Source organism: Streptomyces sp. NPDC020845, from assembly GCF_044334165.1.
Classification (GTDB): domain Bacteria; phylum Actinomycetota; class Actinomycetes; order Streptomycetales; family Streptomycetaceae; genus Streptomyces.
Map to the genome: position 1 here is coordinate 57,672 of NZ_JBIRSJ010000016.1, position 113,713 is coordinate 171,384.

General features: G+C 71.2%; 94 protein-coding genes and 4 pseudogenes (1 of these 98 running past the window's edge). 52 read left to right on the forward strand and 46 right to left on the reverse strand.

The genetic code is table 11. The features are described from left to right. The 5 genes from ACH4U7_RS37510 to ACH4U7_RS37530 all read left to right on the forward strand — a co-directional run. Positions 1 to 97: the 3' end of a hypothetical protein gene (locus ACH4U7_RS37510; protein ID WP_398532240.1), read on the forward strand. Its footprint begins 98 nt before the window's first position; only the last 97 of its 195 coding nucleotides appear in the window; the start codon falls outside the window, past its left edge; its stop codon occupies positions 95 to 97. Next, complete coding sequence (locus tag ACH4U7_RS37515) at positions 94 to 969, forward strand: hypothetical protein (protein ID WP_398532241.1); 876 nt, start codon at positions 94 to 96, stop codon at positions 967 to 969. Before ACH4U7_RS37510 ends, ACH4U7_RS37515 begins: the two co-directional genes overlap by 4 nt. 352 nt (positions 970 to 1,321) lie before the next feature. Then, a complete protein-coding gene (locus ACH4U7_RS37520) occupies positions 1,322 to 2,293 on the forward strand; it encodes a DUF6895 family protein (protein ID WP_398532242.1) in 972 nt (323 codons plus the stop codon). After that, positions 2,290 to 3,420 carry a serine hydrolase domain-containing protein gene (locus ACH4U7_RS37525; RefSeq protein WP_398532243.1) on the forward strand — a complete coding sequence of 377 codons (1,131 nt, stop codon included), beginning with the start codon at positions 2,290 to 2,292 and terminating at the stop codon, positions 3,418 to 3,420. Before ACH4U7_RS37520 ends, ACH4U7_RS37525 begins: the two co-directional genes overlap by 4 nt. 289 nt (positions 3,421 to 3,709) lie before the next feature. Next, entirely contained in the window at positions 3,710 to 4,777 is a 1,068-nt protein-coding gene (locus ACH4U7_RS37530) for a S1 family peptidase (RefSeq protein WP_398532244.1), read from the forward strand. 117 nt (positions 4,778 to 4,894) lie between these two features. Here ACH4U7_RS37530 and ACH4U7_RS37535 read toward each other — a convergent pair whose 3' ends face one another. After that, positions 4,895 to 5,338: a subtilase-type protease inhibitor gene (locus ACH4U7_RS37535; protein WP_398532245.1), complete on the reverse strand. Its 444-nt coding sequence runs from the start codon at positions 5,336 to 5,338 to the stop codon at positions 4,895 to 4,897. A 374-nt stretch (positions 5,339 to 5,712) separates the two neighbouring features. On the opposite strand from ACH4U7_RS37535, the pseudogene ACH4U7_RS37540 reads away from it, so the two are divergent. Beyond that, positions 5,713 to 6,221: pseudogene (locus tag ACH4U7_RS37540) on the forward strand (phosphotransferase); the annotation flags it as partial. Positions 6,222 to 6,292: 71 nt separating this feature from the next. Here ACH4U7_RS37540 and ACH4U7_RS37545 read toward each other — a convergent pair. Then, on the reverse strand, positions 6,293 to 6,778 hold the full coding sequence (locus ACH4U7_RS37545; protein WP_398532246.1) for a PPOX class F420-dependent oxidoreductase: 486 nt from the start codon (positions 6,776 to 6,778) through the stop codon (positions 6,293 to 6,295). Positions 6,779 to 7,013: 235 nt separating this feature from the next. On the opposite strand from ACH4U7_RS37545, the gene ACH4U7_RS37550 reads away from it, so the two are divergent. Then, the gene (locus ACH4U7_RS37550; protein ID WP_398532247.1) at positions 7,014 to 10,724 is read left to right on the forward strand and encodes a DNA polymerase III subunit alpha; all 3,711 of its coding nucleotides are present in this window, start codon (positions 7,014 to 7,016) and stop codon (positions 10,722 to 10,724) included. After that, positions 10,721 to 11,830: a DNA polymerase thumb domain-containing protein gene (locus ACH4U7_RS37555; RefSeq protein ID WP_398532248.1), complete on the forward strand. Its 1,110-nt coding sequence runs from the start codon at positions 10,721 to 10,723 to the stop codon at positions 11,828 to 11,830. Before ACH4U7_RS37550 ends, ACH4U7_RS37555 begins: the two co-directional genes overlap by 4 nt. A gap of 129 nt (positions 11,831 to 11,959) precedes the next feature. Here ACH4U7_RS37555 and ACH4U7_RS37560 read toward each other — a convergent pair whose 3' ends face one another. Then, positions 11,960 to 12,589 carry a pyridoxamine 5'-phosphate oxidase family protein gene (locus ACH4U7_RS37560; protein ID WP_398532249.1) on the reverse strand — a complete coding sequence of 210 codons (630 nt, stop codon included), beginning with the start codon at positions 12,587 to 12,589 and terminating at the stop codon, positions 11,960 to 11,962. A 232-nt stretch (positions 12,590 to 12,821) separates the two neighbouring features. Here ACH4U7_RS37560 and ACH4U7_RS37565 point away from each other — a divergent pair, with 232 nt between their 5' ends. Continuing rightward, positions 12,822 to 13,697, forward strand: a complete 876-nt coding sequence (locus ACH4U7_RS37565) for an esterase/lipase family protein (RefSeq protein ID WP_398532250.1) — start codon at positions 12,822 to 12,824, stop codon at positions 13,695 to 13,697. A 105-nt stretch (positions 13,698 to 13,802) separates the two neighbouring features. On the opposite strand, the gene ACH4U7_RS37570 is transcribed toward ACH4U7_RS37565, so the two are convergent. Both ACH4U7_RS37570 and ACH4U7_RS37575 read right to left on the reverse strand, forming a co-directional pair. Continuing rightward, a complete protein-coding gene (locus ACH4U7_RS37570) occupies positions 13,803 to 14,411 on the reverse strand; it encodes a TetR/AcrR family transcriptional regulator (protein ID WP_398532251.1) in 609 nt (202 codons plus the stop codon). A 403-nt stretch (positions 14,412 to 14,814) separates the two neighbouring features. Then, positions 14,815 to 15,345 (reverse strand): MarR family winged helix-turn-helix transcriptional regulator, encoded by a 531-nt coding sequence (locus ACH4U7_RS37575; RefSeq protein ID WP_398532252.1) that lies wholly within the window; start codon positions 15,343 to 15,345, stop codon positions 14,815 to 14,817. 66 nt (positions 15,346 to 15,411) lie between these two features. On the opposite strand from ACH4U7_RS37575, the gene ACH4U7_RS37580 reads away from it, so the two are divergent. After that, positions 15,412 to 15,834 (forward strand): MarR family winged helix-turn-helix transcriptional regulator, encoded by a 423-nt coding sequence (locus ACH4U7_RS37580; RefSeq protein ID WP_398532253.1) that lies wholly within the window; start codon positions 15,412 to 15,414, stop codon positions 15,832 to 15,834. Between the two features lie 206 nt (positions 15,835 to 16,040). Here ACH4U7_RS37580 and ACH4U7_RS37585 read toward each other — a convergent pair. Next, positions 16,041 to 16,625: pseudogene (locus tag ACH4U7_RS37585) on the reverse strand (TetR/AcrR family transcriptional regulator); the annotation flags it as partial. A 138-nt stretch (positions 16,626 to 16,763) separates the two neighbouring features. Between ACH4U7_RS37585 and ACH4U7_RS37590 the strand changes: the two are divergent. Together ACH4U7_RS37590 and ACH4U7_RS37595 are read left to right on the forward strand one after the other, a co-directional pair. After that, complete coding sequence (locus ACH4U7_RS37590; protein ID WP_398532254.1) at positions 16,764 to 17,642, forward strand: class I SAM-dependent methyltransferase; 879 nt, start codon at positions 16,764 to 16,766, stop codon at positions 17,640 to 17,642. Between the two features lie 49 nt (positions 17,643 to 17,691). Next, a complete protein-coding gene (locus ACH4U7_RS37595) occupies positions 17,692 to 18,945 on the forward strand; it encodes an MFS transporter (protein WP_398532255.1) in 1,254 nt (417 codons plus the stop codon). Between the two features lie 100 nt (positions 18,946 to 19,045). Here ACH4U7_RS37595 and ACH4U7_RS37600 read toward each other — a convergent pair whose 3' ends face one another. Next, complete coding sequence (locus tag ACH4U7_RS37600; protein ID WP_089513347.1) at positions 19,046 to 19,462, reverse strand: organic hydroperoxide resistance protein; 417 nt, start codon at positions 19,460 to 19,462, stop codon at positions 19,046 to 19,048. A 105-nt stretch (positions 19,463 to 19,567) separates the two neighbouring features. Between ACH4U7_RS37600 and ACH4U7_RS37605 the strand changes: the two genes are divergently transcribed. Continuing rightward, the gene (locus ACH4U7_RS37605) at positions 19,568 to 20,104 is read left to right on the forward strand and encodes a MarR family winged helix-turn-helix transcriptional regulator (RefSeq protein WP_398532256.1); all 537 of its coding nucleotides are present in this window, start codon (positions 19,568 to 19,570) and stop codon (positions 20,102 to 20,104) included. Between the two features lie 74 nt (positions 20,105 to 20,178). On the opposite strand, the gene ACH4U7_RS37610 is transcribed toward ACH4U7_RS37605, so the two are convergent. After that, a complete protein-coding gene (locus ACH4U7_RS37610) occupies positions 20,179 to 21,510 on the reverse strand; it encodes an APC family permease (RefSeq protein WP_398532257.1) in 1,332 nt (443 codons plus the stop codon). An 80-nt stretch (positions 21,511 to 21,590) separates the two neighbouring features. Here ACH4U7_RS37610 and ACH4U7_RS37615 point away from each other — a divergent pair, with 80 nt between their 5' ends. After that, entirely contained in the window at positions 21,591 to 22,046 is a 456-nt protein-coding gene (locus ACH4U7_RS37615) for an Lrp/AsnC family transcriptional regulator (RefSeq protein WP_398532258.1), read from the forward strand. On the opposite strand, the gene ACH4U7_RS37620 is transcribed toward ACH4U7_RS37615, so the two are convergent. From ACH4U7_RS37620 to ACH4U7_RS37630, 3 genes are all read right to left on the reverse strand, one after another. Beyond that, entirely contained in the window at positions 21,963 to 24,323 is a 2,361-nt protein-coding gene (locus ACH4U7_RS37620) for an MMPL family transporter (protein ID WP_398532259.1), read from the reverse strand. The two genes, ACH4U7_RS37615 and ACH4U7_RS37620, sit on opposite strands and share 84 nt — an antisense overlap. A gap of 148 nt (positions 24,324 to 24,471) precedes the next feature. Beyond that, positions 24,472 to 24,741, reverse strand: coding sequence for a hypothetical protein (locus ACH4U7_RS37625; protein ID WP_014180856.1), 270 nt, complete (start codon positions 24,739 to 24,741; stop codon positions 24,472 to 24,474). Further along, positions 24,741 to 25,115, reverse strand: a complete 375-nt coding sequence (locus ACH4U7_RS37630) for an ArsR/SmtB family transcription factor (protein ID WP_398532260.1) — start codon at positions 25,113 to 25,115, stop codon at positions 24,741 to 24,743. Before ACH4U7_RS37630 ends, ACH4U7_RS37625 begins: the two co-directional genes overlap by 1 nt. Positions 25,116 to 25,212: 97 nt before the next feature. Here ACH4U7_RS37630 and ACH4U7_RS37635 point away from each other — a divergent pair, with 97 nt between their 5' ends. The 6 genes from ACH4U7_RS37635 to ACH4U7_RS37660 all read left to right on the forward strand — a co-directional run bounded on the left by ACH4U7_RS37635 (position 25,213) and on the right by ACH4U7_RS37660 (position 33,868). Beyond that, positions 25,213 to 26,805 carry a carboxyl transferase domain-containing protein gene (locus tag ACH4U7_RS37635; RefSeq protein WP_398532261.1) on the forward strand — a complete coding sequence of 531 codons (1,593 nt, stop codon included), beginning with the start codon at positions 25,213 to 25,215 and terminating at the stop codon, positions 26,803 to 26,805. A gap of 90 nt (positions 26,806 to 26,895) precedes the next feature. After that, positions 26,896 to 28,197 carry an acetyl-CoA carboxylase biotin carboxylase subunit family protein gene (locus ACH4U7_RS37640; protein WP_398532262.1) on the forward strand — a complete coding sequence of 434 codons (1,302 nt, stop codon included), beginning with the start codon at positions 26,896 to 26,898 and terminating at the stop codon, positions 28,195 to 28,197. Between the two features lie 29 nt (positions 28,198 to 28,226). Further along, positions 28,227 to 30,206 carry an IucA/IucC family protein gene (locus ACH4U7_RS37645; protein ID WP_398532263.1) on the forward strand — a complete coding sequence of 660 codons (1,980 nt, stop codon included), beginning with the start codon at positions 28,227 to 28,229 and terminating at the stop codon, positions 30,204 to 30,206. Between the two features lie 43 nt (positions 30,207 to 30,249). Continuing rightward, on the forward strand, positions 30,250 to 31,974 hold the full coding sequence (locus tag ACH4U7_RS37650; protein WP_398532264.1) for an IucA/IucC family protein: 1,725 nt from the start codon (positions 30,250 to 30,252) through the stop codon (positions 31,972 to 31,974). Continuing rightward, a complete protein-coding gene (locus ACH4U7_RS37655; RefSeq protein ID WP_398532265.1) occupies positions 31,971 to 33,200 on the forward strand; it encodes a type III PLP-dependent enzyme in 1,230 nt (409 codons plus the stop codon). Before ACH4U7_RS37650 ends, ACH4U7_RS37655 begins: the two co-directional genes overlap by 4 nt. A gap of 38 nt (positions 33,201 to 33,238) precedes the next feature. Continuing rightward, positions 33,239 to 33,868, forward strand: coding sequence for a histidine phosphatase family protein (locus tag ACH4U7_RS37660; protein WP_398532266.1), 630 nt, complete (start codon positions 33,239 to 33,241; stop codon positions 33,866 to 33,868). Here ACH4U7_RS37660 and ACH4U7_RS37665 read toward each other — a convergent pair. Beyond that, the gene (locus tag ACH4U7_RS37665; RefSeq protein WP_398532267.1) at positions 33,834 to 34,622 is read right to left on the reverse strand and encodes a glycosyltransferase family 2 protein; all 789 of its coding nucleotides are present in this window, start codon (positions 34,620 to 34,622) and stop codon (positions 33,834 to 33,836) included. The genes ACH4U7_RS37660 and ACH4U7_RS37665 overlap by 35 nt on opposite strands. A gap of 37 nt (positions 34,623 to 34,659) precedes the next feature. Further along, on the reverse strand, positions 34,660 to 35,697 hold the full coding sequence (locus tag ACH4U7_RS37670) for a hypothetical protein (protein WP_398532268.1): 1,038 nt from the start codon (positions 35,695 to 35,697) through the stop codon (positions 34,660 to 34,662). Between the two features lie 83 nt (positions 35,698 to 35,780). Here ACH4U7_RS37670 and ACH4U7_RS37675 point away from each other — a divergent pair, with 83 nt between their 5' ends. The 5 genes and pseudogenes from ACH4U7_RS37675 to ACH4U7_RS37695 all read left to right on the forward strand — a co-directional run bounded on the left by ACH4U7_RS37675 (position 35,781) and on the right by ACH4U7_RS37695 (position 41,731). Further along, entirely contained in the window at positions 35,781 to 36,365 is a 585-nt protein-coding gene (locus ACH4U7_RS37675; protein WP_398532269.1) for a TetR/AcrR family transcriptional regulator, read from the forward strand. After that, a complete protein-coding gene (locus ACH4U7_RS37680; protein ID WP_398532270.1) occupies positions 36,362 to 37,807 on the forward strand; it encodes an MFS transporter in 1,446 nt (481 codons plus the stop codon). Before ACH4U7_RS37675 ends, ACH4U7_RS37680 begins: the two co-directional genes overlap by 4 nt. A gap of 201 nt (positions 37,808 to 38,008) precedes the next feature. Next, a complete protein-coding gene (locus ACH4U7_RS37685) occupies positions 38,009 to 40,180 on the forward strand; it encodes an RICIN domain-containing protein (RefSeq protein ID WP_398532420.1) in 2,172 nt (723 codons plus the stop codon). A 57-nt stretch (positions 40,181 to 40,237) separates the two neighbouring features. Beyond that, positions 40,238 to 41,080: pseudogene (locus tag ACH4U7_RS37690) on the forward strand (ThuA domain-containing protein); the annotation flags it as partial. Positions 41,081 to 41,179: 99 nt separating this feature from the next. Beyond that, positions 41,180 to 41,731, forward strand: a complete 552-nt coding sequence (locus tag ACH4U7_RS37695; RefSeq protein WP_398532271.1) for an aminotransferase class I/II-fold pyridoxal phosphate-dependent enzyme — start codon at positions 41,180 to 41,182, stop codon at positions 41,729 to 41,731. 40 nt (positions 41,732 to 41,771) lie between these two features. Here ACH4U7_RS37695 and ACH4U7_RS37700 read toward each other — a convergent pair whose 3' ends face one another. Both ACH4U7_RS37700 and ACH4U7_RS37705 read right to left on the reverse strand, forming a co-directional pair. Next, positions 41,772 to 42,356 carry an SRPBCC family protein gene (locus tag ACH4U7_RS37700; RefSeq protein WP_398532272.1) on the reverse strand — a complete coding sequence of 195 codons (585 nt, stop codon included), beginning with the start codon at positions 42,354 to 42,356 and terminating at the stop codon, positions 41,772 to 41,774. Positions 42,357 to 42,358: 2 nt separating this feature from the next. Beyond that, the gene (locus tag ACH4U7_RS37705; RefSeq protein ID WP_398532421.1) at positions 42,359 to 42,976 is read right to left on the reverse strand and encodes a TetR/AcrR family transcriptional regulator; all 618 of its coding nucleotides are present in this window, start codon (positions 42,974 to 42,976) and stop codon (positions 42,359 to 42,361) included. A gap of 167 nt (positions 42,977 to 43,143) precedes the next feature. On the opposite strand from ACH4U7_RS37705, the pseudogene ACH4U7_RS37710 reads away from it, so the two are divergent. Then, positions 43,144 to 43,544 (forward strand): annotated as a pseudogene (locus tag ACH4U7_RS37710) (FAD-dependent oxidoreductase); the annotation flags it as partial. 106 nt (positions 43,545 to 43,650) lie between these two features. Then, positions 43,651 to 45,102 carry an SMI1/KNR4 family protein gene (locus ACH4U7_RS37715; protein ID WP_398532273.1) on the forward strand — a complete coding sequence of 484 codons (1,452 nt, stop codon included), beginning with the start codon at positions 43,651 to 43,653 and terminating at the stop codon, positions 45,100 to 45,102. Here the strand turns inward: ACH4U7_RS37715 and ACH4U7_RS37720 are convergent. Both ACH4U7_RS37720 and ACH4U7_RS37725 read right to left on the reverse strand, forming a co-directional pair. After that, positions 45,099 to 45,305 carry a DUF397 domain-containing protein gene (locus ACH4U7_RS37720; protein WP_398532274.1) on the reverse strand — a complete coding sequence of 69 codons (207 nt, stop codon included), beginning with the start codon at positions 45,303 to 45,305 and terminating at the stop codon, positions 45,099 to 45,101. The genes ACH4U7_RS37715 and ACH4U7_RS37720 overlap by 4 nt on opposite strands. After that, complete coding sequence (locus tag ACH4U7_RS37725; protein ID WP_398532275.1) at positions 45,284 to 46,132, reverse strand: Scr1 family TA system antitoxin-like transcriptional regulator; 849 nt, start codon at positions 46,130 to 46,132, stop codon at positions 45,284 to 45,286. The genes ACH4U7_RS37720 and ACH4U7_RS37725 overlap by 22 nt, the downstream gene beginning before the upstream one ends. A gap of 175 nt (positions 46,133 to 46,307) precedes the next feature. Here ACH4U7_RS37725 and ACH4U7_RS37730 point away from each other — a divergent pair, with 175 nt between their 5' ends. Further along, on the forward strand, positions 46,308 to 46,559 hold the full coding sequence (locus ACH4U7_RS37730) for a hypothetical protein (protein ID WP_398532276.1): 252 nt from the start codon (positions 46,308 to 46,310) through the stop codon (positions 46,557 to 46,559). Between the two features lie 802 nt (positions 46,560 to 47,361). Here the strand turns inward: ACH4U7_RS37730 and ACH4U7_RS37735 are convergent. Next, complete coding sequence (locus tag ACH4U7_RS37735; protein WP_398532277.1) at positions 47,362 to 48,123, reverse strand: hypothetical protein; 762 nt, start codon at positions 48,121 to 48,123, stop codon at positions 47,362 to 47,364. A gap of 220 nt (positions 48,124 to 48,343) precedes the next feature. After that, positions 48,344 to 48,919, reverse strand: a complete 576-nt coding sequence (locus ACH4U7_RS37740) for a hypothetical protein (protein WP_398532278.1) — start codon at positions 48,917 to 48,919, stop codon at positions 48,344 to 48,346. A gap of 50 nt (positions 48,920 to 48,969) precedes the next feature. On the opposite strand from ACH4U7_RS37740, the gene ACH4U7_RS37745 reads away from it, so the two are divergent. Beyond that, positions 48,970 to 49,737, forward strand: coding sequence for a hypothetical protein (locus tag ACH4U7_RS37745; protein WP_398532279.1), 768 nt, complete (start codon positions 48,970 to 48,972; stop codon positions 49,735 to 49,737). Positions 49,738 to 49,796: 59 nt separating this feature from the next. Here the strand turns inward: ACH4U7_RS37745 and ACH4U7_RS37750 are convergent, their stop codons facing one another. Then, positions 49,797 to 51,065, reverse strand: coding sequence for a cellulose-binding protein (locus ACH4U7_RS37750; RefSeq protein ID WP_398532280.1), 1,269 nt, complete (start codon positions 51,063 to 51,065; stop codon positions 49,797 to 49,799). Positions 51,066 to 51,272: 207 nt separating this feature from the next. Continuing rightward, positions 51,273 to 53,648, reverse strand: a complete 2,376-nt coding sequence (locus ACH4U7_RS37755) for a hypothetical protein (RefSeq protein ID WP_398532281.1) — start codon at positions 53,646 to 53,648, stop codon at positions 51,273 to 51,275. Positions 53,649 to 53,791: 143 nt separating this feature from the next. On the opposite strand from ACH4U7_RS37755, the gene ACH4U7_RS37760 reads away from it, so the two are divergent. Beyond that, on the forward strand, positions 53,792 to 55,342 hold the full coding sequence (locus ACH4U7_RS37760) for an SMI1/KNR4 family protein (protein WP_398532282.1): 1,551 nt from the start codon (positions 53,792 to 53,794) through the stop codon (positions 55,340 to 55,342). Positions 55,343 to 55,379: 37 nt separating this feature from the next. Here the strand turns inward: ACH4U7_RS37760 and ACH4U7_RS37765 are convergent, their stop codons facing one another. Continuing rightward, positions 55,380 to 55,967, reverse strand: coding sequence for a TetR/AcrR family transcriptional regulator (locus tag ACH4U7_RS37765; RefSeq protein WP_398532283.1), 588 nt, complete (start codon positions 55,965 to 55,967; stop codon positions 55,380 to 55,382). Positions 55,968 to 56,048: 81 nt separating this feature from the next. Here ACH4U7_RS37765 and ACH4U7_RS37770 point away from each other — a divergent pair, with 81 nt between their 5' ends. After that, positions 56,049 to 57,002 carry an oxidoreductase gene (locus ACH4U7_RS37770; RefSeq protein WP_398532284.1) on the forward strand — a complete coding sequence of 318 codons (954 nt, stop codon included), beginning with the start codon at positions 56,049 to 56,051 and terminating at the stop codon, positions 57,000 to 57,002. A gap of 167 nt (positions 57,003 to 57,169) precedes the next feature. Further along, positions 57,170 to 57,601, forward strand: a complete 432-nt coding sequence (locus ACH4U7_RS37775; protein WP_398532285.1) for a hypothetical protein — start codon at positions 57,170 to 57,172, stop codon at positions 57,599 to 57,601. 28 nt (positions 57,602 to 57,629) lie between these two features. Here the strand turns inward: ACH4U7_RS37775 and ACH4U7_RS37780 are convergent, their stop codons facing one another. Both ACH4U7_RS37780 and ACH4U7_RS37785 read right to left on the reverse strand, forming a co-directional pair. Then, positions 57,630 to 58,067, reverse strand: coding sequence for a hypothetical protein (locus ACH4U7_RS37780; protein ID WP_398532286.1), 438 nt, complete (start codon positions 58,065 to 58,067; stop codon positions 57,630 to 57,632). Positions 58,068 to 58,227: 160 nt separating this feature from the next. Beyond that, positions 58,228 to 59,211 (reverse strand): helix-turn-helix transcriptional regulator, encoded by a 984-nt coding sequence (locus ACH4U7_RS37785; RefSeq protein WP_398532287.1) that lies wholly within the window; start codon positions 59,209 to 59,211, stop codon positions 58,228 to 58,230. A gap of 86 nt (positions 59,212 to 59,297) precedes the next feature. Between ACH4U7_RS37785 and ACH4U7_RS37790 the strand changes: the two genes are divergently transcribed. After that, the gene (locus ACH4U7_RS37790; RefSeq protein ID WP_398532288.1) at positions 59,298 to 59,714 is read left to right on the forward strand and encodes a VOC family protein; all 417 of its coding nucleotides are present in this window, start codon (positions 59,298 to 59,300) and stop codon (positions 59,712 to 59,714) included. A 700-nt stretch (positions 59,715 to 60,414) separates the two neighbouring features. Here ACH4U7_RS37790 and ACH4U7_RS37795 read toward each other — a convergent pair. After that, positions 60,415 to 63,450, reverse strand: coding sequence for a tetratricopeptide repeat protein (locus ACH4U7_RS37795; RefSeq protein WP_398532289.1), 3,036 nt, complete (start codon positions 63,448 to 63,450; stop codon positions 60,415 to 60,417). Between the two features lie 163 nt (positions 63,451 to 63,613). Between ACH4U7_RS37795 and ACH4U7_RS37800 the strand changes: the two genes are divergently transcribed. Next, positions 63,614 to 66,040 (forward strand): tetratricopeptide repeat protein, encoded by a 2,427-nt coding sequence (locus ACH4U7_RS37800; protein WP_398532290.1) that lies wholly within the window; start codon positions 63,614 to 63,616, stop codon positions 66,038 to 66,040. Positions 66,041 to 66,713: 673 nt separating this feature from the next. Here the strand turns inward: ACH4U7_RS37800 and ACH4U7_RS37805 are convergent. Continuing rightward, positions 66,714 to 67,958 (reverse strand): hypothetical protein, encoded by a 1,245-nt coding sequence (locus ACH4U7_RS37805; RefSeq protein ID WP_398532291.1) that lies wholly within the window; start codon positions 67,956 to 67,958, stop codon positions 66,714 to 66,716. 263 nt (positions 67,959 to 68,221) lie between these two features. Here ACH4U7_RS37805 and ACH4U7_RS37810 point away from each other — a divergent pair, with 263 nt between their 5' ends. Together ACH4U7_RS37810 and ACH4U7_RS37815 are read left to right on the forward strand one after the other, a co-directional pair. Next, on the forward strand, positions 68,222 to 69,118 hold the full coding sequence (locus ACH4U7_RS37810) for a sigma-70 family RNA polymerase sigma factor (RefSeq protein WP_398532292.1): 897 nt from the start codon (positions 68,222 to 68,224) through the stop codon (positions 69,116 to 69,118). 388 nt (positions 69,119 to 69,506) lie between these two features. Beyond that, the gene (locus ACH4U7_RS37815; protein WP_398532293.1) at positions 69,507 to 70,298 is read left to right on the forward strand and encodes a sulfite exporter TauE/SafE family protein; all 792 of its coding nucleotides are present in this window, start codon (positions 69,507 to 69,509) and stop codon (positions 70,296 to 70,298) included. On the opposite strand, the gene ACH4U7_RS37820 is transcribed toward ACH4U7_RS37815, so the two are convergent. Both ACH4U7_RS37820 and ACH4U7_RS37825 read right to left on the reverse strand, forming a co-directional pair. Then, positions 70,225 to 70,803 carry a hypothetical protein gene (locus tag ACH4U7_RS37820; RefSeq protein WP_398532294.1) on the reverse strand — a complete coding sequence of 193 codons (579 nt, stop codon included), beginning with the start codon at positions 70,801 to 70,803 and terminating at the stop codon, positions 70,225 to 70,227. The genes ACH4U7_RS37815 and ACH4U7_RS37820 overlap by 74 nt on opposite strands. A gap of 76 nt (positions 70,804 to 70,879) precedes the next feature. Beyond that, complete coding sequence (locus ACH4U7_RS37825) at positions 70,880 to 71,668, reverse strand: TetR/AcrR family transcriptional regulator (RefSeq protein ID WP_398532295.1); 789 nt, start codon at positions 71,666 to 71,668, stop codon at positions 70,880 to 70,882. Positions 71,669 to 71,862: 194 nt separating this feature from the next. Between ACH4U7_RS37825 and ACH4U7_RS37830 the strand changes: the two genes are divergently transcribed. Further along, the gene (locus ACH4U7_RS37830) at positions 71,863 to 74,097 is read left to right on the forward strand and encodes an ATP-binding cassette domain-containing protein (RefSeq protein ID WP_398532422.1); all 2,235 of its coding nucleotides are present in this window, start codon (positions 71,863 to 71,865) and stop codon (positions 74,095 to 74,097) included. A gap of 13 nt (positions 74,098 to 74,110) precedes the next feature. Here the strand turns inward: ACH4U7_RS37830 and ACH4U7_RS37835 are convergent, their stop codons facing one another. The 4 genes from ACH4U7_RS37835 to ACH4U7_RS37850 all read right to left on the reverse strand — a co-directional run bounded on the left by ACH4U7_RS37835 (position 74,111) and on the right by ACH4U7_RS37850 (position 77,801). Further along, positions 74,111 to 74,608, reverse strand: coding sequence for a GNAT family N-acetyltransferase (locus ACH4U7_RS37835; RefSeq protein ID WP_398532296.1), 498 nt, complete (start codon positions 74,606 to 74,608; stop codon positions 74,111 to 74,113). A gap of 36 nt (positions 74,609 to 74,644) precedes the next feature. Next, positions 74,645 to 75,580, reverse strand: coding sequence for a helix-turn-helix transcriptional regulator (locus ACH4U7_RS37840; protein WP_398532297.1), 936 nt, complete (start codon positions 75,578 to 75,580; stop codon positions 74,645 to 74,647). A gap of 128 nt (positions 75,581 to 75,708) precedes the next feature. After that, positions 75,709 to 76,752, reverse strand: coding sequence for a LacI family DNA-binding transcriptional regulator (locus tag ACH4U7_RS37845; RefSeq protein ID WP_398532298.1), 1,044 nt, complete (start codon positions 76,750 to 76,752; stop codon positions 75,709 to 75,711). A 56-nt stretch (positions 76,753 to 76,808) separates the two neighbouring features. Further along, positions 76,809 to 77,801 (reverse strand): helix-turn-helix domain-containing protein, encoded by a 993-nt coding sequence (locus tag ACH4U7_RS37850; RefSeq protein WP_398532299.1) that lies wholly within the window; start codon positions 77,799 to 77,801, stop codon positions 76,809 to 76,811. Between the two features lie 197 nt (positions 77,802 to 77,998). On the opposite strand from ACH4U7_RS37850, the gene ACH4U7_RS37855 reads away from it, so the two are divergent. Next, positions 77,999 to 79,012 (forward strand): ABC transporter ATP-binding protein, encoded by a 1,014-nt coding sequence (locus ACH4U7_RS37855; RefSeq protein ID WP_398532300.1) that lies wholly within the window; start codon positions 77,999 to 78,001, stop codon positions 79,010 to 79,012. Next, positions 79,009 to 79,854: an ABC transporter permease gene (locus tag ACH4U7_RS37860; RefSeq protein WP_398532301.1), complete on the forward strand. Its 846-nt coding sequence runs from the start codon at positions 79,009 to 79,011 to the stop codon at positions 79,852 to 79,854. The genes ACH4U7_RS37855 and ACH4U7_RS37860 overlap by 4 nt, the downstream gene beginning before the upstream one ends. A 150-nt stretch (positions 79,855 to 80,004) precedes the next feature. On the opposite strand, the gene ACH4U7_RS37865 is transcribed toward ACH4U7_RS37860, so the two are convergent. Beyond that, a complete protein-coding gene (locus tag ACH4U7_RS37865) occupies positions 80,005 to 81,276 on the reverse strand; it encodes an MFS transporter (protein ID WP_398532423.1) in 1,272 nt (423 codons plus the stop codon). Positions 81,277 to 81,650: 374 nt separating this feature from the next. Here ACH4U7_RS37865 and ACH4U7_RS37870 point away from each other — a divergent pair, with 374 nt between their 5' ends. Continuing rightward, positions 81,651 to 82,481: a putative protein N(5)-glutamine methyltransferase gene (locus ACH4U7_RS37870; RefSeq protein ID WP_398532302.1), complete on the forward strand. Its 831-nt coding sequence runs from the start codon at positions 81,651 to 81,653 to the stop codon at positions 82,479 to 82,481. A gap of 269 nt (positions 82,482 to 82,750) precedes the next feature. Beyond that, entirely contained in the window at positions 82,751 to 86,272 is a 3,522-nt protein-coding gene (locus ACH4U7_RS37875) for an AfsR/SARP family transcriptional regulator (RefSeq protein ID WP_398532303.1), read from the forward strand. 232 nt (positions 86,273 to 86,504) lie between these two features. Here ACH4U7_RS37875 and ACH4U7_RS37880 read toward each other — a convergent pair whose 3' ends face one another. Together ACH4U7_RS37880 and ACH4U7_RS37885 are read right to left on the reverse strand one after the other, a co-directional pair. Then, positions 86,505 to 86,990: a hypothetical protein gene (locus ACH4U7_RS37880; protein WP_398532304.1), complete on the reverse strand. Its 486-nt coding sequence runs from the start codon at positions 86,988 to 86,990 to the stop codon at positions 86,505 to 86,507. 81 nt (positions 86,991 to 87,071) lie between these two features. After that, positions 87,072 to 87,755, reverse strand: a complete 684-nt coding sequence (locus tag ACH4U7_RS37885) for a response regulator (RefSeq protein WP_398532305.1) — start codon at positions 87,753 to 87,755, stop codon at positions 87,072 to 87,074. A gap of 159 nt (positions 87,756 to 87,914) precedes the next feature. Here ACH4U7_RS37885 and ACH4U7_RS37890 point away from each other — a divergent pair, with 159 nt between their 5' ends. The 3 genes from ACH4U7_RS37890 to ACH4U7_RS37900 all read left to right on the forward strand — a co-directional run bounded on the left by ACH4U7_RS37890 (position 87,915) and on the right by ACH4U7_RS37900 (position 91,013). After that, on the forward strand, positions 87,915 to 88,910 hold the full coding sequence (locus tag ACH4U7_RS37890) for a Bug family tripartite tricarboxylate transporter substrate binding protein (RefSeq protein ID WP_398532306.1): 996 nt from the start codon (positions 87,915 to 87,917) through the stop codon (positions 88,908 to 88,910). 119 nt (positions 88,911 to 89,029) lie between these two features. Next, complete coding sequence (locus tag ACH4U7_RS37895) at positions 89,030 to 89,512, forward strand: tripartite tricarboxylate transporter TctB family protein (RefSeq protein WP_398532424.1); 483 nt, start codon at positions 89,030 to 89,032, stop codon at positions 89,510 to 89,512. A gap of 4 nt (positions 89,513 to 89,516) precedes the next feature. Next, complete coding sequence (locus ACH4U7_RS37900) at positions 89,517 to 91,013, forward strand: tripartite tricarboxylate transporter permease (protein ID WP_398532307.1); 1,497 nt, start codon at positions 89,517 to 89,519, stop codon at positions 91,011 to 91,013. 109 nt (positions 91,014 to 91,122) lie between these two features. Here the strand turns inward: ACH4U7_RS37900 and ACH4U7_RS37905 are convergent, their stop codons facing one another. After that, complete coding sequence (locus ACH4U7_RS37905) at positions 91,123 to 92,064, reverse strand: GNAT family N-acetyltransferase (RefSeq protein ID WP_398532308.1); 942 nt, start codon at positions 92,062 to 92,064, stop codon at positions 91,123 to 91,125. Positions 92,065 to 92,188: 124 nt separating this feature from the next. Here ACH4U7_RS37905 and ACH4U7_RS37910 point away from each other — a divergent pair, with 124 nt between their 5' ends. Further along, complete coding sequence (locus ACH4U7_RS37910) at positions 92,189 to 92,569, forward strand: GntR family transcriptional regulator (protein ID WP_398532309.1); 381 nt, start codon at positions 92,189 to 92,191, stop codon at positions 92,567 to 92,569. A 120-nt stretch (positions 92,570 to 92,689) separates the two neighbouring features. Further along, positions 92,690 to 93,466 (forward strand): dimethylargininase, encoded by a 777-nt coding sequence (gene ddaH, locus ACH4U7_RS37915; protein ID WP_398532310.1) that lies wholly within the window; start codon positions 92,690 to 92,692, stop codon positions 93,464 to 93,466. Positions 93,467 to 93,540: 74 nt separating this feature from the next. Here ddaH and ACH4U7_RS37920 read toward each other — a convergent pair whose 3' ends face one another. Beyond that, positions 93,541 to 94,653, reverse strand: coding sequence for a DUF5925 domain-containing protein (locus ACH4U7_RS37920; RefSeq protein WP_398532425.1), 1,113 nt, complete (start codon positions 94,651 to 94,653; stop codon positions 93,541 to 93,543). A gap of 199 nt (positions 94,654 to 94,852) precedes the next feature. Between ACH4U7_RS37920 and ACH4U7_RS37925 the strand changes: the two genes are divergently transcribed. Continuing rightward, positions 94,853 to 96,247: a xylan 1,4-beta-xylosidase gene (locus ACH4U7_RS37925; RefSeq protein ID WP_398532311.1), complete on the forward strand. Its 1,395-nt coding sequence runs from the start codon at positions 94,853 to 94,855 to the stop codon at positions 96,245 to 96,247. Positions 96,248 to 96,440: 193 nt separating this feature from the next. After that, on the forward strand, positions 96,441 to 96,644 hold the full coding sequence (locus tag ACH4U7_RS37930; protein ID WP_398532312.1) for a hypothetical protein: 204 nt from the start codon (positions 96,441 to 96,443) through the stop codon (positions 96,642 to 96,644). On the opposite strand, the gene ACH4U7_RS37935 is transcribed toward ACH4U7_RS37930, so the two are convergent. From ACH4U7_RS37935 to ACH4U7_RS37960, 6 genes are all read right to left on the reverse strand, one after another. Then, positions 96,641 to 100,348, reverse strand: a complete 3,708-nt coding sequence (locus tag ACH4U7_RS37935) for a lipopolysaccharide biosynthesis protein (protein WP_398532313.1) — start codon at positions 100,346 to 100,348, stop codon at positions 96,641 to 96,643. The genes ACH4U7_RS37930 and ACH4U7_RS37935 overlap by 4 nt on opposite strands. Positions 100,349 to 100,352: 4 nt before the next feature. Next, a complete protein-coding gene (locus tag ACH4U7_RS37940; protein WP_398532314.1) occupies positions 100,353 to 101,150 on the reverse strand; it encodes a polysaccharide deacetylase family protein in 798 nt (265 codons plus the stop codon). A 70-nt stretch (positions 101,151 to 101,220) separates the two neighbouring features. Continuing rightward, complete coding sequence (locus ACH4U7_RS37945; RefSeq protein ID WP_398532426.1) at positions 101,221 to 102,318, reverse strand: glycosyltransferase family 2 protein; 1,098 nt, start codon at positions 102,316 to 102,318, stop codon at positions 101,221 to 101,223. A gap of 32 nt (positions 102,319 to 102,350) precedes the next feature. Then, positions 102,351 to 103,208: a glycosyltransferase family 2 protein gene (locus ACH4U7_RS37950; protein ID WP_398532315.1), complete on the reverse strand. Its 858-nt coding sequence runs from the start codon at positions 103,206 to 103,208 to the stop codon at positions 102,351 to 102,353. Positions 103,209 to 103,643: 435 nt separating this feature from the next. After that, positions 103,644 to 104,738, reverse strand: a complete 1,095-nt coding sequence (locus ACH4U7_RS37955) for a GNAT family N-acetyltransferase (RefSeq protein ID WP_398532316.1) — start codon at positions 104,736 to 104,738, stop codon at positions 103,644 to 103,646. Between the two features lie 18 nt (positions 104,739 to 104,756). Beyond that, a complete protein-coding gene (locus ACH4U7_RS37960; protein WP_398532317.1) occupies positions 104,757 to 105,257 on the reverse strand; it encodes a hypothetical protein in 501 nt (166 codons plus the stop codon). 371 nt (positions 105,258 to 105,628) lie between these two features. Between ACH4U7_RS37960 and ACH4U7_RS37965 the strand changes: the two genes are divergently transcribed. Beyond that, the gene (locus tag ACH4U7_RS37965) at positions 105,629 to 106,441 is read left to right on the forward strand and encodes an SGNH/GDSL hydrolase family protein (protein WP_398532318.1); all 813 of its coding nucleotides are present in this window, start codon (positions 105,629 to 105,631) and stop codon (positions 106,439 to 106,441) included. A 114-nt stretch (positions 106,442 to 106,555) separates the two neighbouring features. Here the strand turns inward: ACH4U7_RS37965 and ACH4U7_RS37970 are convergent, their stop codons facing one another. The 3 genes from ACH4U7_RS37970 to ACH4U7_RS37980 form a co-directional block, all read right to left on the reverse strand. Next, the gene (locus ACH4U7_RS37970; protein ID WP_398532319.1) at positions 106,556 to 108,232 is read right to left on the reverse strand and encodes a sulfite exporter TauE/SafE family protein; all 1,677 of its coding nucleotides are present in this window, start codon (positions 108,230 to 108,232) and stop codon (positions 106,556 to 106,558) included. A 109-nt stretch (positions 108,233 to 108,341) separates the two neighbouring features. After that, a complete protein-coding gene (locus tag ACH4U7_RS37975) occupies positions 108,342 to 109,682 on the reverse strand; it encodes a tetratricopeptide repeat protein (RefSeq protein WP_398532320.1) in 1,341 nt (446 codons plus the stop codon). 240 nt (positions 109,683 to 109,922) lie between these two features. After that, the gene (locus tag ACH4U7_RS37980) at positions 109,923 to 111,464 is read right to left on the reverse strand and encodes a DUF4331 domain-containing protein (RefSeq protein WP_398532321.1); all 1,542 of its coding nucleotides are present in this window, start codon (positions 111,462 to 111,464) and stop codon (positions 109,923 to 109,925) included. A 204-nt stretch (positions 111,465 to 111,668) separates the two neighbouring features. Here ACH4U7_RS37980 and ACH4U7_RS37985 point away from each other — a divergent pair, with 204 nt between their 5' ends. From ACH4U7_RS37985 to ACH4U7_RS37995, 3 genes are all read left to right on the forward strand, one after another. Next, a complete protein-coding gene (locus ACH4U7_RS37985; RefSeq protein WP_398532427.1) occupies positions 111,669 to 112,259 on the forward strand; it encodes a sigma-70 family RNA polymerase sigma factor in 591 nt (196 codons plus the stop codon). Next, positions 112,256 to 113,170, forward strand: coding sequence for an anti-sigma factor domain-containing protein (locus ACH4U7_RS37990; RefSeq protein ID WP_398532322.1), 915 nt, complete (start codon positions 112,256 to 112,258; stop codon positions 113,168 to 113,170). Before ACH4U7_RS37985 ends, ACH4U7_RS37990 begins: the two co-directional genes overlap by 4 nt. Before the next feature lie 126 nt (positions 113,171 to 113,296). Then, on the forward strand, positions 113,297 to 113,560 hold the full coding sequence (locus ACH4U7_RS37995; RefSeq protein WP_043487934.1) for a hypothetical protein: 264 nt from the start codon (positions 113,297 to 113,299) through the stop codon (positions 113,558 to 113,560). Positions 113,561 to 113,713 lie beyond the last annotated feature (153 nt).

Below are 113,713 nucleotides of genomic sequence, written 5' to 3' on the forward strand. Positions count from 1 at the left end.
GCTGCACACCCCGGCCATGACATCCCTGGTCATGATGGTGCTTTCGGCGAAGGAGCCGAAGGAGCCGAGGGCCCCGAAGGAGCCTCGGCGCCGGTGATCACCGAGCGGTCACGCGCTGCTGTCAGCGCATCGGCCGAGCTCTTGGCGCGCTGTGCCCTCGATGCCCTGCGGGGCGTCGGGGGCACGGCTGTCGTGGCGGCGCATCTCCGGGCGGCGGATTCTCAGGCGGCGCATCGCGAGCCGTCCGTAGCCGGCGACGGAGGCGGCGACGTAGGCGGCGAGGGAGGCGGCGCGGCGGCGACATCGAGCGCGGCGGTCGCGGTGGGCGCCGTGCGCGTTCTGGGGGCCGATGCGCTGGCCCCGTATGTGCTGACCGGCCGGGCCCTGCTGCCGGAGGAGTCGGCCGCCGTACGCCTCAGCCTTTCGGCGCTGCCTCCCGTACGCCGCCCGCCCGCCGCGCCACCAGGCGGGCGGGAGCGGCCGTGGCTCCGGGCCTGGATCGACTGGGGGCTGGTCGCCGTGGCGGCCCGGCTCGACCCCGACCCGTGGTGTGTCGCGGCACCGGTGCCGCAGGGGCCGCCGCCGTGTGACGACGGCGCGCCCCGCCACCGCTCGGCCGCCGACCCGGCCGATGGCCAGGGCCTGGGGGAGGGCTGGGCGCCCTGGTCGCTGCGGATGGGGCAGTTGGCGTCGCTGGCGCTGCCCGGTCTGGACGGGCCCGTGCACCAGGCCGCGCGCTCCGGCGTCCTGGCCCTGTCCCGCGGAGCCACCCGCGCGCTGCTGCGGCGGGACTTCGCCACCGCGGCGCGTATCACCCGCTGGCTGGCCTGGCTGGCCGCCGACGGAGTCGCCCTCCCGCTGGATGTGGCCCTGCTGGCCGAGGACATCGCGCTGCGCGGCGGCGACGACCGCTGTCTGCTGGACGCGGCGATCGCCCGCCGGCTGCTCGGCGTGGAGGTGGCGGTATGAGCGTGTCCTGGCGCGCTGTGCGGGCTGGACTGAGGAGCCGCGCAGCGACGGAGGAGCGAGCAGTGACGAGGGAAGCTCGCGCGTTGGAGCGCGCCGGGACTGAGCGGGGGGAGGGGTGCGTGTCCTGGCGCGCTGTGCGGGCTGGACTGAGGAGCCGTGCGGCGACGGAGGAGCGAGCAGTGACGAGGGAAGCTCGCGCGTTGGAGCGCGCCGGGACTGAGTGGGGGGAGGGGTGCGTGTCTTGGTGCGCTGTGCGGGCTGGACTGAGGAGCCGTGCGGCGACGGAGGAGCGAGCAGTGACGAGGGAAGCTCGCGCGTTGGAGCGCGCCGGGACTGAGCGGGAGGGAGGGGCATGAGCACGGCCCTGGCCGGGGTCGCCCATGACATCCGTTCCCGCGCTCTGGGCTGGCTGCACACCCACCGCCAACTGGGCGCGCTGGACGGCGGGGACATCACCGGGAACACGGACGGCTACAAGGCACTCGCGGAGACCGGGCTGGCCGCCTCCCTGGTCCTGCGCGACGGCACCGCCGGCAGCCGCGAGGCCACCCTCGCCCGCGAACTGCTGGACTTCAGTTGGGCCCAGTTGAAGGAGGGCGCTCTGCTGTACGAGCGGCTGCTGCGCCACCCCCTGGCCACCGACACCATCGAGGGATACGCCCACTTCGCCCGGGCCGGCTACCGCCACCCCGGCCTGGAGCGGCTGATCCCCCACCACGCCGCGCTGGGCGCCGCCCATGTCGTCGAGCATGTGCCCAACCGCCGGCTCGCCGTCGCCAACGCCCTGCGCCTCACCGGCCACGACGGCGGCGCGGGGGCGCCCGACTGGCAGACGTCGGCCCGGGCCACCTGGCTCGGCGGCACCCCGGCGCCCTGGTACATCGACTGGATGACCGGGTACCACGTCACCCACACCGTCTTCCACCTCACCGACTGGGGCCGGTGGCCGGGCGGGCTGCCCGGCGATATGGCCGCCTACCTCACCCGCTGGCTTCCGGTGTGGACGGACATCTGGACCGAGACCTGCCAGTGGGACCTGGTCGGCGAGTTGCTGCTCGTCGGCAGCTGCCTCCCCGCGCCGTACGCCGAGCCGGACGACTGGCGGCGGCTGGCGGAACTCCAGCACGCCGACGGCCTGCTGCCCCGCGACGACCAGCCCGTCGACGACGACGCCGTCACCCGCTTCCACGACCACCAGCACACCACCATCGTGGCCGCCATCGCCGCCTCCGTCGCCCTGGCCCGCGCCCTGGACACCCCCGCAGCCGGCGCCCCTGCCATCGGCACCCCCGCAACCAGCACACCTGACAGCCCCACACCATGACCACCCACACCTCCACCGGCGCCCTCGTGGCCGGCCCGGCGCACCACGGCGCGGACCACCTGCTCGCCCCCGCCGTGGTGCGCCGGGCGACCGGCATGCTGCTGTCCGCGGCGCCCGGGGCCAGCGCGATCGCGGTCGGGCTGCACCGCGAAGGCCGTCGCGCCCTGGTGGTACGCGGCCATATCGCCCACCACAGCCATGTGCCGGCCGACGCGGACACCCGCTTCGAGGCCGGATCCCTCACCAAGACGTTCACGGCCCTGCTGCTGGCCGAACAGGCGGCCCGCGGCGACCTGGGCCACCACGACCCCCTCGTCCGTCACCTCCCCGCCGCCACCCGCCTGCCCACGGGCGGCACCGCCATCACCCTGACCCATCTCGCCACCCACACCTCCGGACTGCCGCGTCTCCCACCCGGACTGCTCCGCTCGGCGGCCCCACTCCTCTTCACCAACCCCTACGCCGCCTTCACCCCCGACGATGTGCTGCGCGCGCTGGCCCGCACCAGGCTGCGGGCCGCCCCGGGCACCCGTGTGCGCTACTCCAACTTCGGCCTCGGCCTGCTGGGCCACGCCCTGACCGGTGCGGCCGACGGCACTCCGTACCCCGCGCTCCTCGACGCCCGCGTGCTGCGGCCGCTCGGGCTGCGGGACACCGGCTGCGCCCTCTCGGCGGCCGAAGGGGGCGCGCAGGCCACCGGCTACTGGTACGGCCGAGCCCGGCCCGCTTTCCGTATCCCCGGCCTGCCTGCCGCGGGAGCCCTCCGCACCAGCGCGCGTGATCTGCTCGCCCTCGTCGAGACCATCCTCGACCCCGTCGAGGCTCCCGCCCCGGCTGCCGCCTCGACCGCCGTCCCCGCCGCGCTGCGGACCGCTCTGCGCGATGTCACCCGCCCCCGGGTCCGGCTGCCGAACGGCCGCGGCCTGTCCCTGGTGTGGAACATCCGCCGACGCCCCGACGGCTCCGACCTGTACCACCACTCGGGCGCCACCCGCGGTTTCACGGCCTTCGCCGGCTTCAACCCGCGCCATGCAACGGCCCTGGTAGCCCTGGCCAACGCCGCCCCCGGCCCCGGCAACGCCCTTGTCCAAGAGGCGTACAACGCCCTCATCGGTCTGCAGGGGTAAGGCCCTCGGCGGTAGCGCTGCGCCGAACTGCCGTACGCCCGTACGCCCGTACGCCCGTACGCCCGTACGCCCGTACGTCCGCACGGCCGTGCCCGGCGCGACGGGGCGCATTTTCGTGATCTTCCGTGCGACGTGTACGCGACCTTGTATGCGCCCCGCGCACCCCGGAATACTCGTCGGCGCAATTTGGCATGGACGCGCCCCCTGCTGGGCAGGTGCGCCTGTGCCAAGAGCCCTCCGGGTCCGACGTACCTCATCGCCGGGCCCAACCCCCCACAGGAGGCTTGAGTTGAAGCACCGACGCATATCCCGGCGTATGGCCGTCACCGGCGCCGCCGTGGCCCTGACCGCAGGGGTCCTCTCCCTGCAGACCGCGAACGCGGCCCCCACCCCGCCGCCGCCCCCCTCCCTCTCGGCCGCCGAGGCCGGGCAGACGGCGGCCGCCCTGATCGCCGACCTCAAGGACGGCGCGGCCGGGGCGTACTACGACGCCGAGGCCAAGAAGCTGGTGGTCAACGTCCTGGACCAGGCAGCCGCCGACCAGGTGCGTGAGGCCGGGGCCGAGGCCAAGGTGGTCAAGTACTCGCTGGCGCAGCTCGGCGCGGCGCGTGCGGTACTGAAGGACAAGGCGACCATCCCCGGCACCTCGTGGTCGGTCGACCCGAGGACCGACAAGGTCGTCGTCACGGCCGACAGCACGGTCGAGGGAACCCGGCTCGACCGGCTGAACAAGGTGGCCGACGGGCTCGGCGACAAGGTCGAGGTGCGCCGCTCGGCCGGGACGTTCCGTACCTTCATCGCGGGCGGCGACGCCATCTGGGGCCAGGGCGGGCGCTGCTCGTTGGGCTTCAACGTCGTCAAGGGCGGCGAGCCGTACTTCCTGACCGCCGGTCACTGCACCGAGGCGATCAGCAGCTGGTCCGAGTCCCAGGGCGGCCCGGAGATCGGCAAGAACGCGGGCAGCAGCTTCCCCGGCAACGACTACGGGCTGGTCAAGTACACCGGCGACACCGCACACCCCAGCGAGGTGAACCTCTACGGCGGCACGCAGTCCATCACCAAGGCCGGCGATGCGACGGTCGGCCAGAAGGTGCAGCGCAGCGGCAGCACGACCAAGGTGCACGACGGTGAGGTCACCGGCCTCAACGCGACCGTCAACTACCAGGAGGGCACGGTCGAGGGGCTGATCCAGACCACCGTGTGCGCCGAGCCCGGCGACAGCGGCGGTTCGCTCTTCGCGGACGACACCGCGCTGGGGCTGACCTCGGGCGGCAGCGGCGACTGCTCCTCGGGTGGCGAAACCTTCTTCCAGCCGGTGCCTGAGGCGCTTCAGGCGTACGGCGCCGAGATCGGCTGAGAGGTGACTGGTTGACGCGCCGACCGGCAGGGCCTCAGGGGTCCTGCCGGTCAGCGCGCTCAGTCGCTCAAAGCGCTTGGGCACTCAACGCGCTCAGGCGCTCAGGCGCTCAGGCGCTCAGAAGTCGAACACCTGGCTCCGGACGTTGTTCTTGAGGCAGGGGTTCGGGAAGGTGTGCTCGTACCAGACCCGGCGGCCCTCCCAGACCCCCTCGGCGGTGACGGTGACCGGGCGCCACTCCTTCGTACAGGCTCGACCGTGCTCCGTTCTGGCCGTCAGCGTCCCGAACTCCCCGTCGACCGCACGCAGTTCGGCGCAGGCTCTGTCGGGCGTCGGGTGGGTGCCGGTCGAGGTGGGACGACAGCTCAGCGTCACCGCGCGCCGCACCGCGGCCGAGCCCGCGCCCTCCCCCTCTCCGTAGCTGAGCACCAGCGCCGAGGCCGGGTACAGACTCCTCGGCTGCGCGGGCGCGGCGCTCGCCACGCCGCCTGCTCCTGTCCCCACCACGCTGCTCAAGGTCAAGGCGGCGCCCAGAGCGATCGCCCCTGCGGTTTTCCGCATTTCGAACACTCCCTTGCTCGTGGTTGCAGATACCGGACGGAGTCTTACGCGATGCATGTCAGGAACGCATGTTGATCGATCACTTCCGGTCGCAACACGTAATCATTCGGTGGCTCATTGTTGCGCGAGGAAAGCGCGTTCCCCGGGAGCACGCGGCGGCGACCTGGCCGGGACCGCAAGGCGACGGTCCGCCCCCAGCCGGACCGGCTCGACCGGAATGCACCCGCGGCTGCGCCGGTCGGGGGAGCGGCGGAGGGGAGCGGCGGAGGGGCGCGGCACGATCTCGTCGGGGGTACCCGGATCACATCGACGGCGAGGACGGAGCCGTTGGACCAACCCCGATGTGTACCCCGTATGAAGCCGTGAAGCCATGAAGCTTGGCCGTCGGGGTGGACGGTCGTGCCGAGTGGCCCCGGGACCTGGCCGACCCGGAAGGTCCGGGGCGCGGAACGATCCTGTGCCATAACGATGTGTGCCCGGAGAACGTCGTGTTCCGTGACGGCCGTCCCGCCGCCTTGATCGATTTCGATTTCGCCGCCCCGGGCCGCCCCATCTGGGACGTCGCCATGACGGCCCGTTACTGGGTGCCCATGATCGATCCCGCGTCCGCGACCACCCTGCACCCCGTCGCGCTGGACGCCCCGCGCGGCTGGGGACCCTCGCCGACGGCCACGGCCTCTCGCGGCGGGAACGAGCCGAGCTGCCCGGGGTCATCGAGCAGGCCACCGAGACCTGCCGGGCCTTCGTCGCGGACCGGGTGGCCGACGGTGACCCCGGTTTCGTCCAGGCGTGGGCCGAGCGTGGCGGATGGGGGCGCTGGGACCGTATGCGGTCCTGGCCGGCGGCCCACCGCGGGGTGTTCACGGCCGCACTGCTGAACTGAACTGATCTGACCTGGGCCGGCCAGGGCCCAGTCGTAGCCCAGCCGTGGACCGGCCGCGGCCCAGCCGCGGCCTAACCGTCGAGCGGGCCGCTCAGCGCGCCGCTCTCCCGCCCCCACCCGTACGCCCGCTCGGCCCGCAGCCGCACCACCAGCCGCCCTTCGGCGACCATCGCGGCGCGGAACTCCTCCCAGTCCGGGTGCTCGCCCGCCACGGCCCGGTAGACCTCGACCAACTCGTCGGCGGTGGCGTCGTGGGGATCGGCCGCGACCGGGGTCAGCTCGGCGTTTCCCTCGGCGACCAGGTAGGAGTAGCGGTCGCCGCTGGTGACGTAGAAGCTCGCGCGCGGATCGCGGCGCAGATTACGGGTCTTGGCGCGGCCGTCGGTGACCGAGATGCGGATGAGGCGCGCCGTGGGGTCGTAGGCGAAGGCGACGTTGGACAACTGGGGGCGGCCGTCGCGTTTGAGGGTGACGAGCGCGCCGGTGCGCTGCTCGCGCAGCAGGCCGAGCAGGCCGGCGTCGTCGGATTCAGGGGAGTGGCCGGGGAGGTCGGTCATGGCGGTGACCTTACGCGGTCGGCTGCCGGGCCGGTGTGGGTGTACCGCCGTACGCTATGGGGGTTATAGGGTTTTTGATCCCTTATGGTGAAGGGGAGAGATGTTATTCCCGCAGGTCACGCGGGAGGCGGGTCGTTTCGCACGAGTGTTCGAGAATTGGTTTAAGGTGGGGCGAGGGCTGCGCCGCGTGGCGGGCAGGGACGGCAGGGGGTGCGACAAGCGGCAGGAGGTGTGGATGCCAGGGTTCACGCATCTGCACACCGCCTCCGGGTTCTCCATGCGGTACGGAGCCGTCCACCCGGAGCGGCTGGCCCAGTGCGCCGCCGAGCGCGGCATGGACGCGATCGCGCTGACCGACCGCGATAGCCTCGCCGGGGCGGTCCGGTTCGCCAAGGCGGGCGCGGCCGCAGGGGTGCGGCCGCTCTTCGGGGTGGACCTTGCCGTACAGGCGCGGGCCCCGGAGCCGGGGCGTACGGTCCGTCGGCGCACGCCGGTGCGCGGCGGGGCGTTCATCGATGAGTCCGCGCCCCGCGCGGTCTTCCTGGCGCGGGGCGGCGCGGCCGGCTGGGCCGCGCTGTGCGGACTGGTCTCCGCCGCCCATGCGGGAACCCGCGCGGGTGGCGCCGGGCAGCCACTCCTGCGCTGGGAAGACCTCGAAAGCGGCGGCGGCACCACCGCCCTCGCCCCGCTGACCGTGCTCCTCGGCCCGGACTCCGACGTCGGCCGGGCCCTGGCCGCCGGGCGGCCCGACCGGGCCGAGCACCTGATCGCCCCCTGGCGTGAACTGTTCGGCGACGCGCTGCGCCTGGAGGCCGTGTGGCACGGCCGCACCGGCCCCGGCCCCGGTTCGCTGCGGCTCGCCGCCCGTACCGTCGGCTTCGCCGCCGACCAGGGCGTACGGGCCGTGCTGAGCAACGCCGTACGGTACGCCGACCCGGGGCAGGGCCCGGTCGCCGACGTACTGGACGCCGCCCGCAGGCTGGTGCCGATCGACCCGCGCGACCCCGCGGCGCTCGACAGCGGTGAGCGCTGGCTCAAGGGCCCGCGGGACATGGCGCGGATCGCCGAGAAGATCGCGGAGGCCGCGGGCCGACGGCAGGACGCCGCGTACCGGCTGCTTGAGGAGACCGAGCGCACCGCCGCCGCATGCCTCGTCGACCCCGAGGACCACATCGGCCTCGGCAGTATCCACTTCCCCGAGCCGCATCTGGTCGGGGCCGGGCACCGGAGCGCCGAGCGGGTGCTGCGCTCGCGCTGCGCCGCCGCCATGGTGCTGCGCGGCTACGACCGCGACCACGAGCGGTGGGGGCGGCTGGAGAACGAGTTGCGCACCATCGAGCGGCTGGGCTTCGCCTCGTACTTCCTCACCGTCGCCCAGGTCGTCGACGACACCCGGGCGCTCGGCATCCGGGTGGCCGCCCGTGGCTCCGGCGCCGGCTCCTTCGTCAACCACCTGCTCGGCATCGCGCACGCCGACCCCGTCGCGAACGGCCTGCTGATGGAGCGGTTCCTGTCGGTGCGGCGGGCCGCGCTGCCCGATATCGACATCGACGTGGAGTCCGCGCGCCGTCTGGAGGTCTACCGCACGATCTTCGACCGCTTCGGGGCGGAGCGGGTCGCGACTGTCTCGATGCCCGAGACCTACCGGGTGCGCCACGCCGTACGGGACGTGGGCGCGGCCCTCGGCATGGACCCGGCCGAGGTGGACCGGCTCGCCAAGTCCTTCCCGCACATCCGCGCCCGCGACGCCCGCGCGGCGCTCGCCGAACTGCCCGAGCTGAGCGCGGTCGCGGCCGAGCAGAAACGTTACGGCAGGCTCTGGGAGCTGGTCGAGGCGCTGGACGGGCTGCCCCGTGGCATCGCCATGCACCCGTGCGGAGTGCTGCTCTCCGACGCCGGGCTGCGGGCCCGTACGCCCGTCGTGCCCACCAGCGGCGAGGGCTTCCCCATGTCGCAGTTCGACAAGGACGACGTCGAGGACCTGGGGCTGCTCAAGCTCGATGTCCTCGGGGTGCGGATGCAGTCCTCGATGGCGCACGCGGCCGCGGAGGTGGCGCGGGTCACGGGCCGCCCGCTGGACCTCGACGACCCCGAGGTGGTGCGGCCGAACGACCCGGCGACCTACGACCTGATCCGCTCCACCGAGACGCTGGGCTGCTTCCAGATCGAATCGCCCGGCCAGCGCGACCTCCTCGGTCGGCTGCAGCCCACCTCCTTCCACGACCTCGTGGTCGACATCTCGCTCTTCAGGCCAGGCCCGGTCGCGGCCGACATGGTGCGCCCCTTCATCGAGGCGCGGCATGGCCGCAAACCGCCGCGCTATCCGCATCCGGACCTGGAGGACGCGCTGCGCGAGACGTACGGCGTGGTCGTCTTCCATGAGCAGATCATCAAGATCCTGTCGATCATGACGGGCTGCGAACGGGACCTCGCCGACGAGGCGCGGCGCGCGCTGTCCAACCCCGAGCGGCAAGGGCGGGTACGGGCCTGGTTCCACGCGGAGGCGGCGAACCGCGGCTACCGGCCGGAGGTGCTGGCGCGCACCTGGGAGATCGTCGAGGCGTTCGGGTCGTACGGCTTCTGCAAGGCGCACGCCGTGGCCTTCGCGGTGCCGACCTACCAGTCCGCCTGGCTCAAGGCGCACCACCCGGCGGCCTTCTATGCCGGGGTGCTCACCCACGACCCGGGGATGTACCCGAAGCGGCTGCTGCTGGCGGACGCGCGGCGGCGTGGGGTGCCGATTCTGCCGCTGGATGTGAACCGGTCGGGTGCGGATTATCGAATCGAACTGGTGTCTGGTGATGGGGCGTCAGCAGCCGGGGCGGCGGGTACGGGGCCCATGGGCGTGAGCTCTACAGGCGAGGGTTCCAGGGGTGCGGGCTCCGCGGGTGCGGGCTTCACGGGCCCCGGCTCCGCGGGCGCGGGCTTCGGGGTACGGCTCGCGCTGAGTGATGTGCACGGCATCAGCGAGGCCGAGACCGAGCGGATCGCGGCCGGGCAGCCGTACTCCTCGCTCCAGGACCTGTGGCGGCGCGCCCACCCCGGGCGGCCGGTCGCCGAACGGCTCGCCCAGGTCGGCGCGTTGGACGCCTTCGGCACCAGCCGCCGCGATCTGCTGCTGCAGATCGCCGAACTGCACCGGCAGCAGCGGGGCGCCCGGCGCGACGGCACCGGCGAGGGCCAGCTCCCGCTGGCCGAGACCGCGCCGCCCGCCCCCGCCGGGCTGCCCGATCTGAACCCGGAGGAACGCCTCGGCGCCGAGCTCGGCATCCTCGGCATGGATGTCTCGCGCCACCTCATGGGCGACCACCGGGCCTTCCTGGAGGAGCTGGGCGCGGTCCCGGCGAAGCGGCTGCGCGATGCGCGGCACGGTGAGACCGTGCTGGTCGCCGGGGCCAAGGCCGCCACCCAGACCCCGCCGATCCGCTCGGGGCGGCGCGTCATCTTCACCACGCTCGACGACGGCACGGGGCTGGTCGACTGCGCCTTCTTCGACGACAGCCACGCCGCGTGCGCGCACACCGTCTTCCACTCCTGGCTGCTGCTGGTGCGCGGCGTGGTTCAGCGGCGCGGGCCGCGCAGCCTCAGCGTCGTCGGTTCGGCGGTCTGGAACCTCGCCGAGCTGGCCGAACTCCGGCGCGAGGGCGGCCTGGAGGCAGTCGCCGCCGAACTCGCGGGTGCGGGTGCGGGTGCGGGTGCGGGTGCGGGCGCGGGCGCGGGTGTGGGCCGGGCGGAGCCCGAGCCCGGTGCCCCCGCCGACGCGGACGCCGAAGCCGGGAGTGAGGCCGGGCACGAAGCAGGGAGCGGGACCGGAGGTGACTCCGGGCGCCGCATCCACCTGCCCACCGGCTACGCCATGCACCCGTGGGCCGACCTACAGCCCGCGGGCGAACAGGCCGCCACCGGCCGCAAGCTGTGGCATTCCAGCCCAGGGAGCGCAGGATGACTCCCCAACCGACCCATGAGACCCATGAGCAACCGCATGTGCTGTACGTGCGCTTCCACCCCGCCGAGGGAACGGCGGGGACGGCCCCCGACACGCCCGGCCGAGGCCCCGGCCGAGGTCCTGGCCCCGGTCCCGGCCGTCGTGGCCCCGGCCGCCCCGGACCCGTCCTGGGCGCGGACACCTACGAGGGCCTGCTCGCCCTGCTCACCGAGGTGACCCCCGTCGTCGAGGCAGTGCCGCCCGACGCCGCGCTCGCCGATGTCGCCGGCGCGCTGCGCTACTTCGACCGGGACGCGGCCGGACTGGCGGAGATCGTACGGGTCCGGGCGCTGGCCCGGTACGGCGTCGACTGCACCGTCGGCGTCGCCACCAACCCGCTGCTCGCCCGCATGGCCGCACAGGACGCCGCCGCGGTCCGTACCGTCCCCGACGACCCGGACGCGGTCGCCGCCTTCCTCGCGGACAAGCCCCCCACCGCCCTGCCCGGCGTCGGCCAGGCGACCGCCCGCACCCTGTGCTCGTACGGTCTCGACAGCGCCGCCCGGATCGCCGCCGTGCCGCTGCCCACCCTGCGCCGGATCCTCGGCCCGGCCACCGCCCGCCGGGTGCACGACTGGTCGCGCGGGATCGACCCCGTCCCCGTCACCCCGAACGCCCCGGCCCGCTCCATCGCCGCCGAACACCGCTTCGGCCACGACGAGCTGGACCCGGAACGCAGATGCCGCGCGCTGCTCACCCTCGCGGACCGGCTCGGCTCCCGGCTGCGCACCAGCGGACAGGTCGCCCGCGCCCTCACGCTCACCGTCCGCTACGCCGACCGCTCCACGACCACCCGCAGCCGGACCCTGGCCGAACCGACGGCCCACACCCCGGCGCTGATCGCCACCGCGTACGCCCTGCACGCCGCGCTCGGCCTGCAGCGGGCCCGGGTGCGGTCCATCGCGCTGCGCGCCGAGGGGCTGGCCGCCGCCGAACTGGCCTCCCACCAGCTGACCTTCGACCCCGCGGACGACAAGGCCCGCCGTATCGAGGCCGCAGTCGACCGGGCACGGGCCCGCTTCGGCGAGCGGGCGGTGCGCCCGGCCGGGGGATTCGACATCTGGTGACCGAAGCGTCCTTGTGACCGAAGCGCTCTTTGACGTGCCCCGGGCGCCTGATGTGACCTGGTCGCCCAGGGCTTCCGGGCCGCCCTGGGCTTCCGGGCCGCCCTGGGCATCCTGGCCGTCCGGGCCACCTCAGCTGTAAAGCCGCTCCGCGTACTTCGGGCCGTAGTGCTCCTCCAGCGCCTCCAGGGGGACGTCCGGGGCTTCGAGCGCCTTGCATATCCGGGGCCTGGACGGCAGCTCGTCCGGGCGCCAGGTCTCCGGCTTCCAGAGCTCCGAGCGCAGAAACGCCTTGGCGCAGTGGTGGAAGACCTCTTCGATCTCGACGAGGAGAGCGAGCCGCGGGCGGTTGCCCTTGACCACCATGTCGTCGAAGAACGGGGCGTCACGCAGCAGCCGCGCCCGGCCGTTGATCCGGAGCGTGTCACTGCGCCCGGGCAGCAGATAGATCAGCCCGACGTGGGGATTGGCGAGCACATTGCGAAAGCCGTCCATCCGCTTGTTGCCGGGGCGGTCCGGGATCGCGATGGTCGTGTCGTCGAGCACGAGCGTGAATCCCGCGGGGTCGCCCTTGGGGGAGACATCGCACCGCCCCTGGGCGTCCGAGGTGGCGATCAGACAGAACGGCGACCGCGCCAGCCACTCCCGGTCCAACCCATGCAGCGCGGGACGGGACTTGTTGGCCGCCTGCTGATTGGGCTCGCCGACCAGCTCCCGCAACTCGGCTTCGGACGAGACCTCCACCAGGTCTGTTGTGCTCATCAGAGTCCCCCGTCGTCCTCGAGATCACGTGCTGCCGACTCTACGCCCCCCCTCTGACAGGGCCGTGTTCCTGGACGTTGCGTGAGGGGTGGGTGAGGTTTTCTTCACCTACGGATGGCTGGATGGCCTTGCTACTGGCGCGTAATTTAAGGCCGACACACCACCCCTGTGATCCGGATCGCAGAGCGCACGGTCCTGCGCAACCCTCCCCCACCAGCGAGGAGTCCATGTGATGTCGCACTGGAGGCGTATCCGCTCGCTCCGCAGGTCACTGCCCGCCCTGGCCCTGGCGGTCGCGGCGGCCATGGCGCCGGTCGCCGCGAGCGCCGCGCCCGACGAAACCGCCGCCGATCAGAGCGCGACGAGCAGCGGTTGGAACGACTATTCGTGCAAGCCGTCCGCCCAGCACCCCCGCCCCGTCGTCCTGGTGCACGGCACCCTCGGCAACTCGGTCGACAACTGGCTCGGTTTCGCCCCGTACCTGGTCGACCGCGGCTACTGCGTCTTCTCCCTCGACTACGGCCAGCTGCCCGGCGTGCCCATCTTCTACGGCCTCGGCCCGATCGCCGATTCGGCGAAGCAGCTGTCCGCGTACGTCGACCGGGTGCGCACCGCCACCGGGGCCGCCAAGGTCGACATCGTCGGCCACTCCCAGGGCGGGATGATGCCCCGCTACTACCTGAAGTTCCTCGGCGGTGCGGCCAAGGTCAATGCCCTGGTCGGCCTGGCCCCCACCAACCACGGCACCACCCTGTCCGGGCTCACCAAGCTGCTCGACTACTTCCCGGGCGCGGCCGACGTGCTCGCCAAGCACACACCCGGTCTGACGGACCAGGTGGTCGGGTCGGCGTTCCTCACAAGGCTCAACGAGGGCGGCGACACCGTCCCCGGCGTGCGCTACACCGTCATCTCCACCAAGTACGACGAGGTCGCCACGCCCTACCGCGCGCAGTTCCTCACCGGTTCCGACGTCAAGAACGTCGTGGTCCAGGACCTGTGCCCGAGCGATCTGTCGGAGCATGTCACGATCGCCATGACCGACCGGGTCGCCTTCCACGAGGCGGTCAACGCCCTCGATCCAGCACACGCCACCCCCACGACCTGCTGACGCCCCGCCCCATCCCGTTTCTTCGCTCAACCGCCACGGCGCCCCGGCCCTCCGGTGCGCCGTGCGCGTCGTTCAAAGGGCAATCCGCCTGCTTCGAACGACCTCTCAGGCGGGCGGCCACTGCCGCAGGGCCATGTCGGCCACCATTTGGAGGTCGTCGCGGGTGGCGCCGCCGGCGGCCTGAACGGCGATGCCGTTGCTCACGGTCATGAGGTATCGGGCGAGCAGGCCGGGATCGGTCCCTGCCGGCAGATCGCCCTCGTCGACGGCCCGCTGAAACCGCTCCTGTAGGAGCGAGATGGCGTTGTTGCGCCACGCTGCCAACGTGTCCCGGGCATCGCGACCGGGCTCGCCCGCCGCCAGAGAGCCTTGGACACCGAGGCATCCGGCGGGAGAGTCGGGGCGGGTGGTGGCCCGAACGGAGCCGGTGAGGAACGCGGTGGCCACCTGCCGCGCGGTCGGCTCCGCCAGAGCCCGAGGGAGGTATGCGGCGGGGCCGTCGGTGTAGCGCTGCAGGGCCTTCTGAAACAGGTCTTCCTTGTTGCCGAAGGCGGCGTACATGCTGGTGCGGCTGATGCCCATGGCGTTGGTCAGGTCGGTGAGGCTGGCGCCCTCGTAGCCCTGGCTCCAGAAGACCCGCATGGCCTGTTCGAGCGCCTTTTCGGCATCGAAGCCGCGTGGCCGGCCGATCGGCGCCTTCCGCTGAGTCTGCACAGATGAATCGTACCCCTCCGGTACCGAGCGGTGCAGATCTCTGTCGAGGTCAAGGTAATGGGGCAGTGGGAAGGCGTGCGAGCACTGAGGGCGTGTCGGTGCGGGTGGCGCGTATTGCGGTGGGGCCGGGCAGCGGCACGCCCGCGGCCCATGCGAGCCAGAAGCGGCCCGAGCGCAGCGCCGCGAACTGCGACCGTACGGAGGGTGCACTGTCGGTATGGGACGCGGCGGGGATGAACCGGCCGATGATCAGGGCGACGATGCCGGCGAGGACCGTAGCACTTCCGCGCCGATCGGTACGGAAAAGGTGGGGAGGGCGGCCGAGTTGCGGCGGATGCGGTCGGGCCGGCCCCGCTGACGGGGCTGGTGAGCCAATCGCGGTTCCCTTGATCCCCGGGGCCGTTCACTGCGGCGCCTGACCCCCGATCCGGCCCCCGATCCGGCCCCCGATCCGGCCTCCGACCCTGCCGAGCGCGCCGACGAAGTCCGTGAGCAGCCGGGCGAATTCGGCGCGATCCGTCTCCGGCCATTCGGCCATCGCCTCCGCGAACACCGACCGCCGGAACCGCCGGACCTCGTCCGTCAGGGCGCGCCCCGACTCGGTCATGACCAGCAGGGCGCGCCGCCCGTCCGCCTGATCCGCCTCCCGCCGCACCAGCCCGGCCTCGACCGCCCCCGCGACCAGCTTGCTGGCGCGGGGCTGGTCGACGGCCAGGGCGGCGGCGACGCCGGAGACGGTGGCGGGCGTGCCGCTCTGCTCCGCCGCCTCGATCGCGTCCAGTACGTCGAAGGCGGCGCCTCTCGCTGCCGCGCCCCTGAGGGAGTCCTGGTCTTCCCCGCCGGCGAGCCGCGCCAGTGAACGCCTGCTCTGGCTGCGCCGGATGGCGACCATGGCCCGCTCGATGTCGTCCACAGGTTCTCTGTTGTCGGCCATCACGCCTCCATGCATAATCAAGAACAACTAGTTGCTATTTTACATGCACCTCTGGAGGTGAAGGCGATGAAGCCGATCGGATACTGGCTCAAGCACCTGGACGGCCTGATCGAGGCCGACTTCGAGCGCACCCTGAGCGACAGCGGCCTCGCCCGGCGCCACTGGCAGGTCCTGAACACCCTGTCAACGGGCCCGAAGCCCCTCGACGAACTCACCGAGGCGCTACGCCCCTTCTGGGGCGAGGGCGCGATCACGCTCGACGAGGTCCTGGACGGTCTGGGCCGCCGGGGCTGGGTTGTCCGGGAGGGCGCCGAGGGCCCGTACGCGCTCACCCCGCTCGGCGCCGAAGGCCATGCCGCGGTGGCCGAACGGATCGGGGAGGCCCGGCGGCGGATCATCGACGGGGTGTCGGACGAGGAGTACCTCGCCGCGGTGAGCGTGCTCCGCCGCATGGCGGAGAACATCGAGGGGGCGGCACGGGCCGCATAACGCACGAAGACGCCACCTCGGCCGTCGACGCTCTCGGGTGAGCGCCGACGACATGGTTCGGTGCCGACGTTGCGGCCCGACCGCTTCTCTCGTCAGCTCGGCGGTGTTGCGGGCGAGGCGCTTTGAGCTTCGCCTTCGCCGCGATCCGCCTGTGCGTCCGCCTGTGCGTCCGTCGGTGCGTCTGTCGGTGATCCGCCGGAGGGCCCTTGGCCGTCTACCAGCGCGGTCACCAGGCGCGTCATGGCAGGCCTGGGGTCAGGCGTGCCCGGCCAGCTGGTCATCAGCAGGTGGTGGGCGGTGCCGACGACGGCCAGGGCCACGGTGCTCGGGTCGACGTTCTCCGCGACCCGGCCGAGCCGCTGTTCAGCCTGCACATAGCTGGTGACGGCCTCCTGGATCGCGTCGAAGCCGGGCGCCCCGCCTTCCAGGGCCTCGCGGATGCGCAGCGCGGCGCCGGGGCGGGACATGGCAAGGCCCGATACGGCCGGGCCGCCGGAGTCGAACAGCGCGAGGGCGACGGCATCGAGATTCCGCACCACCGTGTTCTGCCCTGCGAGTCCGGACAGCGCCTGCGCCTTCGCGGCGGTCCTTGCGAACCGGTTGAGGCAGAGCTCGGCCACGAACTCGTCCATCCCCGCGAAGTGTGCATGCAGCAGCCCCTTCGCGCAGCCTGCCTCGGTGGTGACGGCCCGGCTGGTGAGTGCGCCGGGGCCGAGCTTTTCCACGACGCGCTCGGCGGCTGCGAACAGCTGCTCGCATACGTCCGGCGTCGCCACTCCACGCGGTGACATGGGTCTCTCTTCCGTTCCGCTTCCGTCGCCCGCAAGGCGCGCAACTCCGTTGATGGTAGTGGAGATTGCGGGTTTGGGCAGATGCCCATACTGTTTGGGCACACGCCCATTCTCCTTCATCCACCACAGGAGGCACCCGTGCCCGACGTCGTCAACACGGAGCAGGCACAAGCATGGAACGGTTCCGAAGGCAGCCACTGGGCCCGTAACCAAGACCGCTGGAACGCCGTGAACGAGGGCTTCAACGAGCCACTGCTCAATGCCGCCGGAATCACCACAGTCCATCGGGTCCTGGACCTTGGCTGCGGCTCCGGGCAAACCACGCGCCTCGCCGCGCTCAGGGCACCCCAAGGACGCGCACTGGGCCTCGACCTGTCCGGCCCGATGTTGGCCGAGGCGCGGGCCGGCGCGCAGCGGGAGGGCATTGCCAACGCCTCCTTCGAACAAGGCGACGCGCAGGTGTACCCCTTCGAGGCGGAGGCGTTCGACGCGGCGATCAGCCGCTACGGGGTGATGTTCTTCGCCGACCCCGTAGCTGCCTTCGCCAACGTCGGCCGGGCGCTGACGCCCGGCGGTCGCCTGGCGTTCATCTGCCCGGCCGACGCCATGCTCAACGGCTGGGTGGTGGCGATGACCTCGCTGCGCGACATCCTGCCGGTCGGCGACTTCGGGCAGCCGGGGCTGCCTGGCATGTTCTCCCTGGCCGCCCCCGGCCGCATCCATGATGTCCTCACCGCGGCCGGATTCACCGGCATCACCGTCAGCCAGGCACAGGCGCACGGCGTATGGGGGCAAGGGGCCGAGGACGCGGCGGAGTTCCTGCTCCGCACAGGCCCCGGTCGCCACCTGATGGAACAGGTCGACGCGCCTGCGCAGGCCCGTGCCCGCCGCGCCCTGATGGACCACCTGCAAGCCCACGAGGCGGCCGACGGCACCGTACGGCTGCGCAGCACCTCGTGGCTCGTCACGGCAAGCCGCCCGACCGATCCCTCGGACAGGCCCCACGCCCGGCAGTGAAAGTGACACCCGCTCCTCAGGGGAATGTAACGCGTGTTGCTTTCACAAGGTGAATGATGAACCGGCGATGCAATGGATGGTGCTGATCCTGCGGCTCCTGGCGCAGCCGTCGCGGCGCCGGGTGGCGGTGTGGCGGGAGCTGCGCAAGGTCGGCGCGCTGTCGCTCGGCCAGGGCGTATGGGCGGTGCCGGACGTGCCGGTCTTCGCCGACGGCGTGCAGCGGGCCCTGGGGGTGGCCGAGCGGGCCCAGGGCGAGAGTGTGGTGCTGCGTGCCGCCGGACGGGGGCCGCAGGACGCGGCCCGCTTCGAGGCGATGTTCACCGCGGCCCGCGAGGAGGACTGGGCGGAGTTCACCGCCGACTGCGGCAAGTACACCGCCGAGCTGGACAAGGAGATCGGCAAGGGCAAGTTAACCCTCGCCGAGCTGGAAGAGGAGGAGCAGTCGCTGGAGCGGCTGCGCCGCTGGCACCGCGACCTGAAGGCCCGGGACGTGTTCGGCGCCCCGGGAGCCCAGGAAGCCGACCGGCAGCTGGCCGAGTGCGCGCGGCGGTTCGAGGACTACAGCGAACGGGTCTTCGCTCGCCTGCACCCGGGCTGGCTGTGGGCTGCCCGGCTGGGGCAGGGGGCCGCCGCCTCCGCGCTGGTCGCCCGCCTGAACCCGCAGGCCGAACACGGGCGGGCGTTCGGCTCGTACGGCTTCTTCAAGAGCATCGGCTACACCGCAGGACCCCTGCTCGGCGGCGTGCTGGTGTGGGCGGGCGGGCTGACGCTGCTGTTCGCCGTCCTGATGCTGCTGGCCGCCGCCGTCGCGGTGTGGGCCGCGCTCGCGGTGCCCGCCGTGCCGCCCCCGCCCAAGAGCCGCCAGACCCTCCTGGGCCTGGCCCGTCGGCTGACCGACGGCGCCTTCCTGCGGCCGGTGGCCGCCTTGGCCGCCGCCACCGCCGCCCTGTCCGTCGGCGTGGGGTTCCTGCCCCTGTGCGGTGCAGCCGACGGCCTGCCGCCGGTCGCCACCGGGGCCGCCGTCTCGGCCCTGGCAGCGTGCGCGGCCGTCGTTCAGCCGTGGGCCGGGCGCGCGCTGGACGAGGGGCGGCTGACCGCCCGCGGCGGACTGGCCGCGGGGCTCGCCGTGACCGCGTGCGGCCTGGCCTGCGCCGCCCTGCTGCCCGGCGTGACAGGGCTCCTGACAGCCGCTGTCCTGATAGGCGTCGGCACCGGCCTGATCACCCCGCTCGGCTTTGCCGCCCTCGCCCTGCTGACCGCGCTCCTGCCGCTTGCCCTGGCCGCCCGCCGCGGACCTCGCTGATGCATGTCTGCCTTGAACAGCACCGCAGCGTCGGCCTGGAACGCCCCCGTGCCCTTGCGGACGAGGGCGTCCGCGTAGGCGCCCGGACTGACGGCTACGGCTACTCGGCGATCAGCTCGACGGCGATGTTGCCCCGGGTCGCCTTCGAGTACGGGCACACCTGGTGCGCCTGCTCGACCAGGCTGCGGCCGGTCTCGCCCTCAAGCTCCTCGGGCAGCTCGACGCGCAGGGTGACCTTCAGCCCGAAACCGCCGTCCGACTCGTCCTTGCCGATGCCGACCTCGGCGGTGACGGAGATGTCCTTGGTGTCGACCTTCGCCTGGCGGCCGACCAGCCCGAGCGCACTGGCGAAGCAGGCCGCGTAGCCCGCGGCGAACAGCTGCTCGGGGTTGGTGCCCTGGCCGCTTCCGCCCAGCTCCGGGGGCATGGCCAGCGCCAGGTCGAGCTGCTTGTCGGAGCTCACCGCCCGGCCGTCGCGTCCGTTGGCCGTGGCCACCGCGGTGTAGAGCGCGTCCATGAAGACCATCCCTTTCGGATCCTGCGGCGCGCCGTCGTGCGCTCCGTCATGACGGAAGTAGAGCACACAATTAAGTTGTGCACAACTAAGAGGTACCCTAGGCACATGTCGCACCAGCCCGCGCCGGCCCCCGCCCCGGCCCCGAACCCGACAGAGACCGCAGCCGCCGACGATCTGCTCCGTCTGGACCTGCAGGTCTGCTTCGCCCTGCACGCCGCCTCGCGCGCCTTCGGCAGCGTCTACCGGCGGGTCCTGCGCGATATCGAGCTGACCTATCCGCAGTACCTGGTGATGCTGGTGCTGTGGGAGCACGGCGAGATGCCGGTCAAGAAGCTCGGGGAGTTCCTGCGCCTGGACTCGGGTACCCTCTCGCCGCTCCTCAAGCGCCTCCAGGCGGCGGGCTTCGTCCAGCGTGAGCGCAGCCTCCACGACGAGCGCTCGGTCTCGATCCGGCTGACGGCCGAGGGGGAGGCGCTGCGGGAGCCCGCCCGGGCCGTGCCGCTCCAGATCATCCAGGCCAGCGGCCTGGACGCGGAGGACGTGGTCGATCTGCGCGCCCGGCTGCAGCGGCTGACGGCGGCGCTCGACGCCGCGCAGGCGGGCGCGGTGGACGCGGCGGGCGCGTCGGGCACCGAGAGCTGAGCCGCCGATCACCCTCGGGCGGGCCATCGGCCACCCTCGGCCGGGATGCCGGTCACCCTCGGGCGGGCCGCCAGTCACCCCCGGGCGCGGTGCCGGTGGGCGACGGCCTGGAAGCAGAGCGCGGCGCCGGCCAGCGCCAGCGGGATCAGCAACAGCGACCCGGAGAGGGCGAGCACGGTGGAGACGACGGCCGCGCTGCCAGCCGCCGCCCCCCACAGCGGAGTTCGGCGCGGAAGCAGCGCAAGCGCCGCCAGCAGCCCCGCCAGCGTGACCGCGGCGAGACAGGTGGAGGTGGCGCGCATCAGCCGGTCGAGGTCGGCCGCGCCCGTCGCCGCCACCGCCCCGACCGGGGCGCACGCGCCGGCCAGTACGGCCAGGCTGCGCCGCGGCACCTCGCCGGGCCCGCCGCCCCGGGCCAGCCACCGGGGCGCCGCGCCGTCGCGGGCGAGGGCGGCGCCGAGCCGGGCCGCGCCCGCCAGGTAGGCGTTGACGGCGCCGAAGGTGAGGAACAGGGCCGCGACCGCGGCCACCGGCCGGGCCGCGCCGCCCACGCTCCGCGCCAGCAGTTCGGTCAGCGGGGTGTCCGTGGTCGCGGCGGCGGGGCCGAGCGCGCCGACCGTCGCCAGCGAGAGCCCCAGGTACAGCACGGTGATCACGGCGAGGGTGAGCGCGGTGACCCGTGGCAGGTCCCGGCGCGGATCGGCGAACTCGGCGGACAGATGGCTGGCCGCCTCCCACCCCACGAAGGCGAAGAAGAGCACCCCGGCCGCCGAGCCGACCGAACTCCAGCCGCCCGGCATGAAGGGCGTGAAGTGCGCGGCGCGCAGATGCGGCACCGCCGCCAGGACCGCGGCCAGCAGCAGCGCCGCCAGCAGCCCCACGAACAGCAGCTGTACCCGGCTGGACAGATGCAGCCCGCCGAGGTTCGCGGCGAAGGCCGCCGCCAGCACCAGCCCGGCCACGGCCGCCGTGCCCGTATCGCCAAGGCCCGCCGCGGCCGCGGTGTACTGGCCGCCGATCCAGGCGCCCGCGACCACCCCGACCGGCACCACCCCGAAGAACCACCATCCGACGATCGCCGCCGCCCGTGGCCCGAAGGCCCGGTGGACATACGTCGCAACCCCGCCCCCGTCGGGGAACCGGGCGCCGAGGGCGGCGAAGCAGGCGGCGACCGGGACGCTGGTCGCCAGCAGCGCGACCCAGGCCAGCACCGAGGCCGGGCCGGCGGCAGCGGCGGCGAGCGCGGGCAGCGCGAGCACACCGGGGCCGAGGACGGCGCCCGCGTACAGCGCGGTGCCGCCGCCGATCCCGAGCCGGCGACCGCCCGACCGGGCAGCCGGACGCGAGGAACGGGGCGGACGCGGCGGACGTGGGGGAACGGAAGTACGAGTACGTTGTACGGTCACGGCTCGGGAAGCTAGCCGAAACACCGATGAGCTGACCGGCTAACCGAATGAAATTCGGTTAGCCGGTCCGGAGAGGCCCCATGGACGAACTTGATACGGCGATCGTCCGCGAACTGCAGCGCGACGCACGGCAGACCAACCGCGACCTCGCCCGCACCCTCGGCATCGCCCCCTCCACCTGTCTGGAGCGGGTGCGCGGCCTGCGGGAGCGCGGGGTGATCACCGGCTATCGCGCGACGGTCGACCTGCGCGCCCTGAACCGTCCGGTGCAGGCGCTGCTCTCGGTGCGTATCCGGCCGCTGAGCCGGGAGGTCATCGAGGGCTTCAAGACGTATCTGATGACCCTCCCCGAGGTGCTGTCCGTGTATGTCGTCGCGGGCGGCGACGACTTCCTCGTCCATGTCGCGGTGCCGGACGTTGACCGGCTGCACGCCTTCCTCATGGACCGTTTCTCAGGGCGCCGGGAGGTGGTCGACTTCCGCAGTTCGATCATCTACCAGCATGTGGCGGGCGAGGCGATCGCGCCCCTGGAGTGACGCCTGGAGTGACGCCTGGAGTGACGTCTGCGGGAACGACCTCCGCCCGAGCAGCGTGATCGCGGCGGGCAGCAGCACCCCGCGGACGAGCGTCGCGTCGATGAGGACGGCCACCGCCAGACCGACGCCCATCATCTTGTACTCGATCGCGGACAGCACGACGAAGACGCTGAAGGCCGCGGTCATGATGACGGCCGCGCTGGTGACCACGCCCGCACCGGACGCGACGCCCCCCACCACCGCCTCGCGCGTCGCCTCCCCGGCGAGCCGGCGCTCGCGGATCCGGCTGAGCACAAAGATGTGGTAGTCCATGCTCAGCCCGAAGAGGATGACGAACATGAACAGCGGCAGCCAGCCGACCACCCCGCCGTACGAGGTGAAGTCGAGCGCCGAACTCAGGTGACCGTCCTGGAACACCCAGGTCAGCACCCCGTAAGCGGCGCCGATCGACAGCAGGTTCAGCACGATCGACATCAGCGCGACGGCCGGCGAGCGGAACGCGACGACCAGCAGCACGAAGGCCAGCAGCAGCACGAAGGCGAAGACGTACGGGGTGCGGTCGGTGATCCGGTTGGTGAAGTCGTACGCGAAGGCCGTCTTGCCGGCGACCGCGAAGTCGATTCCGCCGTCGGTCTCGCTGTCAGCTCTGCCCGCCTCGCCCAGCGCGGCGGGCAGTGTCCGCTTACGCAGCGTCTCCAGCGCCCGGTTCGCCACGTCATCGGTGCCGAAGCTCGCCAGCGGCACCCGTACCACCAGCGCCCGGCCCACCTTGGTGGCCGAGATGGGCTCGTTCAGCGCCCCGCCGCTCGCCGCGGCCCGCTGGTGCAGGCTCTCCACGGCCTTCCGTACCGCCGGGCTGTCCACGGCGCCCGGATCCCGCTTCCCCCAGATCACCACCGACGCGGGGGACGGGGCGCCCGGGAACGCCTCCTGCATCCGGACCGCCGCGTCCACCGTCGGCACCTTCCGCGACAGGCTGTCGGTCACCGCCGCGTCCTGCAGATGCATCCCCAGCGCGGGCAGCGCGAGCACCAGCAGCGCCAACGCCGCCGAGCCGCCCCACACCAGCGGGCGCCGCACCACCGCGCGGGCCACCGCCGCCCAGGCCCGGGACCGGTCCGCCGCGGTCCGGCGGCGGCCCACCCACGGGAGACGCGCCTTGTCCACCCGGTGCCCCAGCGCGGCCAGCAGGGCGGGCAGTACGGTCACCGAGCCGACCATCGCGACCCCGACCACCAGCACCGCGCCGGTCGTCAGCCCCTTGAAGTTGTCAAGACCCGTGAACAGCAGCCCGACCAGACACAGCATCACCGTCAGACCCGAGACCACCACCACCCGCCCCGAGGTGCGCGCCGTGATCCGCAGCGCCTCCGCGACGTCGTGCCCGGCCGCGCGCTCCTCGCGCGCCCGGCGCAGATAGAACAGCGAGTAGTCGACGCCCACCGCCACGCCGATCAGCAGCACCATGGAGGACGTGGCGCTGTTCACCGGCACCCAGTGGGCGAGCACCTGGAGGAAGCCGAAGGTGGCGACGACCGTGGTGGCCGCCAGCAGCAGCGGGATCGCGGCGGCGATCAGCGACCCGAACACCACCAGCAGAATCACCACGGTGAGCGGAAGCGAGAAGAACTCGGCCCGCTTGAAGTCACCCTTGATGCCCTCGTCCACCACACGCGACAGGCTCCTGTCGCCCGCCTGCGCGAGCCGTACCCGGGGGTGGCGGGCCTGTACGGTCCTCACCGCCTCGGTCGCGGCCTCGTAGTGCCCGGACCACTGCTCCTCGGCCCCCGCCATGGTGAAGGTGACCAGACCGGAACGGCCGTCCTTCGACACCAGCCGGCTTCCGTCGCGCCCCAGCGGGGAGCGGACCGCGGTGACCGTGCCGGGGGTGCGGCGCAGCGTCGTGACCAGGTCCTGGGTGGCGCGGCGCAGCTCCGGGCTCTCGGCGAAGGGCCGTACCGCGTCCTGCGTGCGGGTCTGGACCAGGACGTTCTCCTGGGGCGGCGGATACTTCTGCTGCGCGTCCAGTACCCGGCCCGCGCGGCCGGACTCACCGGGGTCGGTGCTGTCCGCCGTATCGCCCGGTATGACCGCGCTCGCCAGGACCGCCACGACCACCAGCGCGAACCAGCCCGCGATCGCCAGGGCCCGATGGCGGACGGACCACCCCGCGACCCGCTCCACCAGCGCGGCCCGGCCGGATGCCCCATCGGGGCTTCCGTCCGGGCCCCCGCCCGGTCCGTCGGCCCTCTGCCGTGACTTGCTTTTGCGCAGCATGAGCTGCTGTCCTTTCCACGAAGGGACGTATCCGTGAGAACTCGCCCATGGGCGAGGTGATGCTTCTTCCTTCACCTGGGCCGTCGAGTTGCCGCTCGACGGCCCAGGACCCGCGTCGTATGTCTTGATGGCCTATTCGACGGTCTGCCTATTCGACGGTCTGGAGGATGCGCTCCAGCGAATCCATCCGGCCCTGCATCTCCGCCAGCCGCTCGCTGATCTCCTTCAGCCGCTCGTCCGTAGCCTGCTGCGCGGCGGTCGCGCTCTCGGCGAGCTTGCGGTACTCCAGCTCCCGCACCACCTGGACCTTCGCGCGCCGAGTCGCCGCGAACTGCCAGATGACCGTCGTGAGCACCGTGGTCACCAGGGCGAAGAGGCCGAAGGCCCCGACGACCTCGGTCCAGTCGTGTCCATCCATCACTTCGATCCCTTCGTCTTCTGCTCGTCCGGGCCGTCGCCCGGCGGGGTCAGCGTCCGCTCCGCGGCCTCGACGGTCTCCGGTGTCAGCTGGATCGCGAACCGGTTGACCTCGTAGAACTTCATGGCCTTGCCGTCCTCCGACACTTCGACCCGGGCCGTCACCAGTCCGGCCGCCTCCAACTTGCGCAGATGGACCTGGAGCAGCGCCCGGCTGATGCCCAGCGCGCGGGCCAGCTCGCTCACATACATGCGCTCCCGCGAGAGCGCGGCGACGACCCGCAGGCGGTGCGGATTGGCCAGCGTCGCCAGCACGCGCACCAGTTCGTCGCCGCTGAGATCGCGCGGCTCGCCGCTCGGCACCGAGGTAGTCATAGCGAAACCCTGCACATGCCAAAAAAAGTTAGCACATGCCCAGGATGATTGAGACCACCCTTGTCGGCAGCCCTGTTCCCCGTGGCAGGGTGTGACCATGACCGGAACGAACCCCCGCACATCAGCCCTCGAGCTGATCGAGACCGTCGTCGACCCCGGCAGCTGGCGCCGCTGGGACGAGCCGGTCGACATCACGACGGACGACCCCGACTACCGGGCCGACCTGGAGCGGGCCCGCGAGCGCACCGGTCTCGACGAGTCCGTCATCACGGGCGAGGGCCGTATCGAGGGACGGCGGGTGGCCATCGTGGCCTGCGAGTTCCGCTTCCTCGCCGGGTCGATCGGCGTCGCGTCGGGGGAGCGGCTGGTACGCGCCGTGGAACGGGCGACGGCGGAGCAACTGCCCCTCCTCGCCGTGCCCGCGTCCGGCGGTACGCGGATGCAGGAGGGCACGGTCGCGTTTCTGCAGATGGTCAAGGTCGCCGCGGCGATCACCGACCACAAGGCCGCCGGTCTGCCCTACCTCGTCCATCTGCGCCACCCCACGACGGGCGGAGTACTCGCCTCCTGGGGCTCGCTGGGACACGTCACCGCCGCCGAGCCGGGCGCGCTCATCGGCTTCCTGGGGCCGCGGGTGCACGAGGCGCTGTACGGGGAGGAATTCCCGCCGGGCGTCCAGGTCGCGGAGAACCTGATGGCCCACGGCCTGGTCGACGCGGTCCTCCCACCCGAGCGGCTGTCGGAGGTGGCGGCGCGGGTGCTGCGGGTTCTGTGCGGGGACGCTGCCGCTGTGGCGAACGGGGCTGTCCCGGCGGCAGAGCCGTCCGGCCCTGCCGCCGGGACAGGGCTGGAGGCGGGGGCGGACCCCGGGCGCGGTGGGCCCAGTGCTGAGGAGTCGATTCGGCGGTCGCGGCGGGGGGAGCGGCCCGGGGTGCGGGACTTGTTGCGCGCCGCTGCCGAGGATGTGAGTCCCCTCAGCGGTACGGGCGCGGGGGAGCACGACCCGGGGCTGCTGCTCGCGCTCGCGCGCGTCGGCGGGACTCCGTGTGTCGTCCTCGGGCACGACCGGGCCGCGCGCCACGGGGACGCGGCGGCCGACGGGCCCGGCGGGGGACAGCCGCTCGGCCCCGCCGGACTGCGCACCGCGAGGCGTGGCATGCGCATCGCCGCCGAGCTCGGGCTTCCGCTGCTCACGGTCGTCGACACCGCGGGCGCGGCCCTGAGCCGGGAGGCCGAGGAGGGCGGTCTCGCCGGGGAGATCGCCCGCTGTCTGGCCGATATGGTGACCCTCCCCGCGCCCACCCTCTGCCTGCTGCTCGGCCAGGGCGCGGGCGGCGCCGCGCTCGCGCTGCTCCCCGCCGACCGGGTCCTCGCGGCGCGCCACGCCTGGCTGTCCCCGCTGCCGCCCGAGGGCGCCTCCGCGATCCTCTACCGGACCACCGAGCGGGCGTACGAGATAGCCGACCGGCAGGGCGTACGCTCCGCCGACCTGCTCGCTCACGGCATCGTCGACCGCATCGTGGAAGAGGAGCCGGAGGACGCGGCGGCGCAGGGGACCACGTACGACTCCTTCCTCGCCCGTCTCGGAGACACCCTCGGCGCCGAGCTCGCCGCGCTCCGTGCCCAGGACCAGGACGAGCGGCTGGCCGCCCGCCGGGCGCGGCACCGGCGCATCGGGCTGCCGCGCTGACCGCGGAGCTGACGGCGCGTCGGGCTCAAAAAGGAGCAGACGGGTGAGACGAATTGGCGGTCTTAGGCATGCCTAACCTAATCTCGGGTCGTGAACGAGAATGATCTAGACGGGGCATTCGGCCTGCCCTCAGAGACCGCGACGCGCCTCTGTCTCCTCGCCCTCAACCCCACCGACTCCGTCACCGAGGGCTTCCTCCCCGCCGCGGCCCGGCTCGGCCTCGCCGTCACCCTCCTCACCGACCAGCCCGACGCGCACCGGCGCGCGTACGAGCGCCATACGTCGGCCGGGGGCGTGCTGCCCGAGCTCGACATCGCACACTGCGACGTCCGGGACTTCCGCGAGGTCATCGGCCGAATCTCCGCTGATATGTCGGAGGCCGGCGACCAGGCCCGCCCCGTCGCGATCTTCACCAACAGCGACCACCTCCAAGTCCAAGCCGCCCTCGCCGCCGACTACTTCGGCCTGCCCGGCAAGGACTGGCGCGCCGCCCTGCGCACCAAGAACAAGGCCGAGCTGCGCCGCGGCCTCGCCGCCGCCGGCGTCGACACCCTCTGGTGCGCCGAACTCGCCCCCGACCAGGACCCCTCCGACCACCCCCGCCTCGTCGGCCCCGGCGTGCCCTACCCCTGCGTGCTCAAGCCGCGCGAGGGCGTGGCCAGCGAGGACGTGGTGCTCGTCGCCGACGCGGACGAACTGGCCGAACGCGTCCGGGAGATACGTACGCGGCGGCCCGAGGCGTATCTGGTGGTCGAGGAGTTCCTTGACGGCCCGCTGCAGACGCTGGAGACCATCGGGGACGGCCGTACTCTGCACACCCTCGCGGCCTTCCGCACCGACATCTCCGCGCCCCCGTACTTCATCGAGGAACGCCTCGAACTGCTCCCTGCCCCGCCCGAGCCGCACACCGGCCAGGTGCTGGACCAGCTGCGGGCGCTGGGCGTGGGGTTCGGCGCCTGCCACACCGAGTACGTGGTCCAGGGCGACCGCGCCCGCCTCATCGAGGTCAACTACCGCGCCATAGGCGACCAGTGCGACCTCGTACTCGCCGAACTCCTCGCCATCCCCCTCTTCGAGCACATCCTCCGCACCCACCTCGGCGCCCCCCTCCCCACCGACCTCGGCGCCCGCACCGACGGCAGGGTCCGCATGGAGTACGTCATGGCCGACCGCCCCGGCCGCCTGGCCACCGCCCCCGCGGCGAGCGTCCACGTCCGCGACGGCGTACGGCTCGACTACCGCCCGCTGCGCGAGATCGGCGAGGAACACCCGCTCTACGGCACCAACCGCGACTTCCTCGGCGTACTCCGCGCCACGGGGACCGATCAGCGGCGGATCGACGAGGCGGTGGCCGGGTTCCTGGCGGCCGGCGAGTGGGTGATCGCGCCATGATCCGCGCGGATGAGGAAGCGGCGGACACTATGAGCGCCGCTGACGTCTTCGAGGCGGATCTGCTGGCGCGTGTCCTCGACACGCTGCTGAGGGAAGACGCGTACGGGCTGCGCAGCCGCGCCCACACCGTACGGCGTGCCGACGGCGAATGGCTGCGGGTCGTCCTCACGGACGGCGGGGGAGTGCTGCTGCCGGTCGAACCGGACAGCTTCCAGTGCGAGATCCGGGTCCGGCGGCCGGCCCGGTTGTTGGTGGAGGCAGAGCCGGGCGGAGGGGCCGCGCCCGCCTCCCACGGCGGCGGGCTGTTGTCGGCCGACGAGGCGGGCGGCGCGGCGCCCCGCGCCGACGCCGGTCCTGAGGCCGGTCCTGACGCCCGGCCCGGCGTCGGGCCCGGCGCCTCGCGCGCCGCCCATCCCGCCGTCGCGCCGCCGCGAGTGGTCGTCCTCACCACCCTCGACGCGGTCCTCGCCCGCCTCCGCCACGCCGCCGACCCCGACGACCGGGGCCTCTACGACGCCTTCGTCGTCGAGTGCCGCCGCACGCTGGACGCCATGCGGCTGCACGCCGACATCCGCCCCCGCGTCGTCGAGCGGCTTGTCGCCGCCTACGGTGGCGAGCCCGCCCGGCAGTGGGCGGGGGTGCGTGGGTCGCTGGCGTACGACACGTTGGCCGCCTTCCGCGACCACCCCGTCTACCCCACCGGCCGCGCCCGCCTCGCCCTGAGCGACGCCGAACAACGCGCTCACGCGCCCGAGTTCCACCCCTCCTTCCGGCTGCGGTGGGCCGCGCTCCCGCGCGAGGCGGTGGCCGGTGATACGGCGCGGCTGCCCGACTGGTGGCCGACACCCGGGGCGCTGGGCCTGCCGGGTGGCCTGGACGACAGCCATCTCGCCTTCCCGGTTCATCCGCTGAGCGCACCCCGCGCGTCGGCCATCGGTCTGCGCGCCACCCACCTCACGGACCGGGCCCACCTCGCCGACGACGCGTGGCTCGACGTACGGCCCACGCTCTCCATGCGTACTGTCGCCGTCAACGACGACCCGCTCATCCACCTCAAACTGCCGCTCGCCACCGCCACCCTGGGCGCGCGCAACCGCCGCACCATCAAGCCAGGAACACTCGCCGACGGCCACGCGGGGCAGCGGCTCACGGAGGCGGTGCTCGCGCGTGAGCCGCGGGTGGCGGGGGGCGTGCTGCTCGCCGACGAGGGTACGTATCTGCACGCCGGGCACGAGTTTCTGGCCACGCTCGTACGGCGCTACCCGCCCGGCCTCGACGGCTGCCAGGTCGTGCCGCTGGCGGCGCTGCTCAGCCCCGCGCCAGGAGCCGCGCCCGGAACCGGGCTCATCGTCGACACCCTCGCCGCCCGCTACTGCGGCGGCGACCTGTTCGCGCTGCTCGACGCCTACCTCACCCTGCTGTTCGACGTGCACACCACGCTCTTCGCGTACGGCGTCGCGCTGGAGTCACACCAGCAGAACACCTCTCTCGTCCTCGACGCCGAGCACGGCCGCCCCCGCGTACGGCTGCTGCTCAAGGACCACGACGGCCCGCGTGTCCACCCCGCCCGGCTGGTGGACGCCCTCGGCGGTGACGAGGCCGCGCGCCTCCTGGGGGGATTCGACGACCACCGGATCCTGACCGACGACGACGGCGACGTACCGGTCGCCGATGTGTTCGCCACCATCACCGTGCATCTGTGCGCCGGTGTCCTCGCCTTCGAGCTCGCCCGGCTCGGCCGGGCCCCGCTGGACACGCTGCTGCGGCTGATACGCGACCGGCTCGCCGAAGCCATTGACCGGCTCGACCGGCTGGGAAACGACCGGCCCGGCGCGCCCGGCGCCGTGCTGCGCGCCCTCGTCCTGGACGCGGAGCGGCTGCCGGTCAAGGCCATGGTCACCGCGGGCAGCCTGTTCACCAAGCAGCGCTCCGGGGCCGCCGACATCAACAAGCACTACGTCACCGGGCCCAACTACCTCCTCCCGGGCCACCTTGCCCGCGGCCGATGAGCGCCGCGCCCCCCGCCACCTCCACCCCCGCTGGAGTCGCCCCATGACCACATCCATCCGCACAGATGCCCGTGCCGATCACGTCGTCGCCCACACCCTCCTCAACTGCCTGCTCCGCGAGGTGTCCGGACCGGAACACCAGACCGTCGTGGCCGACGGCCACCTGCGGCTGCGGCTGCCCCGCTGCGGTGTGCTGCTGCGCGCCGCGCTGCGCCGCACCTCCCTCATCGGCGCACACCGGTTCACCGGCCCGGTCACCGAGGAGCGGGACGGTGCGTGGGCCGAGGTGTCCTGGCGTACGCTCGCCGAGTACATCCACCGGGAGCTGCGGCTGCGCACCGGGGTGCGCAACGACGAGTTCCTGGAGCAGGTGGCCTCCAGCCACGCGGGCGTCACGGTGGCCCTGGAGAGCCAGGAGCGTACGGGCGCGGCCCCGCACCACCACACCGGCGGCGACCCGCACCTCACCTACCTCGCCTCCGAACAGTCGCTGCTGTTCGGCCACCGCTTCCACCCCACCCCCAAGGCCCGCTCCGGCAGCGCCGAATCCTGGGCCCGCTTCGCCCCCGAGACCGGCGCCCGCTTCCCCCTCCACCACCTCGCCGTACGCCGAGAACACGTACGCGAGGAGGCAGTGTCCACCGTGGCCCTCGCACCCCTCGACCGGCAGCGCCCCGTGCCCGACGGCTACCGTCTGCTGCCCGTGCACCCCTGGCAGTACGCCATGCTGCGCGACCACCCCGCGCTGCGGGCGGCGGTCGCCCGCGGCGATGTCCTGGACCTGGGCCCCGGCGGGCCGGACTTCGCGCCCACCGCGTCCGTCCGCACGCTCTACGACGGACGGGACTTCCTGAAGTTCAGCCTCAACGTCCGGATCACCAACTGCCTGCGCAAGAACGCCGAGTACGAGCTGTCCGGGGCGGTGGCCCTGACCCGGCTGCTGGAGCCGGTCGCCGCCGACCTGGCCGCCCGCTTCCCGGGCGCCGCGCTGCTGCGCGAGCCCGCGTACCGGACGCTGGACCTGGGCGGCGAACTGGAGTTGATCGAGGGCTTCGGGGTGATCGTGCGCGAAGGGCTCGCCGCCCGGCTGCGCCCCGGGCTCACCGGGCTGCTCGCGGCGGCCGTCGCCGACGAGTACCCCGCCCCCGGCGGGGCGCGGGTCGCCCAACTCCTCGGCGACACCGGGCCCGGACACGCGCTCGCCTGGTGGGAGGCGTATCTGGCGCTGCTCGTACCGCCCGTCCTGGCCGCCTACTTCGACCACGGCGTCGTCCTCGAACCCCACCTCCAGAACGTCGTCGTCGGCGTCGACCCCTCCGGCCTGCCGCGCCAGGTCCTCTTCCGCGACCTCGAAGGCACCAAGCTGCTGCCGGAACACCACGCGGCGGCCCTCGCCGCGCTGCCGCCCGCTCTGGCCGGCCCCATGACGTACGACCGCGAGCGCGGCTGGGACCGCGTCGTGTACTGCCTGCTGGTCAACCACCTCGCCGAGATGCTGGCCGCCCTCGCCGACCGCCATCCGCACCTGGAGCCCGAGTTGTGGTCGGCGGTCCGCCGGGTCCTGGACGAGCGTGGCGCGGCACACGACGACCCGCCCGCCCTCCGCGCCCTGACCGCGGGTGTCCCGCTGCCGGCCAAGGCCAACCTCCTCACCCGCTGGGCCCGCAAGGCCGACCGCCACGCGGGTTATGTCCGCATCGCCAGCCCGCTCGCCTCCGACCTGCTGTCCGAGGCGGCCTGCGTCGTAGCCCCCGGGAGCCCCCGATGACCACCGAGCCCGCCACTGCACCCCGCACGGGCTCCGTGGCCGCCCTCGCCGACACCCTGCCCGGCGACGACCTCCCCGCGTACGTCTACGACCTCACCGCCCTCGCCGAACACGCCCGGGCCGTACGGGCCGCCCTGCCGCCCGCCGTCGAGCTGTACTACGCGGCGAAGGCCAACCCGGCCCCCGAGATCCTGCGCGCCCTCGCCCCCCACGTCACCGGCTACGAGGTGTCCTCCGGCGGCGAGTCGGCACACGTCCGCGAGGCCGTCTCCGGCCACCCGCTGGCCTTCGGCGGGCCGGGCAAGACTGAGGCGGAGCTGCGCCGCGCGCTGAAGCTGGGCGTGGAGCGCTTCCACGTCGAGAGCGAGCACGAGCTGCGCCAACTGGCCGCCCTCGCCGACGAACAGGGCCGCACGGTCGACATCCTGCTGCGCGTCAACCTCCCCGTCGCCGACGACGCGCTGGGCGCCGCCGCCCTCGCCATGGGCGGCCGCCCCAGCCCCTTCGGCCTCGACCCCGACCACATCGCAGAGCGCTGCCTCCCCCTGCTGACGCCGGGCGGCCCCCTTCGCCTGCGCGGTATCCACGCCCACCTCGCCAGCGGCCTCGACGCCGCCGCCCTCCTCGCGGTCGCCACCCGAATCACCGACTGGACGCGCGACCTCTCCGCCCGCCACGGCCTGCGGCTCACCGAGGTGAACGTGGGCGGTGGCATGAGCGTCGACTACGCCCGCCCCGACCGCCGCTTCGACTGGGCCGCGTACGGCAGGGGCCTGGCCGAAATCGCCGAGCGGAACCCGGAACTCACCCTGCGGATCGAGCCGGGCCGGGCGCTGACCGTCTACTGCGGCTGGTACGTCACCGAAGTCCTCGACCTCAAGCACAGTGGCGGCGAACCCTTCGCCGTCCTGCGCGGCGGCACCCACCACATGCGAACCCCCGCCGCCAAATGCCACGACCACCCCTTCGCCGTGCTCCCAGCCGACACCTGGACCCACCCGTGGCCACGCCCCGGCGTACGGGACGAGCCGGTGACCCTGGTCGGCCAGCTCTGCACACCGAAGGACGTGCTGGCGCGGCGGGCGTTGGTGGGGGAGCTACGGGTGGGGGACCGGGTGGTGTTCGCGCTGGCGGGCGCGTACGCGTGGAACATCTCGCACCACGACTTCCTGATGCATCCACGGCCCGGCTTTCACTACGTGGGCGGAGACTCCACCGTGTTGTAGAACCACAGTTGTGGAACCACAAGGGAGGCACACGGCTGATGCGCAGCATTTACGTCATCGCACATCCGGAAGCGACGCACCACATCGAGGGAGTGGTCGGCGGATGGCACGACTCGCAGCTCACACCTGCCGGCAGGCGCGCGGCGGCCCGTATCGCCCGGGCGCTGCGGGCCGTGATCCCCGACGGCGCGGAGGTGGAGCTGATCACCTCGGATCTACAGCGTGCTCGGCAGACGGCCGACGAGGTGGCCGAAGTGTTCGGTGCGAAACCGGTCCTGGATCGCAGACTGCGGGAGAAGTCCTACGGGGAGGCGGAGGGCAGACCGCGGGAGTGGTTGGACCGGCGGTTCGTCCCCCCGCCTGCGGCCGGGGATCGGATGGGACACCACGAGGGCCTGCGGGGTGCCGAGACCAGAGGGGAGTGTGCGCGGCGCGTGTACGCGGCCATGGACGAGGCCCTGCGGCGCCCATGTGAGCACCAGATCGTCGTGACGCATGGTTTCGCGCTGACGTTTGTCGTGGCCGCCTGGATCAAGATGCCGTTCGAGTCGCTGGGCTCGGTCAGCTTCCGGGCGCCCTCCGGCAGTATCACCGTGCTGCGCGAAGACGACTTCTTCCACAATCGCCAGGTCGTCAGCCTCGGTGACACGAGCCATCTGGACTCGTGACGCCCATCATGGCCCGCAGCGCGCGGGTGTGTTCTTCGATGATGCGCATGCGGGCCTCCCACTCCGGGCCTTGCGAGTGGAACGGATGTTGGGTGATCTGGTCGGGGTGCTTGCGGTAGAGAAGGCCGACCTCGTCGTGGAACCATCCGTCGGCCAGGGTGTCGAGCCCGAGGAGCAGGCCGGTGTCGCCTGATGCCGGCAGCGCCATCCACCCACCGAGGACCAGCATGAGATCGCGGCGGGCGCAGAGCGTTGCGGGGTGGACCTGGGCCCGCTTGTTGAGCTGCCAGTACTGCCACACACTTCCCGCCGGGAGCACGCCCTTTTCAGGGTCTCCCTCGAAACCCACGGTCGAGCCATCCGGGAGGAGGTCCAGCGCGCGCGATGTGGTCCACCCCACCTTCGGATAGCGGGTCAGAATGTCGATATCCCGGGCGAGCACGCCCGGCGCCAGGCGGTCATCCGCGTCCAGAACCTTGATGAACTCGCTTTCCCCGGATATGCAGCTGCGGGCGAACGCCATCGTCCGGGCGACCTGAGGACCACCACGACGCGAGAAGTCGATGGATATTCGGGGGTCGTCGCCGGGGAGGTGCGCGGCGGCGTTGACACCTTCGCCGTCTTCCTGCACCAACCACTCCCAATCCCAGCCCTCGGGAAGCTCCTGCTGAGCGAGCGACGCGTAGGCTTCCGGCAAAAGGGACACGGCGGGTCCGTGTACAGGAGTGACGAGGGAAACGAGACGGCGGCTCACTGCAACTCCTCAAGGCTGGCCACGTGAGACGCCCAGGTTAGGCGCGGCCGACGCGCGGAGCGAGCCAGGCCGCGAACCGTTCTCCCAGCTCGGCCTGGGCCGCTTCGACGACGGTGCCCGGGGCATCCACCGGGGCCAGCCCGAAGTGACGGTCCAGCCAGGCGATGTACGCCTCACGGCCGGGGCTCTCCTCGCTGTCGCGGAAGGCGATACGGCCGCTGTCGTTCCACGGTTCGCCGTCGAGGGATGCGAGGAACTGGAGGAATTCCCGCATATCGCGGGCGATGAGATGGACTTCGCCTTCGCTGCTCAGCATGGCGACGGGGAGGGTGGCCAGGTCGGTCCGGTCGTCGACGCGCCACAGGACGTACAGCGCGTCACTGCTGTTCGCCACGGCGAAAGGAACCAAACTCTCGGCGAGTTCCGGATTCTCCGGGGCCTCGCCATATCCGTACTCCCCGAATTCCACTGCCAGCCCGAATCCGGCCGCGTAGTCCCCGTCAAGGCTCTCCTCGAACTCCCACAGGAGATTCAGCTCATGGCAGGGCGAGTACACGGCATCCGGGATCAGCGGATATATCCAGGTCGTGAACGCCTTCCCCAGTTCCATGAGGGCCGCTTCGACGCTGTCGTACGGGTCCTCCAGTGGGGCCAGGCCGAAGTTCCGGTCCAGCCAGGCGAGGTACTCGTCCCGACAGGGGACCGGCTCGCTGTCGCGGAAGCCGAGAGGCTCGTCCCAGTCGCAGCAAGGCTCCTCTTCAAGGGACGCGAGGAATTGGAGGAATTCCCGTATGTCGCGGGCGACGAGATGGATTCCGCCTTCGTCGCCGAGTATGGCGACGGGGAGGGTGGCCAGGTCGGTCCGGTCGTCGACGCGCCACAGCGCGTACAGCGAACCGCTGGCGTTGGCCTCGGCGAAGAGGATCAGGCGGGCTTCGAGCTCCGGGTCTTTCAGGAAGGTGTTGTCGCGTCCGAATGTGTCCAGCGAGAACCCGGCGGCATACAAGTCGTCGACGCTGCCTTCGAACTCCGCGAGCAGGTTCAGTTCGGGAATGGGCGAGTACGTGTCTGTCATAAACCCGGGACCCTACCCGTGCGGGCCGACAGCGAGAGGGTTAAGTTACAGGTGACTTACTAGTTCCTACCGGGGAGGTGGCCGTGCCCGCAGGGCGTGGCAAGCGGCTGGCCGGCGCCGACCGCCGTGAGCAGGTGCTGAAGATCGCCGCGGAGGAGTTCGCGGCGCACGGCCTGCACGGGGTGTCGGCCGAGGTGATCGCGCGTAAGGCGGGCATCACACACGCCTATGTCTTCCGCCTCTTCGGCACCAAGAAGCAGCTCTTCCTGGAGGTCGTCCGCCGCGCCTTCGCCACGATGGCGGACGGTCTCACCACAGCCGCGGGCTCGGAGTCCGGTCTCGACGCGCTGGCGGCGATGGGCCTGCGCTACAACGACAACCTGAAGGACCACACCCTGCTGCTGCTCCAGCGCCAGGCGTTCGCCGCCTGCGGTGATGACGAGGTGCGCGAGGCGGTGCGGGAGAGCTTCGGCGAGATGTGGCAGACCGTCAGCGATGCCACCGGCCTCGATCCGGTGCAGATCAAGACGTTCATGGCGTACGGAATGCTGCTGAACACCAACGCCGCCCTCGCCGCCGCGGACATCGACGCCGACTGGGCGCGTCAGGCGACCACCCGCATCCACGCGGGCCTCTTCTCGCACCTCACCACCGAGACGAACCGATGACCGCGAGCGGCACCACGCCCGCGGCCACCCCCCAGCGCCGGATGGTGCCGCTGGTGCCCGCGCTGATGTTCATCGCGCTCGTCGTCGCCGTCGTCGGCAGCCTCGGCGCGCCGCTGATCACCTCGGTGGCGGGGGAGTTCGATGTGTCGCTGGCCGCCGCGCAGTGGACGCTCACCGCCCCGCTGCTGGTCGGCGCGGTCGCCACCCCCGTACTCGGCCGGCTGGGCACCGGCCCGCGCCGCCGCCAGGTCATCCTGGCCACTCTGGCCGTGGTCGTGGTGGGCAGTCTGCTGACGGTGGTGCCGCCGTCGTTCGGCTGGCTGCTGGCCGGGCGGGTGGCCCAGGGGGCCGGGCTGGGGCTCACGGCGCTGATGATGGGGGTCGCCCGCGACCATCTGCCCGGCGAGCGCTCGGGCCCGACGATCGCGCTGCTGTCGGTGGCTTCCACGGTCGGCATCGGTGTCGGCTATCCGCTGGCCGGGTTGCTGACCGATGTGGCCGGGCTGCGCGCGGCGTACGGGCTCGGCCTGCTGATCACCGCGGTGGCGCTCGCCGCCGCCTGGTGGTCCGTACCGCAGCCGCCGGCCGGCCGCGCCTCGGCGGTCGATGTGCCGGGCGCGACGCTGCTGGGCGGCGGCCTGATCGCCCTGCTTCTCACCATCAGCCGGACCACCGTATGGACCGATCACCCGGCGCTTGCCGCAGCCCTCCTGGCCGTGGCGGCGGCGCTGCTCGGCGCCTGGGTGCACCGCGAACGCCGATCGCCCGCCCCGCTGGTGGATCTCGCCCTCCTCCGCAACCCCGCGGTGGCGGGGGCGAACGCGGTCATGCTGCTCGGCGGCATCGGCATGTATCTGCTGCTGACGCTCGTCACCCGCTATGTGCAGACGCCGCGGTCGGCGGGCTACGGGTTCGGTGTCGATGTCTTCGTCGCGGGCCTGGTGCTGGTGCCCTTCTCCGCGCTGGGGTTCGCGGGCGGAAAGCTGGTGCCGCCGCTGCGCAAGCGGCTCGCTCCGGCCACGGTGCTCGCCGTCGGGGGCGCGGCCGTGCTGGCGGCGCTGATCCTGTTCGCCCTGACCCGGGGCCGGCTGTGGCTGTCGTTCGCGGTCATGGGCGTGCTGGGTCTTGGCGTCGGTGTCTTCTCGGCGGCCATACCGGCCGCCATCCTCGCCGTCACCCCCACCGAGGAGACCTCCAGCGCGATGAGCTTCAACCAGGTGGTCCGCAGCGTCGGCTTCTCGGTCGGCAGCGCCCTCGGCGGGCTGACTCTGGCGGCCGCGACTCCGACCGGTGCGACCTTCCCCACCGATACCGGATATACGACAGCGGCCTGGCTCGGTGCAGGGGCGATGGCGGTCACCGTCGTCACCGCACTCACTCTCCGGCAGGCATCTCGTCGGGATCGTCGGGATCCCGCTGCGCGTTCAAGTCTTTTGGGGTGATCCTCGGGGGAAACCCTTTGCTTGCTTCACCTCTTGACGTCTTTGGTTCAGACCTTTAGGTTCACCCATCGCCGCCGGCCATCCGCCGACTGCCCCCCCACGGCGACAGGAGGACCTGTGCTCCGAATCGTGCGTCAGGTCAGAGAGGGCAGCGGCAGTCGCAGCCGCCGCCACAGATATGCCCGCGCCACACGCGCCTCGATGGCGGCCACCCTGGTCGCGTTCTCGGCCGCATCGCTGCTGACCGCCACCCCTTCCCGGGCAGCCGCAGCCGCAACCGCGGCCGCCGCCCTGCCCACCGAATGGGCCACCGTCGTGAACAGCGGCAGTGGCAAATGCCTGGACGCCCGGTCCGCCGCGACCGCGAACGGCACCGCCGTGCAGCAGTACGGCTGCAACAACTCCACGGCCCAGCAGTGGAGTTTCACCGCGACGAGCGACGGATACGTCCGGATCAACAACCGTAACGACGCCAACCAGGTCGTCGATGTGACCGACGTGTCAACCGGCGACAACGCGCCCCTCCAACTGTGGACCTACGGAGGCGGCGACAACCAGCAGTGGCAGGCCGTGGACGAGGGCGGCGGCGCCTACCACTTCGTCAACCGGCACAGCGGCAAATGCCTGGACGTCCCCTCCGCCTCGACCGCGGACAGCGTGCAACTGGTCCAGTACACCTGCAACGGCACCGCGGCCCAGCGGTTCCAGGTGGCGCCCGTGTCCGCCCCGCCCGGCGGCGATGTGGACCTCGGCCCGAACGTCGTCGTCTTCGATCCGTCCATGCCGTCGGCCACCATCCAGAGCCGGCTGAACTCCATCTTCCAGCAGCAGGAGACCAACCAGTTCGGCTCCCAGCGCTACGCGGTGATGTTCAAGCCGGGCACCTACAGCAACGACGTCAACGTCGGCTTCTACACCCAGGTCCTGGGGCTCGGCCAGTCACCCGACGCGGTGACCATCAACGGCGCGGTCCACGCCGAGGCCGACTGGTTCCAGGGCAACGCCACCCAGAACTTCTGGCGCGGCGCCGAGAACCTGTCGGTCACCCCCAACGGCGGCACGGACCGGTGGGCGGTCTCCCAGGCCGCCCCGTACCGACGGATGCATCTGCGCGGCAACCTCGCCCTGGACGACGGCGGCTGGTCCAGCGGCGGCTATCTGGCCGACAGCAAGATCGACGGGCAGGTGCGGTCCGGCAGCCAGCAGCAGTGGCTGACCCGTAACGCGCAACTCGGCAGTTGGACCGGGTCCAACTGGAACATGGTCTTCGTCGGCAGCCAGGGCGTACCGGGCAACAGCTTCCCCAACCCCCCGTACACCACGGTGGACCGGACCCCGGTGTCCCGCGAGAAGCCGTTCCTGTACGTGGACGGCTCCGGCGCCTACAAGGTGTTCGTACCGTCCACGAGGACCGACTCCTCGGCCACCAGCTGGGCCGCGGGCAACGCCCCCGGCGCCTCCCTCCCGCTGGACGACTTCTACGTCGTGAAGCCCGGCGCGACCGCGGCACAGATCAACACGGCCCTGGCCGCGGGGAAGAACCTGCTGGTCACCCCCGGCGTCTACCACCTCAACGAGACGCTGAAGGTGACCCGCGCCGACACCGTCGTCCTGGGGCTCGGCCTCGCCACCTTCGTCCCGGACAACGGCATCACCGCCATGACCGTCGCGGACGTCGACGGAGTCAAGATCGCGGGCCTTCTCTTCGACGCGGGAACGACCAACTCGCGCACCGTGATGGAGGTCGGCCCCACCGGCGCCTCCGCCTCCCACGCCGCCAACCCGACCTCCCTCCACGACGTGTACTTCCGCGTCGGCGGCAGCGGCGTCGGCAAGGCCACCACCAGCCTCGTGGTCAACAGCGACAACGTCATCGGGGACCACATGTGGATCTGGCGCGCCGACCACGGCAGCGGCGTCGGCTGGACCAGCAACACCGCGGACACCGGGCTCGTCGTGAACGGCGACGACGTGACCATGTACGGCCTGTTCGTCGAGCACTACCAGAAACACCAGACGATCTGGAACGGCAACGGCGGCCGCACGTACTTCTACCAGAACGAGATGCCCTACGACCCGCCCAACCAGGCGGCCTGGATGAACGGCTCCACCCAGGGCTACGCCGCCTACAAGGTGGCCGACTCCGTCACCAGCCACCAGGTCTACGGCTTCGGCAGCTACTGCTACTTCAACGTCAACCCGGGCGTCACCGCCGAGCACGCCATCGAGGCGCCGAACAACCCCAACGTCCGCTTCAAGGACATGGTCACCGTCTCGCTGGGCGGCACCGGCACCATCCGCCACGTCGTCAACGACCGCGGCGGCCCGTCCAACTCCGCCACCAACGTGGCCAACCTCGTCGCCTATCCGTAACGGCAACGGGAAGGAGCCCCCGTGTCCAACATCCGACGCACCACACCGTCCCGCGCGGTGTCCGCGGCCCTGCGGCTGCTGGCCCTGCTGGCCGTACTGCTCGGCCTGACGGCAGCCCCCGCCGCCCACGCGACGACGCACACCGCGAAGACCCCGAGGGCGGCGTTCAAGGTACTGGCCCTCTACAGCGGCACCTGGGACGCCGCGCACATCAACTTCGTCCACGAGGCCAACGACTGGTTCCCCAAGCAGGCGGCCCAGAACGGCTTCACCTACACCGCCAGCAACAACTGGAACCTGCTCGCCGACGGCGGGGTCAACGGCTACCAGGTCGTGCTCTTCCTCGACGATCTGCCGCAGACCGCCGCCCAGCGCACCGGCTTCGAGCGGTACATGCGCGGCGGCGGCGCCTGGATGGGCTTCCATGTGTCGGCCTTCACCACCGAAGCCCAGAACTGGTCCTGGTACCACAACCAGTTCCTCGGCAGCGGCAACTTCAAGTCCAACACCTGGGGCCCGACCACGGCCAAACTGAAGGTCGAGGACCGCACCCACCCCGCCACCAAGAACCTGCCCGCCCTGTTCACCTCGTCGGTCAGCGAGTGGTACAGCTGGTCGAACGACCTGCGGCAGAACCCGAACATCAAGATCCTGGCCTCCGTCGACCCGAGCAGCTTCCCCCTCGGCACCGATCCCGACCAGAGCTGGTACAGCGGCTATTACCCGATCCTGTGGACGAACACCACGTACAAGATGCTGTACGCGAACTTCGGCCACAACGCGATGGACTACGCGAACAACACACCCCTGTCGTCCACCTTCGCGAGCGAGACCCAGAACCGATTCCTGCTCGACGGCCTGAAGTGGCTCGGCGGCGCGGCCACCACCGCTCAGCCGTCCTCCGCGCGGCCCTGATACGCCAGTGCCCCGGGCGCCGCGGGAGGGCGCCCGGGGCACTGGGCTGACGACCGAAGCGCGCTTCAGCTTCCGTACTGCTTGGTGTACAGCGACACCGTCATCACGATGGGCTCCCTCAGCAAGAGCGTCTGGGGCGGGCTGCGCGTCGGCTGGATACGAGCCACCAGGCCGGTCATCGGCCGCCTCGCCCGGCTCCGTGCGGTCCATGACCTCGGGGGCAACTTCCCCGCACAGCTCGCCGCGGCAGAACTGCTGCCCCGCCTGGAAACCCTGTGCCAGGACATGGCGGCAGACCGCCAGGCCCGCCATGACCACCTGCGTGTGGAACGGGCACAACAACTGCCACAGTGGCAGGCCCCGCCAGTCACCGGCGGCCAGACCCTTTGGGCGCGCCTCCCGCACGGCGACGGCGACTCCTTCGACCAGACGGCCCTCCGCCACGGCGTCGCCGTACTTCCCGGCAGCGGACTGGACGCCTCCGGGGGCAGCAAGGAGTTCATTCGCATCCACTTCCTCGCCACCCCCGATGTCCTGGTCGAGGCGGTACGTCGCCTGGCGACGGCCTGGCAGGCGTACGGCGGCGGCCACGACCGAGGCGACCCGGCACCGGCGCCGCGGTCGATGGCTGTATGACGTCGGCACACCTCCTGCCTCAGCATGCCGGCCCACCGTGTCAGGAGGACCGGAGGGCGGCGATCCGGTCGGCGAGGGCCTGATTCATCGCCTTGAACTGCGGCAAGGTGTTGTCGTGCAGCGTGCCCTGGTAGAACGGGACCGCCACGCCGGTGAAGTCCTCGCTCTGCGTCACCCGGACCCGGCCACCCTCCAGCGGATCGATTCTGAACCGGTGTTCGCCGTCGAAGATCCAGCCGGGGCCGATCCTGCCTATCCAGCGCAGTTCCCTGCCCGGCTCGGCGGCCAGCACGGTGGGGGTGAAGGTGGTGTTTCCGGTGTCGTCGTGCATCACCAGGCGCAGCGTGGCGTCCTTCTTGACCGTGCCCTTGGCGGAGATCACGAACGGGTTCCACTCGTGGTAGGCGGGGAGGTCGGTGAGGACCTGCCAGACCTCCTCGGGGGTGGCCTCGATCTCGATCGAGGCTTTCAGGGTGTAGGGGCGGGCGTTGGTCCAGATCGTGTAGGTGGTCAGCAGGACGAGGAACACTCCGAGCGCGGCGAGCAGCCGACGGCGGCGCAGACGGTTCCGGGGCGGGCGGTTCCGGGGCGGGCGGACAGCGGTTTCCGTTGCGGTCGTGGTCATGGTCATCGGTTCTCCGGGTGGGGAAGGACGCCGGTGAGGGCGGCGTTGACGAGGCGTTCGGCGTAGGCGCGGTTGATCGGGCGGCCGGTGATCAGGAGCCGGTAGTAGAGCGCGCCTGCGAGCTGGTCGAACAGCAGGCCCGGGTCGGTGGCGGCAGTGAGGGCGCCGCGCTGCCGGGCACGTTCGATCAGCCCGAGCACCAGCTGGTTGCGCCGGGTGAAGACCTCACGTACCAGCACCCCGATATCGGGATGCCGGGCAGCCGCGGCCACGAGCTCGGCCACCACTCCGGCCGAGTGGTCGTCCGCGTCTCCGTGTTGCCCGGCGCGTCGCATGCGGTTGAGCCCGAGGGTGATCTGCTCGGCGTAGTCGGTGAGATCCGCGCGTACGTCCCCGGTGTCCGGCACGGCCACGTCGTCCTGCATCCGGGCGACCACGGCGATGGCCAGGTGGTCCTTGGTCGGCCAGCGCCGGTACAGCGTCGTCTTGGCCACTCCGGCCTGCTCGGCGACCTTGTCCACCGCGAAGCCCGCGTAGCCGTGGGCCAGTAGCTGTTCCAGCGCCGCGTGCAGGATCCGCTCGTCCGCCTCCGTGTCGCGAGGCCGGCCCCGTTGTGCCATCGCCACGCTCACCACCTTTCCGCTACTGGCGTTTCGTAAATCGACCGTAGCGGGATCCGAGCTATTTACGCAACGACGGTAGCGAAATTAGCGCCACGGCTGTGTTGGGCGCCACATCGACCTCATGTCCTGCAGTTGCACATGACGGCGGCCGGGCAGCAGCTCGCGGAGCTGAGCATCCCGGAGTTACTGGAGGGGACCGGTGCGGAGTTCGTGCGCGGCTGGGTGTTCAGGTGCGCTCGAGGGTCGAGGTGGCGAAGGTGCCGCCGGATGCGGTGGAGGTGGCGGGCGGGGAGAGCATCGCCGCCGACGTGGTCTTGTGGACGAGTGGTACGCGGGTCTCGCCGCTGGCGGCCGCCGCCGGGCTGACCGTCGACGAGCGCGGCCGGGTCGTCATGGACGCCGCGCAGCGGTCGGTGCCCCACCCCGAGGTGTACGCGGTGGGTGACGCGGCAAAACGGTGACCGCCTCGCCCTGGCCGACCTGCGCCCGTATGAAGAAGATGCCCGCCTCGGGCGCCTTCTGGCCCCGCGGCGGCCGATTCACCCGCACCCGGGCGTCGCGGTGACCGACCTTGGTGGCGTTGGAAGCCACGGCATCCGTTGCGGGCGGTTGTCGTACCCCTGTGCTGTTCTTGTCCTGCAGTAGTGGCCTCGAGATGAGGGAGCACATCGGTGAACCGCGAGCAGTGGCGTCCGTTCCTCCAGCAGTGGAGCGAGGAGTGGATCGACGGCCATGACCCCGAGAAGGACGCCGAACTGGACGAGGCCGTCGTGCGTGACCGCTGGCTCGGCTTCGCCCCGGCGAGCGAGGAGGAGATCGCGGCGGCCGAGGCCCGCTTGGGCCGCACTCTGCCGGTGTCACTGCGCGAATTCCTGGCGGTTACCAACGGGTGGCGGGACGCGGGCTGCTTCATCTACCGGCTGGCCGGAACGGCTGAGTTGGAGTGGCTGACCGACTCCGACCGGTCGTACCTGATCGAAATCTATGACGAACTCGCGGAGGGCGACGCAGAGAGCGAGGATGAAGAAGAGGAGGAAGAAGACGCTGACGTGATCAACGAGGCAGCGGTGCTGAGGCGTTCTCTGCTCGTATCGCTCGATGGTGACGCGGCGGATATCCTCCTTGACCCCGGGGACGTGAATGAGCGTGGGGAGTGGACCGCTTACTGGCTCGCTTCGTGGTCGGGGAACGGGCTGGAGCCTTTCGACTCCTTCTACGAGTTGATGTATGACCAGTACAAGTCGTTCCATGCTTTGCGGAAACCGGAGGGGGAGACCAAGGACCGCTGGGACGAGAAGGTAGAAGAGGCCCGGCTCGCTGCCCTCAAAGGGGAAATCGACGGCCCGTTGAAGGCACTGACCGAGGCCGAGGAATTCGGCAACGAGCGGGCTCTGCTTCTGCGGTTCCAGATGTTGACGATGCTCGGTGTCGGTCAGCACGAGGCCGGGATCAGCCATGTCGTGAACTACGCGCACCATCCCGGTATCCTGCAACATCCCCTGTTCGAAGACGAATTGATGCCTCTTGTCTTCGAGGAAGACCGCACTCGTGATCTGCCGCACGGATGGTCGACGCTGCGATTCTCGAAGGAGAACGGCCCGGAATGGCTGCGGTCGCTCATCGCCGACCACGAGGCCCGCCGCGCCGCCCCTGATTTCCAGCTCTCCTTCGGCAACCCCGAATTCAACGCCGCGGTCCACCACATCACGGACCGACTGGCCGCCGACCCCGCGTTCCAGGTCCCGGACCCGTATGAGGAGCAGCGACGGAATGCCACCTACGAAGAGGCGTGGGTGGACGGCCAGCCCGTCATGCGCGTGGAAATATCAACCCTGACGGTCTCCACGGTCCTCGTCAGCGAGGAATCGGAGGACGGCGTGCCGGCCGACGTCGAAGCGCACGACCCCTTCGGCGCATACGACCGGGCACGGGAGCGCCAGCGACAGCTCATTGACGCGGCCTGGCCCGAACTGAAGGAGGCGATACGGCTATGGCGTCCGCTGCATGAGGACCACATTGCCCCCGTAGTGCTGTTCGCCGACCCCGCGCTCGCCGAGATGATCACCGGCGAGCGGGGGCGGGAAATCCTGTCGATGGGTCGGGAAGTCCGGTCGGAACACTAGGCGGCGGGTGCCTTGAGGGTGGCTATGAACGTGGCCCAGGAGCGGGAGGGGAATATGAGGGCGGGGCCCTCGGGGTTCTTGGAGTCGCGGACGGGGACGACGCCGGGGAGGTTGTCGGCGACCTCGACGCATGCCCCTCCGTCGTTGTTGCTGTAGCTGCTCTTGCGCCAGGCAACGGTGCTCAGGTCCGGGGTGATCCCCATGAGGTCCATTCCTTCATCACGGCTCGGATCATCGCCTCGGAGTCACGGGGCGAGAGGGCCATGGCCCGCAACAGATCGTAGTTCTTCCGGAGCTTCGCAACTACGCCCTGGTCCTCGATGATCGTTCCGAAGCGGCTGTCCTCCTTGTAGGCGAACATCGGCTCATCCGGCAGGGTGAAGAGCATCAGAGAATTGCCCGCCTCGGCGTGCTGGCCTGCGCTGAACGGCAGGACCTGAATGGTTACGTAGGGATGTGTCCCACGCTCGACGAGGGACTCCATCTGGCGGCACATCACCTCGGGGCCTCCCGCCGGGCGGCGCAACGCCGCTTCGTCCACGATGAACCAGCATTCCCGGGGTTGAGGCCGGTCCAGCCGTGCCTGCCGGTCGAGGCGGGCCTTCACCATGGCCTCGATTTCCGCGTCTGGAGCGTGGCGGTTGCCGATACGTAGCGATTCCCTTGCCAGCTCAGCGGTCTGGAGCAGGCCGGGGATGGTGGCGCAGGAGTACTCCTCGATGACGACCGCGTGCCTCTCGATATCCATCATCCGGCGGTACTTGCCCGGGAACGGCTCGTTCTTCGCGAGCGCGTGCAGCCGCGCGAACAACCCGTCCGTCCCGAAACACGCATCCAGCTTCGCCGGAAGATCGTCGTACGGAAGGCACTCCGCCGCCTCGATCCGCGCGAGGTGCGACTTGCTGTAGTTCAGCACCTCGGAGAGCCGCCGCAGGGACATGTCCGCCTTCTCTCGGTGGCGGCGGATCTCCGCGCCGAACAGGTCGCGTGCGGAGCGGTCGGGGAAGAGCTCGCGTGGCTGGAACGTCATCGGTCCATCCCTCCTGGTCCCGTGGATTTCGCCGGGACCACTGGCCTCTTTTGAGCATACGTGCCGGAGCGCAACGATGAGTGCACTCACCGTAATTGGCCATGGAAGGAAAGGGCCCCGGCGACCGTGCGCGCGGTCCCGGGGCGGGCCAACCCGACGTAGGAAGCAGGTCGACATGGATCAACCTATCGAGCGCGTCACCGCCCGAGGCAAGGGGATTTCCCGCCGTACGCAGGCCGAGCCCGACGGCCCGCGGATGACGATGCGCGTGTATCGCGTGTCCTCGGAAACCGGCGCGGTCACGGAGGAGTTGGGCAAGGTGATCGTCATGATCAAGGACAAGCTCGCACCCCTGCAGTCCAGCCAGTTCCCGCCCTGCGAGTGCCCGCTGCACCGCGACCGTTCGGCTCCCTGGTACCGCTACTGAGGTTTTCGGTTCGGGTTGACTGCTGTGCGCTGTTGGCTGCGGGTTGGCTTCGCTTCGCTCCGCGTGCGCCTGTGCGCCGTCTCGCGGCATTCGGTGCGGGCGGGTGCGGGTTTCGTCTCGGACCCTCCGGGTCCAAAGCGCCGGCGAGAAGGGGGAAGGGGGGCGGCTGGCCTGTCGTCCTGGTTCCTCGGCCCGGCGGGCGGCTGAGCTCAAAGAGGCTCCGCTGCGCTCCGCCGCAGCTGCTGCCGCGCGGTGGCTGCCCGGTCAGTCCAGCGGTGCGCCGGGCCGGGGTGCGGGAGCGCGACGGAGGGCGGGCACCGGCGGGCGGGATCGGCTCTCCCTCCACCCCTTCTTAAATAATCGCTTGATGCAGTACTTGATGCAGAGCAAGTGTTTTTTTGAGAGGGGGCGGGGGGAGAGCCCGGCGTCCACCGCTCCGGGCGACCATCCACCGTCGGCCGCCGCCCGTCGGCCGGTGAGGACCCGTTGGGATGGACGGCGACGATGCCTCCGGCGCCCCCTCCCCTTCCCGCTGCTGGCCGTTTTGCGCCGAAGGCGCGAGACGATGCACGCACGCGGCGTCCGGACCATGCCGTCCAGCGGTCGCCGGCCCGTTCGTCGCGCTCGTGCGCCTCCGGTCCAGCGCAGCGCTGAATGGAGTGGTCGGCCACCGCGCGGCAGCAGCTGCGGCGGAGCGCAGCGGAGCCTGTCCTGAGCTCGGCCTCCCGCCGGGCCAAGGAACCGGGACACCGGGCCAGCCGCTCCCCTTCCATCGGGTGCGGTGCAGTCCGCGGAAGCCGGGTTACGAACCGGTGGGGACGGTGTCTTCACCGGTTCGTTGAGGGGGCAGGCCTCGCTCTGCTGCCCAGGCGCACAGTGCGGCTTCGGCTACCTCGCGGGACAGAGGGCCGCGGTCGACGTGGAGTTCCTGAAGGTGGCGGATGGCCGCCCCTATCGTGCGACCCTGAGGTATGCCGAGCAGGGCGATGATTTCCTTGCCGTTGAGGGGCACCGGGATGCCGGGCAGCCGCTCATAAATGGCTCGCTCGGCTGCGGCACGCTCCTCGTACTCACGCTTGGCCTGCTCCCTCGCGTACCACTCGTCGTAGTCGGCCGCGTCGTACGCCTTCAGGGCGGCCCAGCGCCAGTCCTCCTCGTCCCGTCCTTGGCCAAGGCCTACTTCCACGAACAGGTCGCGATAGTCCGGCGCGCCGGGGCCGGCCGACACCACGCCGAGCCGGGCGAGCGCCGCGTTGATTGGCCAGTCCTCCCGCGGACCGTCGAATTCCGACGTCTGCACTGGGCCCCATACCTGTACACCAGCCCGCCACAAGGCAGCAGCCTGATGCCCGTCGCCGCCCCAGAAGTCCGCTTTCACATGGGCCACCGGTCCGCCCTGTGAGAGGGCACACAGGGTTCGCGGCAGATCACTGCGGAGCGCGGTGGGCAGTGGCATCAGCCCCAAACGTTGCGCGAGCGGGGCAACCACCGCCTCCGTCGCTCCTTCGGCCCAGCTTCGTAAGCGGTCGAAGTCGCTTATGACAGCGTCGAGTCGGTACGACATCTGCGCACGGTAACCGCGTTCCTACGGTGTCGGCTACTCGCGAAAGCCGCGCCGCTGGGCCAGGCTGACGAAGCGGTCATCGAACCGGCCGCGTACTCCTCCAGCGGCCCCCGCGCAGGCGGGCACGGACGGCGAGTGGCCATCTCCAGCCCCCGGCAAAGCAGTGGGCTCCTTCCACCGGCGTACGACAACCTGCCCTGCCGTCAGACCGGTAGGCATCTCACCACGCTTCGCGGAACGTGATGCCGAGGTGCTGGAAGAGCCCTTCGCGCTGCTCGGCGGTGGCCAGGACCATGACATCGTCGTATCCGAGGGTGTAGGGGCCACTGTCGACGCAGCGGAAGGTTCGGGGGTCGTCGTCGGGGCTGAGCGCTTCGATGGCGGCCTGGGCCGCGCCCATGTCGAGGTAGTCGTTCGACTCCTGCTCCACGTCGAAGGAGAGCTCCTTGCCGTTGCGCTCGAAGTACATCGTTCCGCGGCCGGCGTCCTCGTCGTCCGGGTCATCCTTGTCGAAGCGGAAGTTGTCGACGGTGACCTTGCCTCCGGTGAGGGCTGCCGCCTCTCCCAGGAGCCATGCGTAGTGGTGGTCGGCGAAGTCGACGTCATCGGCGTGGATGCAGACGGCCAGGCCGAAGGATTCGAGCGAGCTGGCTATCTCATGGCGTGGGTCCAGTTCGCCGTACGCGAGGTCGCCGAATTGGTCTATGACGTTTTGCGCTGTCTCCTGAGTGATCATGCCGAGTTCGGTGAGGACTTCAGCAACCCGTACGTAGTTGATCGGTTGGGGTTTCGCCATGGCGTCATCCTGTCAGCCGGAGATCGCTTCGCCTCAAGTAGCGTCAGCCCATGGCGATCACTGCGGAAACGATCACACGGCTGCGGACCACCGCGATGGCGGGCGATGCCCACGCCGCGCTGGAGCTGGGGCGACTGTTGTGCCTGACGGCATCGGAACCGCGGGCTCCCGGCGACGGTGACCAGACCTGGCCCGAGGAGCGCTGGCTGCGCGCCGCGGTGGAGGCACGGCCGGATGGCATCGAGGCCCTGACGTTGCTGACCGGGCGCCTGGCCCAGCAGATCTCGTACTGGGAGGCCGTCTTGGACATGAACCCCGACGTCATGGAGCAGTACGGGGAGGACGAGGGCACCGTCAGACGGCGGCAGATCGAGGCGGAGGAGCTGTACGCCCGGATACGCGCGGCCGGTCCCTTCGGCCACGCCGTCGAGGCCGGACTGGACGAGTTGGCTGTACTGCTCGGCGTGAGCGGCGAATCAGCGGCGGCGGCCGCGTACAGCGTCTACGTGTTCGAGGACGATGCATGGAGTGGAAGCGTGCGGTACGGCACGACCATCGTCGCGTCCGACGCTGACGAGATCCGCTGGGCATGCGATGAGTGGTTCGCGCTGGAGACCGGGCTCAGCAGCACCCCCACGCTCACCACGTACGTGGACGGCGCCGAGGTGAGCTCGATCGACCTGCGCAGGCACCTCGTCGACGCGACCGTGTCATGGGACGACGTCGCCGTGCCCGAGCTGACCGGTGTCCGGTTGCCCGTGGGGCTGCCGGTCCCGGGCCGCGGGCTGTACTACGGCTTTGCGGGCGTGGCCGAGTAGCGCCCGAGATGCCGGAGCGCCCCGACGGAGCCGGGGCGCTCGAATCACTCGCCGCTGGGCTAATCGGCGAGGGTCGGAGTCGTCCAGGTTCGCCATTCGGAGAGGTTGCCCGGCTTCTTGCTCGAGATCCTGATCGTGCCGGCGGCGTTGCCCGTCTTCAGCAGGAACTTCTGGATGTTCTGCTGCAACGGGGTCTTCCACTCGGACCTGACGGCACAGTGGTTGCCGTCCTGGATGTCGGACCAGTACGTGATGTTGGCGCCCGCGCCGAGGGCCTTGTAGACCTCGGCCCCGCCGAGCGCCGCCACGCTCCCGGACTTGGCGCCCAGCCAGTCGATATGCGGGTTCTCCATGATGAACAGCCCGCGCGGCGCCACCATGGCCACGATTTCGTGTGTGTCCAGTGGCAGCGTGGTCGGGTTGCCTGTGAAGGAGCCGAACGCGTCACCCAGCCACGGCTGTTCCGAGTAGGCGCTGCTCAGGGGCTGTGAACCGCTCTCTCCGGGAATGCCGCGGAGGATGGGAGCCCCTGCGGTGCCCGACTCGATCGGCATGGTCAGCGCGATCCGCTGGTCGAAGGCGCCGATGGCGAAGGCACCCTTGCCGTAGCGCGAGCAACCCGTGACGCCCATCGCGTCCGCCTTGAGGATGTTGCCGCCCGACTGCTCGATGACGTCGATGATGCGGCTCACCCCCCAGGCCCAGGCCATGAGCACTCCGGTGCTGCTCTGCGAGCCGTAGATGCTGTAGTACGCGCCCTGCTTGTTGTTCCGTGGCGTGCCTTCGCGGCCGACCGCGAGGGGGTCATAGCTGATGACGGCGGCGCCGGAGGCTTTGATGGTGGCGGTGTCCGCGCCGAATCCCCCTACGACCACGACGGCCGGGAAGGGGCCGGAACCACTGGGCAGTTCGACCTTGGCGGAGAAACTGGAGCTCCTGCCCTGGTCCGACACGTTCACCGTGATGTTGGTGTTCGAGACCGTTCCGGTGACACTGGCGGGCTTCGCGTGTTTCTCGCCGTAGACGTACTTCTCCGCCAGCTTCTTGATCTCGGCTCGTCTGCACCGCCAGTCGGACTTGGTGGTGATGCGTGTCCCGTTGAGCCGTGTGAAGGGGTCGGGGAGCTTGGAGTTGGCGGTCAAAGAGCCCGGGTCTTGTACGGCGCAGTCGGCGCCGTCGTCCTCGACGCCGGGGGCGATGCGTGTCGCGGGCGTCCCGGGGTTGCCGGTGGCGCCTGCCTGGGTGGTGAGGGTGGTGGCCGTCAGGCTTGCGACGGCCACGAGGACCGCGGGTGCCCACACCCGTGGCCATAATCGCTGAAAGCGCATGTGGGGGCCTCCCTGAGAGGGCATGTTCTGGCTGTGGGAGCGCTCCCACCATAGGGGCGGGCCGGGTGGGTAGCAACACCTGTGCCCCGGGCTCGGTCTTCCCATTGACCAGGCCCGGGACCCGGTCCCGCTGGGTGGCGCGTCAGCCCGGCGTCAGTCCTGTGCCAGTCCCGCGTCAGTCCTGTGCCAGTCCCGCGTCAGTCCCGCTCAGTCCCGCGCCTCAAGGCTCTCGCGTACTAGACCGGCGGCCCAGGGCGCCCCCTCCGTCGGCCATGAGGCGGCGAGTTGGGTGAGCAGGGCCCGGTGGTCCGCCAGCCGGGGCTCGTCGGTGAGGCCCAGGGCGGCCTCGGCCTGCACCTCCAGTTCCTCGCACCTGGTGGCGCGCATCAACTCCTCGGTCGCCGCGTCGCCCGGGGCATCCCGCAGCGATCCCAGCGCGTGGGTGCGCTGCGATACGGGAAGGCTGCCGTCGCGGGCGAGGGCCCCGAGGGTGCTGATCAACTCCTCGTCCGCCGCGTTCGTTTCGTAGAGGAACCCGCTGACCGTGTACAGGGCGCAGCTGCGCACCTCGGGGTCGCCGGCCTGCCGCAGGACACCGGCGAGCAACGCCGCGTCGCCCGGCTCCCACGAGCGCCCCACGCGCAGCGCGTCCAACGCGCTCAACGCGCTCAGGTGGCCGGCGCCGGCCGGTGCCGGGGGCCGGTGCAGCGCCTCGCGGGCGCGGGCCAGCACCTGCGGCGCGTCGACTGAGCGTGCCTGCTCGCCGAAGTGACTTTCGAGGCCCTTGTCGTGGTACCAGTGATCCAGCGCGATGCCCACCGCCACCTCCTGTCCGCTGTCGAGCAGAGTGCGGAGCGCGTGGTGGTACGTCTCCTCGCCGCTGGGCGCCCGCAGTTCGCGGTGTGCGCGGTAGAGGTCGGGGTCGGCGAGCCGGTGGTCTTCCCAGTGGATGCTGTGCATGCCCCCGAACACCGCCTTGCGGACCAGCTCGGCGTCGTGTGCTGAGGACATGATCTCAACCGGCCAGCCCTCCACCGCCTCTTCGAGCAGTTCACGGTGCTCGTCGATGCGCTTCGGGCGGGACAGCCACCAGGCCGCCTGGACGTGGATGTCCCAGTCGTCGCCGACCAGGGCCCGCAGCAGCAGCGGGTTGGCCTCGGGGCCCAGCGCGTCGCCCAGCACGCGGAGTGCGATCTCGTGGTGGCCGGACAGGGACGGGTCGAACACGAAGCGGCTGACGAGGTCGACAAGTCGTTCACGATCGGGTCCGTCGGCCGCCTCGGCCGTACGGTCGTCCGGCGTCGTCCCGGCCGCGCGGTCGTCTGCTTCGTCCGTGTCATCCACGTCATCCACGTCATCCGCGTCACCCGTGTCCAGCACTCCGTACGCGACCCAGAGGGCCTTGTCGCGCACCCCGTCGCTGGTGGCCCGCTCCAGCACCTCGGCGATCCGCCTCGCGTCCGATGGTTGCGGCCAGCGGGCGCCGATCGCGTTCAACGCGCTGATGTGGTTGGCGGCCTCGCCGGTACGCGGGCTCAGCTCGGGTGGCGACGGCGGATCGCCCAACACCTCCCAGGCCCGCGCGACCACCTCGGGTGCGTACGCCTCGATCTCGCTTGAGTTCAGGAAGTGGCCCAGCCCCTGCCAGCTCTCGAAGTAGTCGAGCGCGATGCCCACGGCCACCGGGTTTCCGCTGTGGAGCAGGGTGCGGAAGGCGCGGTGGTACGTGTCGTCGCTGCCGGTGGGAAACATCAGCTCCGCGTGGGCGCGTTCGAGCTCCGGATCGTCGTCCAGCCGGGCTCCGAGCCAGTAGATGCTGTGAAACCCGGTCAGCGCCTCCCGCACCAGGCTCGCCGGGTATTGCGCGTCCTGCGGCCAGGTGGCCGCCAGCCGCTCGACACGTTCCCGGTGGTCATGGAACCGGCCGTTGGTGGTGAGCCCGAGGGCACCGTAGACCTGCATCCGGCGCTCGCCCGACTCGGTGGCGCGGACCAGGAGGGCCGTCGCCTCGGGGTCGTCCGCCTCGAACACCGCGTGCAGGGCCTCCGTGCGTTCCTCTATGTCCTCGAGGCTTTCGTCGAAGGCCACGGCGCCGAGCGCGGCGACCAGCCGCGGGCTCGGCGTCTCGGCGGCGGCCAGCGCGGTGGTGGCGGCCGAACAGGCGGTGGAGCGCACATTCGCATGGGTGGCGAGGGCCAGGGCGTCGGCGATGAGGTCCACGTCGGCGGCTTCGGCGAGGTTCATCATCGCGTTCAGCGCGCTTGCGTGGTTGGCGCCCGCGGAGGTGTCCTCGTCCTCGGGGGTGGGCGGCTGGCGGAGCAGTTCGCGGGCCACGGCGAGTACGTCGGCCCCGTACTGCTCGACCGCGCTCTCGCCACCGAACCGGGTCAGTGCCCCGGAGTACTGGAAGTGGTCGAGCGCGATGCCCGCGGCGACGGTGTGTCCGCTGTGGAGCAGGGTGCGGAAGGCGTGGAGGTACGCCTGCGCCTCGGTCGGAGCCATCAGCTCCTCATGCGCCTGCTCCAGTTCCGCGTCGGGCAGTTCGCAGCCTTGCCAATGGAAGCTGTGGAAGCCGGCCACCATGTATCCGCGTCTCCTTTCCGGGGGTCATCGAGCCTATCCCGTTGCAACGGGGCCCAGTTGTCGGTCACTGCTGCTGGAATGGGTCCCACACGCAGACCGAGTAACACCCAGTCCGAGCAACCGGGCAACCGCAAGGGAGCCGTATGACCAGCCCGCAGAACCCGCGGAACCCGCAGAACCCGCAGATCACCGCACTGCTGCAGCAAGTGGCGCACAGCATGGCCAAGGGGGCGCCTCCAGGGTGGCAGCGGGCATCGATCAGCGCTCGTGCCGACCGGCACGGCATCGGCAGCCACGGCGTGGTCAATGTTCTGGCGAACGGCAGAACACGCCCCGGATCCATGCGGACACCCAAGCAGCTGCAGCGGGTTTTCGAGCTGGACGACACCAGGGCCGACGAACTGACCATCGAGCTGGTGGTGTACCCCGACGGCCGGTTCGAGGCGCTGACCAGCCGGGCCATCGTGCTGCAGCCCCAAGGGCCGGGCCATGTCTACGTATTGCGGCCCGACGTCCGGCCACCCGACGCCGGCGATCTCCAGCCCGGGCCCGTGGACCCGACGCAGGCCGGAGATGCGCAGGAGGTGGTGCGGCTGCTGTGGGCGTATCTGCGCAAGCGGGCCGAGATCTTCGGCTGGGAGCCGGGCCGCCTCGAACACTTCGAGGACGTGCTGCCCGCCCCCTGGAACGCCGAGGAGATCGAAGACTACGAGCGGAAGCTGGGCGCGCCACTTCCGGAGGACCTGCGCGCGCTGTACGCCGTGGCCGACGGCGACGGCGGGGACGACGGCTCCCGGCTCTTCGACCGCCATATCTGGCTCGATCTCGACCAGTTGGTCTCCTTCCGCCACGCGGACCGCTGGTGGGCGGCGGGTGACACCTGGCAGTACCACACGCTCGGTTCGGTGCGCTCCGATGGTCTGCCGCGGGCCAGGGCGCGGTCCTCGGCCGACCGCCCCGGCTGGATCATCTTCGCGGAGAGTACCGGCGGTGACTTCCTGGCCGTGGACATGGATCCGGCCGAAGGTGGCCGCCCGGGCCAGGTGATCCGGGTGGGTCTGCACCATGACGACGGCCCCGTGTACGTGGCCGACTCGGTGACCGAGTTGCTGCGGCTGCAGCTCGCGGCGCTGGAGCGCGGCGACTACAGATGCGATGCCGCGTCCGAACAGCTGTGGATCGACGCCGGGCTGCCGGAGCTCCCCGGCGACACCGCCGAAGGCGCGGACGGCGAGGAAGGCGGCGAGGAGGGCGGCGGAACGGAGGGCGCGGGCGCGGCCTCGGAGCCCCCCGTGCACCACGCGCACGTGACCTGCGACGCGGAGCTGTCGCCACTGGCGGGACATCCCACGCTGGCGGCCGTGACGGTGCGGTCGACCGAGCCCGTGTCGCTGGCCCCGCTGCGGGGCTGCCCCCGGCTGTACGGGTTGGATCTGTCCGGGGCGGCGGTGCGCGACGTCGAGGTGGCCGCCCGGATACCGGGCCTGCGGTATCTGGCGATGCGCCCGGAGCAGTGGCGGGAGCTCATCGAGCGCGCCGGGCCGCCGCCCACCCTGGCCGCCGCAGTGCTGGCCGACGGCCCCTCGGACGCCCCCTCGGACGCCTCCTCGCCGGAGACACTGGCCGAGTGGGCGGTCGGCCTCGGCGGCGACCAGGGCGACATCCGCCACTACTCCGGCCGACTGCCCGGCTAGGCAGGCGCCGGACCACAGGCAGGACCGGGCCTGGGGGCTACGCCGCGCAGCCCCGCAGGGCGAACGCGATGGTGGCGCCCAGGCCCTGCTCGACCTCTTCAGCGGGGAGCGTGCCGTTCGCCGCCAGGGTGGCGAAGCCGTGTATCGCGGCCATGACCGGCAGCATGATGCCCTCCACCGGCCCTGGGCGCACCTCGTCCCTGCGCTGCCCTTCTTCGATCAGTCCCGTGGCGAGCGCCGCCAGCCGCTGCGAGCATGCGATCAGCTCCTTGGACGCACCCGGTTCGTGCTTGACCGAGTACATGAGCTCCAGCAGGGCCGCGTTGTCCGTGGCGAAGCCCACGTAGGCGCGTGCGACCGCGTCCAGCCGGTCGGCGAAGGCTTCGCCCGACTCCCGCGCCGCGGTCAGTGCCCCCAGGAAGCGGTCGAATCCCTCCAGGGCCAGCGCGTCCAGCAGGGCCTGCTTGTCCTTGAAGTGGCGGCTGGGCGCGGCATGGCTGACTCCGATGTCACGGGCCAGCTCCCGCAGCGACAGGGCGGCCGGGCCCCTGTCGCGCAGCGTCTGCTCGGCGCGGGTCAGCAGCGCGGTGCGCAGGTCTCCGTGGTGGTACGGGCGGGTCTTCATGTCCAGCAGTCTATCCACGGTGTGACCAGCGTCTACATTGTTGTCGTTGACATCATTGTTTGCGATGTCTACATTGGTCGTATGCCGAAGACCATGAACCCACCCCGCTGGAACGAAACACACCTCCCCGACCTGACCGGCCGCACCGCCGTGGTCACCGGGGCCAACAGCGGCCTCGGCCTCGCCACCGTCGACGCCCTGGCCCGGGCCGGTGCCCACGTCGTACTCGCCGTACGGGACACCGGCCGCGGCGAGGCCGCCGCCGCGACCGTGACCGGTGCGCGCGGCACCCTGGAGGTGCGCCCGCTCGACCTGGCCGACCTCGCCTCGATCCGCCGGTTCGCCTCCTCCTGGCAAGGCGACCTCGATCTGCTGATCAACAACGCCGGCGTCATGAACATCCCGGAGGCCGGCACCAAGGACGGCTTCGAGATGCAGTTCGGCACCAACCACCTCGGCCACTTCGCGCTGACCAACCTGCTGCTGCCGCATATCACCGACCGCGTGGTGACCGTCTCCTCCGGCGCGCACCGGATCCCGAGCGACAACCACATCCACTTCGAGAATCTGAACCTGACGGGCGAGTACGCCCCGATGCCCGCCTACGGCCAGTCCAAGCTGGCCAACCTGCTCTTCACCCTGGAACTCCAGCGCCGCCTGACCGCGGCCGGCTCCCACGTACGCGCCCTCGCCGCGCATCCCGGCTGGGCCGCGACCAACCTGCAGGGCGGCGACGCCAGCTTCCTGCGCCGCGCGGCCATGCGGGTGGGCAACCGGGTCTTCGCCCAGGACAGCAAGGCGGGCGCGCGGCCGACGCTGTACGCCGCGGTCCAGGACCTGCCCGGCGCGGCCTACGTCGGACCGGACGGCTTCGCCGAAATGCGCGGCGCCCCGACGCTGGTCGGCCGGTCCGTGGCGGCCAGCGACCCGGAAACGGCCCGCCGCCTGTGGACCGTGTCGGAGGAGCTGACCGGTGCCACCTTCCCCCAGCGGCTGCGCGCGGGCTTGGCGAGGCCGACCGGTTCGGCGATATAGCCGATATCTCTGCGCGCGCCGGTCCTTCCCGGAGAAGTTCGACCGCAGCGGCCCGAATCGCGGAACCGAGCTTTTCCGTCCCATCGAGGGACTTCAGGACGAATGGACCACGCTGTACCGATTCGACAACGCCGAGCACCTCGACGCGTGGCTGACGTCGCCCGAGCGTGCAGAGAATTCTCGCTGAAGGCCGGAAGTCCAACGACTTCAAACTGCGCACGATCGACGACTCGTTCGGCAGCTGGTTCGCCTTCGAAGAGAACGGCAAGGAAGCGCCGCCGCCTTCGGAGACCAAAACCGCCATCGCGGTGTGGGTCGGCCTGTACCCGACCGTAGTTCCGCTGACGCTCGCCCTGTCGCCGCTGAAGATGCCGCTCTGGCTCTGGCTGCTGGTCGGCAACCTGCTTTCGAGCTTCCTCATGAGCTTCCTGACGATGCCCTACTACGTGAACCGGCTGCTCAAGCGGTGGCTGAAGCCGTCACCGGACGAACCGGCGGCGAAGACCAACCTCGTCGGCCTCGGCATCGTCGCCGCGGTGAACGTGTTCTGGGGCGTTGTCTTCTACCTCGTGACGACGGAGATCTGGACGCTGCCGTGACCTGGGCGCAGGGATGGCGACTGACCCCTCAACGATGTGGCATCCATACGCGCTGGTAGACGATGTCACCGTCGTCGCAGGTGGAACTGTAGTAGGAGCTGGAACTGCCACTGCACGCATGCACGCTCACGTTCACAAGGTTGGGGCTGGAGCTGTGCCAGGCCCAACTCGCGGCAGGGTTGTTGGCGCCGCACGCTTTGCGACTCTCTATCCGGTTGAAGCCTCCGTCGCTGTAGCGGAAGACCACGCGGACCCAGGCGCAGTAACCATCCCCCGGTGGCGTGTCCTTGACCGTGCCGCTGACGTACACGGTGCCGCCGGACCAGTCTGTACTACCGACCACGCGCGTTCCCGGGCGCTCGAACTCGAAGGAGAAGCCGGCGGCCGCTGACGCTGGGCTGGACGCGAGCATGGTGAGGCCAAGGCCTGCCGTGGCCGCGCAGGTGAGGGCCTTCCAGCGATTCATGAGCTACCTCCTGATGTTGGGGCTTGCGCCGAGAACCGGGCGGCCGCCAGGGAGCGGTGGTCCGGTCCGGAAGGGCCGCCTCGCGACGACCATCCGCTGTCGACCTTGCACACACCTTGGGCCGAGCATGAATCCGGTGGCTGAGCCGCCTGCCCTGAGTTCAGGACGCGTCAGCGGCCGGGCCGCCCGCATAGCGGTTGGCGAGCTCGGCGCCGATCCGGGCCAGTTCGGCCTGGACGGAGGGGGGTTCCAGGACATCGATCAGCGCGCCCCAGCCGGCCAGGTGTCTGGCGATGTCCAGCGGGGTCGGCGCGGCGATGCGGACCCGGGCGCGTCCCTCGTCGAGTTCGGTGTCAAGGTGGCAGTGGCGCCCGAAGTGGTTGCGCAGTACGGCCACGTACCGTGCCTCGATGAGCACGGTGGCCCAGGTGTGGGAGCGCCGCTGCTCCACCTCGCCGACGACTTGTTGCCACGCGGTGGCGAGGGTGAAGTCGTCGGGGCGGTCGGCGGGCTGGTCGGTGGGGTCGGCCGTGATGATCCGGTCGACCCGGAAGGTTCGCTGCCCTCGCTCGGTGCCGGCGATCAGGTACCAGGTGTCGTCCTTGTCGACCAGGCCCCAGGGGTCGACCAGCCTTTCCGTCCGTTCCCGGGCGTGGTTGTCGTAGGTCAGGCGGACCTTCCGGCGGCGGACCACAGTGTCCTGCAGCCGCTCCACCAGCTCGGGCCGGCCGCGATCCCGCTCGCCCCAGCCGACCGGGTCGGTCATGGTGGCAGCGGCGGCTGCCTCGGCGTCGGCGCGGAAGGTCTGCGGCAGCGCCCGTACGAGCTTGCGCAGCGCCGCCTTGGCCTCGGCCGAGACCGCCGCGGCCGGGCCGACGAGCAGGAACAACGCCTGCGCCTCCGTGGCCGAAAGCCCGCTGAGATCGGTGCGGGCGCCCCCGACGAGCGACCAGCCGCCGCCGCGTCCGGGCTGGGGGTATACGGGGACGCCCGCCGCCGACAGCGCCTCCAGATCGCGGCGGGCGGTGGCCACGGACACCTCCAGCTCGTCGGCGAGCTCGGCGGCGGTCACCCGGCCGCGGGACTGGAGGAGCAGGAGGGTGGCGATGAGGCGGTCGGCGCGCATGTCTTCAGCCTCGCCCATAAAGTGCTCAATTGGTGAGCACTTTAAGCCGGAGGATGGTCACATCGCCGTTCGAAGCAGGCACTGATCGAAGGAGAAGAACCCTCATGCTGCGAGGACTCACCACCGTCACCTTTTTTGCCGACGATGTCGCCGCCGCCCGGAGCTGGTACACCGATCTGCTCGGCATCGAGCCGTACTTCGTGCGCCCGGTCGAGGGGACACCCGCGTATGTTGAGTTCCGCATCGGCGACTACCAGCATGAACTCGGCATCGTCGACCGCCGGTTCGCCGTGCCCGGCCGGTCGGGCGGCGACGGGGGCGTGGTGGTCTACTGGCACGTGGACGATGTACAAACCACCTTCGAGCGGCTGCTGTCCATGGGGGCCACGGTGCACGAGAAGCCGACCGAGCGTGGGCCCGGCTTCGTCACCGCGTCCGTGGTCGACCCGTTCGGGAACACCCTCGGAGTGATGTACAACCAGCATTACCTGGAGGTGGTGGAGGCCCGGGCGGGAGTGTGACGTGAATACGGCCCCACCAGGTCTTGCCCCCAGCTGGCTTCCCGCTGGGCGCTGACCGAGCGATGAGGGGGCCGTGGTCGTGGCCGAGCCAGGCCGTGAACTGTTCGCCAATTTCTGCCCCGCACGCTGCCGGCGTAGCCGCAGTGGGAGATCACGCAGACGGGGGCTACAGCGGCGGCGGTCCTGCCCGCGCTCGAGCCGCGCCCTCTTAGGCCGAGATTCCTCGTGGCCCGCACGCCTCAAGAGGCGGTCGGGTGCGTGGTCAGCTCAAGGTGACTGTTTCTCGGCGCGGCGTAACCCCGGTACCATCTGAATAGGGCAATGGAGTCTGTAGGCTACGCCGTGCCGTCGAATTCTCCGGTCAGGAGTCTATGCACATGTCCTCGCGGCCGGATTGGGCGCTCGACGGGAGGGCTAGATATGCTACCGGGCGGACCTGCCGGTGCTGGTGTGAGTCGCCTTTGTCCATTGCGACGCCGGAGACGGAAATTACAGCAATTGCAAGGGGTATGCCATAAAAGGCGACTCGATGCAAAATCCCCACCAAAAAATCCTTCGTGTCCGCATGGAATACCCGGGGGGTATTGGCACCCCGGGTAGAGGGTTACTGAAAGGGTAGTGGGGAGGGTTGCGTAGATCCAAATCCGGCGAACTTAGTGGACATTTCGTCTAAATGCTCGCCTGGAGTGGGAGCTGGTTCCTACGAACGCTCATTCCGGAATGCGGCAAGAATCTTCCGCGCGCTGGCTGTTTCGGTGGCGGCATGAGCGTCGTGCGCGATGGCGAGAGCGGCCTCGATGTGAGCGGTGGCGACATCTTTGCGGCCGAGTTGGTACTCTGTGAGTCCGAGTTGAAGCATGGCCTTCACTTCTTCGGAAGTAGCCCCGATCTGTTGGGCTACTTCCAGAGCCCTGCCGTGGTGAGCAAGGGCTTCATTGTGTTGCCCGGTGGTCCGGAGCACCGTCCCGATCCCATTCAGTGCCGCGGATTCGCTGCGTTTTTCGCCGATATCGCGGAATATGGCCAGGGTCTGGCGATAAAGAGTGAGAGCAGAATCGAGTTCACCGAATACTTGGAGGATGTCCGCAAGGTTCATCTGTATGATCGCTCGGTCTACGGCGTTACCATCCGAGCGGGCAAGATCCATCGCTCTCTCATAGGAGCGGCGGGCTTGATCGTGGTTTTCGGTAATGAGATGCAGGTCGCCCAAATTGTTGTACATGAGGGCTTGACTGCGTCTGTCGCCACTTACTTGGAATCCCTCCAGGGCGGCTTGGAAGGAAACGCGGGCTGTGTCGTAGTCGCCGAGGTGTAAATAGGTGATACCTAGATTGTTCTGTGAGCGCGCTATTTGGTGACGGCCGGCGGTGCGGAGACGAATGTCGAGGGCTTCCTGCTGCAGCGCAAGTGCCTTCTTGAACAGTCCTTGATTTCTGTAGGGAAGGGCAAGCTGATGAAGTGCCTCGGCGGCGGTCTCCTCGTCATTCCCGGCACGGGCCAATTCAAGTGCCCTGGTGGCTGAGCTGATGGCCCGGGGGTAATCTCCGGCGTGAGCGTGAGTCAGACTGAGATCGATGAGGGAGCGTGCCTCCGCCAGCTGATCGCCGGACGAGCGCCAGTGAGTGATTGCTTGGCGGTGCTGCGTCTCCGCGGTGGGGCCGTGACGTTCTGCGTCCAGCATTCCGCCGAGCGCATGCGCAAAGAGTGCTGCCCGATGTGGGGGACCTGTTCGCCAGGCCTGCTCTATGGTGACCAGGAGGTTTTCGCGTTCGAGAGTGAACCAGCTCCGCGCGGCCGCTGGGTCGGGCCATGCGGGCGCGTCGGGGATGCAGGCCACCTCCACGGGCGTGCGTGGACGATGTGGATAAACAAGACGGTCGGCGAGGTCTGCCAGGTAGAGGTAGGAGTCGATGAGGCGGCCGGTGGCCAACTCGCGCTGATGTTCCTGCTCTTCGGTATCGGCGAGGGTGCGGGCGTATTCTCGCAGTAGATCATGTATGCGATAGCGGTGGGGGGTGGGCTCTTGAAGGAGATTATGGTTCAAAAGATCTTCGAGAAGATGTTTGGTTTCATCGAGGCTGAGTCCGGTGAGTGATGCTGCGGCGTGCAGGCCGAACTCGGAGCCAGTGTGGAGTCCGAGTCGACGGAAGGCGGTCTGTTGCTCGGTGGTCAGCCACCTGTAGGAGAATTCGAAGGTCCGGGCGATTGCGCGGTATCCGTCGCGGAATTCGGCAAGGCGCCGGCTGCTGGAGACCAGCTGGTAAGTGAGATCGGAGGTGCTCCAGGAGGGGTGTGAATTCAATCGGCTGGCCATTATTTCGATGGCGAGGGGTAGATATCCGCAGAGTCGTACTATTTCTGCGACTTCGGAGGTGTTTCGCGTCCGCTCGTCGGCAACTCGCTGCCGAAAAAGAGCGATCGCGTCGGATTCTTGCAGTACATCGAGGGAAAGGTGCTGCAGGCCCGGTAATCCGACGAGGCGCCGGCGGCTCGTCGTTATCACTACGGAGGGGGAGTCACCTGGCAGAAGGGGGCGGACTTGTTCGGGGCCTGAAGCATCGTCGAGAATGATAAGCAGCCGCCGTTGCGTGAGGAGTGAGCGCCACAGGGCCGTGGATTCGTCGATGTCTTGCGGGATTCGCTGGCTGGGCACACCAAGGATGCGCAGCAGGGCCTGCAGCGCCGCATCGGGCGTCAGGGGTTTGTGGGTGCCGCCGTGTGCCCGCAGGTCCAGATAGACCTGGCCGTCGGGGAAGAGGGGGCGCAGTTCATAGGCGACGTGGATGGCGAGAGCGGTTTTGCCCACGCCGGACATGCCATCGATCGCCTCCAAAGCGATTGTTCCGTGCATGTCATTTTGTGATGCCTTCAAAACCGCATGTATCAGCTCCATCTCGGTGTCCCGGCCAACCAGCTCGACTCGGCGCGGTAAATTCTGGGGTGGGGGTGTGGAATGGAGCTGTAGGTGAGAGTTGGCGCTGCCTGGTATCAGGTCGCCGACGGAGACCTGGCGCAGAATGCTTTGCTGGACATGCCTGAGCCGCTGGCCGGGTTCGGAGCCGAGTTCTTCGACAAGCTCGCGTCTGACCTCCTGATAGATGCGGAGGGCTTCAGTCGCTCTCCCGCAGCCATACAGGGCCAGCATGAGATGCTCGGCTATCGCCTCATCCCTGGGGTGTTGACTGGTCAGCAAGGACAGGGGGCCCACGAGGTCGGCGAAGTGCCCGCGTCGGAGTGCGATGCCTGCTCGGACCATGGCCGCGGCGAGATTCCGAAGGATGAGCGCATCGCGGACCTGCTGCGGCCACAACCCGGATAGCCCGGCGAGTGGCTCGCCCTGCCACACCTCGTCGGCTTCGTCGAGGTGACGAAGAGCCCGCTGGTCGTCGCCGCTGTCGACGAGTGAGCGTGCCTGGGCAATGAGGCTGAGGTAGCGGTGGAGGTCAACAGATTGCGGGTCGGCCTGGAGGGTGTATGTATGAGCCCGCTGTGTCACTGTTGGAGCATCGAGGTCAACACTGATCCTGCGCCGCAGCCGTGAGACGTAAGTACGGAGATTCTCCCGGGCGCGCTGCGGGAGGGAGTCCTCCCATAGTCGGTGAAGCAGTGTGTCCATCGGCACCGGACGGCCTATGTCGACGGCCAAAGAGGCCAGCACGATGCGTTCTTTGACCGAGCCCAGGGGACGGGGCTGCCCGTCCCACAGTTCGACGGTGCCAAGTATGTGGAACTCCACCAGCGCCCTCCCGCCGGTATTGCTCCCTCAGTTACTTCAGTCATCATGAGAATGGCATAAGGCCTGGCCTTGCCGCTAGACCGCAGGGGTCACTCTTGTCTGAAATTTGCTGCCTTATGTGACATGTGGGCAGTGTGGCGACTAGGCGGGCGGAAGGGGAGCGGTGACGGAGCAGACGCTCATGGAAGCCCTCGCGCTGGCGCTCAGTGGTGGGAGTGAATCCCCAGCCTGGAAGTCGTTGGCCGCATTCCTCCGCCCTGCACGTGCGGCGGACAAGGAGGTGGCGGAGGCATGGCGGCGAGTCGTGGCAGGCGGTGCCGAGGCGGATGATGTCTGGGCGCTGGCGTGTGCCGTGATCCGACACATCGATCGTGACGACGCTTTCGGTGAGAGCCTGCACGGCTGGGTCACCGACGGTCCTGCGAGAGCGGGGGCCATCGCACGATCGGAGGCGGCCGAACACCGCAACGTCATCGATGGCCGCAGCCAGGTGTGGGGTTCCGTCGTGCAGGCCCGGGATATCGCCGGGGGCATTCATATTCACCAGACACCACCGGCACGGACCGTGGTTCCGCGTCAGCTACTCCCGGTCCCTGCCCACTTCACTGACCGCGAGGACGATCTGCAGGTGCTTGCGCGCTTGCGCGCGTCGCGGAACGCCGACGCCCCTCATGTCATAGTGATCAGCGGGCCGGCAGGGGTGGGGAAGACGACGTTGGTCTCCCGCTGGTTACGGGAGCGGGAAGCCGAGTTCCCCGATGGCCAGCTCTATGTGGACCTTCACGGCTTCACCCCCGGCGAACCCGCCGGCCCTGCCGAGGTGCTGGGACATCTGTTGCGGGCTTTCGGGCAGACAGAGGTGCCGACCACACTTCCCGAACTGGCGGCGCTCTGGCGTTCGATGACTGCTGACCTCCGCTTTGCCGTCATGCTTGACAACGCCTTGACCGCAGCGCAGGTACGTCTTGTGCTGCCGAGTTCCCCCGGGAGTCTGGTCGTGGTAACCAGCCGGAACCGGCTGACCGGCCTGGCTGTCGACGGTGCTGCATTTCATCAACTCGGGCTGCTGGACCATGGATCGGCGGTGGAGCTGCTTTCGCGCAGCGTTGGCAGGGAGCGGGTGGACGATGAGCGATCGGCAGCACATGAAGTCGTGGTGCTGTGCGCCTGTCTGCCCCTGGCGGTGTGTCTGGCCGCTGCGCGCCTCGCTGCTCGGCCCGAGCGATCCGTGGCTTCCCTGGTTGAGTCGTTGACCAGAGGGCTTGGACCGCTCGGGGCGCTGCGGGTGGAGGGCGCGCGGACCTTGCAGGCCGTGCTCGACGAGTCGTATGGGGTGTTATCGCGCGAGGCCACGGTCGTCTACCGGCGCTTGGGCCTGCTGCCGACCGCCGTCTTCGACACCGCGATGGTGGGCGCCGTATGCGCACTGAGCGAGGTCGAAGCCGACGGACTCCTGGAGACTTTGACAGATATGAATCTCCTCGAGGAGATCGGGGCGCATCATTACCGCTTCCATGACCTCGTGCGTCAGCATGCGGCCCAGCGCGGTAATGAGGAGGTCGCATCGGTCCAGGCGGAGACTGTGCGGCGCTTTGTGGATTGGTGCCTGACCGTAGCGACCTCGGCAGAGGAGGTGCTGACTCCGAGCCACCGCAATCTGGGCTCACGTGAGTACCTGTTCGCGCCCGCGGCTCCCGTTTCCTTCATGGACGAGGGCGCGGCGCTGGCTTGGCTGGGCACGCACAGAGAAGCCCTCATGGGAGCCGTACGCAGTGCCGCGAACGCAGGGTGGGAGACCACGGTCTGGCAGTTGGTGGATGCCATGTGGCCGATGTTCTTGCGCCTACGGTTGTACGACTCGTGGATCGAGGCCCATGAGCTCGGGCTCCAGGCTGCGCGGCGCGCTTGTGACCGCGCCGGCGAGGCCCGCATGCTGACCTCTGGCGGCATCGGCCTGCGCAGTGTCGGACGATATGAGGACGCGATCGTGTGGTTCACGCAGGCACTTGATCTCGCCCGCGAGGACGGTAACACTCGGGATGAGGCGCAGGCGCTCAACGGCTTGGGGAGTTCCTATCGGGGCGCGGGGCGACTCGGCGAGGCCCAGGACTGCTTCTCTCGCGCGCTTGCTCTCCGGGAGGCGATCGGTTATCGGAGAGGCGCTGCGCTGTCGCGGTTGCGGCTTGGCGAGCTTGCCCTCGATGCGGGAGATCACGGCAAGGCGATCGACCACCTCGACCGAGCCCTGACGGAACTCATCGCTGAAGACGACACCTACGACGCGACACGGGCCCGCTCCCTGCTGGGCTTTGCTCTGGCCAGGCAAGGGCGGCGTGAGAGCGGGGTGCGGGAGTTGAACGCGGCCCTGGAAGATTTCGGAGTATCCGGATCCGACTTCTGGCGCGCCAGGACGCTGGAGATGCTTGGGCAAGTGGCGCACGACGGGGCCGACGAATCGGCGGCCCGGGTCTTTTATGAGCGCTCTCGTGTGATCTATTCCTCCATTAGTCCCATGGACACCAGACGGGTGGAGAGGCGCCTCCGGGAACTTGGTCCAGAGGCGCCTCCATGTGATTCTGAGCAGAATTAGGCTGCCAAGCGTTCCTCCCTCGTAAAGTCCGCCAGCGGCAGGACAAGGAGGCGGCGACGCTCACACGCCGTATCTGCCGGACCAACGCGTCCTCGTGCGGTGCTCAGAACGACGGAACGAAGAGTCTGCCAGGGCTGCCCGAGAACGAGTTGGCTGTGCAGGAACGATGCCATGCCCCAGAGTTCCGTTCTTGTCAGGATCCGCCCTGGCGCCCTGTCCGGAAACGCTACGATTCGCGCGCCGTTCCGGGCGCCGGCCACGCAACCGCCCGTGGTGTCCCGGGCAGCAGTTACGAGGCACCCCGGAAACTGGGAAAGGATCCGGCTCACCCACTGCACGGCGCGACCTGTCTGTTCCGGCCGTTGAAGACCGACCACGTCGCCGGCCGCGGACAACAGTGAGTCCCGCGGGCCTCCCAGACCGACGCTCAAGTGAACGTCCGTGGGATCCGACCCGCCGTGCCACGCCCCGAGCAAGGTCCGTGATATTTCCGCACGCGATGTGCCGGTCACATCCGAGACGATGGACAGCGGCCAGCGCCGCACTGTGTAGCGTCGGCGTTCCGCCAGGTGTGTTGCTTCCAGGGTCGTGAGTTCGGGACGGGCGAGCCTCGATGACGGCATACGCCAATCGTCCTGGCCACCTGCCCATACCGCGGCGACCGCACAGGCTGTCATGCCGCTGCTCCCTCGATCCACCCTGTCCATGAGTCCAACGGCGCCGGCTTCGGGGCGGGTTCGGTCAGCGGCTGGTAGGCAGGCTGCCCGATTCCCAGGCGGTGGTACATCAGCCTGCGGATGTGCTGATGGAAACGCCCCGGCTCGGAGGAAATCCGTCCGGCAGCTGCTTCGTACTCTTCGCGCCGGTATTCCGCGGCCGCGTAGTGAAGTTGCTCCTCCAGGGGGTGGCCCGGGGAAAGCACCGGCGCGGTCGTCGCGAGAGCAGCGGCCGGTGAGGCATGGTGCACCTCGGCGTACGGGAAGCGGGCCAGCACGATGGGAACCGGCATGAGCGTGGCGTACGAGGTGAGCGAGCCATGGTCGCCTACGACCCAGTCTGCGGCGGCCAGCACTGCCCGCCAGTCGACCTCCGGTGGTACCAGAGCGAGCCCGCGCCGACGGTATTTCGAGAGCCAGGCATGGACCTGCCACCTGCCGTGGCCCGCCCATATGTTGGGGTGAGTGAGAACCGCCGTGCGGTACTTCCTGGCCGGTAGTTCGCTGAGCAGGCGGGGCAGCAGTGCGTCGAAGCCTCCGAATGAAGCCGAAGCGCCCCACGTACTGGCCACCACCACCAATTTCTGCCCTTCGTCCAGCCCAAGGGCCGCACGATACGCATCCCGGTGCGGAAGGCTGGCGAGGAGCCGGTCGTAGGATGGGTCTCCGACTACCGATGCCACCGGCAGAGCCTCGGGACAGCTGCGTGACAGCGTCTCGAGTTCGTCGCGGTGGGCGACTCCCAGCACCGCCGGAAGTACCTTTCCATTCCGGGTGAGATTGTCCCGCCCCAGCATGCCGGGCGGCCGTTCACGCGCGTCGGTGCCGTGCCAGACACGTTGCAGTTTGATGTGCCCCGCGCCGTGAGAGAGCAGGATCAAAGGCGCGCGTACTTGGTCGATGTGTTCCCAGCCGGCGGCCAGAGCGAGGTCGAACTCGGACCTCGCAGCCTCCTGCCAGGGCAGCACCGGGCTGCCGAGGCGCTGCAGGAATCGGGTCACTCCCTCACCGAACGCGTGCGGCGCCACGGTGAAGAAGACCTCGACGCGCATGTCAGCTTCCAGCAGCGAGAAGACGTCGAGCAGTCGCTGCCCAAAAGTGAGCGTCTGTACGACGACGAGTACCTTCTTGCAGCCGCGAACAGTGAGCCACGGCTCGCGGTCTAAGTGAACGGACCCTGTGAGGCCGAATGTCGTTGACATGGCTTCCCCCCTTGAGATCGCCCGGACCCCCGTGATCCGGGCTGTGCGGCCGCACACCCGCCGACAGGGTGGGCGTTGTGACCGGCCGTGTAGGGGCATGCCCGCAAGGGTGGACAGAACCCTTGCAGAAACCTTGCAGACTGCCGTGGGCGCCTTGCGGCGGCCCGGAACCGTGGATCGGTTGGCACCGACACCGGCAACCTGCTCTCGCAGCGGTAGCGTCCGGCATTGCACTGACGGACCGGACCGCAAGGATGTGACGGGTGAGCGACAAAGAACTTCTGGCCCAGCGATTCGAGGAGCACCGCTCCCATCTGCGCGCGGTGGCCTACCGCATGCTGGGCTCGCTCAATGAAGCGGACGACGCCGTCCAGGAGACCTGGCTGAAGCTGAGCCGTTCCGATGTCTCCGAGGTGCAGAACCTGGGTGGCTGGCTGACCACCGTGGCGGGCCGGGTGTGTCTGGACATGTTGCGCTCCCGCAGTTCGCGGCGGGAGGAGCCGCTGCCGGAGCAGCAGGACGGTCCCATCCGGCTGCCCGATCCGGTGGTCAGCGGCCCGGGTGGGGTGGATCCCGAGCAGGAGATGCTGGTGGCCGACTCCGTCGGCATCGCCCTGATGATCGTGCTGCAGACCCTCTCGCCCGCCGAGCGGCTGGCGTTCGTGCTGCACGATCTGTTCGCCGTCCCCTTCGACGAGATCGCCCCCATCCTGGGCCGTACCTCCGCGTCCACCCGGCAGCTCGCCAGCCGCGCCCGCCGCCGGGTGGAGGGGGCCGCGCCTGCCGCCGACACCGATCTCGCCCGCAAACGCGAGGTGGTGGACGCGTTCCTCACCGCCTCGCGCGGCGGGGACTTCGACGCCCTTCTGGCCGTCCTCGACCCCGATGTCGTGGCCCGCTCCGATGGCGGCACGCTGCGGCCGAGCCTGCTGCGGCGCGGCGCGCAGGACGTGGCCTCGCAGGCCATCACCTTCGCGCGGATCGCGGAGGCCGCGCGCCCGGTGCTGATCAATGGCTCGCCCGGGGTGGTCTCGGTCGCGGAGGGGCGCGTGGTGTCGGTCATGGCGTTCACGATCCGGGGCGGCCGGATCACCGCCCTCGACATCCTCACCGACCCCGAGCGCATCGCGGGGATGGACCTGGACGCGCTGAGCGGCTGATCCGTACGCGCACCGCCTGCGGCAGGAGCGGCGCCAGGTCGTCGACGTACGAGGTGATGACAGCGACTTGGCCCTGCCGCAGGAGCGACCTCCTGGAGCCGTGTGATGTGGCCGGTGCGCAGCTCCAGGTGGGTGCCGGTGAAGCGGCTGCGCATGCGGCGGTCGTGGGTGACGGTGACGACCGCGCCCGAGTAGCTCGTCAGGGCTCCTTCCAGCTCTTCGACGAGGGCGGGGGACAGGTGGTTGGTGGCGGGGCGGGTGGCGCCCCGCACCTCATTTTCGGCCGTCGACCACCGGGAGAGCCACCGGGAGAGCCACCGGGAGAGGAGCCGGGAGAGATGGCCCCCTGGTGGCGCCGGAAAACGGGGGCTTAGCATAAGCCCCTGGCATGGACACCATCACTCTCTGGGCATTCGTCGCGCTCGCCGGGGCCGCGACCCTCGTCGGCTTCTCGAAAACCGCCGTCAGCGGCGCCAATACCGTCAGCCTCGCGGTCTTCGCGGCCGTACTCCCGGCCCGCGAGTCGACCGGGGTACTGCTCCCGCTGCTCATCGTCGGCGACGTGTTCGCCGTCTACACCTACCGCCGCCACGCCGACTGGGCCACGCTGGTGCGGCTGTTTCCCGCGGTGGCCGCCGGGGTGGTGGCGGGCACGGTGTTCATGCTGTGGGCCGACGACGCCGCGGTGCGCACCTCGATCGGGGCGATTCTGCTGCTGATGGCCGCGGTCACGGTGTGGCGGCGGCGTGCGGCCGGAAAGGCGGACGAAGGGGGGAAGGCGCACGAAGCGGGGATGGTGGAGAAAGCAGGGGAGCGGCAGGGCAGCGCGCGGCTCAAGGCCGGGTCGTACGGCGTGCTCGGCGGCTTCACGACCATGGTGGCCAACGCGGGCGGACCCGTGATGTCGATGTATCTGCTCTCCGCGGGCTTCCGCAAGCTCGGTTTCCTGGGCACTTCGGCGTGGTTCTTCCTGATAGTCAACGTCGCCAAGGTGCCCTTCAGCGTCGGCCTCGGGCTCATCGACGGACACTCGCTGCTGCTGGACGCGGCGCTGGCCCTGTTCGTCATACCCGGGGCGTTCCTGGGCAAGGCGGTCGTGGACCGGATCAACCAGCGGCTCTTCGAGCGGCTGGTGATCGCGGCCACCGTGGTGGGCGGCGCCCAGCTGCTGCTGCGCTGAGCCGACGTGCCGTACGCGCCTCCCGCGCGGCTCGTGCGGTGGCGCGCAGGGACGCCTCGTACTGCCGCCGGGAGAAGGTGAACGGGCCGAGGCCCGTCAGGTCCCAGTCGCGGCGGACACTGCGGAAGCCCGACCACCGTACGGCCGTGTCACTCACCTCGACTTGGGCCACCAGCGCCCAGCACTCGTCGACGCCGCACGGGCAGGTCAGCAGCAGCGTCTCGTCCTCCCGCCAGCCGTCGGCGGCCCCATCGGTCGGCTCGCCCAGCAGATGGCGGCTGGGCCAGGCGCGGCCGTCGGTCCGCAGCAGCGCGTAGGCCCCGGCGAGCAGCGGGACGGGGTCGGGCGCGAAGTCCGCTTCGCTTTCGCGCTGTTCCTCCACGGCGTACGGCAGCTCCGCCTCGCGTACGAGATCGAGCAGGCGGGTGCCGTTCACGACGAGGTCGATGACATGGAAGCGGTGGGGCCGCAGCAGACGGAACTCGATGGTGTGCGGGGTGTCCATCGTGGTCATGCTACGGCCCGCCGTGTTACGACCTGCCGTGTTACGGCCCGCCGTGTTACGACCCGCTAAGAGCCCGCTATGAGGCCGCTCGTGACTCGATGAGTGCGGCGAGGCCGTCCAGGACCCGTGCCAGGCCGAAGCGGAACGCGTATTCGGGGTTGTACGGGCTCTGGTGGGCCTCACCCGCGGCGCTGCCCACCCGGGCCGCGAGGGGATAGCGCTCGGCGTCGAAGATCTTGGCCAGCAGGGGTGCGTGGGCCTCCCACCACTGCGCGTCGGACATCGCGCTGTCCCGGTCGGCCGCCTGGGCGTCCAGTTCGGCGCGGGCCGCGGCGCGGACGAAGTCGAGCAGGAAGGTGAGCGCGGCGTCGATCTCGATGTCGTCCAGGCCCAGGCCCTCGAAGGCGGCCAGTTCGTGCTCGTACTTGGCGATGACGCCGGGGCCGAGTGGCGGGCGGGTGGCGGGCAAGGTTGCCACCCAGGGGTGGCGGCGGCACAGCTCCAGGTTTTCGCGGGCGACGGCCTCGACCCTGGCGCGCCAGGGGGCGCCCGGCATCGGCAGTGGCGCGGCGCGCTCCATCTCCAGATAGGCGGTGTCCAGCATGAGGTCGAGCAGTTCGGCCTTGGCGGGGACGTACGTATAGAGGGTCATCGGTGTGACACCGAGCCGCTGGGCCACGCCCCGCATGGTCAGCGCATCCAGGCCGCCGGAGTCGGCGAGCGCGATGGCGGCCTGGACGACGGCGTCGACGCTGAGGCCCTGCTTGGGGCCGCGGCGGGGTGGCGCGTCCGCGGGTGCGGGCTCGCGCCACAGCAGTTCCAGGGTGCGGGCCGGGTCGCCCGCGCCGCTGCGTTCCTTGGCCATCGGTACCGTTCACCGTTCCTTGTCGTCCGAGCCGTGTTGTCCGAGCCGTGTCGTCCGGGCCGTGCTCCTTCGCGGCTATTTTGTCGCGCGCTTACTCCGTACGTTGTATAGGGTACGGCGTACCCTGTTTTTCTGTTCCAGGAGGAGTAGCCGTGAACGCCACGTCCGGACCCCGCCCGGCCGACAGCCACCATCTGATCCAGGTCCGCGGAGCCCGAGCGAACAACCTCAAGGACGTCTCCCTGGACATCCCCAAGCGCAGGCTCACGGTCTTCACCGGAGTGTCCGGGTCCGGGAAGTCCTCGCTGGTGTTCGGCACCATCGCCGCCGAGTCGCAGCGCCTGATCAACGAGACGTACACGGCCTTCATCCAGTCGTTCATGCCGAGCCTGAGCCGCCCCGACGTGGACGGGCTGCACAATCTGAGCGCCGCGATCGTCGTCGACCAGGAGCGGATCGGCGCCAACTCGCGCTCCACCGTGGGCACCGCCACCGATGCGTACACCATGCTGCGGATCGTCTTCAGCCGCGTCGGCACCCCGCATATCGGGACGTCCTCGGCCTTCAGCTTCAACAGCCCCGAGGGCATGTGTGCGGCCTGCGAGGGGCTCGGCCAGGTGTCGAAGATCGACGTCGACCAGTTGGTGGACCGCGAACTCTCACTGAACGAAGGGGCCATCGCCGTCCCGAACTTCGGCGTGGACACCTGGTACTGGCAGGTCATGGCCAACTCCGGCCTCTACGACCCGGACAAGAAGCTCAAGGACTTCACCGAGCAGGAGTGGGCGGACTTCCTCCACAAGGAGTCCACCAAGATCAAGATCGGCTCCAGCAACCTCACCTATGAAGGCCTTGTCACCAAGTTCCAGCGGCTCTACCTCTCCAAGGACCGCGAATCCATGCAGGCCCATATCCGCGCCTTCGTGGACCGGGCCGTCGTCTTCGCCGACTGCCCGGACTGCGGCGGCACCAGGCTGAGCGCCGCCGCGCTGTCCTCGACGATCGGCGAGGTCAACATCGCCCAGTGCTCGGCCATGCAGATCAGCGACCTCGCCGAGTTCATACGGGGCGTCGACGACCCGTCGGTGGCCCCGCTGCTGGGCAATCTGCGGCACCTGCTGGATTCGCTCGTCGAGATCGGGCTCGGCTATCTGAGCCTCGACCGCGCCTCCGCCACCCTCTCCGGCGGCGAGGCGCAGCGGGTCAAGATGGTGCGCCACCTCGGCTCCAGCCTGACCGATGTGACCTATGTCTTCGACGAGCCGACCGTCGGGCTGCACCCTCATGACATCCAGCGGATGAACGACCTGCTGCTGCGGCTGCGCGACAAGGGAAACACGGTGCTGGTCGTCGAGCACAAGCCCGAGGTGATCGCGATCGCCGACCATGTCGTGGACCTCGGCCCCGGGGCGGGTACGGGCGGTGGCGAGATCTGCTACAGCGGGGACGTCGCCGGGCTGCGCGCCTCCGCCACCCTCACCGGGCGCCACCTGGAACACCGGACGCGGCTGCGCGAGACCGTACGCACCCCGCGTGGGCAGCTGACCATCAAGGGCGCGGACCTGCACAACCTGAAGAGCGTCGACGTGGACATCCCGACCGGGGTGCTGACCGTGGTCACCGGCGTGGCCGGTTCGGGCAAGAGCTCGCTGATCCACGGCTATCTGGCCGGGCGGGACGGGGTGGTGGTGGCCGACCAGTCGCCCATCCGCGGCTCCCGCCGCTCCAACCCCGCCACGTACACCGGGCTGCTCGGCCCGATCCGCACCGCCTTCGCCAAGGCCAACGGCGTCAAGGCGGCGCTGTTCAGCGCCAATTCGGAGGGCGCCTGCCCCAAGTGCAACGGCATCGGGCTCATCTACACCGATCTGGCGATGATGGCCGGGGTGGCCTCGGTGTGCGAGGAGTGCGAGGGCAAGCGGTTCACGCCCGAGGTGCTGACGTACACGCTGCGCGGCAAGAACATCAGCGAGGTGCTGGGCATGCCGGTGGCGGAGGCGCACGAGTTCTTCCCCTCGGGGCAGGCGCACACCCTCCTGGGGCGGCTGGTGGACGTCGGGCTGAGCTATCTGCGGCTCGGCCAGCCGCTGAACACCCTCTCCGGCGGCGAGCGCCAGCGGCTCAAGCTGGCCATCCACATGGCCGAGAAGTCCTCGACGTACATCCTGGACGAGCCGACCACCGGACTGCACATGGCCGACGTCGACAAGCTGCTGGCCCTGCTGGACCGGCTGGTCGACGACGGCAACACGGTCATCGTCATCGAACACCACCAGGCCGTGATGGCTCACGCCGACTGGCTCGTCGACCTCGGCCCGGGCGGCGGCCACGACGGCGGGCAGGTGGTGTTCACCGGGACCCCCGCCGACCTGGTGGCCGGCGCGGACACGCTGACCGCCCGCCATCTGCGGGAGTACATCGGAGGCTGATGCTCCGACGTGGTCAGCGCGGGGCGGTGAGCCGGAGCCGGTAACGGACCGCGGGCCGCCCATTCAGCTCGATGTCCTCCACGGCCGTGAATCCGCTGCGCCGGAGCACGGCCGTGGAGGCCTGGTTGTCGAGCGTGGCCGCCGCGATGAGGGCCGAGAGCCCGTACGAGTCCGCGGCCAGCCGGCACACCTGCGCCACCGCGGCCGTCGCGACACCCCGCCCCGTGGCCCGCTCGCCGACGCGGTAGCCGAGCTCGGCGGTGCCTTCCAGGACGTCCACCAGATTCACCCGGCCGACCAGCTCTCCCGCCTCGTCCAGAACCACATGGAAGTGGCACAACCCGGCCTCCTGCTCGTCGAGCCGGAGCTGATGGAGGGAAGCGAACTCCGTGAAATACGAGTCGCCCCGGTCCGGGATGGACCGCGCGAAGTAGGCCCTGTTTTCCCGCTCGAAAGCCAGCAGGGCGGGTGCGTGGTCCGCCCGAAGCCGCTCCAACCTGACCGTGATCATGTCTGCGAGCATACGGGGCCGGGGCCGGGGCCGTGGTCAGTGCGGGCGGTCTGCCGGCGTCGTATTCGGCGCGTTCTTCGCACGCTGGGGAGCGGCCAAGTCCAGCAGCACCATCGCGTCGTAGTCCGGGGTGCCCGGCTCGGCGATGTACACGCCCAGGCGCTGACCGGGGGTCCCCTCCAGGTGCATGGCCTGGAAACCGAGGGTCATCTCGCCGACGTGCGGATGGTGGAAGGTCTTGCGCGTGGCGGCCCTGCGGCCCTTGACCTCGTAGCGCTCCCACAGGGTCGCGAAGTCCGGGCTTTTCAGCAGGAGCTCGCCGACGAGGCCCGCCAGGTCGGGGGCGTCGGGGTCGGTCCCGGCCAGGGCGCGCAGCCGGGCCACGCAGCCGCGGATCTGGTTCCCCCAGTCGGCGAAGATCTCGCGGGCGGCCGGGTGCAGAAAGAGATAGCGGGCCAGGTTGCGCTGTTTGGCGGGCCAGTCGCCGATGCCGGCGTACAGCGCCAGACCGCCGGGGTTGCAGGCGAGCAGATCGAGGGTGCGGCTGGCTACGTAGGCCGGGTTCGGGCGCATGGTCTCCAGCAGCAGCTTGAGCTGCGGCCGTACGGTGCGGCTGGGGGCGGCCAGGAGCTCGGGCGCGTACCGGGCGGCGCGGGCGGCCAGCTCGCGCAGGTGGTCGCGCTCGTCGTCGTCCATGCGCAGGGCGCGGGCGAGGGCGTCGACCACGGACGGGCTGGGCCTGGTCTCCTTGCCGCGCTCCAGACGGGTGTAGTAGTCGATGCTGACGCCGGCGAGGGCGGCGAGCTCTTCGCGGCGCAGACCGGGAGTGCGGCGCAGACCGGGGCCGGCGGTCAGACCGACCTGGTCGGGGGTGACCTGGGTGCGCCGGGCGCGCAGAAACCGCCCCAGCTCCGTACCGCTACCGCTGCCGCTGCCGCTACCGCCAGTGCTGTGCTGCTGCTCACCTGCCATGTCGTCCAGTCTCACAGCGCGCGGGCCCGGACGGGAGCCGAGTGGGGGGCCGTGTCACACCCTGGAACGGCGCTCCCCGGCTCCCTGGCTTCTCGGCTCCTGAGCGCCCCGCCTCCCCGGCTCCCGGCTCAGGCGGGCGCCGGGCCGGTGCTGCGGCGGACGACCAGCTCCGTGGGGATGTCCACGCGGACCCCGGGCTCGGGCGCCCGGTGGAGCTGGTCCAGCATCAGGGCCAGACAGCGTCGGCCGACCTCGGCGAAGTCCGTACGGACCGTGGTCAGCGGCGGCAGCAGATGCGCGGCCTCGGGGATGTCGTCGTAGCCGACCACGCTGACGTCCTCGGGAACCCGGCGCCCGGCCTCGTGCAGCGCGCGCAGCACGCCCACCGCCATCTGGTCGTTGGACACGAAGACCGCGGTGACCTCCGGTCGCTCGGCCACCTGGCGGCCCAGCTCATAGCCGGAGTCCGCGCTCCAGTCGCCGAACAGCGGCTCGGGTGCGACGGCCCCCGCGTCCTTCAGGGCCGCCCGCCAGCCGTCGAGGCGGGCCTCCGCCGCGATCCAGCCGACGGGGCCCGCGATATGCCAGACCGTACGGTGGCCGAGGCCCAGCAGATGCTCGGTGGCCTGGCGGGCGCCGGACGCCGAGTCCCCGGCGACGACCGGGACCCGCTCCCCGAAGCTCTTGTCGAGGGTGACCAGCGGAATGTCATGGCCCGACTCGACCAGGGCCTGGCCCACCGAGCGCTGCGGCGCGATGGCGATCACCCCGTCCGCGCCGTCGCCGAGCAGCCGGTCCAGCGCACCCGCCACGGACGCCTGGTCGGTGGCGGTCAGCGCGATCGTACTGACCAGATAACCGGCCGACTGGGCCGCCTCGTTGATGCCCGCCAAGGTGGCGGCCGGGCCGAAGCGGGTCGCGTCGAAGGAGATCACGCCGAGCATCCGGCTACGCCCGCTGGCGAGTGTGCGGGCGCTGGCGGTCGGGCGGTAGCCCAGCTCCCGCATCGCGGCCCGCACCCGCTCGCGGGTCTCCTCCCGGACCCTCGGGTGGTCGTTGAGCACCCGCGAGACGGTCTGGCCGGACACTCCCGCGAGCCGGGCGACGTCCGCCATCAGAACCCGGGAGCCGGCCGTCCCCCGGCGGCGCCTGGTCCGGACGGGCTCCGCCATACCGGGACTTCCTTCCTGCCTGCTGCTGCCCTGCTTGCTGCGTCTGCCCTTACACCCTAGGCCCCCTGCGTTCCGCGCCCGCGCGGACCTGTGGGGTGACCTGTGGGGTGTGGCCGGTGGCGGGCGAGGGCTTCGCGCTGGGGCGGGGTCAGCCACTCGGGCCGGGCGGCGACGGCGTACGTGTCGGGGGCGGTGCGCCGGAGCGCGACGGGGGAGCTGACGTCCGGGTGCTCCTCGGCGACGCGCAGCGCGTCGGCGAGACGGTCCGTGGGCCAGTCCAGCGCGGTGGCCAACTGGTCCGCGGTGAGCGGCGCGCCGGTGTGGACGAGCGCCGCGAGCACGGTCAGTACGTCGGCGGCCAGGGCGGCGTCGGGGCCGCCGGACATGTTGTCGCTGAGGCCGGCGAAGAACTGGCGCATCTGGTCCAGCCGGGCCCCGGCGGGCGTTCCGGCGTCGAAGAGGTCGACTCCACGCCGCGCGGTCTGAGCCCACATCTCGGTCGTATGGGCGCTCGTTATCCACGACCGGATCCAGACGTCGTCGTCGATGACGTACAGCTCGCGCCGCCCCCCTGGGGCGCGTTCACGGCGTATCAGCTCCAGCCCCTCGAGATAGCCGATGGCCTTGGACACCGACGCGGGGCTGACCCGCAGTTGCTGGACCAGCTCGGCCGAGCCGAGCCGGCCGGAGTCGGTGGTGAACAGCCGGGCGAACACGCGGGCCACCATGCGGGTCAGCCCCGTCTGCACCATCAGCCCCGCGAACTCCTCGGCGAAGGCGCGTACCGCCTCGGGGTCGCGCCCGTCGGCGCTGATGGCGGCCGGGGGCTCCGGGCGTGGGGGTGGCCCGGGGCGGCGCGAACGCCGCTCGGTGGCCCGATGGGCACGGTCGGCCCGGTAGCCGTCGGGTCCGCCGTTGCGGGCCACCTCCCGGCTGATGGTCGATGTCGGCCGGCCGAGCCGCCGGGCGATCTCGGCGTAGCCGAGTCCCTCGGCGAGCCCCGAGGCGATGTCCTGGCGGTCCCCGTGGGTCAGCCTGCCTCCCGGCATCGGTGCGCCTCCCGTGGTTGTCGATGGCCGGTCCAGTATGCGTTCACGGTCAGCTCATTGCAACGAGAGATCTAGAAGCGCGTTGCATTTGCCTTCAATTTCATTGCAACATCCCTTGGAAAGTGGGTAATTGATGTTGACGATTCATGAAACGCAACGTAGCTTTCGTGTCGATCAAACGCATTGAGTGAGGTGACATGAAGACGGCGGCACGCGAAGAAGTCGCGCTCGACGTCGACGGGCTGCGTATGCGGTACGGCTCGGTCGACGTCCTGCGCGATGTGACGTTCCAGGTGCGCCACGGGGAGGTGTTGGCGCTCCTCGGGCCGAACGGGGCGGGCAAGACCACGACCATCGAGATCCTGGAAGGTTTCCGGGCGCGGTCGGCGGGCCGCGTCCAGGTGCTCGGCGCGGATCCGGCGCAGGGCGACGAGCGGTGGCGGGCGCGGGTGGGGGTGGTCCTGCAGTCCTGGCGGGACCACGGCAAGTGGCGGGTGCGTGAACTCCTCGCCCACTTGGGCGGCTACTACGCCGCGTACTCCACCGCGGCGATCCGTCGGCCGTGGGACCCGGACGAACTCGTCGCGGCGGTCGGCCTGACCGAGCACGCGGGCAAGAAGATCAAGACGCTGTCCGGCGGTCAGCGGCGCAGACTGGACGTGGCCATCGGCATCGTGGGCCGCCCCGAGCTGCTGTTCCTCGACGAGCCCACCACGGGATTCGACCCCGAGGCCCGGCATGAGTTCCACGCCCTCGTCCACCGCCTCGCCGCGGACCACGCGACCACGATCCTGCTCACCACCCACGACCTGGACGAGGCGGGCAAGCTCGCCGACCGCGTTCTGATCCTGGCCGGTGGGCGGATCATCGCGGACGGCTCGGTGGACGAGCTGGCGCGGCGGATCGCGGGCGAGGACGAGGTGCGCTGGACGCGTGAGGGTGAGCGCTTCACGGCGTCGACCGCCGATTCCACCGCCTTCGTACGCGGGCTGTTCGGCCGGTACGGCGAGGCGATCGGCGAACTCGAGGTACGCCGCGCCTCGTTGGAGGACACCTACCGGGCGCTGGTCCGGCAGAGCGAGGACGCGGCGGGGCGTGAGCCGGCGCGCAGTGCGTCGGCGGCCAGTGGGTCGGCGCGGCGTGAGTCGGCGGCCAGTGGGTCGGTACGGCGTGAGTCGGCGGGGCATGAGTCGACGGGGGTGGGCCGATGAACCCCGGAACCGCAGCGCTGCGGGCGGGCTGGAGCCGCGGCGTGATCGAACTGCGGCAGTCATTCACCAACGGCGCCGAGCTGCTGTCCCATCTGCTGTGGCCGGTGCTGATGCTGACCGCCATGTACTTCATGCGGGACACCACACTGGCCGGCGGACTCCTGCTCGGCAGCATGGCCCTGCCCAGCATCCTGGGGATGAACGCGGCGATGGGCATGGTCACCATGAGCCAACTGCTCACCGCCGACCGCGAGGACGGGACCCTGCTGCGGGCCAAGGCCACCCCGCACGGGATGCGCGGCTACCTCGTCGGCAAGGTCGTCTCGGTGGCCGGCGGACTCCTCGCCGACCTCGCCATCCTGCTCCTCCCCGGGCTGCTGCTCATCGACGGCCTGGCCGTCGGCGGCGCGGACTCCTGGCTGACGGTGGCCTGGGTGCTGGCCCTGGGCATGTTGGCGACCCTGCCCCTCGGCGCGGTGCTGGGCTCGATGTTCCCCAGCGCGCGCGGCCAAGCGCTCGTCCAGCTGCCGGTCCTGGGCCTGATGGCGATCTCCGGCATCTTCTACCCGGTCACCGCGCTGCCGGAGTGGCTGGAGTGGATCGCCCAGGCGTTCCCGATCTACTGGCTCGGCCTTGGTATGCGGTCGGCCCTGCTGCCGGACGCGGCGGTCGACATCGAGATCGGGGACTCCTGGCGGCACCTGGAGACCGTCGGAGTGCTGGGTGCCTGGGCCGCGCTCGGCCTGGCCGTGGCCCCGGTCGTACTGCGGCGGATGGCCCGCCGGGAGTCGGGGTCGAGCGTGGCCGAGCGCCGCGAGAAGGCCCTGCGGCGGGTCGGATGAGCGGACGCCGGGCGGCCGCGCGAGGGTCTGTCGTCAAAGGGGGCGCCCGGCCGCGAGCGGCGTCTGGCCGGGGGCACCTCCCAGCGGTAGCTGGGGGAGGCTGATGTCACTGCGGCGTCGGTAGCAGGGCGCCCCCTTTGACGACAGGCCCTACGGCTTCTCGCCCACCCGGTCGCCGAGGTCGCCGAGGTCGCCGAGAGGAGGCCGCCCGGCGGTGGCGGAACGAGGGTCGGTGTCGGCCGGGCGCGTGGCCGTGGCACGGATCAGCCAGCCCGTCGTGGCCAGGCAGATCGCCGAGACCGCGGCCAGGATGAGCGGCACCGACCGGATGCCGGACAGTTCGATGGCCTTGCCGAGCGCCGGGCCCGCGGCCACGCCGCCGACCATGGACGCCGCGATGACCAGCGCTCCGGCCCGGCGGGCGCGCGGGGCCGCGTCGTTCAGCCAGGGCAGGCCGGTCGGGAAGATCGGCGCGATGAACAGGCCGACGCCCGCGTATGCGTACGGGGCCAGCGCGGGCACCGCGGCGAGCAGCAGGCACGCGGTCATGCCCGCGCAGCTGACCACGATGATCGACCGGGCGGGCCAGCGCAGCGCGAGTGGCGCGACCAGGAAGCGGCCGACCGTCATCATCAGCCAGTAGACGGAGGTCGCGGAGGCGGCGGCGGTCGCGCCGTAGCCGACGGTCTCCAGGTGGGTGGGCTCCCAGCCGCCGACGCCCGCCTCGATGCCGACATGCAGGACGTACAGGAGCACGAAGGCGCCCAGCACGGTGGCCAGGCTGCGGGACCGCGCCCGCGCCCGCCGCGCGTCCGCGGCGTCGTCCTGCGGGTCGTTCTCGCCACCCGCCGTACGCGGGGGAGCCTCGTCCCGCACCCCGGCCAGGCACAGCAGCAGCGGCAGGGTCAGGGCGGCGAAGCCGAGGAAGACGGCGGTGTAGCGCTCCGCCCCCACCAGGCCGATCAGTGCCGGACCGAGGATCGCGCCGATGCCGAAGTGGGCGTTGAGGATGTTGAGCATGGCGGTGCTGCGGCGCCCGAACCCGACGGCGAACAGCTGGTTCAGGCCGTAGTCGATGCCGCCGAAGCCGAGCCCGGCCACCAGCGCCATGGCGAGGGCGGCCGGCCACGTGGGCGCGAGGGCGAAACCGGCCGCGCCGACGGCCATCAGCAGATACGAGCCGCCGAGCAGCTTGCGGTTGCCGATCCGGGAGGCGGGGTCGGCGTGGCCGAAGAGCCGGTCGAAGACGAGGACGCCCGCGACACCCCCGACGAAGTGGGCGCTGAGACCGAGTCCGGCGGTGGAGGGGGAGAGGCCGAACTCGTCGCGGAAGGCGGGAATCGACGGTCCGTAGAGCGCCTGCAGCGCGCCGATCAGGATGAAGCCCACGCAGGACGCGACCACGGCGGCGCGGCTGAACAGCGGGGTCCGGTCAGTGGTCCGGTCGGGGGTCCGGTCGGGGGTCCGGCCAGGTGGCCGGTCGTCGGGTCGGGGGAGCGGAGGCGTGCTCGGAGGCTTGTCCACGACGGGAGTGTTACCGCTAACATTCCGCCCGTCAAGGCATTTGCCGCGGCGCGGGGCCCGCTGCCCGGGCAGGCCCTCGCCTCCTCGGCCCCCTCGCACACGTTTGCGCCGCCGACTGCCTCGGGTAAAGTGATCGCGGCTTCAGAAGCGAACGACCGAGGAGGTGAGACCCATTACCGCTGTGTCAGGTCGGGTGCTCTCATCTCACGGCCGTGCGGTCCCTCAGGGATAGGTGACCGCGGGAGCGCCCAAAGGCGTTCCGAAAGGCTCCCATGTCGGTCTCACCGTCACTTCTTCCCCTCTCCGCCATCGTCACCAGGCTCCGCGGCGTCGGCTGTGTCTTCGCCGAGGACGAGGCGCACCTGCTCGTCACCACGGCCCGTACCCCCGATGAACTCGCCGCCATGGTCGACCGGCGCGTGGCGGGGCTTCCCCTGGAACACGTCCTCGGCTGGGCGGAGTTCCACGGTCTGCGGATAGCCGTCGACCACGGCGTCTTCGTACCCCGTCGGCGCACCGAATTCCTCGTCGACCAGGCCGTCGGCCTCGCCCGGCCAGGGGCCGTCGTCGTCGACCTGTGCTGCGGCTCGGGCGCGGTGGGCGCCGCGCTGATCGCGGCACTGGGTCCGGTCTCCCCGGTCGAGCTGGGTCCGGTCCCCCCGGTCGAGCTGTACGCGGCCGACATCGAGCCCGCCGCGGTGCGCTGCGCCCGGCGCAACATCCCCGCCGACATGGGCCGGGTGTACGAGGGCGACCTCTACGAGCCACTGCCCGCCGCGCTGCGCGGGCGTGTCGACGTTCTGGTCGCCAACGCCCCCTACGTACCCACCGATGCCATCCGCCTGCTGCCCCCGGAGGCCCGCGACCACGAGCCGCGCGTCGCGCTGGACGGCGGCGCGGACGGGCTCGACGTCCAGCGGCGGGTGCTCGCCGGGGCGGCCCAGTGGCTGGCGCCCGACGGCCATCTGCTGATCGAGACCAGCGAGGGTCAGGCGCCGCGCACCGCCGAGACCTTCGCCCGGCACGGGCTGATTCCCCGGATCGCCGGATGCGAGGAGCTGGGCGCGACCGTCGTCATCGGCACCAGGCCCGCGACGGTCTGACGGGCTGATCACGTCTCAATGAGGCGCACGTCGGCGCGTCCCCCAACGCGCCGACGTGCCGGGGCCGCCGACCTGCCATCCCCCGTCAAGCAGGTCGGCGGCCTTCCCGAGGCGCCGCTCCGTCCCAAATCGGAGCCGCTGAGAACACTCTGCCGCACGGGACTTGGACGAAATCTTGAGGAAACCTTGGACGCTCCTGCACGCGGCCTGCCGAATTCGCGAGAAGATCAGGGCGCGGGGGGAGAGAACCAGGGTTGGGGGAGGCTCACATGGACTTCCGGGTCCTCGGCCCCGTTGAGGCGTGGTCCAAAGACCGGCAAGTCGACCTCGGGCACGCCAAGCAGCGCTGTGTGATCGCGGTCCTGCTGGTGGAGGCGAACCGCGTGGTGCCCGTGGGGCAGTTGATCGACCGGGTGTGGGGCGAGGAGCCCCCGGCGTCCGTGCGCAGTGTGCTGTACGGGTATGTGGCGCGGCTGCGGGCGGCGCTGCGCGCCTTGGAAGAAGGCGCGGTGGGGGCGGCGGCCGGCGGGCACGACGGCGCCCGGCTGGCGCGGCGCGCCGGGGGCTATGTGCTGGAGGTGTCGGCCGAGTTGGTGGACCTCCACCGGTTCCGTGGCCTGGTCGCCGAGGCCGCGGCCGCGGAGGAGGACCCCACGCGCGCCGCCGGGCTGCTGCGCGGGGCTCTCGGGCTGTGGCGCGGGGAGGCCCTGTCCGGTCTGTCCGGTGACTGGGCCTGGAACATGCGGGAGCGGCTGGGCAGCGAGCACATCGCGGCCCGGCTGGCTCTGGGCGACGCGGAGCTGCGGCTGGGCCGGCACGGCGAACTGCTGCCCGAGCTGCGCGATCTGGCCGCCGCCCACCCGCTGGACGAGCGGGTCGTACGGCAGCTCATCGTGACCCTGTACCGGTGCGAGCGGCAGGCCGAGGCGCTTGAGGTGTACACCCGCACCCGCGAGCGGCTGGCCGATGAGCTGGGGGTCGACCCCGGGCCCGAACTCCAGGCGCTGCACCAGCGGATCCTGGTGGGCGACCTCGATGTACGCCCGCCCGCACCGCCCTCGCCCCAGCCCGCCTTTGCCGATGCGCCGCCCGGCCCGCAGAACCACAGCGGCCCGCGGCTGATCCCCGCCGAACTGCCGCGCGCCGTACCCGGCTTCACCGGCCGGACCGAGGCCGTCGCCCGGCTGCACGCCCTCGTCCCGTCCGGCGGCCCGGCGCCCGACACCGGCACGGTGGTGATCTCCGCGATCGGCGGCACCGCGGGCGTGGGCAAGACCGCCCTGGCCGTGCACTGGGGCCATCAGGTGCGGGACCGGTTCCCGGACGGCCAGCTGTACGTGGACCTGCGAGGCTTCGACGGCAACCGCGAACCGCTGCGCCCGCGCGACGCCCTCGGGCAGCTGCTGCGAGGACTGGGCCTGACGCCGCAGGAGATACCGGCCGACGAGGACGAGATGATCCGCCGCTACCGGTCCCTGCTGGTGGACCGGCGGATGCTGATCCTGCTGGACGACGCGGTCTCCGCCGAGCAGGTCCGCCCGCTGCTGCCCGGTGGCCCGTCCTGCCTCGTCGTGGTGACCAGCCGCAACCGGCTGGGCGGCCTGGTCGCACGGGAGGGCGCGCACCCCCTCATGCTCGACGTACTGGCCCCCGAGGAGGCCCATGCCCTGCTGGTCGCCGTCCTCGGGGAACCGCGGGTGGCGGCCGAGCCGGACGCCGTGGCCGAACTCGCCCGGCTGTGCGGCTACCTCCCACTCGCGCTGCGCGTGGCCGCCGCGCAGCTCGCCTGCGAGCCGGGCCGGCGCGTCGCCGACCTGGCGGCCGAGCTGGCGGAGGGCAGCAGGCTGGCGGTGCTGGAGCTGGAGGACGACGAACGGTCCGCGGTCCGCGCCGCCTTCGACCTCTCGTACCGGGCCCAGGGCCCCCGGGCCCGGCTGCTGTTCCGCCGGCTCGGCCTGGTCCCGGGCCTGGAGTTCGACGCCGGGGCCGCGGCGGCGCTGCTGGACGACACGGAGGAGCAGGCCGCGCAGCTGCTGGCCACCCTGGCGGGCGCGCATCTGATCGAGTCGCGCGGGGAGGGCCGCTACGGCTTCCACGACCTGCTCCGCGAATACGCCTGGGAGCGGCTGGAGTCCGACGACCGGGCGGTCGACGACCTGGCGGTCGACGACCCGGCGGCGGAGCCGGCGGCCGCGCGGGACCGGCTGTACGCGTGGTACCTGCTCGCCGCGGACACCGCCGGGCGCATCCTGTATCCGCAGATCCCCAGGCTGCCGCGCGAGATGGCCGAGGGCGCCGAGGTGGCTGAGACGGCCGAGGCAGCCGACGCGGCGCCGGGGCACTGTGGGGACCGCGAGGGCGGGCCGTACGCCTCCTTCGCGGCGGGCTTCGAGAGCTTACGCGTCCCGCACGTCCGCGCACCGATGCGGCTCGCCGACGAGATCGAGGCCATCGTGTGGCTGGAGGCCGAACGGGCCAATCTGCTGGCCGTCATCGAACGGGCCGCGCGCGAAGGGCCGCGCGCCGTGTCCTGGCATCTGACGGACGCGCTGCTCGGCTACTTCTGGCTCTGCCTGCCCCGCGGCACCTGGCAGGTCACCGCGCAGAGCGCGCTGGACGCCGCGGTCGCCGAGGGCGACCGGCGCGGTGAGGCCGCCATCTACTACAACATCGGCTTCGCCCTGTGGGACCTCGGCATCCTCGGCCAGTCCGCCCTCCACCACCAGCGCGCCATCGAACTGCACCGCGCCATCGGCTGGTCCCCGGGCGAGGCGGCGGCGCTCGGCGGACTGGCGTACGTGGAATGGGAACAGGCTCGGCTGGACGATGCGCTGGGGCACTTCGACGCCGCGCTGGCGATCCTGCGCGAGCTCGGGCAGACCGACGCCGAGGCGCTGGCGCTCATCGGCGTCGGCCTCGTCCACCGGGACATGGGCCGGCTGCCGGAGGCTGTGAGCGACCTGGAGACGGCGCTGCACATCCGGCGCAAGGCCGGAGTCCGCTACGAGGCCAACCACCTGGACAACCTCGGCATCGCGTACTGGGAAGCCGGCCGGCTGCGCGACGGCCTGGAAGTCCTCGGCGAGGCCGTGGCCATCAACGAGGCCGTCGGCTACCGCAACGGCCACGCGGTGGCGCTCCAGATCACCGGCCGGATCCAGCTGGAGTGCGGGCGCCACGAGGAGGGTCTTGAACACGGCGAGCGCGCGTTGCGGCTCGCCGTGGACACCGGAAACCGCCGGATCCAGTCCGACGCCCTCAACACCATCGGCGAGGCCCACCGACGCGCCGGGCGCGGCGAACAGGCGGCAGAGAGCCACGAACGCGCGCTCCTCGCGGCGCGCGCCGCGCAGAACCGGCGCGCCGAAGCGGACAGCCTGCTCGGCCTCGCCGCCGCCTACCGCCTCCTCGGCCACGCCGAGGCCGCACTGGCCCGGGCGGACGAGGCCCGGCAACTGGCGCGGCGCTGCGGCTTCCGGCTGGTCGAGGGGCAGGCCCTGACCGAACTCGGCGAGATCCACGCCGCCGCGGGGCGATACGCGCAGGCGCTCGCCCGCGCGGTCGAGGCGGTTGCCGTGCAACGGGAGTCGGGCCACCCGCTGGGCGAGGCCCGAGCCCTCGACCTCATCGGCCGGGTGCCGGACGCCGTGCCGGGAGCCGTACCGGAGCTGGCCGTGAGCGGGCAGGAGGGGGAGGCGGAGAAGGAGGTGGCCGGGGACGGCCGGGCCCGTGCGGCCCGGCGCCGCGCGGAGCAGATCTACGCGGCCACGGGGGCGCGGCCCGCGAGTTGAGCCACCCGTCCAGCTCCCTGGTCCCACACCAGGTCCCGGCTCAGGCCCCGTGCGCCGCGCCGAGGCGAGGGCCCGCGCGCGAGGCCCCGCCCGTGGTCCAACGCCAGGTCGCTTCCCGGGGTTCAGGCCAGGGTCCGTCTCAGCCCCTGCCCGCGAGTCCCGCGCGAGGCCACGCGCGAGGCCCAGGCCCCGCCCCGGCCCCGCCTCAGGGCCCAGGGCCCAGGTCGCGCGGTCAGTCGAGGTCGTCGCAGATCTGGTGGGCCTTGTCGAGGTTCTTCTTCACCTCGCTGTTGCCGAAATCGAAGGTCCTGGCGTGCTGGTTCTGGACGATGAGCAGGGCCTTCGCCAGCGGCTTGTACTGGGCGTCGCCCGCGGCCGCCGACGCGGAGAGCGCGATGGCCGCACCGAAGCGGTTCATCGCGATCTCGCCCTTCGAGCCCTTCGTGACGTAGTCCGATGGCTCGAATCCGCTCAGTGCGCGGCAGGCGTCCCGTGCGTCGCCCGCCGCGCCGCCCGCGGACGAGTCGCCGCTGACCGCCCAGGCGACACCGACGCCCGCGCCGCCGATCAGGATCCCCACGATCAGCGCGGCGGCCAGGGCCCGCGGGGACTTACGCGGCGCCGGAGCGGCGGGCGGACCGGCGGGCGGAGAGGCGGGCGGAGAGGCCGGAGCGGCGTCCGGCGGTATGGGCGCGGAGGCAGGCTGCTGTGACGACATGCGGACAAGATAGCTGCTCAGCGAGGCTTTGCCGGGGGCGGGTGAGCCCCAAGGCGCACCCCAGGGTGCGCCCGGCCGCCGTCAGGCGATCCAGCGGTAGCGGCGCTCCGGGCGGCCCGTGCCGCCGTAGCGCAGGGTGACCTCCACCCGCCCCGTCTCGGCGAAGTACTCGAGATAGCGGCGGGCGCTCACCCGCGAGAAGGCGCCCGCCTCCGCGCACTCCGCCGCCGAAAGCCCCTCCGCATGCTCGCGCAGCGTGCGCTCGACGAGGCTCGCGGTGTGCGCGGCCAGGCCCTTGGGCAGTTGCTCGCGCGAGCGCGAGCCGCGCGGGCGGGTGCCGAAGATCTGGTCGACATCCTCCTGGCTGGCCTCGCCGAGCGAGTCGAGGCGGGCCCGCAGGGAGGCGGCGTGGCGCAACTGCTCCTGAAGGGCGGTCCGGTCGAAGGGTTTGATGAGGTAGTGCAGCGCCCCCGCGCGCAACGCCTCGCGTACGGCGTGCGGGTCCTTGGCCGCGGTGACGAACAGCGCGTCCACATGGCGGTGTTCCGGCTGCTCCCGCATCCGGCGCAGCACACTGATGCCGTCCATGTCCGGCAGATACACGTCCAGCAGGACCAGGTCGGGACGGAGCGCGCCGGCGGCGCGCAGCGCCTCGGCGCCCGTATGGGCCACCCCCGCGACCGTGAAGCCGTCCAGGGCCGCCACATAGCGGCTGTGCAGCTTGGCCACCATGAAGTCGTCGTCGACCACCAGCACTCTCGTCATCGAACGCGCCTTCCCGTTGCCTTCCCCGTTGGCCTTCGCCGTGTACGCAACGACCACAAGGTCTCTTAATACCGAAAGAGAGACAGCGCGTTAACCCACCGGCAACATGTGGCGCGCCTCACACAGACACCCACGCAAGAACAGAAAGGCGGTGTCACCGTGCGTCTGAGTCCGCGTCTGCGTACCCCGCTCGCCCTCTTCTCTGCGGCTGTGATCGTGCTCCTCGGGCCTCCGCTGCTCAGCTCCGGCAGCGGCTCCGCCACCGGTACCCATATCCCCGGCCTGCGCCTGATGGTGCCCAACACCCCAGGTGGCGGCTATGACATCACGGCGCGTACGGCGGCCAAGAGCGCCGAGGACGCCGATCTGAGCCGCAACATCGAAGTGTTCAACCTGCCCGGCGCGGGCGGCACCGTCGGGCTCAGCCGCCTGGTGGCCGAGCGCGGCAACGGCAAGCTCGCGATGTCCATGGGCCTTGGGGTGGTGGGCGCGGTGCACACCAACCACGCGCCGTCCACGCTCGCCGATACGACGCCGATCGCGCGGCTCACCCAGGAGCCGGACATCGTGGTCGTGGCCAAGGGCTCCAAGTACCGCGACTTCGATCAACTGGTCGCGGACTGGCGCGACAAGCCCGGCTCGTTGCCCGTGGGCGGCGGCTCCTCACCCGGCGGACCGGACCATCTGGCCCCCATGCTGATGGCCAAGGCCGCCGGGATCGCGCCGAAGAAGGTCAACTACATCCCGTACGACGGCGGTGGCGAACTGCTGGCCTCCGTCCTCGGCGGCAAGGTGGCCTTCGGTGTCTCCGGCGTCGGCGAGTACCTGGACCAGATCGAGGCGGGCGAGCTGCGGGTGCTCGCGGTGACCAGCAAAAAGCGCCTGCCGGGCCTGGACGCTCCGACGCTCGAGGAGTCCGGCCTCGACGTCTCGTTCACCAACTGGCGCGGCATCGTCGCCCCGCCCGGACTGACCGACACCGAGCGCGACAAGCTGATCGACCTGGTCACGAAGATGCATGCCTCGAAGCAGTGGCAGGAGGCGGTGCGGCGCAACCGCTGGACCGACGCCTTTATGACGGGGGACGAGTTCGGACGCTTCCTGACCGCCCAGGACAAGCGCGTGGACACGGTGCTGAAGGAGCTTGGACTGTGACGGACAGCCACGCGGACACCAACGCCAACACAGCCGACAGCACGGCCGACAACACAGCCGACAACAAGGCCAACAACACAGCCGACAACACAGACCCCGGCACGGGGCTCAGAGCGTTCCTGCGCGGCCGCTCCGAACTCGGCGTCTGCGCCCTGCTGCTGGCCATCGGCGTCCTCGTACTCACCGACGCCCTCACCATGGACACCGACTTCGCCCAGCGCGGCCCCGTCGGCCCCAGGACCGTGCCGATCGTCGTCGGCATCGCGCTGCTGGTCGTCGCCGTACTGCTGGCCGTGGACGTGCTGCGCGGCGGCAAGGGCGAGGCAGAAGGCGGCGAGGACATCGACCTGGCCGCGCCCGGCGACTGGCGCACCGTCCTGCTGCTGGCCGGTGTGTTCCTCGCCAACGCCTTCCTCATCGACCCGCTCGGCTTCCCCATCTCCGGCGCCCTGCTCTTCTGGGGCTCGGCGTACGCCCTCGGCAGCCGCGCCTTCCACCGCGACCCGCTGATCGCGGCCGTGCTCTCCACCGTCACCTTCTTCGTCTTCGACCGGCTGCTCGCGGTGCCGCTGCCCGGCGGCCCGCTGATGGAGGTGCTGTAACGCGATGGACTCCCTCTCCTCCCTCCTCGACGGCTTCGGCACCGCCCTGAGCCCGGTCAATCTGCTGTGGGCGGCGGTCGGCGTGCTGCTGGGCACCGCCATCGGGGTGCTCCCCGGTATCGGCCCGGCGATGGCGGTCGCGCTGCTGCTGCCCGTCACCTACGGGCTCGACCCCACCGCCGCGTTCATCATGTTCGCGGGCATCTACTACGGCGGTATGTTCGGCGGCTCCACCACCTCGATCCTCCTCAACACCCCCGGTGAGACCGCCGCCGTCGTCGCCGCCATGGAAGGCCATCCCATGGCCCGCTCCGGGCGCGGTGCCCAGGCGCTCGCGGCGGCCGCCATCGGACACTTCGCGGGCGGCATGATCGGCACCTGTCTGCTGGTCTTCCTCGCCCCGACCGTCGCCGACCTCGCCGTCGACATCGGCGCGCCCGACTACTTCGCCATCATGGTGCTCGCCTTCATCGCCGTGACGTCGGTGCTCGGCAGCTCCCGTATCCGCGGCTTCGCGTCGCTGCTGATCGGGCTCACCATCGGCCTGGTGGGCCTGGACCAGATGACCGGACAGCAGCGGCTCACCTTCGGCTCGCTCCAGCTCGCCGACGGCATCGACGTCGTCATCGTCGCGGTCGGCCTCTTCGCCATCGGCGAGGCGCTGTGGGTGGCCCTGCATCTGCGCCGCCGCCCCGATGAGCCGATCCCGGTCGGCCGCCCCTGGCTCGGCAAGGCCGAGTTGCGCCGCACCTGGAAGCCCTGGCTGCGCGGCCCGGCGATCGGCTTCCCGTTCGGCGCGATCCCGGCGGGCGGCGCGGAGATCCCCACCTTCCTGTCGTACGTGACCGAGAAGCGGCTCTCCAAGCACCGCGACGAGTTCGGCAAGGGCGCCATCGAGGGCGTGGCAGGCCCGGAGTCGGCCGCCTCCGCGTCCGCCGCGGGCACGCTCGTCTCGATGCTCACCCTCGGCCTGCCCACCACCGCGGTCGCCGCGGTGATGCTGGCCGCCTTCCAGCAGTACGGCATCCAGCCAGGACCGCTGCTCTTCGAACGCGAACCGGACCTGGTGTGGGGGCTGATCGCCTCGCTGTTCATCGCCATGGTGATGCTGCTGGTGCTCAACCTGCCGCTGGCGCCCGTATGGGCCAAGCTGCTGCGTATCCCGAGGCCGTATCTGTACGCGGGCATCCTCTTCTTCGCGGCGGTCGGCGCGTACGCGGTGGGCGGCGAGCCGCTGGACCTGGTGATCCTGCTGATCATCGGCCTGCTGGGGCTGCTGATGCGGCGTTACGGCCTGCCGGTGCTGCCCGCGGTGATCGGCGTCATCCTCGGGCCGGGGGCCGAACAGCAGCTGCGGCGGGCCCTGCAGATCAGCGACGGGAGTGTGTCGGGGCTGGTCAACACGCCCTTCTCGGTGACCGTGTATGTGGTGATAGCGCTGATCCTTTGCTGGCCGTTGGCGAAGCGGCTGGTGCTGCGCGGACCCGCGAAAACATCCTGACCGGCGGCGTTACGGTGACGGCCCGGTGGTCCCGCTCGCAGTGGAGCGGGACCACCGGGCCGTGGGCTGTTGGCGACCGCCCGCGGGGTCGGCTGCCGGGGTTTGCGCGCTATGCGCCGAGCTCCCGTACGTACCGCCACTGCGTGGCCACCGGCGCGTAGCCGAACCACTTGTTGACGGCGAGCATCGGCTCATTGCCCCCGTCGTTGCCGGCGAACGCCTCCACGCAGCCCGCCGCGCGGGCGCGGTGCAGTGAGTCGTTCTTGGCGAGCTTGGCCAGCCCCCGGCCGCGGAAGGCGCGGAGCGTGCCGGTCATGGCCGACCAGTAGCGGCCGCGCCGGTCGGTGTGGGCCACGCTGAACGCGGCGACAGCGCCGTCGACGACGGCGACCGAGGTCAGCTCGCGGTCCAGGGCCGGGTGTTCCCAGTTGAGGGCCAGCCACTCGGCGTACGGCAGGCCGGCGAACCCGACGTCACCCGGCTCGTCCTCCGTGCACTCGACGTCCGCCTCGTACAGCGGGCGCGGGTTGTCGGCGAAGTCGGCGGCCGTGCGCAACTCGACACCGCCCCGCCGGGAAAAGCGGCTGGCCTGGAGGTCAAGCGGCGGCAGCGCGACGCCGGTCAGGTCCAGCCGCTGGACGCGGGAGCCGCGGCCGCGCCGGTAGCCGCGCCGCTCGGCGAAGGTCACGCAGCGCGGCTCGTCCAGCGCCCAGGCGGACACCTTGACGACCCCCAGCCCCGCCAGGCGCTCCTCGGCGGCCGACACCAGCGCGGACCCGGCCCCCGTACCGCGCGCGTCGACGCGCACCGCGGTCTGGGCGAACGCGTGCCCCGGCTCACTGGCGTCGTGGAACACACCCGTCGCGCAGGAGCCGACGACCTGTCCGTCGGCCTCCGCGACCAGCAGCCGGTACTGCCGCTCGGGTGGGGCACTGGCGACCGTCCAGGCCACCGTCTCCGGTGTCGTCACGAGATACGGGAAGGCGGAGCGCCGCGCCTCGGCGACGGCCACGGCGTCCGCGGCACGGAAATCGCGCACGATCAGCGTCATGGTGCCGCAGGGTACGGCCCGCCGCCCCACGCCGCCTCTCCATTTCCGTGTCTGCGCCCCGCCCGGCCGACCGTGGCACACAATAGGTGCGACAAACCCGCCCGCACGCCCTGGAGCCCAGCCCGTGGCCTTGAAGATCACCGTCGACCCGGATTCGGCGACGGCCCCGTTCGAACAGATCCGCGCCCAGATCGCCGACCAGGTCCGCTCGGGGGGCCTCCCGGTGGGCTACAAGCTGCCCACCGTACGCGGCTTCGCCGAGGAGCTGGGGCTCGCGGCGAACACCGTCGCCAAGGCATATCGGGCGCTGGAGTCCGACGGGGTGATCGAGACCCGAGGCCGCCACGGCAGCTTCGTCGCCGCCGCGGGCGACGCGGCCGAGCGGGAAGCGGCGAGCGCGGCGGCGGCCTACGCCCAGCGGGTCCGGCGGCTCGGCCTGGACCGGACGGCCGCGCAGACCGCCGTGGACGAGGCGCTGCGGGCGGTGTACGCAGCGGACGCGTGACGGCGTGCGCCCGGTGGATCGCCAAAGCCTCGAACCGCCGGGCGCGTGCCTCACCATGGAGGCCGGAGGCCCGCAGCCGACCAGGACCAGGATCAGGCTCAGGATCAGGATGGAGTCCCCATGCCCAGCGCCAAAGCCATCGTCCGGCGGCCCAGCCCCCGCCTCGCCGAAGGGCTCGTCACCCACATCGACCGCAATCCGGTCGACGCCGCGCTGGCGCTGCGGCAGTGGGAGGTCTACGTCGTGGCGCTGCGCGCGCACGGCTGGGAGCCGGTGGAGGTGCCCCCGGCGGACGACTGCCCGGACGGCGTCTTCGTCGAGGACACCGTGGTCGTCTACAAGAACGTCGCGCTGATCGCCCGCCCCGGCGCCGCCTCCCGCCGCGCCGAAACCGCCGACGCGGAGGAGGCGGTGACCGCGCTCGGGTGTTCGGTGAACCGGATCCGCGAGCCGGGCACCCTGGACGGCGGGGACGTTCTCAAGATCGGCGACACCCTCTACGTCGGCCGCGGCGGCCGCACCGACGCCGACGGCGTACGGCAGCTGCGCGCCGTCTTCGAGCCGCTGGGCGCCCGGGTGGTGGCGGTCCCGGTCAGCAAGGTGCTCCATCTCAAGTCGGCCGTCACCGCCCTCCCCGACGGCACGGTCATCGGCTATCCGCCGCTGGTCGACGACGTACGGGCGTTTCCGCGCTTCCTCCCCGTCCCCGAGGAGTCCGGCGCCCATGTCGTCCTGCTCGGCGGCGGCAAGCTGCTGATGGCGGCGAGCGCGCCCAAGAGCGCTGAGCTGTTCGCGGACCTCGGCTATGAGCCGGTGCCCGTGGACATCAGCGAGTTCGAGAAGATGGAGGGCTGTGTGACCTGCCTGTCGGTGCGCCTGCGTGACCTGTACGCCTGACGACCGGGACCGGGACCGGGACCGGGACCGGGACCAGGACCTGGACCAGGACCTGGACCGGGCAGTCGCTATCCCTACAGATACAGCCCCGCATCCGCGTCCGCCGACTGCGGCGGCACCGACGCGGGCCGGGTGCCGCGCCGCAGCGCGTACAGCTCGGCCAGCGTCGCCCCGTCCCGTCCGATGTCATCCTCCCGACCGCAGGCCTCCCTGCCCAGCCAGCTGACGGCCTCCGCGCGGGTGAGCCGCCCCACCTCGATCCTGGCCAGACAGCGGCCGGGCCGGACCACCGCCGGGTGCAGCCGCTCCAGGTCCTCGTTGGTGGTCACCCCGACCAGCACGTTCCGCCCCTGGCCGAGCAGCCCGTCCGTCAGATTCAGCAGCCGGGACAGGGCCTGGCCCGCCGTGTGCTTGGCCTCGCCGCGGATCAGTTCGTCGCAGTCCTCAAGCAGCAGGAGCCGCCAGCGGCCCTTGGCCGAGCCGTCGTCCTCGCCGATGGCGATGTCCATCAGATAGCCGACGTCCGAGAACAGCCGCTCCGGGTCGAGTACGCAGTCCACCTGGCACCAGTCCCGCCACGAGCGGGCCAGGGTGCGCAGCGCGGAGGTCTTGCCGGTGCCGGGCGGGCCGTGCAGCAGCAGGAGCCGGCCCGCGATGTCGTCCGGGGTGACCTTCATCAGCCCGTCCATGGCCTCGGCGACCGGGGCGGTGTAGTTGCCCCGGATCTCCTCCCAGGTCCCGGCGGAGATCTGGCGCGTGGTGCGGTGCGGGCCGCGCCGCGGGGAGACGTACCAGAAGCCCATCGTCACGTTCTCCGGCTGGGGCTCCGGCTCGTCCTCCGCGCCGTCGACCGCCTGCCGCAGCACCTTCTCCGCGAGGTCGTCCGAGACGGCCGTCACGGTCACGTCCGCGCCCCGGTTCCACCGGGACACCAGCAGCGTCCAGCCGTCGCCCTCGGCGAGGGTCGCGCTGCGGTCGTCGTCCCGCGCGGCGCGCAGCACCTTCGCGGCGGGCGGCAGCAGCGTCATACCGGACTTGACCCGGTCGACGGAGTGGCTGCGGGCGTACGGCTGCTCGCCGGTCGCGAACCGCCCGAGGAAGAGCGCGTCCACGACGTCGGACGGGGAGTCGCTGTCGTCGACGTTCAGCCGGATCGGGAGCGACTGCTCCGGGGGTGTGGTGGGCAGGGCCTGCCTCCTGGTCGGGCGGGACGGTGCGGCGGTCAGCGCACACCCGAGCCATGATTCAGCACGGGGGTCCGTCGCGCACCTGGGTTTAGGGGCGTTTACCGAGCTGTTCTCGAAGAAGCCCGCCGAATGGGGGCGTTCATGGATACTCTTACCCGATATGGGGCGTCATGAGACGGGACGTCATACAGGGGGACGGATGGTGTTGTCGCGCGGAGGGCGGTGGCGGATCGCGGCCGTGCTCGGCATCGTGGTGGCGGCCCTGGCGCTGCTGCTCACCACCTGCGCCGGCCGGCCGGGGGACGACGCCGGGCGGCGGGGCGCGGACCGGACGCGCGAGCGGCCCGTCACGGCGGCGCCCGGCTGGGGCCTCACCCACACCCAGTACAGCGCCGACCGCGGCACCGAGCAGGGCAGGCGCGCGGCGGAGAAGACGCTCTCCGCACAGCCGCTGACGCAGAACCAGCACATCATGGGCTGGGGCGCGAGCAACCCCGAGCCCTCGCCCGGCCGCTACGACTTCGCCGACCTCGACCGCCGCGTCGACCTCATGCGCAGGACCGGCGCCACGCCCGTGCTCACCCTGTGCTGCGCCCCCGACTGGATGAAGGGCGGCAAACCGGGGGACACGGACTGGTCGCAGCAGGCCCTGGAGACCGCGCCCACCCCCGAGCACTACGCGGACTTCGCCGAGCTCGCGGGCAAGGTCGCCCGGCGCTATCCGGATGTGCGCCACTTCATCGTCTGGAACGAGCTCAAGGGCTTCTACGACGACGACAAGAATCGCTGGGACTACGAGGGCTACACCAAGCTCTACAACCTGGTCTACGCGGAGCTGAAGAGGCAGAACGCGCACAACCTGGTCGGCGGGCCGTACGTGGTCGCGGACAGCGAGCCGCCGGGCGGTGCGGGCGCGGCGGGCGACTCCGACGGCGTCAGCGGCTCCCCGGCGGTCAGCGGGCCCTGGGGTTCCCTCGATCAGCGCTCCGCCGATGTGATCACGTACTGGAACCGGCACAAGGCGGGCGCGGACTTCGTCGTCGTCGACGGCTCCAGCTACACCCGCGAGGGCGATCAGCTGCTGCCGGACGAGTTCGGCGCGACCGCCAAGTTCACGGATGTGACGCGCTGGCTGCGCGAGACCACGCAGCTGCCGGTGTGGTGGGCCGAGTGGTACGTGGAGCCGCCCGACGCCGACGACGACCGCGACGGCTGGAGCGAGCCGCACCGCCTCGCGGTGCAGGCCGCGGCGATGACCCGGCTGGCCCAGGGCGGTACGGCCGCCGCGCTCTACTGGAACCCGCAGGACACCGGCGCCAAGTGCCCCGGCTGCCTGTGGCGCAGCACCGAGCTGGCGGACGGCGGCGGCCCGCTGCCGATGATGGACCTGCTCGGCCGCTTCGCCCGGGAGTTCCCGCCCGGCACCCGCTTCCGGACCGTGGACATCGCCGCCGACGACCGGCCGAATGTGGTGGTCCTCGCGGACGACGACGCGCTGCTGGTGGTGAACACCCTGAAGCGGCCGATCCAGGCGAAGATCGACGGCCGGTCGTTCGACATGGACGGGTACGAGGTGCGCTGGTTCAAGCGCTGAGCGCCGTCGCGGCCACGCGGCGGCGCCGGACATCGCCGCGCATCGGGACCGGTCCCGCATGGTCCGGGCTAGCTTGTGGCCGCGGTGTCATGGAACACCCACGACCGGCGCGGCATGGTGGACATTTATGTGGACGGGTTCTGGGGGACTGGTTCCCCTCCTCTTCATGGTCGGCGCTCTTCCCGGTGCTGCCATGGGAGAGCCGATCGTTGCCTTCCTGGGCGGTTGCCTGATCGGGGTGGTGCTCTACCGCATCGGTGAGCGCGAGAGTCAGCACGCGGAGTGGTGGGAGAACACCTTCTTCTTCATCCCGACCCACTTCTGGGGGATCGCCGGCTTCGTGCTGTCGGCCGCGATGGTGCTCACCCTTGCCGTGGACCCTTCCTACGGCGCCTAGGACATCGTCCAGAAGCGCTGCCCGAGCGACGCCAGCAGCACGGCCAGCAGCGGCAGCGAGAACCAGAACGAGCCCTGCAGCCACCGCAGCCGCCGCACACTCGGCCGGACCGTCACCCGTACCACCTCACGCGCCGTCAGCAGCGCGATCAGCGCGACCGCCGCGAGCGCGCCGAGCACCGACCACGGTGTCCAGGTGATCCGCGGCCCGGCCGGCCCCGGTGCGGGTCGCGGCACCGGTCCGGGCGGCCGCCGCGTCAGCTCGTACAGTGCCGCGTCGTCGTTCGACACCACCCGGCGCAGCTCGGGATGCCGGTCCAGGGAGCGCAGCAGCCGCCGCTCCCAGCCGGCCGAATAGCCCGAGTCCAGCCGCAGATAGACGGACTGGCCCCGGCCCACCATCAGATACGAGTTCGGCCCCGCCCCGCGCAACGCCTCGACCAGGCCGTCGACGAGGACCGGGTCGCGCGGCGCGAGCGTCGGCAGATGGCTCACCCGCTCCATGTCCCGGTCCCCCCAGGGCATGGCCGGGGTGACGTTGTCGACGGTGTCATTGCTCAGCCACAGCACACGCACGGTCGGCTTGTCGTGTGCGTATACGTACTTCATCGCCGCGACCTCGCCCGGCCGCACCCGCTCGAACGTCTCATTGCCCCAGCGGGCGACCAGAAAGCCGAACATGAGCACGAGCCCCGCCATCAGTGCGGCCACCGGGCCCAGGCCCCGGCGGGCCGACACGACGCGCGGGAACAGCGACAGCGCCCCCAGCGCACACGCGCCCGGCAGCGCGAACATGAACACGCGCAGCGCCATTTCCCCGCCGTACGACTGCATGCCGAAGCCGAGGAACGGTACGAACGTCAGCACCACCAGCGACCGCTCCGCGAACCCCGCCGCGCGCCGCCGCAACACCCCCCAGCAGGCGAAGGCCAGCACCCCGCCCGCCAGCGCCACACGGGTGTAGAGCACCAGCTTGTGCACGCTGCTGCCGCCCTCGATACGCCCCGAAACGGACGAGGACACATTGCCGCCCACCCCGCCGACCCCGCCGAACAACTCGTCGAAGTGGCCCGACCAGTACGGCTCGGCCAGGAACCCGACCCACACCGCCACCAGCACCCCGCACAGCAGCGGCAGCCCGACCAGCTCCGACCGCCGCACCAGCACCAGCGCCGTCACCACCCCCAGCATCATGAACGGCGTCAGCTGGTGCGCCGCCACGGACGCCATGAACAGCACGAGCAGCAGCCCCAGCAGCGCGCCGCGCTGCCCGCGAGTGGCGTCGGCCACCTCGGCCTCGCCCGGCCACCATCTCCCGCGCAGCACACGCGGCTCGCGGAACCACACCAGCAGCACGGCGACGAAGAGGAGATAGAAGAGATACGTGAAGCCCTGCGGCGAGAAGTAGTCCTGCCCCACCCAGCCGCACAGCGCGAACAGCCAGGCCGCCGTCCACTTCGCGCGCCAGCTCGCGCGCAGGGACCGCAGCAGCACCATCATGGGCGCGAGGTAGAGGAGCTGAAGAGCCGTCGGCCACCAGCGCAGCACCTCCGTGAAATCCGTAACACCCCCGGCCCGCGCCAGGAACTCCGCCCCCGCGAAGAATCCCGGCCAGCTCCACCGCGCGTCCAGATCCGGCGCCGCCTCGCCGGTCCGGCCGATGTAGTCCAGAAACCCGACATGCTGCCACGCGGTCGCAAACCGCGGCTCGCCCTCCAGCACGGCGGGCACGGCGTGCAACGACACCACCGTCGCCACCAGCGCCACGGCCAGCAGCCCATGCCGCGGCCGCGTCGGCCACAGCGCGCCGACAAACGCGACCACCAGCAGCGCCGCCCCGAGCAACGTCGCGCGCGGCAGCACGGAGATGAGCCCGAGGCCGCCCATCCCGTCCAGATCGCCCTCGCCCATCCGGCTCACCGGCACCCAATAACACGCGAGCGCGACGCCCAGCATGAGCCACAGCCCCAACGTCACGACGCGCCCGCGCCGGGGTGCGTCGGCCTTGCCGGCCCTTGGCCCGCTGGCGGAGCGGGGCCGCGCGTCGGGGTGCCAGGCCGAGCCCCCAGCTGGGTCGACCCGAGCGGGGGCTGTGGCTTGCAGGCGGTCGCTGTGCGGCGGAGCCGCATGTCCCATGCCCATGCGGATGCCGAGCGCCAGCGTGTCGTGGTTGAGCGCGGCGCGCCGCGCCCAGTGGGTGCCGTAGCCCGGGTCGGGCCCGCGGTCGCCGTGGACGGCGAGATCCGCGAGGTCGCCGTCGGGCGCGGTGTCGAGCTCGGGCGGTGGAGGCGGAGGCGGAGCGGCGTGCGCGCCGTACACGCCGGATACCCCGGGCTCCGCGTACGCCGTGGACCCCACGGGCCGCGCCCTGAGCACCCCGCGCAGCTTGACCGCCGAGATGACCGCGATCACCGACAGGCTGGAGATCTCGGCGACCCCCGCCCCCGTGAGCCCCATCCGCGGCAGCAGCACCAGCGTCAGGCCCAGCACCGACACACACAGCAGACCCTGCAGATAGGCCAGCCCCGACGTGCGGCTCTGCGCGCGCAGCACCGCGAAGTACACCTCGATGACGACCCGCAGCGCCGCCCCCACCGCGAACCACCGCAGCAGCGGCGCGGCCGCCTGCGCGTACCCGTCCCCGAACACCCCGAGGATCTGCGGGGCGAAGACGAAGAGCACGAGGCAGACCGGGACCATGATGCGCGCCATCCGGCGCAGCGCCGCGCGGCAGTTCTCCGCGAGCCGGGCCGGGTCGTGCGAGCCCTCGACGGTCAGCGAGGCGCCCATGTTGATGGCGAGCAGGTTTGTCGTACCGCCGATGGTGGCGGTGATGTAGAAGTACGCGTTGTCGGCCGCGCTGACCTGTGAGGCGACGATCACCGGCACCGCGTAGACCACGGCCAGCGAGAAGAGCGACCCCGTGCAGTCCCCGGCCAGGAAGCGCCCCATCTCCCGGTAGGTCGCGGGCCGCGCCGTCTCCCGCGTCGCCTCGACATGCCGGGGCACCAGCCGGCGGAACACCAGCCAGCCCAGCGGCACCACGGACACCGCGATCGAGGCGACCCAGGACACGAACACCCCGGCCGTCGGGATCGCCACGGCCAGCGCGACGAGCAGCAGCAGCTTCGCCGCCGAGAAGACGGTGTTGCCCACCGGCACCCAGAACGCCCTGCGCAGCCCGGTGAGCACCCCGTCCTGAAGGGTCAGCAGCGCCCACCCGACCACCGCGACGATGAAGCCGAGGCCGTGGAGGGTCCCGTGCAGAAAGCGGTACGAGGGCCCCCACGTATCGAGCGTCAGCAGGAAGGCCCCGGCCGCCACCGCGACGATCACCGAGCTGCCCGCGTACGTACGCAGGACCAGCCGCCCGGTCGTACGTCCGGCGACCGGGATGAAGCGGGCCAGCGCCCCGGTGAGGGTCACCGCCGTGACCCCCGCGAGAAGCTTCATCGCGGCGATGGCCGCCGAGCCCTGGCCGACCGCGTCCTCCGCGTAGTAGCGGGCCGCGGCCAGCCAGAAGCCGAGGCCGAGGACGGCCGAGATGCCCGTGTTCAGCATCAGCGCGTAGGCGTTGCGGAACAGCTGGTTGCGATCGCGGCCGCCGCGGGGGCCGGTGTGCCCCGCGGGGGCCGCTGCCCGCGCGGTGGGCTTCTCGGCGGACTGATCGGCGGACTTATCGGCCCGGGTGGTCGTATCGGACACGGGCTCAGCGCACCTTCCCCCACACCTGACGTGATACCTGACGTGATCTGCGGACCAGGGCGTAACCGTTGGTGAGCGCCCGGTCCCGGGCGAAATGCCGGCCGAGCGACCGGCCGTTGACCAGCTGCTCGAACTCCTCGATACGGGTGGTACGGCCCACCGTCACCCGCCGCAGGGCGTACGGCCCCTGACGGCGCGCCGCGAGGCCGTTGCCCACCGCGAGCCCCACCCCGAACCCGGCCGCGCGCACCGTGCGGCGCACGCGGGGGCTGGAGTAGCCGTAGGGGTAGGCGAAGGACGCCGGCGGGTGGCCGAGCTCGTCCGTGAGGATCTCCCGGCAGCGCAGCATCTCGAACCACAACCGCTCGTCGTCGAGCTGGTCGAGCTGCGGGTGGGTGTGGCTGTGCCCGCCGATCTCGACCCCGGCGGCCGCGAGGGCGCGCAGCTGGTCCCAGTCGAGCATGAGATCGGGCGCGCCGCCCGTGTCGTACGGGCCGCGCAACCAGCCGGTCGCGGCGAACAGCGTGGCCGCGAAGCCGTGCGCGGCCAGCGCGTGGAGGGCATACCGGTGCACGCCCTCGTAACCGTCGTCGAACGTGATCACCACGGGCTTGTCGGGCAGCGTCTCCCCGCCCCGCCAGGCGGCGGCCAACTGCCCGCAGGTGACCGGCGTGAACCCGCCCGCGCCGAGCAGATCCATCTGCTCGTGAAACGCGCCCGGCGAGACGGACAGCCCCCGCGCCGCGCGCGCGGGAGCGTGTGCCACGGCGTGGTACATCAGTATCGGCACCTGCCCCTTCATACGCGGCCCCCCACGGGGCCCATGCGCGGGCGCGTTGCGCCGCGACGTGCGAGGGCTTGCGGTCTGCCGGTCATGGCGCCCCCTCGTGGGGCTTTGTGCACAGCTCTCCGCGCGTGTTCTGCCGCGCTGCCGCGCCGACCGCCCCCGCCCCCGCTTCCGCCCCCGGGAGCGGGGGCACCGCAAAGCCCGCGCCGGTTGACCTCCGGGCGCGGGCGGCGCCCACCACGTAGCCGCTTGCCGCGGCCGCGACGCCGGCCACGATCGCGCCCGCGCGGCCCGCGCCGCCCGGTCGGCCCAGGAGCGCGTCGCGCAGGCCGCGGGCGATGCCCGCAGGCAGTACGCGGGTGGTGTAGCGGCGTTCGGTGGACAGGCCCGCCTGGGCTCCGACGCTGCGGGCCACGAGGGCCTTGGAAAGGCCCTCGGCGTAGGCGCGGGTGCGGAAGTAGGCGAAGCGTTCGCGGACGGGTGGGACCTTGTGGTGGATCACGGCCCGGTCGTCGATGAGCAGCACCGCGTCCGGCCGGGCGCGGGTGAGCCGGATGCACAGTTCGGTCTCCTCACAGCCCAGCGGCCGCTTGTCGCCGTCCCGTCCGATGCCGGTCGCGAAGCCGCCCGTGAGCTCGAAGGCCTCGCGGCGGAAGGACGCGTTGCCGCCGAGGACGTTGCGCACCTGGACCCGGCCGGGCGGCAGCCCCCGGTACGTACAGCCGACGACCCAGTCGAACTCCTCGGGGAACCAGGGCGGGCGGCGGCGGGAGGCCCACACCGGGACGGTGCGCCCGCCGACGGCGAGCACCGCCGGGTCGGCGTAGGCCGCGGCGAAGTGGTGCAGCCAGTCGCGTTCGGCGACGGCGTCGTCGTCGAGGAAGGCGATCACCTCGCCGGTGGAGGCCGCGATACCGGTGTTGCGGCCCGCGGACAGGCCGCGGGGGCCCGCGTTGGCGAGCACGCGCACCCGCACCCGTACCCGCACCCGTACGTCCTCCCGGCCCTCCGCCCCCGGCCCCCCGTCGCCGTAATACGCGGCGAGACGGCGCAGCAGCGCGGGGTTGTGGTCGACCACGAGCAGCGTCTCGTGGGCGGGCAGCGACTGGCCGCGCACCGAGTCGACCGCCGCGAGGATGTCGTCCCAGCGCTCCTCGGTGTAGACGCAGATCACCACGGACATCCGGAGCTGTGATGGGACGGAGGGGAGCGCGGTCACGACAGCTCTCCCCGGATCGCCGCCGGCGCCGGCGCGGGGTGGCGGCGCCGCTTCGCGCCCCGCTCGCGAAGGATCACCCTCAGCACGCGCAGCCCGTCGCGCACGGCCCGTAGATTGCTGACGCCGTGGATGCGCTCGTACTCATGGCTCGGGATCTCCTGGACCCGCAGGCCCGCCTTGACCACGCGGATGTTCATCAGGGTCTCGACCTCGAACCCGGCGCAGTCCAGCGCGATCTCGTCCAGGCAGTGGCGCCAGAAGGCGTTGTAGCCGTAGCACAGATCGGTGTAGCGGGCGCCGAACTTATGGTTGACCAGCGCGGTCAGCGCGCGGTTGCCGAGCTTGCGGATCGGCGTCATATCGTCCGTGCCGCCGCCGTTGGCGAATCGCGACCCCTTCGCGAAGTCGGCGCCGGAGACCAGCGCGGACACATAGCTGACGATCTCGCCGCCGTCGGCCGAGCCGTCCGCGTCGACCATCACCACGATGTCGCCGGTGCAGGCGGAGAATCCGGTGATGAGCGCGTCGCCTTTGCCCTTGCCGCGCTGCGGTACGACCTTCACCCCCGGCCACAGCTCGCGGGCCACCCGGACCGTGTCGTCCGTGGAGTTCCCGTCCACGAGTACGACTTCATGGATCCAGTCGGGCAGTGTCTTGAAGACGTACGGAAGGTTCTCGGCTTCGTTCATGGCCGGAATGACGACGCTCACCGGTGGCGCGATCGCGAGATGAGAGGACACCGGGCGATAGCGATGCGATCCGGAGATCGATGAGATTGGTCCGCGTTCCGCTGTGGATTCGCTTTCCGGAGCGGATTCGCCTTCCGGTACTTCCGGGTGCACAGAGGAGCTCATGGATGTTTTCCCTCTCGTCCGGTGGACCGTCCGCCCCCGGGCGGTCCGTTGGGTTATCCGGTTCGAAAGGGGGGTTCTCACCCGCCCATGACGGCATGACGACGTGACGGCATAACGGCACGCCGATGAAACGGCATGGCGCATCGTCGCCTGACGACATCGACAGCCGAACAAGAACGAGCGAGCTGGCTGGTGTTACTTGCCTCGCGGCCCGCGTCACGGCATGCCTGAGCAGCACAAGCGCACAGGACAGCCGGGCGCGGCACCCCCCTGCCGCGGTCCCGCCCCGGAGTCCATCGCGACGCTCGAGCCCTCCCCTAGAGCCGCCATGGTGATGGTTCCGACGCGGGCGTGACTGTGGCTATGACGGTATTTACCTTGATTGTTCCATGGCAAGAGTAATCACCCGAACACCCCCTTTGGTAAATGTGTTCGTCAATTCTTGGTCCGGATACCGCCCAATCGCTTGAGCAGCCGGTCAGCCGGCCCAAAAAGCTCCGGCCGGGAAAGCACTGTGTTACGCAGTGCCCGAATCGGCGCACGCCGCGCCCGGTGCCCAAGCGCCACTGGATGGCGGCGCGTCACCCACCCCTCCGACACGCTGAGATCACGTGTTTTCAGGGAGTTCTTGTATTCCTTCTCACCGCGCCCGAGATCGAGATAAGCCACTCCCTGGGCGGCCGCCCCCTCGGCCATCCGCAGGTGCAGTACCAGTCCGGGCGAGTATTTCGCGAACGCCGTGTCGTACGCCGGGAACCAGCAGGCCAGTACGCGCTCCGAGCGCAGCCCGAAATGCGCGGCCACCGGCCGCCCGCCGCAGTAGAGCACCGAGAGCAGCCCGGCGCACGAGGCGCCGCGCGTATGGAAGAGCTGCTCCACCAGGTGGGTGATCCAGGCGTGGGCGAAGCGGTCGCTGCGCCCCGTCCTGCGGTACTGCGCGGACTTCCAGTCGATCAGTGTCCGCAGCACGGCCGGATCGCGCTCGTCGTGGACGTATCGCACTTCTCCGATGTCCCGGGCCAGCTTGCGCTCCTTGGCGAGCGTGGTGCGGGTGAACTTGGGTGAGCGGGTGCGGAGCCGGGCCAGATACGCCTCGAAGCCCTGCTCGACGTCGATCACCGGGGAGGGAAAGGAGCCCCGGGCCCCCACCTCGAAGGGCTTCTGTCCCCCCACCAGGTGATCGAACTCCCAGACCGCGAGCCCACAGGCCTGCAGCAACTCGCGCGCGTCCCACTGGAACCCGGGCCGGTGCATCAGGCCCTGCGAATCCGAAAGGCCCAGGCCGATCGCCCGCCCCACGCCGAGCCGGGTCCGCTGGAACGGGAAGAAGGCCACCGACTCGCCTTCTTCGCGCACCACCGCGATCCGTACCCCACGTCTGCAGCGGCCGATGGCCAGTGTGAACTCCGGGGCGAGAAAGGGGTTCGCGAGCTCGGGCGCGCCCAAGAGGTGCGCCTGCGCCTGCATGGCCGTCCAGGCCGCCCGGTCGGCGGCCGTCAGATCGCCGGGGCGATACACGCCGATGTCCACGTTTCATCCCTGACTGTCTCATCCCTGACTGCTCGTCGCGCGGAGACTGCTGGTCGCACGTGGGCTGCTGGTCGTACGGGGGCTGCTGGTCGTGCGGGGGCTGCTCGTCGTGCGTGGACTGCTCCTTGCGTGGCGACGGCGCCGCGCGCGGGCCTGCCGTACCGACAGGAGCCCCACGGACAGGAACAGCACCAGGCTCACCGCGCCGACCGCCACCACACCCCCGCGCACCGACCACATATGCGAAGCGAGCATCGCCTGCGCGACCAGCAGATCCAGCGCGAGCGCACCGACGCCCGCGAGCACCGCGCGGGCCGCCCCGTCCAGCCCGCGCAGCGCGCCCCCCAGGGCCGATGCGGGTGCCGTGATCAGGAAGAGGAGAGTGAAGGGCGCGCGTAGCGGTGAGTCGATGCCCGCGAGTGTGAGCGCGGCACCGACCCCTCCGATGCCGACGGCGACCCCCGCGAGCGCCAGCGGGAATCGCACACCTGTTGGGCTCTTGTCGCTGTTGGTCTGCATTGGCGACTTTGCCCCCTGAAGCGCCGGATGCCGGGCTTCAATGTCGCGCAGGCGGAGGAAGCCCGTCAAGATGCGGCAGATGTGCGAACGGGCGGGTCAGAGACGTGAGTTGACCGTTCCGCTCCGCTTGCGCAACGGCGTGCGCGGTGGCGCGTGACCAGCGCGGGGGGCTGGCGCGCGGGAAGTTCATCGGCCCGACCGGAATATTTTCCTAACTACACGCATAGACCCTTGGTTTCGGCGGGATGACATAGCCATGTCACGCCGGGGCAACAACACGGCGGTGTGGCAGACGGTTTCGAACATGATTGCCCCTTTCGGGGCGGTCGTGCCGCAACAGCATCGGCAGCAATCCTGCTAAGGGAGACTGAATGAAACTGTCCAGACTCACGGCCACCGCAAGCGCATTCGTCGTCGGTGTCGTGCTCGCCCTCGCCGGGGCCGGCGCGGCCCAGGCCGCGGAGAGCGCCGCCGGGCCCGCCTATGTGGCGCTCGGTGACTCCTACTCGTCCGGCGTCGGCTCCGGCAGCTACGACTCCGCGAGTGGCAGCTGCAAGCGCAGCACCAAGGCCTACCCCAAGCTCTGGGCCGCCGCGCACGCCCCCTCCAGCTTCAACTTCACGGCCTGCTCCGGCGCCAAGACCGGCGACGTCCTCAACAACCAGCTCGGCCCGCTGAACTCCAGCACCGGCCTGGTCAGCATCAGCATCGGCGGCAATGACGCCGGCTTCGCCGACGTCATGACCACCTGTGTGCTGCCCGGCGAGGACAACTGCCTCAGCGCGGTCGCCAACGCCCGCAGCTACGCCCAGAACACCCTGCCCGGCAAGCTGGACCAGGTCTACGACGCGATCCGGGCCAAGGCGCCGTCCGCCCGTGTCGTCGTCCTCGGCTACCCGCGCTTCTACAAGCTCAGCGGCGACTGCATCGCGGGGCTCACCGAGAGCGAGCGCTCCGCGATCAACAACGCCTCGGACTACCTGAACTCCGTCACCAAGGGCCGCGCCTCCGCCCACGGCTTTGTCTTCGGTGACGTGGCCACCCCGTTCACCGGGCACGAGATCTGCTCCGGGAGCGAGTGGCTGCACAGCGTCACCTGGCCCATCGACGAGTCCTACCACCCGACCGCCGCGGGCCAGTCCGGCGGCTACCTGCCCGTCCTGAACACGGCTGACGGGATCTGATCAGCTCTTTCAAGCTTTTTGCTTCGCCACCATGTACGAGCGGGAGGCCCCGGACGGACGTCCGGGGCCTCCTCGTACACCGCCTCGGCGGCTTGTGTATGTGTCGATACGGCGTCAGCCCAGCGTGGTCGCCGCCCCCCTGAGCACCAGCCCACAGCCCAGCGCCAGCACCACCGCCGCCGTGCCCACGGGCGAGGCGCGATGCAACAGACGCAGCACCCGCTGACCGCGGCCACCGTCGCTCGCCCTGGCCGCCAGTCGCTCCGTGGCCCGCCGCCCCAGGCGCACCACCGCGATCCCGGCCAGCGTGAGTGTGAGCGCGAGCCCCGCCCCGTACGCCAGCACCAGCAGAAACCCGAACCATGCCTGCCCGAGCGCGGCCGCCCCTACGAGGACGACCACGGCGGACGGGCTTGGCACCAGCCCGCCGGCGAAGCCGAGAAGGAGGGTGCCGCGCAGGGTGAGGCGGCCGGAGGGGAGGGGGTGGGAGTGGGTGAAGCCGCCGTGGGAGTGGACGTGGGCGTGCTCGTGTTCCTTTTCGTGTTCGTGCGTGTGGCTGTGTTCAGGCGCATGCTCATGCGCGTGCTCGCGTGCGTGCCCGTGCCCGTGGCTGTGGTCGCTCGCGCGGGCGTGTTCGTCCCCGTGGCTGTGTGCGGGGCCGTGGTCATGACCGTGCTTGTGTTCGTGCTCGTGGTGATGGTGATGGTGTGCGGGAGCGCGCCGCCGCAGCGCCTTGCGCAGCAGCCCCGCCCCGGCCAGCGTCACGAGCACCCCGCTCGCGATGCCCAGCCACGCGATCACCGACGGCGCGGCCGCCGAGCCCGCCGTGACCAACAGGCCCAGTGCGAACACCCCGAGGGTGTGGGTGATCGTCACCGACGCGCCCAGCGCCAGCACATCGCGCATCGCGCTGCGCCCGCCCGCCGCCGCGGCCGCCGCCATCAGCGTCTTGCCGTGGCCGGGCGCGAGGGCGTGCATCGCGCCGAGCAGCATGGCGGTGGCGAACGCGGTCACGGCGAAGAAGGGCGTGATGTCGTGCCGCGCCACCAGGTTGGTGAGCGCCTGCGTCCAGCGGTCCACGCCACGCGGCAGTACGGAGCTGCCGGGCGGCTCGGACTGTTCGTCCGCCGACTTGGCGAGCGCGGGCCCGCCCGGCGCGGTGCGCAGCGCGGCGGTCCGCTCGTCGGGCGGGGAGGACAGCTGGTCCTGCGGATAGCGGGTCAGCCGCCGGGAGGCGGAGGACGTGGGCACGTCGGAGGCCGCGAGCGTCATACGGTCTCCCTGCGCGGTCATCTCACGCCAGCCGGGCCCCGTGCCGATGTCCGCCGGACGGTACGCGAGCGAGGCGTGCCCGTCGCGCGGCAGCGCGGCGGTCAGCCGGCACTCGACGCGCAGCGTCGGCAGACCGGCCTGCCCGGCCCGCGAGCGAGCCTGCGCGCCCTCGCTCCGTACGGACACCGACCGCCCCCGCACCGTCAGCCGCGCGTCCCGCGCCGCGCTCGCACAGCGCCGGTCGGCCCAGGCGGCCAGTTCGGGGCGGGAGAGCTTGTCGTCGCCGTCCTTGTCGATCCGCGGCTTCGCCTGCGCGGCCGGGATCTCGGCGAGGTCTTCCACATGGTCGACCCGTAGCTCGCTCGGCGCGACGACCAGCCCGTCGTAGCGGTTGACGGTGAAGTTCCCGAGCGGATGCGCCTCGGCGGCCCCGGCGGGCAACACCACGATGGCGGCCGCCCCGAAGAGCACGGACGCGGCGGCGCCGATGCGGCGGGCGCGCCGGATCAGCCGGTTCATGGACGGGTACCTCCTGCGGTGCGGTTGGGGCTGTGCGGGCGCGGGTGTGCGGTGGACGGGGGCTTCGGCCCCTGCGCCGTCCGGGGTGGTCCGAGCGCCTGATGATCGGTCATCGGGGGCCGCCCAGCCCCTTCAGCGCCGCCTTCGCCGCGCGGGCGCCCGTGGGGGAGAAGGCAGGGTTGAGGTCGAGGGCCGCGGTGAGGTGGCGGCGGGCGGAGGCGGTGTCGCCGAGGGACTTCTCGATGACCCCCCGGTGGTAGAGGAACGACGCGTTGCGGTACCCCGGCGCCGCGGCGGACTCGGCGTAGGTCAGGGCCTCGCGGTCGCGGCCGGCCCGGTGCAGCGCCCAGGCCAGCGCGTCGGCGGTGTGCACGCTGTGCCGGCGGCCCCATTCGGCGCGGGCCGCCCGCAGCGCCTCCGCGCGGTCCCCGTGGTCGGCGGCGATCAGCGCGCTGTCGAGGTCGGTCGCCACCCCGTTGGCCCGCGCCAGGTCGATCCAGGTGGCGGCCACGGAGTACTGCTCCCGGGCCCGGGTACGGTCGCCGCGCGCCTCGTACACCTCGCCGAGGGCGGCCAGCTCGGCGGGCAGCGGGTAGCGCCGTACGACCTCTTCCAGGTCGTGGGCCGCCGCGTCGAGGTCGCCGACCGCGGCGTGGGTGCGGCCGCGGCCTTCCAGGGCGGGGAGGTAGCCGGGGTCGGCGCGCAGCGCGTCGGCGTAGTGGCCGCGCGCCCGGGGGAACTGGCCCTGGCTCCAGGCCAGCTGGCCGAGCGCCGTGGCCACGTACGCCACGTCGCCGGGCGCGGTCGCCGACTTCCGCGCGCGCAGCAGTACGCGGCGGGCGCCGGCCGGGTCGCCGCGCAGCTCCAGGACGTAGGCGAGACGGGTGAAGACGGGGATGCCGGGGCGCAGCGAGTCGGCGCGCCTGGCGGCGGCGTACGCCGCGTCGTACCGGCCGAGTTCGACGAGCGCGTCCACCCGGACGGCGAGCGCCCGCTCGCTGTACGCGTTGACCTTCAGCGCCCGGTCGGCGTCCCGCAGCGCGCCGGGGAAGTCATGGCGCGCCGCGGCGAGCGCGGCGCGGCCGGCGAGGGCCGGGTCGTTGTCGCGCGGCTGGGCGGACAGGGAGCGGGCGAGGGCCTTCTGCGCCTGGGGGTAGCGGGTGGGGTCTCCGGTGGTGCGGGCCTGTTCGACGTAGGCGGCGCCGAGTGTGGCCCAGCCGGTCGCGTCCTTGGGCTTGGCGCGCAGATGGGCCTGGAGCGCGCTGATGCTCTTCCCCAGGTCCTCGGAGCTGACCCGGTCGAGCGCCGCACGGCCGGCGGGCAGCACGGCGGTGGTCCGTGCGCCGGAGGGGCGGTCGTCGGACCCGCCGACGGCGAACGCGGCGACCGTGAGCCCCGTCGCGAGCGTGACGACGACGGCGGCGGTGCGGACGAGATGCCGGACGGGCATTGCGGCTGCCTTTCGGATGCACGGTGGGACGCGACTGCTCGGTGCTCTGCGTTCCTGAGGGGCTTCTGATGGGCGTTCACGGTTCGGGTGTCGGCCGGCGGGCGCCGGTGCTACCGGGATGTACGTACGGAAGCGGGCCCGTGCTCGCCGGTCCGGGCCGGCGGGCGCGTTTCTTCTCGCATTTCTGCTCGAACGCGCCCACCGGCCGGTGCGCGGAACCGACCCCCGTCGCACGCCCGATCAGTGCCTGCGCGTGTGCACCCGCACCAGCCGCTGCCGGCGCCGGCGCCAGGTCAGGCCGACGGCCAGCAACAGCACCGCCGCGCCGCCGGCGGCGGCGGACGTGGCGAGCAGGGTGTTGTCGTCCTCGGTGGAGGTGGAGACGATGCCGGAGCCGCCGTTCAGCAGGGTGCGGCCGTCGGCCGTGGTCGTGGCGCTCTTGGTGGAGCTCTTGACGTCCGAGCCGGAGTTGGGCAGCCCGATGTACGGGAAGTAGCCGCCGAACTTCTGGTCGGCGTTCGAGTCCACCGCGTCGCCCAGGTCGTTCTTCTCGCCGAGCAGTTCGCCCTCGACGACCTGAAGCGCGATGTCCAGGACGTCATCGGTCAGCCGGCGGCCGTTGGGGAAGCCGGCCTGGTCGCCGTCCAGGACGCCGAGGCGCTTGGGCTTGTCGGTCGGCTTGATCGAGGTGTTCAGGCGCAGCATCTCGGAGGCCTTGACGCCCTTGACCTGGTTGAGGTCGGGGACCCCGGTGAGGAAGACCTGCTCGAGGTCCTTGCGCGGGGCGTCCTGCGCCTTGATCTTGAAGATCTGCTCGATCAGCTTGGGCAGCTCCGGGTCGTCCACGTTGTCCAGGAACTGCGCGTCGTCCTTGGGCTCCGAGGCGTTGAACTTGTCCTTGTCCTTACGGGGATTGACAACCTCGTTGACCAACGGCATGCCGAGCCGCGAGACCTGGGTGTAGTCGCCGTAGGCGTCCGCGCGCTGGGTGGTGGACCACATACCGATCACCGGCTGATCATGCGACTCGCGCACCTGGTCGGTCGGCACCTGGAGGGCCAGCGACTGGACGTTGTAGCCCTTGAGCGTGTCGTTGCCGACCTCGGACAGGTCGCCGCCGTACAGCAGGTCGAAGACCCGCAGATCGGCGAAGAACGGGTCGTCGGCCTGGCCGGCGAAGGCCGTGGCGCCGCCGTACACCTTGCGCACCGCCTGGTCGCGCAGGGCCGCGTAGTCCGGCATGGACGCCTTGCCCACGTTCGAGGGGGCCACGACCAGATCGTCCGCGATCTTCGTGCGCTCGCCGGCCTTGCCGTGGCGCATCTTGATGAGCTCGATGTCGTACGTCTGGAAGAAGTTCAGGTCGTGGTCGTCGAGCGAGGTGACCGGGCCGGTGTTGTAGAGGAACGTGTCCTCGTTACGGACGTGGTCCTTGAAGGTCCAGCGGTAGATCAGGTCTTCCCGGGCGTCGCCGTCGTTGTCGATGCGCAGGTCGTACTGGGCGTCCTCGGCGAACTTGAAGAAATTCGGGCCGCCCGCCGGGTCCTGGAACGGCAGGAAGTTCGCGATCAGCGTCGTCGTGTCCGCCTTGTCGGGGCTCACGAACGCGTAGACGTCGGTGGTGTCGTACTCCGGCTGGCCCGAGATCAGCGGCGCCTCCCGGTGGCTGGAGGCCTCCGCCTCCCCGGGCCCTAGCGCGGCCACACCGGCCACCGCGAGCCCTCCCGCGACCAGCGCTCCGCCCACGAGCGCGGCCACACTCCTCTTGGTGATTGAGGTCATCTGGGTCGGTCCTTCGTACGTGTGGTGGACAGGCTGATGCCGGCTATTCGGAGCGGTCGGCCGACCGGATTGGTGGGTCGGTGGATTTTTTTTGGCGGCGTCGCGAAGCAACCGAAGACGGGGCAGCTGAGACGGATGGCAGGAAGCGGGGTTTGCCGCGTGAGTGTGGAGCAGACGGGAGAGCGGGGTCCGGTACGCGGGTGGGTGGGCGGACAGGAGCGAGCGGGCGGACAGGAGCTTGCGGGTGAGCGTCGTGGCCCGGACGACCTGCTGCCGCTGGTCGCCGTCGGAGACCACCGTGCGTTCGAGGACCTGTACGGCATGGTCTCGGGGCCCGTGTACGGGCTGGTGCGGCGCGTGCTGCGGGACCCGGCGCAGTCCGAGGAGGTCGCGCAGGAGACGCTGTTGGAGGTCTGGCGCACCGCCGGGCGGTTCGACCCGCGCCGCGGCTCCGCGCTCGCGTGGATCCTCACCCTCGCCCACCGACGCGCCGTGGACCGGGTGCGGTCGGCCCGCTCGGCGGCCGACCGCGAGGCGCGGGTCGGCGGGCAGGCGGAGGGCCCGGCCTTCGACCAGGTGGCGGAGGCGGTCGAGGGGCGTCTTGAGCGCGAGTGGGTGCGCGGCTGTCTGGCCCGACTCACCGAGCTGCAGCGGCAGTCGGTCACCCTCGCGTACTACGAGGGGTACTCCTACCGGGAGGTGGCGCATCGGCTGGCCGTACCGTTGGGGACGGTCAAGACGCGGATGCGGGACGGGCTGACGCGGCTGCGCGAGTGCTTGGGAGCGGCGGTATGACCAATGACCGGTCAGCCGACCGGCGAACGGACGGAGCTCCGGCGTATCGGGGCGGCAGGGGGCGCAAGGCGCACGCCCTGGCGGGCGCGTACGCCCTCAATGCGCTGGACCCCAAGGAACGCCGGCGGTACGAGCGTCATCTCGCCCGCTGCCCGGGGTGCGCCCAGGAAGTGCGCGATCTGGCGCAGGGCGCGGTACGGCTGGCGCGCGCGGTGGCCGCCCCGGCGCCGCCCCAGATGCGGCAGCGGGTGCTGGCGGCCGCTCAGGCCACCCCGCAGGAGACGCAGTCGGCGGCGGACGGCGGATATGCCGCGCCGCCCGCGCGCGCCGCCCACGCGGGCCGTTCAGGGCCCGGCGGGCGGCGGGCGCGCGGCGGGGGCTACCTTCGGCGCCCCGTGTTCGGCCTGCGGCTCGCCGGGGCCGTCGCCGCCCTGTCCCTGATCGCGGCCGCCGTGCTCGGCGTCGAACTGGTGCGCACCCGCGACCGGCTCGACCAGGAGCGCGGTGCGACGCGCGCCGTCGAACAGGTGCTGTCGGCGCCGGACGCCCATGGCGTCAGCGGACGCGACGCCCAGGGCCGCGGCATCAACGCCGTGACCTCGCGCCGGCTCGGTGCCGCCGTGGTCACCGTCTCCGGGCTGCCGGCGCCGCCCGGCGGGCGGACGTACCAGCTCTGGATGATCGACGCCCCGCCGGAAGGGTCGCAGGGAGGGTCGTCGGGTGGGCCGCCGGGAGGGGCTGCCGCGCCTCGTTCGGCCGGACTCCTGAAGGGCAGCGGGGAAGGGACGCCTCTGGTCACGGGCGGCTTCGGCGCGCATACGGAGCGCCTGGCGGTGACCCTGGAACCAGATGGCGGGTCAACCCGGCCCACCACGAATCCAGTCGTGCAACTAGCCCTTGGTGATCCATGATTCGCGATGGACGCGTCAACGCCCTTGACGCGGAGGTGAATCAGCGACCTGGGGTGCGTGGGTGACGGCTCGCCGAGGTAGGGTTACTCTGCCCGGGGCGGGTGCCCTCGACGGGTGGGGAGTGACATGGAGCAGATAACAGTACGCAGCAGGCCACGAGTGCCTGCCATCAACTGCGGGAGCGGGTCGACCAGCGCCCGGCTCGACCGCCATCTCGCGGTGTTGGGCGGCCCTGCCGTGCCGCAGCGGGAGGCCGAGGGCGCCACGGTGCTGATGCAGGAGCTGACCGCACGGGACCACGCGCGCACCGAGCGGAACAGGGGCGCCAGGGTCTCGCTGTTCGCACCGCTGCGACGGCTGCGCCGTTCGCTGTTCGGCAGCCGCCACTGAGCCTTTGGGCGTACTTGGCCCGGCCGGTTGATTCCGGTCGGCCCGGTGAGCCCGAAAAGCCCGGTTGGCCCGGTTGGCCCATCCCCAGGGCCCGCCGCGGTCGTCAGCCGTCCTCGACAGCTGTGTCGTCGTCCGCATCCCGGACACGGAGAT

Coding starts and splice junctions, on each gene's coding strand:
- ACH4U7_RS37930 (WP_398532312.1), top strand. CDS start 96,441: ATGGGAGAGCCGATCGTTGCCTTCCTGGGCGGTTGCCTGATCGGGGTG.
- ACH4U7_RS37705 (WP_398532421.1), bottom strand. CDS start 42,976: ATGGCACAACGGGGCCGGCCTCGCGACACGGAGGCGGACGAGCGGATC.
- ACH4U7_RS37780 (WP_398532286.1), bottom strand. CDS start 58,067: ATGAATCGCTGGAAGGCCCTCACCTGCGCGGCCACGGCAGGCCTTGGC.
- ACH4U7_RS37980 (WP_398532321.1), bottom strand. CDS start 111,464: ATGACCTCAATCACCAAGAGGAGTGTGGCCGCGCTCGTGGGCGGAGCG.
- ACH4U7_RS37940 (WP_398532314.1), bottom strand. CDS start 101,150: ATGAAGGGGCAGGTGCCGATACTGATGTACCACGCCGTGGCACACGCT.
- ACH4U7_RS37550 (WP_398532247.1), top strand. CDS start 7,014: ATGCCAGGGTTCACGCATCTGCACACCGCCTCCGGGTTCTCCATGCGG.
- ACH4U7_RS37565 (WP_398532250.1), top strand. CDS start 12,822: ATGTCGCACTGGAGGCGTATCCGCTCGCTCCGCAGGTCACTGCCCGCC.
- ACH4U7_RS37945 (WP_398532426.1), bottom strand. CDS start 102,318: ATGTCCGTGGTGATCTGCGTCTACACCGAGGAGCGCTGGGACGACATC.
- ACH4U7_RS37765 (WP_398532283.1), bottom strand. CDS start 55,967: ATGAAGACCCGCCCGTACCACCACGGAGACCTGCGCACCGCGCTGCTG.
- ACH4U7_RS37875 (WP_398532303.1), top strand. CDS start 82,751: ATGGACTTCCGGGTCCTCGGCCCCGTTGAGGCGTGGTCCAAAGACCGG.
- ACH4U7_RS37680 (WP_398532270.1), top strand. CDS start 36,362: ATGACCGCGAGCGGCACCACGCCCGCGGCCACCCCCCAGCGCCGGATG.
- ACH4U7_RS37885 (WP_398532305.1), bottom strand. CDS start 87,755: ATGACGAGAGTGCTGGTGGTCGACGACGACTTCATGGTGGCCAAGCTG.
- ACH4U7_RS37840 (WP_398532297.1), bottom strand. CDS start 75,580: ATGGCAGGTGAGCAGCAGCACAGCACTGGCGGTAGCGGCAGCGGCAGC.
- ACH4U7_RS37975 (WP_398532320.1), bottom strand. CDS start 109,682: ATGCCCGTCCGGCATCTCGTCCGCACCGCCGCCGTCGTCGTCACGCTC.
- ACH4U7_RS37880 (WP_398532304.1), bottom strand. CDS start 86,990: ATGTCGTCACAGCAGCCTGCCTCCGCGCCCATACCGCCGGACGCCGCT.
- ACH4U7_RS37730 (WP_398532276.1), top strand. CDS start 46,308: ATGGATCAACCTATCGAGCGCGTCACCGCCCGAGGCAAGGGGATTTCC.
- ACH4U7_RS37520 (WP_398532242.1), top strand. CDS start 1,322: ATGAGCACGGCCCTGGCCGGGGTCGCCCATGACATCCGTTCCCGCGCT.
- ACH4U7_RS37605 (WP_398532256.1), top strand. CDS start 19,568: ATGTCGCACCAGCCCGCGCCGGCCCCCGCCCCGGCCCCGAACCCGACA.
- ACH4U7_RS37625 (WP_014180856.1), bottom strand. CDS start 24,741: ATGGATGGACACGACTGGACCGAGGTCGTCGGGGCCTTCGGCCTCTTC.
- ACH4U7_RS37900 (WP_398532307.1), top strand. CDS start 89,517: ATGGACTCCCTCTCCTCCCTCCTCGACGGCTTCGGCACCGCCCTGAGC.
- ACH4U7_RS37960 (WP_398532317.1), bottom strand. CDS start 105,257: ATGCAGACCAACAGCGACAAGAGCCCAACAGGTGTGCGATTCCCGCTG.
- ACH4U7_RS37785 (WP_398532287.1), bottom strand. CDS start 59,211: ATGGGCGAGGCTGAAGACATGCGCGCCGACCGCCTCATCGCCACCCTC.
- ACH4U7_RS37735 (WP_398532277.1), bottom strand. CDS start 48,123: ATGTCGTACCGACTCGACGCTGTCATAAGCGACTTCGACCGCTTACGA.
- ACH4U7_RS37745 (WP_398532279.1), top strand. CDS start 48,970: ATGGCGATCACTGCGGAAACGATCACACGGCTGCGGACCACCGCGATG.
- ACH4U7_RS37545 (WP_398532246.1), bottom strand. CDS start 6,778: ATGACCGACCTCCCCGGCCACTCCCCTGAATCCGACGACGCCGGCCTG.
- ACH4U7_RS37630 (WP_398532260.1), bottom strand. CDS start 25,115: ATGACTACCTCGGTGCCGAGCGGCGAGCCGCGCGATCTCAGCGGCGAC.
- ACH4U7_RS37820 (WP_398532294.1), bottom strand. CDS start 70,803: ATGGACACCCCGCACACCATCGAGTTCCGTCTGCTGCGGCCCCACCGC.
- ACH4U7_RS37670 (WP_398532268.1), bottom strand. CDS start 35,697: ATGACAGACACGTACTCGCCCATTCCCGAACTGAACCTGCTCGCGGAG.
- ACH4U7_RS37720 (WP_398532274.1), bottom strand. CDS start 45,305: ATGGGGATCACCCCGGACCTGAGCACCGTTGCCTGGCGCAAGAGCAGC.
- ACH4U7_RS37815 (WP_398532293.1), top strand. CDS start 69,507: ATGGACACCATCACTCTCTGGGCATTCGTCGCGCTCGCCGGGGCCGCG.
- ACH4U7_RS37845 (WP_398532298.1), bottom strand. CDS start 76,752: ATGGCGGAGCCCGTCCGGACCAGGCGCCGCCGGGGGACGGCCGGCTCC.
- ACH4U7_RS37555 (WP_398532248.1), top strand. CDS start 10,721: ATGACTCCCCAACCGACCCATGAGACCCATGAGCAACCGCATGTGCTG.
- ACH4U7_RS37925 (WP_398532311.1), top strand. CDS start 94,853: ATGGTGTTGTCGCGCGGAGGGCGGTGGCGGATCGCGGCCGTGCTCGGC.
- ACH4U7_RS37685 (WP_398532420.1), top strand. CDS start 38,009: ATGGCGGCCACCCTGGTCGCGTTCTCGGCCGCATCGCTGCTGACCGCC.
- ACH4U7_RS37600 (WP_089513347.1), bottom strand. CDS start 19,462: ATGGACGCGCTCTACACCGCGGTGGCCACGGCCAACGGACGCGACGGC.
- ACH4U7_RS37855 (WP_398532300.1), top strand. CDS start 77,999: ATGAAGACGGCGGCACGCGAAGAAGTCGCGCTCGACGTCGACGGGCTG.
- ACH4U7_RS37615 (WP_398532258.1), top strand. CDS start 21,591: ATGGACGAACTTGATACGGCGATCGTCCGCGAACTGCAGCGCGACGCA.
- ACH4U7_RS37580 (WP_398532253.1), top strand. CDS start 15,412: ATGAAGCCGATCGGATACTGGCTCAAGCACCTGGACGGCCTGATCGAG.
- ACH4U7_RS37905 (WP_398532308.1), bottom strand. CDS start 92,064: ATGACGCTGATCGTGCGCGATTTCCGTGCCGCGGACGCCGTGGCCGTC.
- ACH4U7_RS37965 (WP_398532318.1), top strand. CDS start 105,629: ATGAAACTGTCCAGACTCACGGCCACCGCAAGCGCATTCGTCGTCGGT.
- ACH4U7_RS37560 (WP_398532249.1), bottom strand. CDS start 12,589: ATGAGCACAACAGACCTGGTGGAGGTCTCGTCCGAAGCCGAGTTGCGG.
- ACH4U7_RS37990 (WP_398532322.1), top strand. CDS start 112,256: ATGACCAATGACCGGTCAGCCGACCGGCGAACGGACGGAGCTCCGGCG.
- ACH4U7_RS37660 (WP_398532266.1), top strand. CDS start 33,239: ATGCGCAGCATTTACGTCATCGCACATCCGGAAGCGACGCACCACATC.
- ACH4U7_RS37825 (WP_398532295.1), bottom strand. CDS start 71,668: ATGGCCAAGGAACGCAGCGGCGCGGGCGACCCGGCCCGCACCCTGGAA.
- ACH4U7_RS37645 (WP_398532263.1), top strand. CDS start 28,227: ATGAGCGCCGCTGACGTCTTCGAGGCGGATCTGCTGGCGCGTGTCCTC.
- ACH4U7_RS37995 (WP_043487934.1), top strand. CDS start 113,297: ATGGAGCAGATAACAGTACGCAGCAGGCCACGAGTGCCTGCCATCAAC.
- ACH4U7_RS37525 (WP_398532243.1), top strand. CDS start 2,290: ATGACCACCCACACCTCCACCGGCGCCCTCGTGGCCGGCCCGGCGCAC.
- ACH4U7_RS37620 (WP_398532259.1), bottom strand. CDS start 24,323: ATGCTGCGCAAAAGCAAGTCACGGCAGAGGGCCGACGGACCGGGCGGG.
- ACH4U7_RS37750 (WP_398532280.1), bottom strand. CDS start 51,065: ATGCGCTTTCAGCGATTATGGCCACGGGTGTGGGCACCCGCGGTCCTC.
- ACH4U7_RS37835 (WP_398532296.1), bottom strand. CDS start 74,608: ATGATCACGGTCAGGTTGGAGCGGCTTCGGGCGGACCACGCACCCGCC.
- ACH4U7_RS37535 (WP_398532245.1), bottom strand. CDS start 5,338: ATGCGGAAAACCGCAGGGGCGATCGCTCTGGGCGCCGCCTTGACCTTG.
- ACH4U7_RS37870 (WP_398532302.1), top strand. CDS start 81,651: ATGTCGGTCTCACCGTCACTTCTTCCCCTCTCCGCCATCGTCACCAGG.
- ACH4U7_RS37725 (WP_398532275.1), bottom strand. CDS start 46,132: ATGACGTTCCAGCCACGCGAGCTCTTCCCCGACCGCTCCGCACGCGAC.
- ACH4U7_RS37650 (WP_398532264.1), top strand. CDS start 30,250: ATGACCACATCCATCCGCACAGATGCCCGTGCCGATCACGTCGTCGCC.
- ddaH (WP_398532310.1), top strand. CDS start 92,690: ATGCCCAGCGCCAAAGCCATCGTCCGGCGGCCCAGCCCCCGCCTCGCC.
- ACH4U7_RS37970 (WP_398532319.1), bottom strand. CDS start 108,232: ATGAACCGGCTGATCCGGCGCGCCCGCCGCATCGGCGCCGCCGCGTCC.
- ACH4U7_RS37635 (WP_398532261.1), top strand. CDS start 25,213: ATGACCGGAACGAACCCCCGCACATCAGCCCTCGAGCTGATCGAGACC.
- ACH4U7_RS37575 (WP_398532252.1), bottom strand. CDS start 15,345: ATGGCCGACAACAGAGAACCTGTGGACGACATCGAGCGGGCCATGGTC.
- ACH4U7_RS37740 (WP_398532278.1), bottom strand. CDS start 48,919: ATGGCGAAACCCCAACCGATCAACTACGTACGGGTTGCTGAAGTCCTC.
- ACH4U7_RS37755 (WP_398532281.1), bottom strand. CDS start 53,648: ATGGTGGCCGGCTTCCACAGCTTCCATTGGCAAGGCTGCGAACTGCCC.
- ACH4U7_RS37770 (WP_398532284.1), top strand. CDS start 56,049: ATGCCGAAGACCATGAACCCACCCCGCTGGAACGAAACACACCTCCCC.
- ACH4U7_RS37700 (WP_398532272.1), bottom strand. CDS start 42,356: ATGACCACGACCGCAACGGAAACCGCTGTCCGCCCGCCCCGGAACCGC.
- ACH4U7_RS37850 (WP_398532299.1), bottom strand. CDS start 77,801: ATGCCGGGAGGCAGGCTGACCCACGGGGACCGCCAGGACATCGCCTCG.
- ACH4U7_RS37860 (WP_398532301.1), top strand. CDS start 79,009: ATGAACCCCGGAACCGCAGCGCTGCGGGCGGGCTGGAGCCGCGGCGTG.
- ACH4U7_RS37790 (WP_398532288.1), top strand. CDS start 59,298: ATGCTGCGAGGACTCACCACCGTCACCTTTTTTGCCGACGATGTCGCC.
- ACH4U7_RS37655 (WP_398532265.1), top strand. CDS start 31,971: ATGACCACCGAGCCCGCCACTGCACCCCGCACGGGCTCCGTGGCCGCC.
- ACH4U7_RS37760 (WP_398532282.1), top strand. CDS start 53,792: ATGACCAGCCCGCAGAACCCGCGGAACCCGCAGAACCCGCAGATCACC.
- ACH4U7_RS37950 (WP_398532315.1), bottom strand. CDS start 103,208: ATGAGCTCCTCTGTGCACCCGGAAGTACCGGAAGGCGAATCCGCTCCG.
- ACH4U7_RS37805 (WP_398532291.1), bottom strand. CDS start 67,958: ATGTCAACGACATTCGGCCTCACAGGGTCCGTTCACTTAGACCGCGAG.